General features: G+C 48.7%; 83 protein-coding genes, 1 tRNA gene and 5 pseudogenes. 34 read left to right on the top strand and 55 right to left on the bottom strand.

Going from position 1 to position 97,933, the window contains the following annotated elements:
* From N7387_RS10360 to argF, 5 genes are all read right to left on the bottom strand, one after another.
* A partial coding sequence (locus N7387_RS10360; RefSeq protein ID WP_279798743.1) for a Tar ligand binding domain-containing protein occupies positions 1 to 828 on the bottom strand: 828 nt, incomplete at its 3' end.
* Positions 829 to 1,409: 581 nt separating this feature from the next.
* On the bottom strand, positions 1,410 to 1,796 hold the full coding sequence (gene ridA, locus N7387_RS10355) for a 2-iminobutanoate/2-iminopropanoate deaminase (protein WP_004234600.1): 387 nt from the start codon (positions 1,794 to 1,796) through the stop codon (positions 1,410 to 1,412).
* Between the two features lie 95 nt (positions 1,797 to 1,891).
* Positions 1,892 to 2,356 carry an aspartate carbamoyltransferase regulatory subunit gene (pyrI, locus tag N7387_RS10350; RefSeq protein ID WP_279798740.1) on the bottom strand — a complete coding sequence of 155 codons (465 nt, stop codon included), beginning with the start codon at positions 2,354 to 2,356 and terminating at the stop codon, positions 1,892 to 1,894.
* A gap of 10 nt (positions 2,357 to 2,366) precedes the next feature.
* Complete coding sequence (gene pyrB, locus N7387_RS10345; protein WP_262861516.1) at positions 2,367 to 3,302, bottom strand: aspartate carbamoyltransferase; 936 nt, start codon at positions 3,300 to 3,302, stop codon at positions 2,367 to 2,369.
* A gap of 267 nt (positions 3,303 to 3,569) precedes the next feature.
* The gene (argF, locus tag N7387_RS10340) at positions 3,570 to 4,583 is read right to left on the bottom strand and encodes an ornithine carbamoyltransferase (protein WP_262861515.1); all 1,014 of its coding nucleotides are present in this window, start codon (positions 4,581 to 4,583) and stop codon (positions 3,570 to 3,572) included.
* A 140-nt stretch (positions 4,584 to 4,723) separates the two neighbouring features.
* On the opposite strand from argF, the gene rraB reads away from it, so the two are divergent.
* Positions 4,724 to 5,140 (top strand): ribonuclease E inhibitor RraB, encoded by a 417-nt coding sequence (gene rraB, locus N7387_RS10335; RefSeq protein WP_024474281.1) that lies wholly within the window; start codon positions 4,724 to 4,726, stop codon positions 5,138 to 5,140.
* Positions 5,141 to 5,222: 82 nt separating this feature from the next.
* Here the strand turns inward: rraB and N7387_RS10330 are convergent, their stop codons facing one another.
* The 6 genes from N7387_RS10330 to pepA form a co-directional block, all read right to left on the bottom strand.
* Complete coding sequence (locus N7387_RS10330) at positions 5,223 to 5,564, bottom strand: hypothetical protein (RefSeq protein WP_025152399.1); 342 nt, start codon at positions 5,562 to 5,564, stop codon at positions 5,223 to 5,225.
* Positions 5,565 to 5,667: 103 nt separating this feature from the next.
* Complete coding sequence (locus tag N7387_RS10325) at positions 5,668 to 6,171, bottom strand: GNAT family N-acetyltransferase (protein WP_279798737.1); 504 nt, start codon at positions 6,169 to 6,171, stop codon at positions 5,668 to 5,670.
* Positions 6,172 to 6,375: 204 nt separating this feature from the next.
* Positions 6,376 to 7,368, bottom strand: a complete 993-nt coding sequence (locus tag N7387_RS10320; RefSeq protein WP_279798735.1) for a prolyl oligopeptidase family serine peptidase — start codon at positions 7,366 to 7,368, stop codon at positions 6,376 to 6,378.
* Between the two features lie 131 nt (positions 7,369 to 7,499).
* On the bottom strand, positions 7,500 to 10,355 hold the full coding sequence (locus N7387_RS10315; protein ID WP_279798754.1) for a valine--tRNA ligase: 2,856 nt from the start codon (positions 10,353 to 10,355) through the stop codon (positions 7,500 to 7,502).
* A gap of 58 nt (positions 10,356 to 10,413) precedes the next feature.
* A complete protein-coding gene (locus tag N7387_RS10310) occupies positions 10,414 to 10,863 on the bottom strand; it encodes a DNA polymerase III subunit chi (protein WP_214181675.1) in 450 nt (149 codons plus the stop codon).
* 96 nt (positions 10,864 to 10,959) lie between these two features.
* Positions 10,960 to 12,471: a leucyl aminopeptidase gene (gene pepA, locus N7387_RS10305; RefSeq protein WP_004234614.1), complete on the bottom strand. Its 1,512-nt coding sequence runs from the start codon at positions 12,469 to 12,471 to the stop codon at positions 10,960 to 10,962.
* Positions 12,472 to 12,754: 283 nt separating this feature from the next.
* On the opposite strand from pepA, the gene lptF reads away from it, so the two are divergent.
* Positions 12,755 to 13,858: an LPS export ABC transporter permease LptF gene (lptF, locus tag N7387_RS10300; RefSeq protein ID WP_262882609.1), complete on the top strand. Its 1,104-nt coding sequence runs from the start codon at positions 12,755 to 12,757 to the stop codon at positions 13,856 to 13,858.
* A complete protein-coding gene (lptG, locus tag N7387_RS10295; RefSeq protein WP_279798728.1) occupies positions 13,858 to 14,940 on the top strand; it encodes an LPS export ABC transporter permease LptG in 1,083 nt (360 codons plus the stop codon). Before lptF ends, lptG begins: the two co-directional genes overlap by 1 nt.
* A 61-nt stretch (positions 14,941 to 15,001) precedes the next feature.
* Here the strand turns inward: lptG and rtcR are convergent.
* Positions 15,002 to 16,589 (bottom strand): annotated as a pseudogene (gene rtcR / locus N7387_RS10290) (RNA repair transcriptional activator RtcR).
* 195 nt (positions 16,590 to 16,784) lie between these two features.
* Here rtcR and N7387_RS10285 point away from each other — a divergent pair.
* Positions 16,785 to 18,011, top strand: a complete 1,227-nt coding sequence (locus N7387_RS10285) for an RtcB family protein (protein ID WP_279798726.1) — start codon at positions 16,785 to 16,787, stop codon at positions 18,009 to 18,011.
* Between the two features lie 3 nt (positions 18,012 to 18,014).
* Positions 18,015 to 18,827, top strand: coding sequence for a nucleotidyltransferase domain-containing protein (locus N7387_RS10280; protein ID WP_279798724.1), 813 nt, complete (start codon positions 18,015 to 18,017; stop codon positions 18,825 to 18,827).
* Positions 18,828 to 18,847: 20 nt separating this feature from the next.
* Here N7387_RS10280 and ampH read toward each other — a convergent pair whose 3' ends face one another.
* On the bottom strand, positions 18,848 to 20,071 hold the full coding sequence (gene ampH / locus N7387_RS10275; RefSeq protein WP_279798722.1) for a D-alanyl-D-alanine-carboxypeptidase/endopeptidase AmpH: 1,224 nt from the start codon (positions 20,069 to 20,071) through the stop codon (positions 18,848 to 18,850).
* Positions 20,072 to 20,467: 396 nt separating this feature from the next.
* On the opposite strand from ampH, the gene N7387_RS10270 reads away from it, so the two are divergent.
* Both N7387_RS10270 and N7387_RS10265 read left to right on the top strand, forming a co-directional pair.
* Positions 20,468 to 20,549: transfer RNA gene (locus N7387_RS10270), tRNA-Leu, on the top strand.
* A 202-nt stretch (positions 20,550 to 20,751) separates the two neighbouring features.
* Positions 20,752 to 21,561, top strand: a pseudogene (locus N7387_RS10265) (integrase arm-type DNA-binding domain-containing protein); the annotation flags it as partial.
* A 16-nt stretch (positions 21,562 to 21,577) separates the two neighbouring features.
* Here the strand turns inward: N7387_RS10265 and N7387_RS10260 are convergent.
* The 3 genes and pseudogenes from N7387_RS10260 to N7387_RS10250 form a co-directional block, all read right to left on the bottom strand.
* Positions 21,578 to 22,475: pseudogene (locus N7387_RS10260) on the bottom strand (IS3 family transposase); the annotation flags it as partial.
* A gap of 8 nt (positions 22,476 to 22,483) precedes the next feature.
* Positions 22,484 to 23,635, bottom strand: coding sequence for an IS30-like element IS30 family transposase (locus tag N7387_RS10255; protein WP_279798720.1), 1,152 nt, complete (start codon positions 23,633 to 23,635; stop codon positions 22,484 to 22,486).
* Between the two features lie 67 nt (positions 23,636 to 23,702).
* A pseudogene (locus tag N7387_RS10250) lies at positions 23,703 to 23,948 on the bottom strand (transposase); the annotation flags it as partial.
* Between the two features lie 555 nt (positions 23,949 to 24,503).
* On the opposite strand from N7387_RS10250, the gene N7387_RS10245 reads away from it, so the two are divergent.
* Complete coding sequence (locus tag N7387_RS10245) at positions 24,504 to 24,791, top strand: helix-turn-helix transcriptional regulator (RefSeq protein WP_279798718.1); 288 nt, start codon at positions 24,504 to 24,506, stop codon at positions 24,789 to 24,791.
* Between the two features lie 65 nt (positions 24,792 to 24,856).
* Here the strand turns inward: N7387_RS10245 and N7387_RS21395 are convergent, their stop codons facing one another.
* The 5 genes and pseudogenes from N7387_RS21395 to N7387_RS10220 form a co-directional block, all read right to left on the bottom strand.
* On the bottom strand, positions 24,857 to 25,018 hold the full coding sequence (locus tag N7387_RS21395) for a hypothetical protein (RefSeq protein WP_347815231.1): 162 nt from the start codon (positions 25,016 to 25,018) through the stop codon (positions 24,857 to 24,859).
* A 575-nt stretch (positions 25,019 to 25,593) separates the two neighbouring features.
* Positions 25,594 to 26,511 (bottom strand): helicase-related protein, encoded by a 918-nt coding sequence (locus N7387_RS10235; protein WP_279798752.1) that lies wholly within the window; start codon positions 26,509 to 26,511, stop codon positions 25,594 to 25,596.
* 429 nt (positions 26,512 to 26,940) lie between these two features.
* Positions 26,941 to 27,273, bottom strand: a pseudogene (locus tag N7387_RS10230) (DEAD/DEAH box helicase); the annotation flags it as partial.
* A gap of 30 nt (positions 27,274 to 27,303) precedes the next feature.
* Entirely contained in the window at positions 27,304 to 27,612 is a 309-nt protein-coding gene (locus N7387_RS10225) for a hypothetical protein (RefSeq protein WP_279798716.1), read from the bottom strand.
* Positions 27,602 to 28,303: a hypothetical protein gene (locus N7387_RS10220; RefSeq protein WP_279798714.1), complete on the bottom strand. Its 702-nt coding sequence runs from the start codon at positions 28,301 to 28,303 to the stop codon at positions 27,602 to 27,604. Before N7387_RS10220 ends, N7387_RS10225 begins: the two co-directional genes overlap by 11 nt.
* 1,291 nt (positions 28,304 to 29,594) lie before the next feature.
* Here N7387_RS10220 and N7387_RS10215 point away from each other — a divergent pair.
* Positions 29,595 to 31,019 (top strand): DNA cytosine methyltransferase, encoded by a 1,425-nt coding sequence (locus tag N7387_RS10215; RefSeq protein ID WP_279798750.1) that lies wholly within the window; start codon positions 29,595 to 29,597, stop codon positions 31,017 to 31,019.
* A gap of 47 nt (positions 31,020 to 31,066) precedes the next feature.
* On the opposite strand, the gene N7387_RS10210 is transcribed toward N7387_RS10215, so the two are convergent.
* The 3 genes from N7387_RS10210 to N7387_RS10200 all read right to left on the bottom strand — a co-directional run bounded on the left by N7387_RS10210 (position 31,067) and on the right by N7387_RS10200 (position 35,161).
* Positions 31,067 to 32,266: a type II restriction endonuclease gene (locus N7387_RS10210; RefSeq protein WP_279798712.1), complete on the bottom strand. Its 1,200-nt coding sequence runs from the start codon at positions 32,264 to 32,266 to the stop codon at positions 31,067 to 31,069.
* 818 nt (positions 32,267 to 33,084) lie between these two features.
* A complete protein-coding gene (locus N7387_RS10205; RefSeq protein WP_279798709.1) occupies positions 33,085 to 34,008 on the bottom strand; it encodes an aminoimidazole riboside kinase in 924 nt (307 codons plus the stop codon).
* 157 nt (positions 34,009 to 34,165) lie between these two features.
* The gene (locus N7387_RS10200) at positions 34,166 to 35,161 is read right to left on the bottom strand and encodes a LacI family DNA-binding transcriptional regulator (RefSeq protein ID WP_279798708.1); all 996 of its coding nucleotides are present in this window, start codon (positions 35,159 to 35,161) and stop codon (positions 34,166 to 34,168) included.
* A 249-nt stretch (positions 35,162 to 35,410) separates the two neighbouring features.
* On the opposite strand from N7387_RS10200, the gene N7387_RS10195 reads away from it, so the two are divergent.
* Entirely contained in the window at positions 35,411 to 36,670 is a 1,260-nt protein-coding gene (locus N7387_RS10195; protein WP_262861136.1) for an MFS transporter, read from the top strand.
* Positions 36,667 to 38,100, top strand: a complete 1,434-nt coding sequence (locus tag N7387_RS10190) for a glycoside hydrolase family 32 protein (RefSeq protein WP_279798748.1) — start codon at positions 36,667 to 36,669, stop codon at positions 38,098 to 38,100. The genes N7387_RS10195 and N7387_RS10190 overlap by 4 nt, the downstream gene beginning before the upstream one ends.
* Before the next feature lie 128 nt (positions 38,101 to 38,228).
* Here the strand turns inward: N7387_RS10190 and fhuB are convergent, their stop codons facing one another.
* From fhuB to N7387_RS10130, 12 genes are all read right to left on the bottom strand, one after another.
* On the bottom strand, positions 38,229 to 40,208 hold the full coding sequence (gene fhuB / locus N7387_RS10185) for a Fe(3+)-hydroxamate ABC transporter permease FhuB (protein WP_279798705.1): 1,980 nt from the start codon (positions 40,206 to 40,208) through the stop codon (positions 38,229 to 38,231).
* Positions 40,205 to 41,059 (bottom strand): iron-siderophore ABC transporter substrate-binding protein, encoded by an 855-nt coding sequence (locus tag N7387_RS10180; RefSeq protein ID WP_279798703.1) that lies wholly within the window; start codon positions 41,057 to 41,059, stop codon positions 40,205 to 40,207. Before N7387_RS10180 ends, fhuB begins: the two co-directional genes overlap by 4 nt.
* A 59-nt stretch (positions 41,060 to 41,118) precedes the next feature.
* The gene (locus N7387_RS10175) at positions 41,119 to 41,892 is read right to left on the bottom strand and encodes an ABC transporter ATP-binding protein (RefSeq protein WP_279798701.1); all 774 of its coding nucleotides are present in this window, start codon (positions 41,890 to 41,892) and stop codon (positions 41,119 to 41,121) included.
* Positions 41,893 to 41,894: 2 nt separating this feature from the next.
* A complete protein-coding gene (locus N7387_RS10170; RefSeq protein WP_279798699.1) occupies positions 41,895 to 43,970 on the bottom strand; it encodes a TonB-dependent siderophore receptor in 2,076 nt (691 codons plus the stop codon).
* Positions 43,971 to 44,179: 209 nt separating this feature from the next.
* Positions 44,180 to 44,704, bottom strand: coding sequence for a DNA starvation/stationary phase protection protein (locus tag N7387_RS10165; RefSeq protein WP_262861131.1), 525 nt, complete (start codon positions 44,702 to 44,704; stop codon positions 44,180 to 44,182).
* Between the two features lie 103 nt (positions 44,705 to 44,807).
* Complete coding sequence (locus tag N7387_RS10160; RefSeq protein ID WP_279798697.1) at positions 44,808 to 47,684, bottom strand: autotransporter outer membrane beta-barrel domain-containing protein; 2,877 nt, start codon at positions 47,682 to 47,684, stop codon at positions 44,808 to 44,810.
* Between the two features lie 153 nt (positions 47,685 to 47,837).
* Positions 47,838 to 48,107 carry a helix-turn-helix transcriptional regulator gene (locus N7387_RS10155; protein WP_279798695.1) on the bottom strand — a complete coding sequence of 90 codons (270 nt, stop codon included), beginning with the start codon at positions 48,105 to 48,107 and terminating at the stop codon, positions 47,838 to 47,840.
* Positions 48,108 to 48,994: 887 nt separating this feature from the next.
* Entirely contained in the window at positions 48,995 to 49,312 is a 318-nt protein-coding gene (locus N7387_RS10150) for a DUF1471 domain-containing protein (protein ID WP_279798693.1), read from the bottom strand.
* A 138-nt stretch (positions 49,313 to 49,450) separates the two neighbouring features.
* Positions 49,451 to 50,053, bottom strand: a complete 603-nt coding sequence (locus N7387_RS10145) for a glutathione S-transferase family protein (protein WP_279798691.1) — start codon at positions 50,051 to 50,053, stop codon at positions 49,451 to 49,453.
* A gap of 50 nt (positions 50,054 to 50,103) precedes the next feature.
* Positions 50,104 to 50,802 (bottom strand): YafY family protein, encoded by a 699-nt coding sequence (locus tag N7387_RS10140; RefSeq protein WP_279798689.1) that lies wholly within the window; start codon positions 50,800 to 50,802, stop codon positions 50,104 to 50,106.
* A gap of 6 nt (positions 50,803 to 50,808) precedes the next feature.
* On the bottom strand, positions 50,809 to 51,279 hold the full coding sequence (vsr, locus tag N7387_RS10135; protein ID WP_262883645.1) for a DNA mismatch endonuclease Vsr: 471 nt from the start codon (positions 51,277 to 51,279) through the stop codon (positions 50,809 to 50,811).
* Between the two features lie 81 nt (positions 51,280 to 51,360).
* Positions 51,361 to 52,488 carry a DNA cytosine methyltransferase gene (locus tag N7387_RS10130; protein ID WP_262861124.1) on the bottom strand — a complete coding sequence of 376 codons (1,128 nt, stop codon included), beginning with the start codon at positions 52,486 to 52,488 and terminating at the stop codon, positions 51,361 to 51,363.
* A gap of 203 nt (positions 52,489 to 52,691) precedes the next feature.
* On the opposite strand from N7387_RS10130, the gene N7387_RS10125 reads away from it, so the two are divergent.
* The 8 genes from N7387_RS10125 (at position 52,692) to fba (ending at position 61,544) form a co-directional block, all read left to right on the top strand.
* A complete protein-coding gene (locus tag N7387_RS10125) occupies positions 52,692 to 53,576 on the top strand; it encodes a hypothetical protein (protein ID WP_279798686.1) in 885 nt (294 codons plus the stop codon).
* Positions 53,577 to 53,726: 150 nt separating this feature from the next.
* Entirely contained in the window at positions 53,727 to 55,940 is a 2,214-nt protein-coding gene (locus tag N7387_RS10120; RefSeq protein WP_262883381.1) for a TonB-dependent siderophore receptor, read from the top strand.
* A 10-nt stretch (positions 55,941 to 55,950) separates the two neighbouring features.
* Positions 55,951 to 57,051: an ABC transporter substrate-binding protein gene (locus N7387_RS10115; protein WP_279798683.1), complete on the top strand. Its 1,101-nt coding sequence runs from the start codon at positions 55,951 to 55,953 to the stop codon at positions 57,049 to 57,051.
* A 411-nt stretch (positions 57,052 to 57,462) separates the two neighbouring features.
* Complete coding sequence (locus N7387_RS10110) at positions 57,463 to 57,912, top strand: PTS sugar transporter subunit IIA (protein WP_004234684.1); 450 nt, start codon at positions 57,463 to 57,465, stop codon at positions 57,910 to 57,912.
* On the top strand, positions 57,909 to 58,190 hold the full coding sequence (locus tag N7387_RS10105; RefSeq protein WP_004234686.1) for a PTS sugar transporter subunit IIB: 282 nt from the start codon (positions 57,909 to 57,911) through the stop codon (positions 58,188 to 58,190). Before N7387_RS10110 ends, N7387_RS10105 begins: the two co-directional genes overlap by 4 nt.
* 29 nt (positions 58,191 to 58,219) lie before the next feature.
* On the top strand, positions 58,220 to 59,614 hold the full coding sequence (locus N7387_RS10100) for a PTS ascorbate transporter subunit IIC (RefSeq protein WP_262861120.1): 1,395 nt from the start codon (positions 58,220 to 58,222) through the stop codon (positions 59,612 to 59,614).
* 34 nt (positions 59,615 to 59,648) lie between these two features.
* Positions 59,649 to 60,614 (top strand): PfkB family carbohydrate kinase, encoded by a 966-nt coding sequence (locus N7387_RS10095; RefSeq protein ID WP_004234690.1) that lies wholly within the window; start codon positions 59,649 to 59,651, stop codon positions 60,612 to 60,614.
* 66 nt (positions 60,615 to 60,680) lie between these two features.
* Entirely contained in the window at positions 60,681 to 61,544 is an 864-nt protein-coding gene (gene fba / locus N7387_RS10090; protein ID WP_004241136.1) for a class II fructose-1,6-bisphosphate aldolase, read from the top strand.
* Positions 61,545 to 61,572: 28 nt separating this feature from the next.
* Here the strand turns inward: fba and N7387_RS10085 are convergent, their stop codons facing one another.
* The 8 genes from N7387_RS10085 to N7387_RS10050 all read right to left on the bottom strand — a co-directional run bounded on the left by N7387_RS10085 (position 61,573) and on the right by N7387_RS10050 (position 68,982).
* Entirely contained in the window at positions 61,573 to 62,475 is a 903-nt protein-coding gene (locus tag N7387_RS10085) for a LysR family transcriptional regulator ArgP (protein WP_262861119.1), read from the bottom strand.
* A gap of 98 nt (positions 62,476 to 62,573) precedes the next feature.
* The gene (locus tag N7387_RS10080) at positions 62,574 to 63,437 is read right to left on the bottom strand and encodes an MrfJ (protein WP_279798674.1); all 864 of its coding nucleotides are present in this window, start codon (positions 63,435 to 63,437) and stop codon (positions 62,574 to 62,576) included.
* 7 nt (positions 63,438 to 63,444) lie between these two features.
* Positions 63,445 to 63,987: a fimbrial protein gene (locus N7387_RS10075; protein WP_279798672.1), complete on the bottom strand. Its 543-nt coding sequence runs from the start codon at positions 63,985 to 63,987 to the stop codon at positions 63,445 to 63,447.
* Complete coding sequence (locus N7387_RS10070) at positions 63,987 to 64,478, bottom strand: fimbrial protein (protein WP_080694321.1); 492 nt, start codon at positions 64,476 to 64,478, stop codon at positions 63,987 to 63,989. Before N7387_RS10070 ends, N7387_RS10075 begins: the two co-directional genes overlap by 1 nt.
* 9 nt (positions 64,479 to 64,487) lie before the next feature.
* Positions 64,488 to 64,979 (bottom strand): fimbrial protein, encoded by a 492-nt coding sequence (locus N7387_RS10065; protein ID WP_262861116.1) that lies wholly within the window; start codon positions 64,977 to 64,979, stop codon positions 64,488 to 64,490.
* 19 nt (positions 64,980 to 64,998) lie between these two features.
* Positions 64,999 to 65,733, bottom strand: coding sequence for a molecular chaperone (locus N7387_RS10060; RefSeq protein ID WP_262883386.1), 735 nt, complete (start codon positions 65,731 to 65,733; stop codon positions 64,999 to 65,001).
* A gap of 61 nt (positions 65,734 to 65,794) precedes the next feature.
* Positions 65,795 to 68,293, bottom strand: coding sequence for a fimbria/pilus outer membrane usher protein (locus N7387_RS10055; protein WP_279798667.1), 2,499 nt, complete (start codon positions 68,291 to 68,293; stop codon positions 65,795 to 65,797).
* A 98-nt stretch (positions 68,294 to 68,391) separates the two neighbouring features.
* Positions 68,392 to 68,982 (bottom strand): fimbrial protein, encoded by a 591-nt coding sequence (locus N7387_RS10050; protein ID WP_262861399.1) that lies wholly within the window; start codon positions 68,980 to 68,982, stop codon positions 68,392 to 68,394.
* Positions 68,983 to 70,554: 1,572 nt separating this feature from the next.
* Between N7387_RS10050 and N7387_RS10045 the strand changes: the two genes are divergently transcribed.
* The 4 genes from N7387_RS10045 to N7387_RS10030 all read left to right on the top strand — a co-directional run bounded on the left by N7387_RS10045 (position 70,555) and on the right by N7387_RS10030 (position 74,175).
* Positions 70,555 to 71,343: a DUF3100 domain-containing protein gene (locus N7387_RS10045; protein WP_262861397.1), complete on the top strand. Its 789-nt coding sequence runs from the start codon at positions 70,555 to 70,557 to the stop codon at positions 71,341 to 71,343.
* A 12-nt stretch (positions 71,344 to 71,355) separates the two neighbouring features.
* Entirely contained in the window at positions 71,356 to 71,832 is a 477-nt protein-coding gene (locus tag N7387_RS10040; RefSeq protein ID WP_004241148.1) for a hypothetical protein, read from the top strand.
* Between the two features lie 19 nt (positions 71,833 to 71,851).
* The gene (locus N7387_RS10035; protein ID WP_080694322.1) at positions 71,852 to 73,177 is read left to right on the top strand and encodes an amidohydrolase; all 1,326 of its coding nucleotides are present in this window, start codon (positions 71,852 to 71,854) and stop codon (positions 73,175 to 73,177) included.
* A 134-nt stretch (positions 73,178 to 73,311) separates the two neighbouring features.
* A complete protein-coding gene (locus N7387_RS10030; RefSeq protein ID WP_279798663.1) occupies positions 73,312 to 74,175 on the top strand; it encodes a DUF3289 family protein in 864 nt (287 codons plus the stop codon).
* 42 nt (positions 74,176 to 74,217) lie between these two features.
* Here the strand turns inward: N7387_RS10030 and N7387_RS10025 are convergent, their stop codons facing one another.
* Positions 74,218 to 74,682, bottom strand: coding sequence for a GNAT family N-acetyltransferase (locus tag N7387_RS10025; RefSeq protein WP_279798745.1), 465 nt, complete (start codon positions 74,680 to 74,682; stop codon positions 74,218 to 74,220).
* A 146-nt stretch (positions 74,683 to 74,828) separates the two neighbouring features.
* On the opposite strand from N7387_RS10025, the gene N7387_RS10020 reads away from it, so the two are divergent.
* Entirely contained in the window at positions 74,829 to 76,316 is a 1,488-nt protein-coding gene (locus N7387_RS10020; RefSeq protein WP_279798661.1) for a PLP-dependent aminotransferase family protein, read from the top strand.
* Here N7387_RS10020 and N7387_RS10015 read toward each other — a convergent pair.
* Complete coding sequence (locus tag N7387_RS10015; protein WP_279798659.1) at positions 76,313 to 77,095, bottom strand: sulfite exporter TauE/SafE family protein; 783 nt, start codon at positions 77,093 to 77,095, stop codon at positions 76,313 to 76,315. The genes N7387_RS10020 and N7387_RS10015 overlap by 4 nt on opposite strands.
* A 147-nt stretch (positions 77,096 to 77,242) precedes the next feature.
* Here N7387_RS10015 and N7387_RS10010 point away from each other — a divergent pair, with 147 nt between their 5' ends.
* On the top strand, positions 77,243 to 78,235 hold the full coding sequence (locus N7387_RS10010; protein WP_274371198.1) for a hypothetical protein: 993 nt from the start codon (positions 77,243 to 77,245) through the stop codon (positions 78,233 to 78,235).
* A 44-nt stretch (positions 78,236 to 78,279) separates the two neighbouring features.
* On the opposite strand, the gene N7387_RS10005 is transcribed toward N7387_RS10010, so the two are convergent.
* The gene (locus N7387_RS10005; protein ID WP_262883395.1) at positions 78,280 to 79,764 is read right to left on the bottom strand and encodes an aldehyde dehydrogenase family protein; all 1,485 of its coding nucleotides are present in this window, start codon (positions 79,762 to 79,764) and stop codon (positions 78,280 to 78,282) included.
* Positions 79,765 to 80,048: 284 nt separating this feature from the next.
* On the opposite strand from N7387_RS10005, the gene N7387_RS10000 reads away from it, so the two are divergent.
* Both N7387_RS10000 and N7387_RS09995 read left to right on the top strand, forming a co-directional pair.
* Positions 80,049 to 80,378, top strand: a complete 330-nt coding sequence (locus N7387_RS10000; RefSeq protein ID WP_279798654.1) for a type II toxin-antitoxin system RelE/ParE family toxin — start codon at positions 80,049 to 80,051, stop codon at positions 80,376 to 80,378.
* The gene (locus N7387_RS09995; protein WP_279798652.1) at positions 80,375 to 80,692 is read left to right on the top strand and encodes a helix-turn-helix transcriptional regulator; all 318 of its coding nucleotides are present in this window, start codon (positions 80,375 to 80,377) and stop codon (positions 80,690 to 80,692) included. The genes N7387_RS10000 and N7387_RS09995 overlap by 4 nt, the downstream gene beginning before the upstream one ends.
* A gap of 23 nt (positions 80,693 to 80,715) precedes the next feature.
* On the opposite strand, the gene N7387_RS09990 is transcribed toward N7387_RS09995, so the two are convergent.
* From N7387_RS09990 to N7387_RS09980, 3 genes are all read right to left on the bottom strand, one after another.
* Positions 80,716 to 80,988, bottom strand: a complete 273-nt coding sequence (locus N7387_RS09990; RefSeq protein WP_279798651.1) for a LysE family transporter — start codon at positions 80,986 to 80,988, stop codon at positions 80,716 to 80,718.
* The gene (locus N7387_RS09985) at positions 80,976 to 81,353 is read right to left on the bottom strand and encodes a LysE family translocator (protein ID WP_279798649.1); all 378 of its coding nucleotides are present in this window, start codon (positions 81,351 to 81,353) and stop codon (positions 80,976 to 80,978) included. The genes N7387_RS09990 and N7387_RS09985 overlap by 13 nt, the downstream gene beginning before the upstream one ends.
* A gap of 61 nt (positions 81,354 to 81,414) precedes the next feature.
* Positions 81,415 to 82,047 (bottom strand): metal-dependent hydrolase, encoded by a 633-nt coding sequence (locus tag N7387_RS09980; RefSeq protein ID WP_279798647.1) that lies wholly within the window; start codon positions 82,045 to 82,047, stop codon positions 81,415 to 81,417.
* A gap of 100 nt (positions 82,048 to 82,147) precedes the next feature.
* Here N7387_RS09980 and N7387_RS09975 point away from each other — a divergent pair, with 100 nt between their 5' ends.
* Positions 82,148 to 83,059 (top strand): LysR family transcriptional regulator, encoded by a 912-nt coding sequence (locus tag N7387_RS09975; protein WP_262861386.1) that lies wholly within the window; start codon positions 82,148 to 82,150, stop codon positions 83,057 to 83,059.
* Between the two features lie 303 nt (positions 83,060 to 83,362).
* Complete coding sequence (locus N7387_RS09970) at positions 83,363 to 83,569, top strand: hypothetical protein (RefSeq protein WP_279798643.1); 207 nt, start codon at positions 83,363 to 83,365, stop codon at positions 83,567 to 83,569.
* Positions 83,570 to 84,535: 966 nt separating this feature from the next.
* On the opposite strand, the gene narI is transcribed toward N7387_RS09970, so the two are convergent.
* The 5 genes from narI to N7387_RS09945 all read right to left on the bottom strand — a co-directional run bounded on the left by narI (position 84,536) and on the right by N7387_RS09945 (position 92,702).
* Positions 84,536 to 85,213 (bottom strand): respiratory nitrate reductase subunit gamma, encoded by a 678-nt coding sequence (gene narI, locus N7387_RS09965; RefSeq protein WP_279798641.1) that lies wholly within the window; start codon positions 85,211 to 85,213, stop codon positions 84,536 to 84,538.
* The gene (gene narJ / locus N7387_RS09960) at positions 85,210 to 85,944 is read right to left on the bottom strand and encodes a nitrate reductase molybdenum cofactor assembly chaperone (protein WP_262862339.1); all 735 of its coding nucleotides are present in this window, start codon (positions 85,942 to 85,944) and stop codon (positions 85,210 to 85,212) included. Before narJ ends, narI begins: the two co-directional genes overlap by 4 nt.
* Positions 85,941 to 87,497, bottom strand: coding sequence for a nitrate reductase subunit beta (narH, locus tag N7387_RS09955; RefSeq protein WP_004241167.1), 1,557 nt, complete (start codon positions 87,495 to 87,497; stop codon positions 85,941 to 85,943). Before narH ends, narJ begins: the two co-directional genes overlap by 4 nt.
* The gene (locus tag N7387_RS09950; protein ID WP_279798628.1) at positions 87,497 to 91,258 is read right to left on the bottom strand and encodes a nitrate reductase subunit alpha; all 3,762 of its coding nucleotides are present in this window, start codon (positions 91,256 to 91,258) and stop codon (positions 87,497 to 87,499) included. Before N7387_RS09950 ends, narH begins: the two co-directional genes overlap by 1 nt.
* Positions 91,259 to 91,319: 61 nt before the next feature.
* Complete coding sequence (locus N7387_RS09945; protein WP_279798626.1) at positions 91,320 to 92,702, bottom strand: NarK family nitrate/nitrite MFS transporter; 1,383 nt, start codon at positions 92,700 to 92,702, stop codon at positions 91,320 to 91,322.
* A gap of 298 nt (positions 92,703 to 93,000) precedes the next feature.
* Here N7387_RS09945 and narX point away from each other — a divergent pair, with 298 nt between their 5' ends.
* The 5 genes from narX (at position 93,001) to N7387_RS09920 (ending at position 97,875) form a co-directional block, all read left to right on the top strand.
* On the top strand, positions 93,001 to 94,743 hold the full coding sequence (gene narX / locus N7387_RS09940; protein ID WP_262861382.1) for a nitrate/nitrite two-component system sensor histidine kinase NarX: 1,743 nt from the start codon (positions 93,001 to 93,003) through the stop codon (positions 94,741 to 94,743).
* A 3-nt stretch (positions 94,744 to 94,746) separates the two neighbouring features.
* On the top strand, positions 94,747 to 95,457 hold the full coding sequence (gene narL, locus N7387_RS09935; RefSeq protein WP_071997695.1) for a two-component system response regulator NarL: 711 nt from the start codon (positions 94,747 to 94,749) through the stop codon (positions 95,455 to 95,457).
* 37 nt (positions 95,458 to 95,494) lie between these two features.
* A complete protein-coding gene (locus N7387_RS09930) occupies positions 95,495 to 96,232 on the top strand; it encodes a glycerophosphodiester phosphodiesterase family protein (RefSeq protein ID WP_279798623.1) in 738 nt (245 codons plus the stop codon).
* 686 nt (positions 96,233 to 96,918) lie between these two features.
* On the top strand, positions 96,919 to 97,218 hold the full coding sequence (locus tag N7387_RS09925) for a helix-turn-helix transcriptional regulator (protein WP_279798622.1): 300 nt from the start codon (positions 96,919 to 96,921) through the stop codon (positions 97,216 to 97,218).
* Positions 97,219 to 97,401: 183 nt separating this feature from the next.
* Positions 97,402 to 97,875 (top strand): hypothetical protein, encoded by a 474-nt coding sequence (locus tag N7387_RS09920; RefSeq protein ID WP_262861379.1) that lies wholly within the window; start codon positions 97,402 to 97,404, stop codon positions 97,873 to 97,875.
* Positions 97,876 to 97,933: the final 58 nt, after the last annotated feature.

Here is a 97,933-nt window from a genome sequence, read left to right as displayed (position 1 = left end):
GCCGCTGTAAATCGCATTGGCACCATCACGGACATCACTGACCGTTTTGGAAAGCTCGTTCTGCATGTCACGCAATGTTTCAGACAGTTTTTTGATTTCATAACTCCCTGTCACATCAATCGGTCTTATCAGATTACCTTTTGCAATATGCTGAATGCTTTCCAGGAAGTGATTCATAGGTAAAATAAGTAAACGACGAATACCAAACCAGACTAAAATGATAGTAATACAAATGCTGACAAGCAGTAATATTGTTATCCATATTGTCAGTGTTTCATTACTTTTACTATTCTGAATAAGGTTGTCATGATAAATAACATCTTCAGCATAATAATTCTCATATAATTTCCCGAATGTATTCTGATAGTCACTGGTAGGTTGGTTATCAAAATCATCTAACCTGTTGTTGCGTAAATAATGAATTAGCTCAAGCTGGGCACCATGATATTCATTAAAAGCAGCATCCATTTTGCTTTCAAGGTCTTCACCAAATTTTGTCGGCATTGATTTAAATTCTGACCAATCTGATTTTGTTTTTTCTACTTGTTCTTCAGCATAATCAAGTCGTTTGTTCTTTTGTTCGTCATTTTCATAAACGCCTTTCATTACACCTTTGGATATAATATTAAGTAATGATCGGTTCTCTAAAAAACCAATCCAGACACGGTCGAGTACATGGGTTTTTTCTGACTGAACGGTCATCGTATTATTTATTTCATTCTGTGAGTTTATAAACCTGAAAAAATAAAATGATGATATAAGTTGCATCAAAAGAAACGCGATCAGGATAAAGAGCATTCCTGTTGATATTTTTACTTTTTCTAACATATTCCACCTTGAATTAGCATTTTAATGACAAAAACCGGTTATAGGATACCATTTATGACAGAAGATCATTAATGCCGATACTTACCGTTGATATTTACGCCTGAAACATTTCAGATTCTTATTGAAAAGCAATGAAAAATGATAAACAATATTATTATGGCAAATTGTATCAAGGTTATGAAATAAACAGTAGGTGGTTTATTTGTGAATAAGAGACTATAATTGACCGCTTTTGTCTGTAAGCATCTCTGTAAAAGCAATATTCACTTTCAGTCTCCGGAATGAAATCAGATTTCTTCCGTGATTTCATATACCGTTAATGTAATCGGTTTATCAATGGTATTCATTTATTTGCTGAAAACAGGGCAGCGGTTTTGTATTATAATATATCGCTATATCACGGAAGAAGATGGCTGATTACTTTGTAAGTGTTATTAATACCAGCGTAAAAACAGTTTAATTAAAAATAATAATACATATTCTTATGATGCATAACAGACAGAGCCCCTGTAAAGGGGCTCTGTTCAGAGCCACCTCTTGCAGAGGTGGCTTTTTACTGACGTTCTCAGAAAACGCAGTAATTATTTACGGACTGCGATTGCTTCGATTTCTAATTTAACGTCTTTTGGCAGACGCGCAACTTCAACACAAGAACGTGCAGGGTATACTGCTTTGTGCTCATCAAAGAAAGCCGCGTATTCTGCGTTTACAGTAGCAAAGTCGTTCAGGTCTTTAACGAAAACAGTTGTTTTCACGATATCCGTAACCTTCAGACCAGCCTGTTCGATGATAGCTTTGATGTTGTTCAGTGACTGACGCGCCTGCGCTTTAACATCGTCGGCAACGGCACCGGTTTTCGGATCAACAGGGATCTGACCTGAAGTCATTACCATGTTACCCAGGTCTACTGCCTGGACGTATGGGCCGATTGCTGCTGGTGCGTTTTCTGTTGCGATTACTTTAGTCATTACGGACTCCTGTAGGATGATTATTGCTGTTAAGCTTTTAAAAACGCCCTCATTATAATCGTCTGATTTTCCCGGACAACTGACCTGGATCTATCTTATTGGTTATTAATGATTGCGTGGTGATCAAATTCTTTCTCACAGTACTTACAGATTAACACAATTTCCTGTGCAATGGACTTAACAGTGAAGCTGCTTTCCACTGGCTCATTGTGACTGATGCAGTTGCTGTTCGGGCAGACAATCACCCCTTCAATCCGCTCCGGCAGGTTAATCGGCAATTTTTTAACCACCTGATAATCTTCGATAATATTAATTGTGGCTTTCGGGGAATAAAAGCCGAGCTGGTTGGCCTGTTCCGGGGTCAGGAAGGTATCTTCCAGTTTAATCAAATCTTTACGCCCCATATTGTTGGACGGCAGGTTCAGCCCGATAGTAATACGGCTGTTCGTCTCGGTCAGGCGGAAAAAGGAGAGCAGTTTAAATCCCACATTTGCCGGGATATGGTCGATAACGGTACCGCATTTGATGGCTTCAACCAGTAATTTATGATCCTGAGTCATGATGTGCTCCTTAAGCCGGGAAAGTTTCGTTTAACACCAGAGATAACAACGCCTGACGGGCAAAGATCCCGTTTCCGGCCTGCTGGAAGTAGTACGCGTAAGGCGTTTTATCCACATCCGGGGTTATCTCATCGATGCGCGGCAGCGGGTGCAGCACTTTCAGGTTCGGTTTCACATTGGCCAGATCAGCCGCCCGCAGCACAAACTGGGCTTTGACATTGGCGTATTCCGACGGATCGAGGCGCTCTTTCTGCACGCGGGTCATATACAGCACATCCAGCTGCGGAAGTACCTCATCAATAGAATGATGTTCGCTGTACGCCACGCCGTTTTCATCCAGCATATGCAGGATGTGATTCGGCATTGCCAGTGCCTGCGGGGCAATAAAATGCAGGTGGTTGCCGCTGAATTTTGACAGCGCCTGTGACAGCGAATGTACCGTGCGCCCGTATTTCAGGTCACCGACCATGGCGATATGCAGGTTTTCAAGACGCCCCTGGGTTTCCTGAATGGTAAACAGGTCGAGCAGGGTCTGTGTCGGATGCTGGTTTGCACCGTCACCGGCGTTGATCACCGGCACCTTACCGGAGAACTCTGATACCAGACGTGCCGCACCTTCCTGCGGGTGGCGCATCACGATGGCATCCGCGTACTGACTGATCACGCTCATGGTATCCGCCAGGGTTTCACCTTTTTTGCCCAGCGAGGTGTTGCTGCTGTCTGAAAAGCCGACAACAGACGCGCCCAGACGCTGAATGGCGGTTTCAAAGGAAAGCCGCGTGCGGGTTGAGGCCTCGAAGAAGCAGCTGGCGATCACCTTGTGCTTCAGTAATTCAGGCTGAGGGCGTTGTTTCAGCGCCGCGGCAGTGTTTAATACCAGTTCCAGCTCATCACGACTGAGATCGTTAATCGAGATGATATCGCGCAGGTATAACGGATTTGCCATTGGGGTCTCCTCATGTGTTCGGCCAGGCAAAAAAAAACCCCTCAATTGAGGGGTTCTGAAATAAATACGGGGGAATGGAAAACATTGCCGCACTGCGGCTGTCCGTGATATGTCACATTGTCCGGCACCGGTTTTACGGTGCTGATAATCACAATGACCATTGTTTCCTCCCGACAAAATTGCGGGGCATTATACGCAACCTGCAAGCGGGCGCAAGCGTTTGGCATCACTTTTTCGGGTGAAATTTATGCAACGCTGCCGGTGAATCTAAAATTGTATGTTTTTTGAAAGAGATGCAACCATCACCGCTTTGATGGAATGCAGCCGGTTTTCTGCCTGGTCAAACACCACGCTGTGTTTTGATTCAAATACCTCATTGGTGACCTCAATCCCGCTGGTAAAACCATATTCTTTCGCGAGGGATTGCCCCATGGTGGTTTCCGTATCGTGGAATGCCGGCAGGCAGTGCATAAAGATAACATCCGGATTGCCCGTTTTATCCACCACATCCTGATTTACCTGATACGGTGTCAGCAGTTTAATCCGCTCTGCCCAGACCTCTTTCGCCTCGCCCATGGAGACCCACACATCGGTGTACAGCACATCCGCATCTTTTACGCCCTCTGCCACATCGGCGGTCAGGGTGATTTTACCGCCGGTGAGTTCAGCGGCTTTGCGGCACTGTGCGATAAGGGTTTCTGACGGCTGACACCCGGCCGGTGCCACCAGACGGACATCCATCCCGGTTACGGCGGCCATTTCAGCAATGGTGTTTCCCATGTTATTACGGGCATCGCCTAAATATGCAAATTTCACGTCGGACAGCGGTTTTTTCACATGCTCCTGAATCGTCAGTAAATCCGCAATCAGCTGTGTCGGATGAAACTCATCGGTCAGCCCGTTCCAGACAGGAACCCCGGCATATTGTGCCAGCGCTTCGGCGGATTTCTGGGAATAGCCGCGAAACTGAATGCCGTCATACATCCGGCCCAGCACTCTGGCGGTATCTTTGATCGATTCTTTGTGGCCTATCTGACTGCCGGATGATCCCAGATATGTCACCTGTGCGCCCTGATCGTAAGCACCTACTTCAAAGGCACAGCGGGTCCGGGTGGAGTCTTTTTCAAAAATCAGCGCAATATTTTTGCCTTTCATCAGCGGCTGTTCCGAGCCGGTTTTTTTGGCATGTTTCAGATAAGCAGAAAGATTGAGCAGTTCTTCAATATCGGCAGGTTTATAGTCAAGCAACCGCAAAAATGACTGTTGATAAAATGGGTTCATAGTTGTTTCTCCGGTGAATTTATATTCAACATAAATCAATAAAAATTCAATTGCAACACCGGCGGGAAATTCTTTTTTATTATGGGTGGCTCAATTGGCGCGGCTGTGGGAGAATGCGCGGGTATCACTTATCAGAGGACATGGCCATGTCAGAATTAGATGCGTTTTTAGAAGAGCAGCGCGAAGAAACCCGTGCGATTATTGCAGAACTGCTGGAAGACGGCAGCGATCCTGATGCGCAATACACCATTGAACACCATTTTTCGAGTGAGAATTACGACAAGCTGGAAAAAGCGGCAGTTGAAGCATTCAAACTGGGTTATGAAGTGACGGACGCCGAGGAGCTGGAAGTGGAAGGCGGCCAGGTGGTGTTATGCTGCGATATCATCAGTGAATGCGGGCTGACGGCGGAACATATCGATGCTCAGGTCGAGCAGCTGGCGCGTCTGGCAGAAAAAATGGATGTGGATTACGACGGCTGGGGCACCTATTTCGAAGACCCGGATGCCGAAGATGAAGATGACGACGACGATGCTGATGAGGCGCCGTTACACTGATCATCAGACATGAAAAACCTGCCGCGTGAAGTGACCCCCGATAGTTGGACAACCGATTATCGGGGTTTTTTGTGTCTGCCGGTCAGGCGGTGACTGAAAAAACAGACTTCAGCGGGGCAGTGCGTTCACGCCGTGAGTCGGCCTGATTATCACGTACCATCGGTCGCAACGGCGCACAGCCTAAAAATTCAATATCCTGAATATTGATATCATCTTCCGCCTCTTTCATCGCCTCAATGGTCTGATAAAGGACCGGGCCTTGCTGTGTTCTGAGCTGCGGGCTGCGGCTCTCTCCCTGCCATCCTTTCTGTTGTATCTCTGTCTGTTCATCGTCCTGTATGCGGCAGACCGGCCGTTCTGCCGGTGCTTTCAGCGTTACGGCGGTACATAACAGGTCATTCATTCCGTGAATCGTGCTGATCATCCTGATCTCCTGTCTGTCAGTTATAAAACGTGATATCCATCACATATGCAGTGACTGTAAGAGAAACAGCGGAGAGAAACTATCAGAAAAGCACCGGGAATTTTCAAAAGACTTTCAGCATCCGGACTTCACAGTCGCTGTGGCCGGTGTCGCCCAGCGGGGCATCAAGGAAGATAAACCCGAGTTTTTCATACAGCGTAATCGCAGCCTGAAGATCGGCAGTGGTTTCCAGGTAACACTGGCGGTAGCCTTCCGCTTCAGCAAATTCGAGCGCCTGAAGGGCGATTTTTTTCGCCAGACCTTTGCCGCGCAGTCGGGAAGAGAGATACATTTTCTGTAATTCCGCCGTTTTCCCGTCACCACCGGCAAGGCCGGAAACGCCGCCGCCGCCGAGGATCTCTCCATCCATTTCAATGACCCAGTAGGCGGCACGCGGCTGGCTGTAAACCTCGTATAACGTGTCCAGAATCGGGTCAGCGACCGCAAAGCCTTTGTCTGCGGTCAGGCCGTGTTCAGCAGAGACCTCACGGATAACCTGTGCGATACCGGGGTTATCTTCCGGGCGGATCAGACGGAGGGTGTAGTTTTCTGTTGTGCTGCTTGTCATGGATATCATTATCTCATTATTTTTATTGTGAAAAGTAAAGCCTGGGGATAAACCTGAGGGGCGATTACTGTGGATATCGTATGAAACGATAAATATGATAATAAATAATTATCACGCAAAGTAAACAGGTGACTGCGGAATTAGAGGGGCATACCGGCCACGCCTGGTGACCGGTATCAGGTATAAATACTTTTTACGTCTGTGTCAGCGGATCTGCTGATTGATCCATTCAATATCTTTTTTCGTAAACCGGATATTTGTTTCTTTACTGGTATCAGTATCGCTGAGTATTTTCTTTTTAATTAACTGGCTGACAGGAACAATAATATCAAAGTGATCACCATTTTTTATATGATAAATATACAACGGAATACGATTCTGCTTTGCGTCCCTTTGCATATCGGCAAATTCTTGCCACATATAGTCACCGCCTTCAAAGTAGAAGGTCGGGCGTTTGATGGATTTAATATAGCGATATACCGACCGCACATTAAATTCTTCCTCGTTACTTGTATCGAATGGAATAGCAACAGACATACTGTGTGCAGTACGCAGCTTCAGATCCGGAATACCACCTAATGAAAAAACGGCTCTGAACTTATCGCTGTATTCACTGGCGAGTAATGCTTTTGTACCGCCTGTGCTGTGACCGGCAATATAAATACGATCCGGATCGACATAAGGGAGTGTTGTTAAATACTGCCTCGCTGATTCAATATCTTCTATTTCACCGAAGAACATCTCATAACGACCCGGATTGGTATTTTCACCGCGAAAACTCGGGATTATCAGTACTATCTCAGGATCACGAAACGTTGCGGCAGTCTGATCATTATTAACCGGTTTCGGCTGCCAGAAATAGTCATCACCACCAATGCCGCCATAGCCGCCGTTAAGCCATATTACCGCAGGCAGCCGGGTATTTTCTTTTGCCGGTGGCGGTGTTAAATAAGCGAACATATTCCCTGCTTTTGCAGGGTAAGTGATAAGATTGAATATATCGGAAGGTGCCTGCCAGGGAGCATCGGTATTATCAAAACTTTGTTCGGTAATGTTTGTTTTAAACCGCTGATGTGCTTCAGCCAGGGTTTCATCCCGCAGTTCAAATGAAGAGGCAAATAACGGTGAGGCTGCCAGAAAGCCGGTAAATAAAAACAGGAAAACGGAAAGGGTATACGATCGTAATGACGTCAGCACGAAATAGTCCTTTTTAAATATCCATGTAATAAGATGTTATATCATCGCGTTATTCACTGAAAATAATGCCGGTCACCTGAGGTGACCGGCATGAACCCGTTAACGGGATTGTTTTTGCTGTTCAGTGACGATCACAATGCAGCGATCGTCGCTTTCTGAGCAATCAGTTTTTCTTTCGCTTCACGGTTTGCCGCAAGACGCTCGCGCTCTTTGGTTACGACTGCTTCCGGCGCACGGCTGACAAAGCCGTCATTCGCCAGTTTGCCTTCGATAGCCGCGATCTCTTTCTCCGTTTTTTCCAGCTCTTTATCCAGACGCGCCAGTTCGTCGTCTTTATTGATAAGATCAGCCATCGGGATCAGGATTTCCGCGCCTTCCACCAGCTTGGTCACACACACCGGTGCGGTTTCGCCTTCGGCCATCACACGGACGGATTCCAGACGCGCCATCGCTTTCAGGAAGTTGCTGTTTTCCGCAACACGGCGTTGTGCATCAGCACTTGCCCCGCGCAGCATCACTTCCAGCGGCTTGCTTGGTGCGATATTCATTTCAGCACGAATATTACGTACCGCAACGATTGTCTCTTTGATCCACTCCAGGTCACGCAGTGCCTGCTCGTCATTCAGAGAAGCATCGTATTCCGGGAACGGCTGCAGCATGATGGTATCGCCTTCCGCACCGGTAACCACTTTCACGCGCTGCCAGATAGTTTCCGTGATAAACGGAATAATCGGGTGTGCGAGGCGCAGCAGGGATTCCAGTACCGTGATCAGGGTATGACGTGCTGCACGTTTCTGGGCATCGGTACCTTTATGAACGGCCGGTTTGGACAGCTCAAGATACCAGTCACAGAACTGGTTCCAGGTGAATTCATACAGAATATTGGATGCAATATCAAAGCGGTAGGTATCCAGCGCTTCGCGGTAGGCTTTCACGGTATTGTTGTATTCTGCCAGGATCCAGCGGTCGGCCAGGGAAAATTCCATCTCACCGCCGTTCAGACCGCAGTCTTTCTCTTCGGTATTCATCAGCACGAAACGGCTGGCGTTCCACAGCTTGTTACAGAAGTTACGGTAACCGGACAGACGTTTCATATCCCAGTTGATATCGCGGCCGGTAGAGGCCAGCGCCGCCAGGGTAAAGCGCAGGGCATCGGTACCGTGTGCTTCGATCCCTTCAGGGAACTGTTTTTCAGTCCGTTTGGCGATTTTTTCCGCCATCTGCGGCTGCATCATGTTACCGGTGCGTTTTTCCAGCAGTTCAGGCAGAGAGATACCGTCGATCATATCCAGCGGGTCAATAACGTTCCCTTTGGATTTCGACATCTTCTGACCTTCCTCATCACGGATCAGACCCGTCATGTAGATGGTTTTGAACGGGATCTGCGATTTGCCGTTTTCATCTTTGATGAAGTGCATGGTCATCATGATCATGCGGGCGATCCAGAAGAAAATGATGTCGAAGCCGCTGACCAGTACGCTGGTCGGGTGGAATGCTTTCAGTTCCGGGGTATTTTCCGGCCAGCCCAGGGTTGAGAACGTCCACAGACCGGAGGAGAACCAGGTATCCAGCACGTCTTCATCCTGGCGTAGTTCAACCATCGCCGGGATATTGTTCTCACGGCGGACTTCGTCTTCGTCGCGGCCGACATACACGTTGCCCTGATTGTCATACCAGGCCGGGATACGGTGGCCCCACCACAGCTGACGGGAGATACACCAGTCCTGAATATCACGCATCCAGGAGAAGTACATGTTTTCGTACTGCTTCGGCACGAACTGAATATCGCCGTCTTCCACCGCTTTGATGGCTTCTTTTGCCAGCGGGGCAGTGCGCACATACCACTGGTCGGTCAGCATCGGTTCGATAACCACGCCGCCGCGATCGCCGTAAGGTACGGTCAGGTCGTGCGGTTTGATCTCTTCCAGCAGGCCGAGCTCTTCGAACTCTTTAACGATCGCTTTACGGGCGGCGAAACGCTCCATGCCACGGTAAGCGGCCGGGATTTCACTGCTGCAGGCGTCAGTCACTTCGCCGTTGGTATCAAACACTTCCGCTTCAGTGCGGATGTTGCCGTCGAAGTCCATGATGTTAATCATGGTCAGCTGGTGGCGTTTACCGACTTCATAGTCGTTGAAGTCGTGTGCCGGGGTGATTTTCACACAACCGGTGCCTTTTTCCATATCCGCGTGTTCATCACCGAGGATCGGAATGCGGCGGTTGACGATCGGCAGAATGATTTCTTTGCCGATCAGATCTTTGTAACGCGGATCTTCCGGGTTAACGGCCACGCCGGTATCACCGAGCATGGTTTCCGGACGCGTGGTGGCGACCACCAGGTAATCTTTACCGTCTGCGGTTTTCGCGCCGTCCGCAAGCGGATAACGGATATGCCACATGAAACCTTTGACTTCGCGGTTTTCCACTTCCAGGTCAGAAATTGCGGTGTGCAGTTTCGGGTCCCAGTTAACCAGGCGTTTTCCGCGGTAAATCAGGTTATCTTTATACAGGCGGACAAACGCCTCTTTTACCGCAGCTGACAGGCCGTCGTCCATGGTGAAGCGCTCGCGCTCCCAGTCCACGGAGTTACCCAGACGGCGCATCTGGTTGGAGATATTACCGCCGGATTCCGCTTTCCATTCCCAGATTTTATCGATAAAACCTTCGCGGCCGTAATCGTGACGGGTTTTGCCTTCTTCTGCGGCGATCTTGCGTTCAACAACCATCTGTGTCGCGATACCGGCGTGGTCAGTCCCTGACTGCCACAGGGTGTTTTTGCCCTGCATGCGCTGGTAGCGGATCATGGTATCCATAATGGTCTGCTGGAAAGCATGGCCCATATGCAGGTTACCGGTGACGTTCGGCGGCGGGATCACGATACAGAAGCTTTCTTTGTCTGTTCTGCCGTTTGGTTTGAAATAGCCGCTTTTTTCCCAGTGGGTATAAAGAGGACCTTCGATTTCCGTTGGATTATAGGTTTTATCCAGGGACGGCTCGCAGGCCTGTTGGTTGTCGGTTGTCTTTTCCATTTTTAATCTTTGTTTATCAGTAAGCTGGCGGCGTGGCCATGGTCATCGTAAAGCCGACGCTGCGATAGATTTTATATCGCTCGCGCGCCAACTGTTTTAAGTGTTCATCGATAGGCACAAAGTCTATCACTTCACGGAAGGTTGTCGCAAAATCTGTGAACTGCGGCAGCAGGGCTATCAGCAAATCACGCGGTGAATTTCCCCGTTTCTGCGGCCAGCACAGCTCGACCGGTGCGCCGTAACGCGGCCCCTCCCCGGCTAAATTATGCGGAACAAAGGCATCGGGCTCCCGCGCCCAGAGGGCTTCATCCAGTTTTTCCGCCTGCTGTTGTGACTCACAGGCGATAAGCACCCGTTTTCCGTTGCGCCAGGCTTCACCCGCCAGATGACAGGTCAGCCACTCGTGGGCCTCAAGGTCATCAAACGGGGATGGCTGTTCCATCAGGTAGAAGGTGGCGTTTTTCATAATATCTCTGATAGCAGAAAAGGGGATTGCTCAGGATAGCACAATCCCCCGTTACCTTTATGCTTTTTCCGGGCCGCAAGGGCCCGGCAATTCCGGTCAGTCGTCGGTGCTGATACCCGCACGATTTAACAGGAATTGTGACAGCAGTGCAACCGGACGGCCTGTTGCACCTTTATTTTTTCCGGAGCGCCATGCGGTGCCGGCGATATCCAGATGCGCCCAGTTATAACGGGTGGCAAAACGGGACAGGAAGCAGCCCGCGGTGATAGCGCCGCCGAGACGGCCGCCGGTGTTTGCCAGATCCGCAAAATTAGACTCGATCTGCTCGTAGAACTCTTCTGCCAGCGGCAGACGCCATGCGCGGTCACCCGCCTGTTCAGAGGCATTCAGTAACTCGTGCGCCAGCGGATTGTGGTTTGCCATCAGGCCGCTGAAGTGGTTACCGAGTGCGACCATACAGGCACCGGTCAGTGTGGCGATGTCGATCACGGTTTCCGGATCAAAACGCTCGGCGTAGGTCAGGGTGTCACACAGTACCAGGCGGCCTTCCGCATCGGTATTGAGCACTTCCACCGTCTGGCCGGACATGGTGGTGAGGATATCCCCCGGACGATAGGCATTGCCGCCCGGCATGTTTTCACAGCCTGCGAGAATCCCGATCACATTGAGTGGTAAACCCAGCTCAGCGACCACACGCATCACACCGTAGACGGTTGCCGCGCCGCACATGTCGTATTTCATCTCATCCATGCTGTCAGCCGGTTTGATGGAAATACCGCCGGAGTCAAAGGTCAGGCCTTTGCCGACTAACACGATCGGACGCGCTTCCGGATCCGGATTGCCTTTATATTCAATCACCGACATCAGGGATTCATTGCGTGACCCCTGGCCGACAGCCAGATAGGCCAGCATCCCCAGCTCTTTCATCTGCTCTTCGCCGATCACCCGGGTACTGAGCACCGGAGAGTTGCTGTCTGCCAGCTGACGCGCCTGAGATGCCAGGTAAGCGGCATTACAGATATTCGGCGGCATATTGGCCAGATCTTTCGCAGCTTTGATACCGGCGGCAATCGCCAGACCGTGGCTGATTGCTTTCTCACCGGTCGGCAGTTCGCGGCGGGTCGGTACATTGAAGACCAGCTTGCGCAGCGGACGGCGTAATTCGGTTTTGTTACTTTTCAGCTGATCAAAGACATAGAGAGATTCTTTGGCTGTTTCGACCGCCTGCCGGACTTTCCAGTAGTTATTGCGGCCTTTGACATGTAACTCGGTCAGAAAACAGACGGCTTCCATTGACCCGGTTTCATTCAGGGTATTGATGGTCGTCCGGATAATCTGTTTGTACTGGCGTTCATCCAGTTCACGTTCTTTCCCGCAGCCGATTAACAGGATACGCTCGGACAGGACATTCGGGACATGGTGCAGAAGCAGTGACTGCCCGACCTTGCCCTCCAGCTCGCCGCGGCGCAGCAGAGCACTGATGTAGCCGTCGCTGATTTTATCGAGCTGCTCCACGACAGGAGACAGACGACGCGGTTCGAAAACCCCGACCACAATACAAGCACTGCGCTGCTTTTCCGGGCTGCCGCTTTTTACACTAAACTCCATGCGCTCTCCTGAATCTTAAAGACAAAGACATCTGCTGCCGCTAAAATGTAGCGTTCGCACTAATCTGCACCATCGATTATAAACAGTTTATGATAAGCTGTGTGCGCACTTTATGAGTCCTGAATCTCATGAAAATTCCGTTTCTTTCCTGACAGGAAGGAAAAAACGTAGTCTGATACCGGAATCATCCTCAGGCCGGCAAAATAATGCACACAAATAGTCAACACAGAACGAAGTTAGCTATTTTCATGCAAAAACACAAGTTTTCACAGGCGTATTAAGCGTGATCATTATTAGATATCTGGTAAGAGAAACATTAAAAGCACAGATTGCGATTCTGTTTATCCTGTTGCTTATCTTCTTTTGTCAAAAACTGGTTGAAGTCCTGGGTGCCGCCGTTGAAGGCAGCATCCCGGCCGGACTCGTCGTGTCGCTGCTGGGGCTGGGTATCCCGGAGATGGCGCAGCTTATTCTGCCGCTGAGCCTCTTCCTCGGGCTGCTGATGACCTACAGTAAACTCTATACTGAAAGCGAAATCACCGTGATGCATGCCTGTGGTCTGGGTAATAATGTCCTGGTGAAAGCGGCCATGATCCTGGCGTTCTTTACCGCCGTTGTGGCCGCTGTCAACGTGGTCTGGCTGATCCCGTGGTCATCCCAGTATCAGGAAAAGGTCCTGGAGGAAGTCAAAGCCAACCCGGGCGTGACGGCGATGGTCGGCGGGCAGTTTAAAGTCTCTGATGACGGCAGTATGGTGCTCTATCTCGGGGATGTGGACGGTAACCGCTTCAGTAATGTCTTTATTGCCCAGATTTGGGCGAGAAACGAACAGCGCCCGTCCATTGTGGTGGCGGACAGCGGACATATGACCGAAAAAGAGAACGGTAATCAGGTGGTGGTGCTGGATAAAGGCACCCGCTATGAGGGTACCGCGTATCTGCGCGATTTCCGGATCACGGATTTTACCGATTATCAGGCGATTGTTGATCACCGTGATGCAAAAACCGGTGACAGTAACTACCAGCAGATGACCTTGCCTGAGCTGTGGAAAGAGACAGACAAGGCCGCCCGCGCGGAGTTCCACTGGCGTCTGACCCTGATCTTCTCCGTGGTGGTGATGGCACTGATGGTGGTGCCGCTCTCCGAGGTGAACCCGCGTCAGGGGCGTGTGCTGAGTATGCTGCCGGCAATGCTGCTGTATCTGATTTTCTTCCTGTTACAAAGTTCGCTGCGTTCAAGCGGCGAGAAGGGCAGGCTGGATCCGATGGTCTGGCCGTGGGTGGTTAATCTCAGTTATCTGGCTCTCGCGGTGGTGCTGAATCTGTGGAATACCACAGCCGTCCGCCGTCTGCGCTTTGGCTCTGCCCGTGTTCAGGGGGTTGCCTGATGTTTAAAGTACTTGTTCTTGACCGCTACATCGGGCGGACGATTCTGCAATCCATTATGATGACCCTGTTTATGCTGGTGTCATTATCCGGGATTATCAAATTTGTCGATCAGCTGCGCAGAGTCGGCCAGGGGGAATACTCCACCTGGGATGCCGGGCTGTATACCATCATGAGTATCCCCAAGGATATTCAGATTTTCTTCCCGATGGCTGCACTGCTCGGGGCACTGATGGGACTGGGCGCGCTGGCGACCCGCAGTGAGCTGGTGGTGATGCAGGCTTCCGGCTACAGTCGTCTCCAGGTGGCGGGTTCGGTGATGAAAACCGCTATCCCGCTGGTGATCCTGACCATGATTGTCGGTGAATGGCTGGCGCCGTCCGGTGAACAGTGGGCACGCAACTACCGCGCACAGAAAACAAACGGTGCTTCGCTGCTGGCGACCAACCGCGGGATGTGGGCCAAAGACGGCAGTGACTTTATTTATATTCAGCGCGTTGACAGTGAGACGCAGCTGAAGGGCATCACACTGTACCGGATGAACGGCGACCATAAACTGAAATCCATCCTCAGTGCGGCAGCGGCGGATTACAATTCGGATTCCGGTACCTGGACACTGAGCCAGGTGCAGGAATCAGTGCTGAAAGATATCTATGTGATTACCGGTGAGCAGAAGCTGTTAATGACCTGGCAGACGCAGATGACACCGGAAAAACTGAGTGTAGCGGCACTGGACCCGGAAGCATTATCGATAAGCGGCCTGTATCAGTATGTTGATTACTTACAGCAGAGCGGACAGGATGCGGGGCGTTATCAGCTGAACCTGTGGAAAAAGGTGTTTGCGCCACTTTCCGTAGCCGTGATGATGCTGATGGCACTGTCGTTTATCTTCGGGCCGCTGCGCTCCGTAGCGATGGGGGTGCGGGTAGTGACGGGGATTGCCTGCGGATTCGTGTTCTACGTTTCCAATGAAATTTTCGGCTCTCTCAGTCTCACTTACAAGTTCCCGCCATTTTTGGGGGCACTGCTGCCGAGCCTGCTGTTCCTGGCGATCAGTTTATATATGCTGATCAAACGTAAGTAACCAGCAGTTACGGATATCGGTATACAGAGCCGGTCAGTGCATACTGACCGGCTCTGTCATTTCAGCGGCCGGTAATCTGTTCCCAGCTGAGATTAAAGCGGGCCAGATACTTTCGCAGCCGGTCGGCATCATTGGGTTGTTTTTTCTGCTGACGGGAAACGGCAAACAGTGTGCGTCCGGCATCAGAAAGTGTCTGTGATCGGCGGCAGACGGCAATGACGGTTTCCAGCTGCTGACGATCAAATAAATCAATTTCACCCACCCCGGCAGGCAACGTCACCACTGTTTCCGCGCTGTGCCACTGGCTTTTCAGCCGTCCGGTTTCTTCCTGCACCAGTGCGGTGGTGATCCGCCTGTTCTCCGCAAAGGTTGCCATCCGCGTGACAGAGGCGCTCAGTTCACGAAAATTACCGCGCCACAAAGCCTGTGATGAGCAGGCAAAGGCGAGATAGTGCTGCCTGGCATCGGTATCAAAGCGGACCCGGGTCTGCTGATCGCGGCTGTATTTTGCCAGCTCATAATCCACGTTCGGTTCAATATCCTCGCGCCGCTGTGCCAGCCCCGGCAGGGCAAAGGTCCACATATTGATGCGGGCGTATAAATCTTCCCGGAACAGCCCTTCGCTGACCCGCTGTGCCAGATTGCGGTGGGTACCGGCGATCAGGGAAAAATCACTTTCTGTTTCATGATCCGAGCCGTAAGGGAAAAAGCGTTTTTTCCTCAATGGCTTTCAGCAACATTGCCTGTTCGTCGGCACCCAGTTCAGCAATCTCATCCAGAAATAAAATCCCGCCATCGGCCTCTTTCAGCAGCCCTCCGCGGGCCTGAACCGCCCCGGTAAATGCCCCTTTCACATGGCCGAACAGGGCGGACATAGCATTATCGCCGCGCAGTGTGGCACAGTTCACCGCCACAAAACGCCCTTTTACCTGATGGCGGCTGCGGCGCAGTTCATAAATCCGCCGTGCCAGGAATGATTTCCCGGCACCGGTCGGCCCGGTCAGCAAAACAGGCGCGGAGGAGCGCAGAGCAACACGCTCGATTTTATCGATCATGGTATTAAACCCGGCATTGCGCGTGGCAATACCGGACTTCAGAAACGCGACCTGTGCCTGCTGCTCTTTCTGAAAGCGCCCGGTGATCTGTGTATAGCGGCTGAGATCGAGGTTAATAATGGTATACACCCCGGCAGGATCGTTATCCCGCGCATCATGGCGCGGCGCAGTCTGGATAAGACGCGCGGGCAGATAGCTGGCTTCGGTCAGCAGGAACCAGCAAATCTGCACCACATGGGTGCCGGTGGTGATATGCACCAGATACTCTTCATTTTCAGTATCAAACGGGTAGTGAGTGGCAAAGTCCAGCAACGCGGTATACACCTGCTCAAAATCCCACGGATCGGCAATATCCACCTCACGCAGCATCACTTCTGTCTGCGGGGATGCCTGCTCTATATCCTCTTTTACCCGGCCTGCGGTCTGCATATCACCCGGCTGATAAACCAGTTCAAAGCGGTCAATATGCAGATCCGGCTGCTGACACAGCCCGATACTCGGCCGCCATTTCTGCCAGCGGTTGGCTTTCTTGCCGCGCCGGTCGAGCACGGTGCCGAGAACACCAATCACAACGTTTTTCTTTGCGGATGACATAACTTATCTTTCCGGATAAAAGGCGATATTAAAAGATAAAAATAGCATACGGGATTTCAGGGCTGGATGTTATCTAAAAAATCGGTGTAATTAATTATTCGTTAAATATCAGTGTGATAAATAAATATTTCTCGATTAAACAAAACTGGCACACTTATCGCAATACTACCGGTACCAAACGAAAGGAATGTAAAAATGATAAATCGTGATTTTAATGAATTGATTCAGGAAAACAGTGCGCCGGTAAAATTGTGGACCAACGGTGTGCCGGTTGATCCGAAAGCGGTGCTGCAATTGCAGAATACGGCAAAAATGCCCTTTATTTTTAAACACCTGGCGGTGATGCCGGACGTGCATGTCGGAAAAGGATCGACTATCGGCAGTGTGATCCCGACCAAAGGCGCGATAATCCCGGCCGCCGTCGGGGTGGATATCGGTTGCGGAATGATCGCGGTGAAAACCTCACTGACTGCGTCCGACCTGCCGGACAGCCTGCAAAATATCCGCTTTGCTATTGAGGCCGCGGTACCGCACGGACGCACCACCGAACGTCACGGACGGGATAAGGGAACCTGGAAAAATGTCCCGGATATCGTTGATAACCACTGGATGCAGCTGGATGAACAGTTCCGTCGTATCTGCGATAAATACCCGAAACTGCGTAATACCAACAACTACAAACATCTGGGAACGCTGGGAACCGGGAACCACTTTATCGAACTGTGCCTGGATGAGGCAGGTTTCGTCTGGGTGATGCTGCACAGCGGGTCACGCGGTGTCGGTAATGCCATTGGTAACCTGTTTATCTCGCTGGCACAAAAAGATATGCAGACCCACATTGCCAATCTGCCGGATCGCGACCTGGCGTATTTCGAAGAGGGAAGTGTGCATTTTAATGATTATATGGAAGCGGTCGGCTGGGCGCAGGATTTTGCCCGTCATAACCGTGAAGTGATGATGCACCGCGTGCTGGAAGCGCTATCCCGCGAGATCACCAAACCGTTCACCACACAGCAGGAAGCCGTGAACTGCCACCATAACTATGTGCAGAAAGAACAGCATTTTGGTGAGGAAGTGTTGGTAACACGAAAAGGGGCGGTATCGGCACAAAAAGGCCAGATGGGGATCATTCCGGGCTCGATGGGGGCGAAGAGCTACATTGTGCGCGGACGCGGAAACGAAGAAAGCTTCTGCTCATGCAGCCACGGCGCAGGCCGTGTAATGAGCCGTACCGAAGCAAAAAAACGTTTCTCGGTGGCAGACCAGCAGCGCGCTACTGCTCATGTGGAGTGCCGTAAAGACAGCGATGTGATCGACGAGATCCCGATGGCGTACAAAGATATCGATGCGGTGATGACCGCACAGTCATCGCTGGTGGAAATTGTGCATACACTGCGTCAGGTGGTGTGTGTGAAGGGGTAGAAAATGAGTGAGAAATATGACGGAGCCGTCTCCGCTGCCATGCGGGAACGGATAAAAGAGACACTGGCGCAGATCGAAAAAACACACCGCGTAAAAGTGCTCTATGCCTGTGAATCCGGCAGTCGCGGGTGGGGTTTTGCCTCCCACGACAGTGACTATGATGTGCGGTTTATCTATGTGCATCAGCCGGAGTGGTATCTCGCGCTCGACAAAAAGCGGGATGTGATTGAAAAACCGATCGATGATGAGCTGGATGTGGCAGGCTGGGAGTTATCCAAAGCACTGAGACTGCTGAGAAACTCCAACCCGGCGCTGATTGAGTGGCTGAGTTCACCGGTGGTGTATTATCAGGATGAAGCCTTCACCGGGGAAATAAAAGTACTTGCAGAGCAGTTTTATTCTGTGCGCAAGGCACGCTATCACTACCTGTCGATGGCAAAACGCAACACACAGGAGCATTTGCTGGCAGAGCAGGTCAGGTTGAAAAAATACTTTTATGTCCTGAGGCCGGTGATGGCATTGCGCTGGATAGCCGCCGGGAAAGGTCTGCCGCCGATGGCATTTGACGCGCTGGTGGCGGGTACGATAACCGATACGGATGTGCTGGCTGAGATCAGAGAATTACTGATACTGAAAACATCGTCCGGTGAAAGCCACTATGGAGTGCGGCGCCCGGCGGTTGACCGGCTGATTCAGGATGTGCTGAATGAGGCTGAGAACCCGTTACCGGAAGCACCGTATTATCACGACAGCCGGTTACTGGATCGGTTTCTGATGAAAACCGTCACTGCATATACAGAACATGCCCGCGCCTGATGCGGGCATGTTTTTTTGTATCACAGGTAATTACGGGTATGCAGATCTGCCAGGGAGCGGACCAGATCATTGACACCATTCGGTAACGGACTGAATTTACTGCCGTCTTTGCGGGTCATCACCACGAACACACCGATATTTTTCTCCGGTATCATCGCCATATAGGTATTAAACCCGCCGCCGCCGCCGGTTTTCTGATAAATCGCGGGGATTTCCCCGACCGGTGCCAGATACACCCAGCCGAGACCCAGACCGTCGGCCTCACCGGCAACATCCATTCCTTTGATCTCATTGAGATGACCACGTTTAAAATAGATAGTCTGCTCTTTGGTGGCGGTCGCTTTACGCTGCGTGTTGCCGGAAGAGAGGAAGCGCTGCATCCACTTCTGCATATCTGCCGGGGTGGAATACACACCGCCGCTGCCGATAGCCGCCAGCGTGCTGTAACAATCACTCGGTTTAAACCCGACCATCAGCCGCTTACACTGCGCGGCAGACGGATTATAGGTCGTATCTTTCATACCCGCTGGTTGTGTCACATAGTGGCGGAACAGCTCGCTGTACGGACGATTTCCGGCTTTTTCCAGGGCATCTGCCAGTAAATCATAGGCCAGATTGGAATACGCGGCTTCCGTTCCCGGCTGTGCCGTCAGTTTGGCGGTTTTCAGCCAGGTCCAGCGCTGATCACGGCTCGGCCAGGTAAACACCGGACGACCCCACTTTCCGCCGGGCTGCTCACGCGGCAGAATACTGGTATGACTCGCCAGGTGGAACAGGCGGATCGGCTTGCCGTTATAAGACGGCACGGAAGACTGCTTATAACTGTATTTCTGCAGCGGATCATTGAGATTGACCAGGCCATCATCCGCCATCTTCACCATCACTTCGCTGGTCATCAGCTTACTGACGGACGCAATGCGGATCAGTGAATCCGTCCGTGGCTTAATACCATTGCCGGGACGGGTCTCGCCGTAGCTGCGGTGAAACACCTCATTATTATCAATCACCACCATAAACATACCGCGGGCATCGGTTTCGGCGAAAATTTTCTCACCTACCTCATCGACCAGCTGCGGTGCCAGCTTCAGCGCTTCCGGATTGCTTTCAACAATAGACCAGTCAAGCGGCGGACGTTCGGCAGGCGCTGTACTGTGTTTCTCCGGCTGCGAAGAACAGGCGGACAGCGCGATAGCCAGCAGCGACAACGGCATCAGGCGCACAATATGACGGTGTAATTTACTCATGATAATTCAACAGCCTTCCATGCAGACACAGGGATATGACACTGTAAGTCAGTTATTTTTTGAAGATACGTAACAGGATACCAATGACAATACCAATAAAAATACCTGTCGCAACCCATCCGGCAAAGCCCATACCCACCTCACATTTATCGGGAACCGGAGAGGATTATATAAGCAATTGTATTGAAGTCTATTCATCCGGGGCACAATCGCGGCAAATAAAAAAATATTATTATTCAGTGCGGAAATAAAGCGGGATTCTCCCGCCACCGCACACATCCCGTATCCTGCTGAAACGCCGTCTTTTTAACCACTCAGCAAACCGCCTCTGTGATAGTTGTTGCACCACAGAGTGCCGCAAGTATAATAACGACGTTTTCCAGAACACACTTCTGTGCCGGAGTGGCGGAATTGGTAGACGCAGTTGATTCAAAATCAACCGCCCACGGGCGTGCCGGTTCGATTCCGGCCTTCGGCATTCTTAAGTGAAATCAAGCTACCGCGAGGTGGCTTTTTTTGTGCCTGAAATCCAGTATCCACAAGGCTTCCCTCGCTTTTTCACTCAACAGAAGTCAATCTGAGTCAACCCACATCAAGTCGCTTGTGAGTATAGAACCGAGTATATATGCTGGTTCGATAATGGTTGTATACTCACGGCGGCACATGGAAGGAGAACTTTTATGGCTCTGACAGATATCAAAGTGCGTTCTGCAAAACCACAGGAAAAGGAGTATACCCTTGTCGATGGGGGGGGCATGTTTTTGCTGATACACCCTAACGGCTCCAAATACTGGCGCTTTCGTTTCTGCTTTGGCGGTAAACAACACCTGATGGCTTTTGGTGTTTATCCCGAAACGTCACTGGCTGATGCTCGGCAAAAGAGGGAGGAGGCCAGGAGGCTTGTTGCTGCCGGTGTCGATCCTCGTGAACATAAGCGTGCAGTAAAAGAAGAACAGGCTAGAGAGGTCATCACTTTTGAATCTGTTGCCAGAGACTGGCACGCCAGCAATCAAAAGTGGTCTGAGTCGCATAGTGGTCGTGTTCTTAAGAGTCTGGAAGATAATCTCTTTGATGCGATTGGTAAGCGAAATATCGCTGAGCTAAAAACCAGAGATTTACTTATTCCTATCAAAGCCGTGGAGATGTCTGGACGTCTTGAGGTGGCAGCACGTCTACAACAACGAACAACAGCAATTATGCGATTTGCTGTGCAGAGCGGTTTAATCGATTACAACCCTGCACAAGAGATCGCTGGAGCGGTTGCTACAGCTAAGCGGCAACATCGCGCTGCGCTAGAACTTAATCGTATTCCTGAACTACTTCATCGTATCGACACATATACCGGCAGACCACTAACACGCTTAGCTGTGGAGCTGACGTTGTTGGTCTTCATTCGGTCTAGTGAACTGCGTTTTGCACGCTGGTCAGAAGTCGATTTTGAAACTGCTATGTGGACGATTCCGGGAGAGCGCGAGCTATTGGAAGGAGTGAATCGCCACGGATAATCTAGACACTTCCGAGCCGTTGATAATACTGCTTTTCATATTCTGCCGGTGACATCTGCTCGCTAGAACCATGCCGACGCTTACTGTTATAAAACATTTCGATGTAATCAAAAATATCGCTGCGGGCTTCTTCCCGCGTTCCGTAGATCTTTTTCTTTATCCGTTCACGCTTCAGCAACTGGAAAAAACTTTCTGCAACCGCATTATCATGGCAGTTACCGCGACGGCTCATGCTGCCCTCCAGGCCGTGTGATTTCAGGAACGACTGCCACTCATGGCTAGTGTACTGACTGCCCTGATCCGAGTGAACCAGCACCTGTTTTTGAGGATTACGCCGCCATACAGCCATCAGCAATGCATTCAGGACAATGTCCTTTGTCATCCGGGATTGCATTGACCAGCCGATAATTTTGCGTGAGAACAGATCGACAACCACGGCAAGATACAGCCAGCCTTCGTGGGTTCTGATGTAGGTTATATCCGTTACCCAACGCTCATCCGGAGTATCCGGATTGAACTGTCGCTGGAGCCTGTTGGGCGACACGATGCTGGCCTCGCCTTTACGTGCCCGCGGGCTCCGGTATCCAACCTGAGCCTTTATTCCGGCACGTTTCATCAGTCGCCAGACTCTGTTGACTCCGCACTGTTGCCCGGTATCCCGCAAATCCAGATGGATCTTGCGATAACCATAGACACATCCCGACTCCAGCCAGAACTGTTTAATCTGTCCTGTCAGTCTCAGGTCTGTCTGATGGCGTTGTGAATGCGGCTGCTGAATCCAGGCGTAAAAGCCACTGGGATGAACATCCAGCACGCGACAGAGCAGGCGAACAGGCCAGCAACAGATGTTGTCACGGATAAAGGCGTACCTCAGTCGGATAGCTTTGCGAAGTACGCCGCTGTAGATTCAATCTGTCAATGCAACACCCCTTTCAATTATCTCTTTCGGTGTTTTAAACTTCAGTGTCTTTCTCGGTCTGTTGTTTAGCTGAGCAGCAACCAGATCTAGTTCATGTTGAGTATATTGGGCAAGACATGTCTTTTTAGGAAAGTACTGCCGAATTAGCCCATTTGTGTTCTCATTTGTTCCCCGCTGCCAAGGACTCTGAGGATCGCAGAAGTAAACTTTAACGCCGGTGCTGACAGTAAATTCTAGATGTCTGGCCAGTTCCATTCCTCTGTCCCATGTCAGTGATTTTCTGAGTTCTGACGGTAAACTCAGGAATTTGTCGGTAAGAGCCTGATTTACTGAGACAGAATCTTTGCCACTGAGTCTAAGGATGATCGTATAACGTGATTTTCGGTCTACAAGTGTGGCTATATGAGAGTTTTTTGTACCTGAGACTAAATCGCCCTCCCAATGCCCCAGAGAGCGTCTGTTATCGATATTTCGGGAACGTTCGTGAATTGGTGTTCCGTTCACTATGTTAATCGTACCTCTTTCGCCTTTACGGGTATGACGCCTGCCATGGCGAAGGCTATGCGACCGTCGCAGATGCTGTATATTCAGGTGGTGTAGCGCTTCACGGCTACGAAAGTACAGCGTTTTATAAATTGTCTCAGGTGATATTCGCAGCGTTTTTTGACGTGGTTTTGTTCGCCTTAACCATCCTGATATTTGCTCTGGAGACCATTTCATCTCCAGCTTTTCCAGAACAAGCTTTCGCAATGGTAAATTTTGATCCAGTAAGCACGGTTTTGGCCTTTTCGCCATTCTGTTGGCTCGGTTATTAGCATCAACAGCTTTGTAATAGCGTCTGCCCCGATTACGCTGAACTTCACGTGAGATCGTCGAAGGACTACGATTCAGCGCAGTAGCTATCGCACGAATGCTCATTTTGGCTGACAAACCAGCTCGTATCTCCTCGCGCTCAGACAGTGTCAGGTGAGCTACAGCCCGCTTACGCTCATGGGGTTTTATGCCGCCAGTATCCCTTAACATAGTGAAGATCGTTCCGGGTTTTGAACCCAGGATATTCGCTATTTCACTGAAGCCTGTTCCGTTCTTCCATAGTTCAAAAACAGAGGCTTTTTCCTCTGCTGTAAATGTTCGTCTCATTCAAAAAACCTCCGCAACTCCATGTTTTCACATAACTGTTGCGTTGACCAATTGAATCTACAGCGGCTTTTTTTAATATGTCCCGTTCGTCAGTAACCCGCTTCAGCTCTTTCTGGAGTCGGCGGATCTCGGCCTGAGCATCTGACTGCTCTTTGTTGGTGGAAGAGTCCGGCCTGTATTTCTTTATCCAGGCATAAAGGCTGTGGGTAGTGATATCGAGACGTGTTGCGACACTGGAAACAGAATGGCCACGATCAACAACCTGTTTGACAGCTTCAATTTTAAACTCTTCAGGATAACGCTTACTGCTCATGTGCACCTCTTTTTAAGCCATTTTAAATGACTCTGAGGTGTCTGTTAAACCCATGGCTATTCATTGTACAGATACAGACTAAAAGCATAATGCTGATTAAATCCTGCATTTTTTAAGTAAGGAGCAAAGCGAGCTTCTGATAAACTACTGATGATACTATGATTATCTTCGCTGTAAGGGTAGGGGACTTGACTTTCAGCCATGAGGGTTTAGAATCCTTATCAGAGCAGTTGGTTTGGCCCCTCTGGTGATGACACCAAGCGCCCCCAACAATCTACTTAGATCCCCGAGACAGACTTAGGTCCCTCTCGGGGTTTCGCTTTTATGGCGGCCAAGTTTACAATACTTCCCTCGTTTATCGCAAACCATTGTAGTAGCCCTTTCGTAGTCAGTCTCATATTAACCATCTGTAATACAATGTATTTTTAATTACTCAGCTAATCTATACACCGTTATCTTGTCGCCAGAAATAGCTAATATAGCTTACACCTTATAGGGTGTAATGTGTGAAAACAGCTTAAAGCCTGTACAGGTATCTGAAATGGTCAATATGCTATGAACACTGCTTATCCGCTTAAGACACTCAATCAGTTGCGCCCGTTACTGGTCGGCTTTCGTAAGGCTAACGGAATGACGCAAAAAGACGTCTCAGAGAAACTAGGCGTTATGCAGCAGACCTATGCTCGCCTGGAAGCCAATCCGGCCAGTGCCAGTATTGAACGACTATTCAAGGTATTCACTGTGCTGGGTGTCGAAATAGTACTTTCTGCCGGGCAATTCTCAGTGATTCAGGAATCTGCGGAAATACCGGATAACTCTCCGGCCAGACGGGAGAAATGGTAAATATAAGCCGGACACAACACCGTTTGCAGAGCGGAAAGTCTCAAGTATTTTGATCTTTTGGCTGATCATCGCACCTTATTCCAGGTCTTTTTTTCATCCTGAGCTGAGCCGCGTTTCGTAACATGAAGTTCCAGATCCAGAGCGGCAAGGATTTTGAACAACGTTCCCAGCTTGGTGGATTCCGGTTTGTTCTCGAAATCAGAAACGGTTGTCTGTTTGATACCAATCAGCTCAGCAGTCTAAGTCTGACTCATCTTACTGATTTTCCGCTGATCTCTGACAGCATTAGCAAGTACGGCCGGTGATGTGATTTTCATTTTTATCCCCTACGGAGGGTATTTAAATAATATCCCCTATGGGGATAAAATGAGGACATCTGTGATTGAGTATATATTGAATTAGTTCAATTTCTTTGTAATGGAACTATATGAAAATTATTTTCAATAAGATGTTTTTATTTTTGAATGTTATAATTAAGTCAATTACCTCTGAATTAATTATCATTCAGAGGTAATTGTATTTATTACAAATATCTAGAGATTGTTTTTATCTGTTCAGCAGATAGTGTATAAATAGATGAGTCTATTTTAATTATATGGCTTTTTAACCAAGTGATATCTTCAAAAGAAAATCCATACTTAATCATCCATATCTCTTTCTCATCATTTGTTCCATATGTAATATAATTTTGAAGATATATCGCTCTAATATCTGATGTGCTTTCAAAATATATCTCTAGTGCTGCGGTTATAGGGTCAATCATAGATAATGATATTACTTTATCTAAGTAATCATATGTATCCTATATTAGGATATCATAGCTTAGTTCTGTTACTGGAGTGGATTTGCTAAATAAAGGGCTAGCTTTTAAAGAGATATCTGGTATTTTTGCTGCAATAGGCGAGTATCTTACTGTTAAATTAGATAATTCCTCATTTGCAGTATCTTGATTTATTTCTTTGTTTTTTAATCTGTTAATTATTTTTCGTTGTTGATCTTTATGAGATAAAAAGCTGTAGCGAAGTGAGACTATTTCACTAAAAGACCTACCTTGGATATGCCATAACATTATCGGAATTGCTGCACTTAATACTGCGGCTTCAGCTTTTTCTAGTTTTGAACGCTTAAGATGTATTGAATATATTCTTTTAAAGCAAGTTTTTATTTTATCTCTGTCAGGATCAGGTAGTTCATAATACTGGGCTCCAGTAATAATATCTGAACCCTTTAGAATATTATCTAAAATAAATTTAATTTCATTATTTATTGTTGATTTTTTTATTCTATCAATTTGAGATTCTGGTAAATGTAATTCAATGTTAAATGTTTCATTTTTTATAGAGTCAGCTAAGTCTTGTTGATCGATATTAATTTCATGGATATCTAAATCTAATCTGCTAGTTTCATTTAATTTAATTATTTCTTTAAATCTTGTAGTGAATGTATCAATATTTTCATTTTTTATAATAGTGTATCCATAATCAAATACCCCCTTTGCCTTCGTTGTTCTTCCTGCTCTTCCTATTAAGTTTTTTAATACTATTGGAGTCATTCGATTAAAATTATCTATCCATACAACATCAAAAGGCATATTAATGCCTTGTGCTAATGTTGATGTAGCAAAGCAAATTTTGGCATAGCCTTTTCTTATAAATTCCTCAACCATTAACCGAGCTTTTAATGGCATTGAACCATGATGTATAACTATTCCTTTAGACATGAGGTCTATCAATAAAGAATATTTTTCATTTTTAGGTTTATCTGATGCACCAATAAAGTTCTTTAAATTCTTAATTAGTGAAATAGCGGATGGGTCTGCTATTTCTTGGCAGTATGCAATGTAATCTCCAAAATCTAAAAGATATTTACCATCATATATTTTGTTTTTTGAAATATATATTAATAATGTTCCTCCTTCTAAAATAGATTGAATTACAGGGTTGTTGCCAATAGAAACGTGCTTGCTTTTTATATTTGGAGAAAAATATTTAAAATCATCTCTATTCTTTGTGGATATAAATATTTTTCCGGCGGTATGTAAATTGTAGTTTTTTGAATCTGAGTCTGATTTTAATTTATGCTTGTTAATCTGTGCTGCAGGATTATCTACAAATGGATGAGCAAAGACTTTTTTTGCTTTTGGAAATGCTTTATCTAACTGTCTTACCAACGCATCAAAGGTCATTCCTCTTATCTCTTCATCTGAAATTTGTGCTTCATCTAACAGAATAAGGTCTATGCTGAATATATTTTTATACTTTAATACTTCCAATCCTCTTTCTGGAGTTATAATAAATACTCTTCTGTGTGATTTTAATGTATTTATGTTTTCTATGAATTGAAGAACTAAAGTGTCTTTATCAATGAAATCCAGTATTTCATTGTAGTATTCAGCTATTAATGCTCTTGATGGAACTATAATTAATATATCATTTTTTGTGTTTTTTATTAGTTCTCTAAATAAATATGACTTCCCGCTACTTGTTGGTGCTGAAAATGAAAAGTATCTATTTTATTTTATGCCACGATAAACACTTGCTTGTGTCGCAGTAAAAGAACTACCGGTTTCATCATTTATAGCATTAGCATATATAAAATAGAATTCTTCAAGAATGCTTTTTGGCTCTTTGGTTTTATAAAACAATCCTAATGCTAAGATTAGTTTGTTTTCAATAGATTTAAACTTATCTGGATGAAATTTTTTTACATATGCAAGTTTTTCAAATGTTAATGCTGATATTGGGCCTTTACTATGTATTTCATAAAGGCAGTTATGTAATATTGAATCTACGTTTATACCGTTAATTAAATCAGTTATCATTAACTGTCACTCCAACTAGATATATTTCTTTTTGGTCTAGTATTTCTTTTAAATGCCTACATTCAATTGCATTTTTTATTATGTTTTCGGGGGGGGGGGAATTAATTGAAAAGGCGGCTATAAAGCAGGTGTTATGATTTATATGGTTTTCTATTGCAGTTTTTGAAACAAAATTTTTTAAGTCAATTAGCTCTGCATCATGTTTTTTTAAATCGATAAATTTTTTTATTTGTGTAAGTGCGTCTGTATACTTATTTGTTTTTCCACTGAATTTTGCTTCACCAAAGGAAATTAGATTATTCTGTGTTTCTGTATGAAAATCAAATCCAGGATTACCGGTTATTTTTTCTTTTAATAATTCTGCAAGTGGTACTTTAACGTGACCAAAGGTTTGCACAAGTGCATCCTGAGCTGAAGTTGAAATCATAAATTCGCCAAATTCTTCAGTAATTTCATCCTCTACCTGTGTTAATATATTATTTACTAATTTATCTATAGTTCTTTGTGCTCTAGCATTGTATGATATTCTAGCAACAACGTCCAGTTGGTTAAGCCAGCAAGTATCTTGTATTGTTTTTATCATTTCATCCGCTCTATTTTTGATATTATTAACATTAATAATAAGTGAATGAACGTGTATATCTATACCAAGATGCGTTATATTGTGTGTTAATTTTTCAATTATATTCATGGGTTATGAAGTTAAATTGTACAATAAAAATAAATTACTCTATTTGATTAATTGTTACAAGTTGCATTTTGTTTTTTATTAATTTAATTTATATTTTTTATTCTTGTTTGGTAGATTATTAATCTTAAAAATGATAATTGTCATTATAAGTGGCTGAATATTTTTTATTTTAGGGTTTTTATTCTTTTTGTGAGTATGGACATGATTTACATAATTTGTGGAATATATCACATTATATTATTTTATACGCATATTTTTATAATAATTATTGTATAAATATTTATGCTAGCTTGTAGGATGAAAGGATTGGGGTCAGTTGTTTTTTTTAATCTAAAAAAATGTGTAATATCAATAATGTGTCATTTTCTGCGATTCCGGCCTTCGGCATTCTTAAGTGAAATCAAGCTACCGCAAGGTGGCTTTTTTTGTGCCTGAAATTCACTATTCGGCTGTTTTTCTTTGCATTTTTCTTTTGTAAGTTACTGTAAAATAACATTTTAATTTTTTATTACCGGTTCGTGTAACGCGTTCCTGTTACGCCGTCGCCGTCCGGGCGCTACCTGGGCAAAAAAGGTCAATTTTGTGGTCAATTCGCTTCGATTTACATTTTGACCCGGAAAAAGAGGTCAGTTTCAGGGCTGAAAAGGGCGCACATTAATAGATTCACTATCAATAAATAATGAAAATGCGTTCATGAGATAAATAACGGCATCGATATATCTCAGTAAAAAAATAGCATTTTTATTTTTCCAAATAAAAACAATGAATTAAATTTTACCTCATATGCTGCATTAACCCGCTATGAAGCCGGTTTATTTATTCTGCACTGTTTTCGGTTGTCCGCGCTGTTCTGCGCCTCTCTGTCACTCGCACAATAAATGTTTGATTTCGCAAATAGACTTCTTTGTTGTCTCTGAAATACGTAAAAGCCACGATGCGATAAACCAATTCGACAAAGGAGTGATCCGGACTTATGGCATTAAGCGACATAGCAGCAAGGAACGCAAAACCCAGTAAAAAGATGTACAAACTGACCGACGAATATGGCCTGTATCTTCAGGTGAATCCGGCCGGTACAGTGTATCTACCACATCACTGTTCATGACGGCTGTCAGTGCCTCTTGGGGGATAAAGGCAATTTGCCGATTATGATAGATGAAATATCTGGTGGGATAGATATGGACGACTAATTAGCTTAATTATTAATCACTGGTTAAATAACCAGATAATTTTATTTTTTCTGGGTCGAATGAGTGATAAAGTATCACCAATAAGACCCGTTGGAGGTGCTATGTCAGAATTTGAATTACTCGCTCAGGATCTTCTCCAAAAATCCGAAGAAGAAGAAAAGCGCCAGCAGAAAAAAGATACAAAACTCATTACTAAAGTTCTGGAGATTTATGATCAGAAGTATGTTGCTGAGTTGCTAAGAAAAGTTGGTCAAAATGAGTGGAGCAGAGAAACCCTCAATCGTTGGATCAACGGAAAGTGTGCTCCAAAATTATTAACTTCTGCGGAAGAAATTTTGCTTAAAAAGATGCTTCCGGAACCACCGGAACACCATCCAAATTATACTTTTCGGTTTATCGATTTATTTGCCGGTATTGGTGGTATTCGTAAAGGATTTGAGTCGATTGGTGGCCAATGTGTATTTACCAGCGAATGGAATGAATACGCTGTACGTACTTATAAGGCTAACTGGTTTAATGATGAACTGGAGCATAAGTTTAACCTCGATATTCGCAAAATTACACTGAGTGATGATACTTCAGTATCTGACGTTGAAGCTTATAAGCATATAGATAAAGAAATTCCTGACCACGATGTGTTGTTGGCAGGCTTTCCTTGCCAGCCTTTTAGTCTGGCAGGCGTCAGTAAAAAAAATTCCATGGGACGTGCTCATGGTTTTGAATGTGAAGCTCAGGGGACATTATTCTTTGATGTTGCCAGGATTATTAAATCAAAGAAACCAAGTATTTTTGTATTAGAGAACGTCAAGAATCTAAAAAGCCATGATAAAGGAAAAACCTTCAAAATCATCATGGATACACTCGATGAATTAGGCTATGAAGTAGCGGATGCCGGGGTTTCCGGTTCGGCGGATCCTAAAATTATTGATGGTAAGCATTTCCTTCCTCAACACAGGGAACGAATTGTATTAGTTGGATTCCGGCGTGATCTGAAGCTTCATGAAGGATTTACGCTGAGGGATATCAGTCGCTTTTATCCTGAAAATAGACCAACATTTGGTGAGTTACTTGAACAGGCCGTTGATAGTAAATATATTTTAACACCCAAGCTATGGGAATATCTTTATAATTACGCCAAAAAGCATGCAGCTAAAGGTAATGGTTTCGGTTTTGGGCTTGTTGATCCTAATAATGCCACCAGTATTGCCCGTACTTTATCAGCCCGCTATCACAAAGACGGCTCAGAAATATTAATTGATAGAGGTTGGGATAAAACTAAGGGAGAGGTTGATTTTAGCGATGAGGAAAATCAAACGAATAGACCAAGACGATTAACGCCACGAGAATGTGCACGGTTAATGGGATTTGAAAAAGTAGGTGAAAAACCGTTCAGAATACCTGTTTCTGATACCCAATCCTATCGTCAGTTCGGTAACTCGGTTATTGTTCCGGTATTCGAAGCGGTTGCTAAATTACTTGAACCCTATATTCTTAAGTCAGTTTCAATCAGATCTAAAAATAACTAACTATAATCTCCGGTTTAATATACCGGAGATTGTTTTATAATATGCTGCTAATTAGTATAAATCTCCGTGAGTTTGGCAATAAAGTCACCTAAAGACATTAATTCTGAACGAATCGCATCGGGGTACTTTTTATGTAAAGCAGAAGGAACGACCAAGGTTATACCCGCTTGTTTCATCTCTCTGAACTGTGCTGGTGATACTCCTTCCTGGAGAGTGAAAAGGTGAATGCTTTTTATTCTGTCTGCTTCATTTAAAACTTGCCGCCATCGATCTTTGCATGTTGTTTTTACTGCAAGCATATGGAGATTATTGTCGGGAAATGTTACATCGTGATACGCATCGGCAGAAGGAAATATAAAATCAGGTTTTTTATTGCCTTCAGTTATACATTGAGTTGCAAAATGAGTTAAACCGTACTCAAGGAAAAGTTGTTCAAGATGGAGCTCCAGCGACCGGCCAGCTCTTGACTTTCGTCTGTTACTGACTGAATTAGCCATTGCTATAAATTCATCAACAGAACCGAATCCCTTACGGATTATGTCGAGTACATGCATTTCTTCAACCAAGAGAAAAATATCATATTCTATACGCCTCCGATCAAGTAATTGTTCATCGGGATCTGAACAATGAGCTGAAAAATATCCGGCGGCGTATTGTATTATTTCAGTTCCTGACGGGAATTCAGTTTTCCATGCGCCCGGAATTTTATAATTTTTCTTTGTTACTTTGGGTTGAAGAGCTAATCCTCCAAGTATTTCTTTACCGGGACCGAATAACAGTGTGCCGGGAATAATTTCACCGAGGGTAGCTTCGATAATATCCTCTTCATCCGGGGTGTTGCAAACCCATACATCTACACTATTGCTGTCATTACCGGGCGTGTGCTTAAAAGCCAGAATTGCCAGTGCCCCCGTATTTTCCGGGTCCTGAAGCGGACTTTTTGGCCCCCAACGCGTAATACGTTTTTCATTCCTTGTTTTACCAAAAAAACGATTATTGTAATAAATTGCACGGGCTTCAGTATCCGCACACGAATGTGAAAAATAACAGGCACGAAGCAAGACGGAAGGATTTTGTTCTCTGGTATGATTGATGGAAGGAAAAAGCTCAGTAACAATACCTGAAGGGATATAAAGCCCTACCTGATGCCCTCCGGTAGCCCCGGTATCGTTAGCGGATAGACGTTTGATGTATAGAAAATAGTTATCGGTTGATTTATTTGCCAGCCAATCTTGAAATTCAGACACAAGCGTCCCCTCTATGATTTGATCGTAGATATTATTATTTCATAAATCAATTTTAGAAACACTATTATTAACGATTTGAATAAGATATCAAGCATGCATATTGTATACGTTTGATATTATATTTAAATGATTAATTCAGCCAAAAATAGTTTTTGAATCTAAACTAAAAATTAATGTACTCCCTTCTTTAGCCTGGCTCATGACATCATTAATTTGAAAATAAAGTCGATATTCTGTACGGATAGGATGTTCTTTTCGAGCATCATACTAAGTAACGTTTGACTGGGTATAACCATCTTTTCCTCGTATAGAGAAATTAACTAAGAATGATTTTTTGTCATTACCTAATATATCTCTCAGTTGAGCAACACCATTGAGTTCATGTTGATTAGAGCGTCAGGAACAGCTTCTGCCGCAGAAAATGATTTTGTCCACTTCCCCTTATCTGAAACAGCCTGATTAGCGTTTTCCGGTTGCTGCCGGTAAAACTCAGGCGGCAGGTTATTCAGGCTTTCATGTGTCCGGTTCCGGGCAATGAGAAACCGATAAACCTGCCTGAGTTAATTCCTGAGTGCAGGTTTTTTTCGATCATTACCGGCCCTTTTTTGCGCAAACTGATAAAAGCCAATTCGATGATTAACCCCGTCATGGCGAACCCGGGTTTCGGGACGGGATTCAATATAGGGACTGTTTTTGTGTGAAATATTTATCACTGCGGAAAAAAACAGTCCCGGCGGTTATTGGCGACAAGCTCAAGAGGAACGTTCATCCGGCTCTGTTATACAAAACCCGGTAAAAGAATGACAAACGAATTTTATTTACAGGCTATTCAGCAACTCCCGCCGGTAAGGTAATGCAGTCATAGCCCCTTTCGCTGTTGTTGCCAGGGCACCGCAGACCTGAGCCTGCCTGATTACCGTACTTAGCACCTGCTCATCCTCCACGGGTCCGTATATTGCAAGACCAGCCAATAAACCGGCCACAAATGCATCACCGGCTCCGGTGGTATCAACGGTAACAACAGGTGTTGCCGCGAAATGCTGTGTTTTTCCGTCCCAATAGACCATGACGCCCTGTTTTCCCAGCGTTACCAGTAATAGCTCAGGAGAATACTTCGCCGCCAGCAGGTCAATTCCCCGCTGAATATTCGTTTCACCGCTGATAAAAAAGAGTTCTTCCTCTGATAACTTAACAACAGATGCAAACGTCAGTACTTTATGCAGACAATCCCGCAGTAATGTTTCATCCTGCCATAAATCGGTACGGATATTGGGGTCAAAGCTGACACGCCCCCCCGCCTCACATATCTGAGCCATCGCCTGAAATGCAGTACTCCGGGATGGTTCGGCACTTAGTGCAATAGAGCAGACATGAAGCCATTCATTTTCATGAAATACCGGTAAATCTTCCTGCTCCAGAAAAAGATCAGCCGAAGGACGAACCATAAACGTGAATGTCCGCTCACCATTTTCATCAAGTTCCACCACAACAACGGATGTTCGGTGGCGGGGATCACAGAGCATATACCCGGTATCCACTTTTTCGTTTGTCAGCGTCCGGTACATAAAGCGACCAAACGGGTCATCTCCCACCCGGCCGATAAAACCACTTTTTCCGTCAAGACGTGCAATACCGGCCGCCACATTGGCCGGGGCGCCTCCCGGAAGCTGCAACAGATAACCCGGTTTATCCGTTAATAAATCAACAACGGCATCACCTAAAACCCATACTTTTGATGTCATAATTAACTCCGCTGACAATTTTACATTAAGCTAAAACGATTAAGCTACCGTGCCAAAAGATACCGCCCGATAAATACGGAAAACAGTAACATTATTCAGGGAGAATCTTACGGCACAAACTATGCGGAATACCGGCGCATTTTCCGGTTCCGGTCATTCACACTGAGGCCCGGCTCAGCCACGGTGAAGAAATACAAACGGTATCGCGGTGTGTTTCACCGTTAATAATATGCAGTGCACTCTGCCGCCCTATTTCATAATGCGGCAATTGCACAGTTGACAGTGGCGGAATAAATAGACCTCCGATCCCGACCATATTGTCATAACCGATCACGGCAACATCAGCAGGGATATTCAGTCCGCAGGCCAGTAAAATCTGATATACAATAAACGCGATTCTGTCATTTCCGCAGATAACAGAATCAAATTCCGGTTTACCGTGACGGATATACCTGCGCACCACATCCGGAATATCGGCATAATGTTCATCAGATAAATAATGATGCAGTAAGTTTCCGGTATCCTCACCATAATCCCGGAAGGCACGCGTCAGACCTCTTATACGGCGGGCTGTCGCCGGATGTTCAGCCGGCAGGTACAGGCACAGGGGTCGCCGGCGGCCTGCCTTCAGCAATGCACTTACCGCATCATACTGTCCGTTTTCATCATCCGGTATGTAAGACGCTGTCGATGTGTTAACACTTTCACAATTCGCCAGCACCAGAGGAACTTTCAGCATCCGCCCTGAAATTTCGACCTGCCGCAGGCCCATTGTGGTAAAAATGATTCCGTCCGGACGATGCGAGAGCAAAAGATCCGCAATGGATTCCGGATTATCCCCTGCCAGCATATTGACGATATAGCTGTTCCAGCCGTATGAGCGGGCCGTTTCCTCCACAGATAAAATAATATCAACACAGAATGGTGATGTTGCGGTATCCAGTGCTAACACACCTATCGTCCGCGGCCCCTGTCCTGAACGGCTGCTGCGTATCATCCGCGCCGACAGATCCGGCGTGTAGCCGGTTTTACGGATGGCATCCTGAACACGAGCCAACGTTTCTTTTTTTAGTTTATCCGGCTTGTTGATCGCCCTTGATACGGTCATCATGGAAACTTCAGCCAGCTTCGCCACATCCTTCAGAAATACCATCCTTTCCCCCCGATTACTCTGGCTGCTTCCTTCATCCCGGAAATAACGGTCACCCGACGACCGGAGAGAGTATAGCAACCAATAATATAATTATTTATTCAGCCTATCAGAGTAACGTGACATGAGTCACAAAACCTTAGTGTTAACATTAACATTAGTGATTAACATCCGGTTATCACCTTATTCGGGTTTTCGTAAAACAGCATTGACATTAAGAATATAACCAATCCAACGAAAGAGAATCTGCCCATGAGTAATAAAATACGTATTAATCGCTATGCTTACATGACTCTGAGCGGCCTGTTATTCACATTCTTCTGGACATGGTCATCTGTGTTTTCTTTGGTGTCGCTCTGGCTCAGCCAAAAAGTCGGCCTGAAGGGAACCGATACCGGTATTATTTTTTCTGTTATCAGTCTGACGGCATTTTGTGCTCAGCCGCTGTACGGATTCATTCAGGATAAGCTCGGTTTACGTAAAAATTTACTGTTGTTTATCGGCTTGCTGCTGCTTATCAGTGGTCCGTGGTTTATTTTTGTATGTACCCCGCTGTTACGGTGGAATATTGTTGCCGGTGCTATCAGTTTGGGCGTTTACGTCGGGGCAACTTTTTTTGCAGGCATAGGGGCTCTGGAGTCTTACACTGAACGGGTCAGCCGCATTGCCGGATTTGAATACGGTCGTGCCCGCATGTGGGGTTCTCTTGGCTGGGCTGGTGCCACATTTTTAGCGGGGATATTATTTAATATCGACCCTAATCTGAACTTTGCAATGGGCTCTGTTTCCGCAGTGCTGTTTCTGATTTTATTATGGACACTGCGGGACGTACGGCCTCACGCAATGAATGAACTTGAATTCGGAAAAAGCAATGCACTGACATATTCGGATGCCTTTGCTCTGCTTCGTATGCGTTCATTCTGGTCACTGGTTATATTTGTCTGCGGGGTCAGTGTCTATAATGTGTATGATCAACAGTTTCCGGTATATTTCGCGTCCATGTTCACCGATGTGAATGAAGGAAATGAAATGTTCGGATACCTGAATTCCCTTCAGGTTTTTCTGGAAGCAGGCGGAATGTTCCTCGCGCCTTTTCTGGTAAACCGCGTCGGAGCCAAAAACGGCCTGCTTATCAGCGGATTTGTGATGGCGTTACGCATTTTCGGATCAGGGCTTGCGGCGGATGCTGTCACTATTTCACTGATGAAATTACTGCATGCCGTAGAGCTTCCTATCCTTTTGATTTCATTATTTAAATATATCACAACTGTATTTGATAAACGCTTGTCAGCAACGATTTATCTGGTCGGATTCCAGTTTATTTCCTCACTATGTGCGGCGATTCTGTCGCCGCTGGCAGGGTACGGTTACGACACTCTGGGCTTCGCTGATACCTATATGATCCTCGCCTCCATCGTTCTGATCATGACGGTGGTATCAGGACTGCTGCTTACGCAAACCGGCACACCCGGAACCCGCCACATCACCATTGAAAAACGGACGGTAATATAATGAAACAACAACTTCTGGACGCGCAATCAGCACTTGAACAGCTCCGCTCCCGGCGTGGTGATGAATTCTATCCTGACTTTCATCTTGCCCCGCCGGCCGGATGGATGAATGATCCGAACGGGCTTATCTATTTTAACGGATATTATCACGCCTTTTATCAGCATCACCCGGTAAATGCGGACTGGGGGCCAATGCACTGGGGGCATGCAACCAGCAAAGATATGATCCGATGGCACCACGAGCTGATAGCGCTGGCTCCCGGGGAAGAATATGACCGTGACGGCTGTTTTTCCGGTTGTGCGGTTGATGATAACGGCGTGTTATCACTCATTTATACCGGACATGTCTGGCTTGGTGATGAAGGTGATGACAGTGCTATCCGCGAGGTTCAGTGTCTGGCGACAACCACAGACGGGATACATTTCCGGAAACAGGGCGTTGTACTGACTCCGCCTGACGGCATCATGCATTTCCGCGATCCGAAAGTCTGGCGTGAAGATAATGTATGGTGGATGGTTCTGGGAGCCCGCGATGCCTCAGATACAGGACAGGTATTACTGTATCGCGGAACGTCACTGAGAGACTGGCAATTCGACCGTGTTCTGGCTCATGCGGATTATGGCGACAGTTATATGTGGGAATGTCCTGATTTTTTTCGCTGCGGTAAACACCACTATCTGATGTTTTCACCACAGGGCATGCAGCCTGACGGTTATCAGTACCGTAATCGTTTCCAGAGCGGTATTCTCCGGGGACACTGGCAGCCCGGCACTGTATTTGCGCAAACACAAAAGTTTCAGGAACTGGATCACGGGCATGACTTCTATGCTCCGCAGTCTTTTACCGCGCAGGACGGACGCCGTATCATCATGGCATGGATGGATATGTGGGAATCACCAATGCCGTCAAAACAGGAAGGCTGGGCCGGATGTATGACACTGCCGCGGGAATTATTCGAACGGGATGGCCGGTTATGTCAGCGTCCTGTCCGTGAAACAGCGTTATTGCACCGGGAAAGCACCCCGGTAACCGGCGGTATACTACATGGCAAAAAGGTATTAGCTGAAAATAGTGGTGCAACAGAACTGGAAATAACCTGGAATACCGCAGAAAGTCATGCCGAACGTTATGGTATACGGCTGGGCCATGCCATGGAATTATATGCCGATAATCAGCAAAAACGCCTGATACTGTGGAGATATAACCCCGGAGATAATTCAAACAGTTACCGCAGTATTGCATTACCGGCAGGAGAGCAACTGACACTCCGTATATTTATTGATCGTTCCTCTGCGGAAGTCTTTGTTAATGACGGGGATGCAACGCTGTCCAGCCGGATTTACCCGAAACCGGGCACCCGTGAACTCGCCTTATTTGCTGACGGGGGAAGTGCTGTAATATCCGCAGGCATTCTGCGGAAACTGAGATAATCTGAAAAATGCAGCCGGTAATCCGGTTTCCCGGATAATCCGGCTGCGGTTTTCTGTCAGTGCATAGTGACAAACGCTTCCGCAGTTGCCGGGTGAAATGGCTGATGGTGGTATCGGACCTGTCTGTTTCATGATTGTTTCCGAAAGCGGCTGACCAGCATTAACCCCAGGAAATAGCTGCCGCCAAGGACAGAGACCAATGTTCCGGCTGCTATCTGTGATGGCCAGATAAGCGTTTGTCCCAGCCAGTCCGCCCATATCATCAGTACGGCTCCTGCCAGCCCGGCAAAAATCAGCTGTGATTTCACTTTTTGAGCACCGCACAACGCCGCCATATGTGGTGCAATCAGACCGGTAAAAGCCAGTGGTCCGACAGTTGCTGTCACCAGCGCACACAACAGAGCAACCAGTGTCAGCATCAGCAGAGCGGTACGGCCGGTATGCAATCCGCGGGCCTGAGCAAATGTTCTGCCGATGGATATCAGCGTCAGACGGCGGCTGAGTGCCAGTATGATCACTGTCAGTCCGGCAATCACGGATGCAAAAAGTACACTTTGTTCTCCGCTGACGCGATAGGTGGAACCGGACAGCCACAGCAGTATCCGGTAATTACTCAATGCCCCCTGCGCCAGAAAGAACTGCACAAAGGCTTCCAGTCCCGCTGTCAGCGCAATCCCGGTAAGGATTAATGTTGCCGGTGCAAACTGGTGCCGGCGTCCGAGTAAAAGCAGAAGCCCCAGTACCAGGGCACTGCCGGTCAGTGCGGCTCCCCAGAGGGAAGTCTGGATCATATTTCCCGTTAACACGCTTATCAGGATAAGTGCAACCGTCGCCCCTGATGACACACCAAGAATATCCGGGCTTGCCAGCGGATTATAAATTAACCGTTGTAACAGGGTTCCGGCCAGCGCCAGTGCAACACCTGCCGTGGCAGCAGACAATAACCGCGGCCATCTCAGAGACCAGCGGAAAGGCTCCGGAACCCCCCACAGGAAGCCGGTTTCCGATTGCTGAAAAAAGACCGTGGTCATCAGCCCGGCAAACAGCAGAAGTACAACAACACTCATTGCGTGCGGCAGAAAACGGGGAGAGATAACCGGTTTCAGAATAATTGTCATCTGATCCTGTGCGGTGAAACGGCGGCGGCTGAATACAATAAGTGCAGGTGCACCAATGGCGGCAGTCATCACACCGGTCGGGATCACCGTCTGCATCAGTTGCCCGAGCGCCAGAGCCAGGGTGTCAGCAAACAACAGTAAAAACGCCCCGGCAATCACGGAGAATATCAGCTCCTGTAACGCAGTGCGTGCACCGGCAATCCGGACAAGATTCGGTGCCAGCAATCCGATAAAGCCAATCATACCGGCAGTGCTGATCACGACTGAAACCAGCCATGCTGAAAGTACCATAAACAGCAAAAATACCGGTAAAACAGATAATCCGCGTGCTTGTGCGCCCTGGTGTCCCAGCCGTAATACCGTCAGTATCCGCGGGGCGAACAGCAGAATAAACAAAACTGGCAGCAGGCGCGGCATAACATCGGTGACATTCTGCCAGCCATCCTGAGTCAGATCGCCGGCTCCCCACATAAAAATATTTTGCGCAAACTGCGAATTCAGTGTAATCACCGCGGTTGCAATGGCACCAAGCAGAATATTGACCACCATTCCGGAAACAATCAGTGGTAATCCTGTAATATTACGGCTTCCTGTAATCAGAATAACAAATGCAAACGCCAGCAGCGCACCTGCGGTTGCAACAGGAACGGCATAATCAGCAGATAATTCACTGAAACTGACAGATAAAATAACCAGTGCAAGCCAGGCACCGGATGATGTTCCGAGTGTCATCGGGGACGTGAGGTTATTTTGTGTCAGTTGTTGCATCAGACTGCCGGTCAGCCCCAGCGTTGCACCTGCCAGCAATGCCATGCACAGTCTCGGCAATTGTCCGTAAAGATAAAAGACAGCCGGAAACGTTTGTGCCGCTTCCGGCGTAAAAATCAGGCTGAGTTGCTGTTGCGGAGATAAGCCGGGCTCAAGCTGCAAGTTAAGCACTATCAGCAGAATAAACAGCAGCGGAAAGAGGATAAGGTAACGGATTTTCATGAGGCGGGCGCAATCTCCAGCAAACTATCCGTAATGGCATCCGCCATCCGCTGCAATGAACGGACACCACCGTAATTCCAGACCGGTGCAACGCCATTGATTTTGCCCTGCTTCACAAATGGCATCGCCTGCCACAAACGGGTGTCTGACAGTTTTTTTTCTTCCGGAAAAGGGCGAAACCAGAGAACATAGCCATCACCGACGTCCTGTAATACGTTGATCCGCCGCTGGGCGATTCCCCAGGGCTGCGCGTCCAGGGGGATTGCCGGTGTCAGGCCAAGGTTACGCAGTACATAGTTAACAGCAGAATTATCAGCCGGCAGAAAGACGGTGGTCAGCGTGGAAAAGCGAATGACAGTAACCCGGGTACCCGGCGGATAGACAGCCGCTAATTTATGGCTCAGCGCCGTAAACCGCTGCGTTAACGCAGCCAGTTGTGCATCAGCCTGCTGTTCTCTGCCAAAAAGTATCCCCAGCGTTTTAAGGTGACGGATAGCCACCGGAGCGGCATCATCTGCTGATGAAAAATTGGTCAGATAAACGACGGGCGCTATCTGTTCTAACAGCGGAATCAGATCTGCCTGTGATGCGCCCGCCAGGATGACATCCGGCTTCAGCCCGGCAATTTTTTCGAGATTCGGTTCTGCCCGGGTTCCGGTGTCAGCCACATTTTCTGTCAGTACCGGCAGTCCGACCCACTGCCGGTAACCGCTGGTTTCTGTTGCTCCGGCAGGGGTTATCCCTAATGACAGCGTTTGTTCAAGCAGATCCCAGTCCAGCACCACGACCCGCTGCGGTATGGTTTCAAACGTGTGCCCGCCACGGTCATCATTTATTGTGACAGCCGCCAACCCTGTTCCCGCGAACATCAAAAAAAACAGGGCGGATAACCGAATTAAACGTAATAATATCAGTTGCATACGACTGCCACTTTTCGGTGTTCCGTACCCGGATGCGGTATTAACCGGATAGCGGTTTCATATAATCCGGAAAGACGGGTTTCATCCTCCAGCAGTGCAGCATCGCCTTCAAACGCGACTTTGCCTTTTTTCAGGGCGATAATATGGGTTGCATACTGCAATGCAAGATTAAGATCATGAAGGATAACGATGATACCGGTACGCTGTGTGCGGTTTAAATCCTGCAGCAGCCTCATCAGTTGGTATTGATGATGAATATCCAGCGCGGATGTCGGCTCATCGAGGATCAGTACCGGGGATTGCTGTGCCAGTAACATGGCAACCCATGCACGCTGGCGTTCACCACCGGATAAGTTATCGGCGGGTATTTGTGCAAATTCCGTGACACCGGCACTCTCCATGGCTTGTGAGATAATAATGTTATCTTCCGGATGCCGGCGGCCAAATGTGCCGCGCCAGGGAAAACGTCCCAGACTGACCAGCTCACGAACGGTCAGCCCGGCAGAAACCGGCAGTTTTTGCGGCAAAAATGCCACTTGTTGTGCCAGCTCCCGTTTGGTGTAAGCGGTGAGGTTTTTATTATTCAGCAAAATTTCCCCTTGATCCGGCCGGGTCTGACCGGCCAGCAGATCAACCAGGGTGGATTTTCCTGACCCGTTATGGCCAAGTACAACCGTCAGTTCCGTTGCCGGGATGGTCAGGGACGGGACGGATAAAATTACCCTCCCGTCACGGACAACACGGATATCATTCAGTGCAAACATAACTACCAGCTGTATTTGGTCTGAACGACAACAGAACGGGATTGGCCGTAATAGCAGTAATAATCACATGCAGAAATATATTCTTTATTCAGCAGATTATTCACATTGACCTGAAGCTGCCACTGTTTGTTCAGCTTATAAATGACCGCAGCATCCCATAATGCCGCAGCGGACACCGTGCGGTCACTGCTCGCCGGGTTGTCTTTTGATTTACCGAGATAGCGGACACCGGAGCCGAGTGTCAGTTCTCCGCTGCCGGTTACCGGCAGTGTGTAATTGATCCAGGCGGAAGCCATGTGCTCAGGGATAAGCGCAGTCTGCTTACGTCCCTGACCACCGGTATTATCTGTTTTGGCATTTGTGTAGGTATAGGATGCCTGAACGTTGACATTATCAGTCAACTTCACAAATCCTTCAGCTTCTGCGCCCGTTGATGTGACTTTTCCTGTCTGTGTGGCAACAGAAGTATCCGGATTGGTAACCAGTGCATTTTTCTGTTCAATACTGAACCAGGCAATATTCAGATAACCATCGAGGAATGAAGGCGTATATTTGACGCCGGCCTCAATTTGTTCACCTTTCAGCGGTTTATACAAATCGCCGGTCGCAGGGTCGATGGTGCTCATCACTTCAAATGACTGTGAATAGCTGGTATAGGGTGATAACCCGTTATCCGCCAGATACATCAGCCCGGCATTGACACTCACCTCACCATCATTCCGGGATTTATCGTTATGAGCTGTCTGATTTTTATTCTCAGTTTTTACCTGATCATAACGCATCCCGGCAACACCAATCCATTTACCGTCCAGCTTGATTTGGTACCGGGAATAGAGGCTTGCCTGCGTTTTATTGATTGTCCGGTTAATATTGTCAGCCGGATCCAGTGGTACGTATTGTCCGTAGACCGGATTCCACGGATTGATCGGACTGAATGCATAACTGTCCTGTTCATCCCCTTTTGTCCGGTGATACTGAATTTCAGCCCCTGCCAGCAGGGTGTGCTCCAGACGTTCTGAATCCCACTGTCCCGTCAGGTTGTTATCGAATGTGATACTCTGGCTGTTACCGTCACGGAATACAACGCCGCGGGCAAGAGAGGTTGCAGATGTATCTGCGTTCGGAAATGCATACACACTGCGCAGCGTCAGTGAGTTATAACCATAATTCAGGCGCTGGGTGAAACGCCAGGTTGTGTCAATATCGTGTTCCAGCAGATATCCGGCGGAAAACTGTGAGCGCTTGTATTTATCATAATCCGGCTCGCCAAGATTCGCTGACGGTTTAATTTTACCGTAAGGTGAATCGATCAATGTACCGGCTGCAGGGAAAAACGGGTTGGTTGGTGTACCGTCATCATGCAGATACGTTGCCATCAGTGTCAGCATGGTATCGTCAGAAAGCGCCATTGCAAGCGAAGGCGCCAGATAAATTCGTTTGTTATCCGTTTTATCCAGTTCACCGTCCGCCTGTTTCATCAAACCGACTACCCGGTAACGGACATCACCATCATCGCTGGCATGACCGGCAACATCAAAACCAAACCCGCGCTGATCATTATTTCCTGCTTCAAGGAAAAATTCCCCTTTCGGAGTAAACAGCGGTTTTTTAGTCACCACGTTTACCGCACCACCGGGGGTAGATTCGCCAAACAGAACCGCAGACGCCCCTTTAACAACTTCAATTTTTTCGAAACCGTAAGGTTCAAGCAGCCAGGTATAATACCCGTCGCGGAATAAACGACTGTTATCCAGATAGGTCGCGGCATCAAAACCACGGACTTTAAACCAGTCAGTGTCATTATCTGCACCGTAAGGCTGAGCTGTTACCCCCGCGGTGTAGCGCAGTGCTTCATCCAGTTTTTGCGGTGCACGGGTTTCCAGCTCTTTTTGCGTAATAACAGAAACGGATTGCGGAGTTTCCTGTAATGCAGTGTCAACTTTCAGCGCCCCGGCACTGACAACAACGGTATCAGAAGTATTATTGTTTGCTGTTTGTGAGTACGCAGGTACAGCACAAAGGGCAACGAAAACATGAAGTGTAATAGCCGAAGGTTTGAAATAAAAAAAATTAGCCATAGCGCCCCGGAAAGACGAATAATAACGATAATGAGTATTATTAACCATAGTTATGCGGTATGGAACTAAAATTTATACCGGTACGGAAGAAAGGGAGGCGATCACCTGCAGCAGATTTGTACTATCCGCGGGAGTCTTTGTAAGCCCCCCGATAAAGAAAAGCCCCCGGAAACAGGGGCTTTGACCAATTTGGTTTTAAAACCTGATAATCAGTGGCCGGATGTTTTTGCTTCGCGGCAGGCTTCGAATAAAAACCAAACACGGCGCTCCGTTTCGTCAATCCAGTTTTCAATCAGGCTGGTTGTCGGGTAATCACCATACCCGGAGGTTAATTCATGTGCTTCTCTGAATTCCGCAGCTAACTGTTTATTATCCTCGCAAAGTTCCGCGAGCATATCTAACGGTTCAACATAGTCCGCGTTGTTATCATTGATTCTTTGCATTTTTGAAATCTGGCTGACAGAACGTAATGTCATACCGCCAATTTTACGGACACGTTCAGCAATCGGATCCGTCATTGCATATAGCTGCTCACTGTGCTCATCCAGCAGAAGGTGATAATCGCGAAAATGCGGACCACTCATATGCCAGTGAAAGTTTTTTGTTTTCAGATAAATAGCGAAAATATCAGCGAGTATCGCATTCATTGCAGCGCTGATGGATTGAGTCGCTTCCGGAGATAAATCTGAAGGGGTTTTTAAGGGCCTGACCTGCAGGTCTTTAGATGTACTCATTATTTGCTCCTTAGAGTTAAAACTGTCCGGGAAAATAACTATCAGTACGTTGAGTCTCTGTTTTAAACAATACTCCGCTGTCACTTTATTACAAGGAATTATATTAAAAACTGAAACGGTATCCGCCGTTAATCTGGTACTGATCAAACCGGTTGCCTGTTGCGCTGTCAGCCTCTGCATACAGGGTATGTTTTTTGCTGATCCCGGCGCTGATGCCCAGTCCGTTGTTCCACCAGTTTCCTTTGAAGCTGTGGGCTTCGCGGGAGCCGTTCAGTTTATAGTCGGTATTGCCCTGAAACTCTCTGACAAAACCGGTTTTCAGGTAAACGTTGATCCGGTTGTCACCGGTGGTGGTTTCATACCCAATCAGCGTACCGGCGCGTCCGATGGTGGAATCATAGTTGCTGAGGTCGATTTTCAGGCCGTTGCCGGCGTGAATACCGGCTGAGCCCTGATGGCTGTAGGTCAGCTGCGCCTGCGGTTCGATATAGAAACCATTGCCGGTCTGACTCAGGCTGAATTTCCGGCCTGCTTCCGCTGATAAACTGACACCCGTTGAGCTGCCGTCGCCGCTGACAGTATTGTTCTGGCTGTCCGATACGCTGAATTTATTTTTCAGCCGGGAAATTTTGGCAATACCATCAACATAGAAACCGTTCTCTGCCATATAGGTGGTGTAAAGCCCCAGGTGGTATGAGCGGACAGTGCCGTCCCCGCCGCGATAGTCCGGCGAGCCTTGTGTTAAGCCCGCAAAGGTACCGATATACAGCGGCGTGTCGGGTGAGATACGTTTATCAAAGCCCAGCTGTGTACCGCCGTAGGTCATGCCGAATCCGCTCATTTTACCGCCGGCAAAGGAATTGAATTTACCGCCGAAGCCTCTCAGCCATGCATTATTATCTCCGCCGTTCTGGCGCAGGTCACCCATGCGCTGCATCAGTGTCTGAGTCTCTGCGTAGTTAATCAGATAGCCCACGTTCAGGAAATTACCGCCTGCATCTGCGGTGGTGGTGATCGGTGGTTTTGGTTTTTCAGGTTCAGGTTCCGGCTTCGGTTTTGGTTCCGGCTCAGGATCAGGATCCGGAACTACCGGTGGCGGAACATAGGCGCCGGAAGAGTACAGTTCCCAGTTATTGCCATTCTTACGCACATCATACAGATAGCCGCCTAACTCGACTTCAGATGCGGAAGTGAAATTAGCTGTACCATCTGCGGTTTCCACGACGGTCAGAATTTCATTCCCGGTTGTGGCCAGGCTGCCGCGGTTTACGACGGTTAATGAATGATCACCAGAGCTGGTACCGGTTACCACCAGTTTGTCACCGGCGTTGTTGACACCATCGCCGTCACCGACAATATCGGTGCGCAGCGTGAATGCGCCGTTACCGCTGAGATTGGCGATACTCAGTGTTGAGTAACCGGTGCCGGATAACCGGTGCGATAAATCGACGGTGGTATTATTCAGTACCAGATTATCCAGGCCGGAATCATCCGTGACATTCCAGCGGCTGTTGTCCATGGTGACGTTCAGCTGCCCGCCGTTGAGGTTATCGCTGTAGGCGTTCCCGGTCCACTGTGAACCGGACGTCATATCCACATTGATCAGCCCGCCACGTGACTGAATACCGCCGTTGATCAGCATTTTGCCCGTTGCATTAATCCGGCTGGCGGCATAGCCGTCATTGTGCTGAGTGGCAATCGCTATCTGATCAGCGGTTGCCATATTAATGGTCAGGCCGCCGGTCAGATCAATCAGACTGCTGGTCATGGCATAGATACCACGGGTACCGGCAGCGCCTGTCACCGAGATATTTTCACCGGTTATGACACCGCCGCCCAGCGCCCACAATCCCAGAGCCAGACTGCCGTTACGATCAATCGTAATATCGGTGTTTTTCAGGTTAATTTTAGCGCCGGAAAACTGAGCAGATGCACCGTAAGAGCCCCCGGCGAAAATGGTATTACGGTTATCCGCTGTGCCGGTGAAATTAATCGCCGCAGTGGTACCGTTAGTGACCAGACCACCGCCGGATTCAGAGGAAAAGTGACTACCGGCACCGATGTCGGCAGTTTCCGCCCGGACTTCAAGTGCGTTGGCGATATCACCCCGCGCAATAATTGTCAGAGCATCGGCTTTGAGTTTTCCGAAGCTCCAGATGCCCTGGCCGTTGTAGCCGTTGGTCATAATTTTGCTGCCGGTACCCAGATCAACAATCGAGCCACTCTGGATATTCATACCGTATGCACTGGATCCCTGTGCATCGATGGTCAGCCCGGTGGCGGTAAAATGCGCCGGGCCTTCAGATGATGTGCCGTTCAGTCCGGCGACATAAACCCCGGAACTGCCGCTTCCGTTAGTTTTGATTGTGCTGCCGCTGCCCAGGCGGGCATGACTGCCGTAATCATTAACGGACAGGCCGATACCACTGTCGCCTTTGGTTTCAACAGAGAGGCGATCGGCGGTCAGTGAGGAGGCATTGCTGACCACCACGCCTTTTGCCATCCCGGTTCCTTCAACGTTAACACGGGTGCCGGTTCCCAGGCTGGCCTGTACTTTTTTACCGGACAGATCAATACCTATGGCGCTTTTACCGTTTACATCCACCGATAAGCCATTGGCGTTTAATACGCTGTTATTTCCCTGAATAACCACGCCTTTGGCGTATTTGGCCGTGTCTGTCACGTTAACAGTGACATTATTACCGAGGCTGATGGTTCCTGAGTTATTGTTATAAGTATTCAGAACACCATAGCGGTTTCCGGATGCATCCCCGGTATCGCCGGTGATCCGGTCGCCATCGTTAACGGTAATATTGGTACCACTCTGACTGCCGATATCCGCAGCCTGTGCTGTCTGTAAACAGACTGCGGTACTCAGGCTGAGAAGTCCGGCGGCGGCTAACCAGCCCCGGAGTGATAATGCGGTGAATTCAGAATAAGAGGATCCCTGATATCCCCTGATAAACAATTTAATATTCATAGTATTCCTTTTCATAATTTTTATTTTCCGGAAAACATAAAAATTATGTAAATAAGATATTTTTTATTGTTATGGTTATTGATGTGAGGCGAAAAACAGGATGTTTCTTCCTGATGCGTAACAACAATAATTAACAGATTGATTAACCGGTATTTACCGGCGCCTGGTGGTGTATTTTCTGAAAGAATGATGTTCCGTATCATATATACGGGTAAAAAATTCAACAGGTGTTATATTAAATACAGCAAGTATATTAATGAGTGTTGATACCGATATTTCACTCGTGGCATTTTCATAGCGTGAGATCTGTTGCTGACTGATCCCCAGTTCTGCACCAAGATCAACACCACTCATTCTTTTTTCTTTGCGTAACTTTCGTATCAGTGCGCCGACATCATGCAGTAATATCTGATTATTTTTCATAATAGATTCCACTCACCGGGCCATAACAGGATACAGGTGTGATATGCTTCCTTATATGACAGCGATACTGATTCAGCAGAGAGTAATATTAATTAAGAGAAAAATAAAAATCGTAATATCCTGTAATAATTTATTACAAATCCGGATGTAATAATATTAATTGCAGTTACTCTTCCGCCGCGTATAAATAATTATCATCTGGTAATGAAATATACAAGGCATATAAAAATATAAAAAATTGTTATTAACGATCGATACGCGCTGCGTGATAGATAAAAACTATCATGGAGTTATTATTGATCGGTTTTAACGATCTTTTGCGTGTAATTAGTGTAAGAAAAAAACCGCATAAATTCATTGCGAAATATTATTTTTTGTATTTTATTCAATTGGTTATTGTTTGTTTTTTGTATTTCAGTGAAATGGTTCAGCAGGTGTTATATGTTTCGACTTTTCCGGATAGCGCCTCCGGAAACAGTGATAGTGAATACACACATGCTTACACTTTTCCTTCCGGATTGGTCAGATCATTCCTCTGATGTTTTGTGAATTACCTATTTTTTATGTTGTTATCAGCTTTTCATGAATGGCTATGTAATATTATTCACCATAAGGAACGGGTTGGCCGGCTTTTATGAGGTGAGTAGCCTGAAATATCCGTTTATCCTGCGGTAAAACAGACGCCCGAATAGCGGATAATAGTGTTTCAGGATGTGGTTACAGACTATTTACAGTGAGTTTTAATATTCGGCTACCGGATACCGGCAGGATAATTTTTGACGGGTATGTCAGGCAGCAACATTCAGCAGAGTTTTGCCTGTCATGATGCAGGGTAATAAAGAGGACAGAATTATTTTGTATAGTATACCCGTGAATAAAATAGTTTTTTACTTTTCAGTCAGCCAGTGATTTTTTTTATTTTCATTGCGTGGTAATGCATTATTTTGAATGTATTTTTCTTCAGATGAAATATTGCGGGGTGTTTGCAGATGTTCCGGTAATGGTGTCAGTATGGCCGTAACATACGTGACCCAACCGACCCTGGCACTGGTTATCTGGTATCCGGCACCGGCTTTTTCTGCCTGACGGGCTATTTTGGCTTCTGCTTCAGATAACGTATCCCCCCAGGCGGTAACCGTTTGTGCAAAACCGGAAGCCGAAATAAAAAGCAGAACCGGGAATGCGATTATTTTCAGGGCGTTCATTATCATTATTTCCTCTGCAGGGTGAGTTACCGTAAAGAGATTAATGAGGAAACTGTACTGCGGATACACAGTAAAGAAAAGTGCAGAAATGGCGGATGCTGTATTTTTGCATCCGCCTTATGGCAGGGAGGATTGCTGTTATTCTCCGGAGAAGGCTGCGGCAAATGCCGGGTTTAACGTCAGACTGTCTAAATACGCTTTCATGACCGGAGAGATAGTTATTAAGTCATGCTTGGCCAGGAACATCAGGAAATAGCCGGTATACACATCAACGGCAGTCATGGTGTTGCCGCATAAATACGGTGCCGCATCAGCCAGTCCGGTTTCCAGGCAGGCCATTACGCGGTCAAAGGAGCCGAACCCTGACATTTTCTGTTCTTCTTCTGTCAGTATCTGGCCCATCTCTTTGGCGGTGAAGGCGGCTTCAACCGGACCGGCGGTGAACAGGAACCAGCGGTAATAGGTGCCGCGTTCCGGAGAATCAATCGCCGGTGTAAAGCCTTTTTCAATAAATTTATCGGCAAGATACATGCAGATGGCGGCTGTTTCCGTGATAACACGATCACCGTCGGTTAATGCCGGTACTTTACCCATCGGGTTGATAGCCAGATATTCCGGGGTATGCATATCCGCACCATAATCCAGTTCCGTGCGCTGATACGGCACATCCAGAATCTTCAGAAATAAATCGACGGTATTCCCGCGTGACATTGCATTAGTATAAAGTGTCAGTCCGCTCATGATGCTTTCCTGTTGAGTGTGTTGAGGCATCATCATAGGTGAGGGGAGTGTCAGAATCTGTCAGGAGGGATGCAGAGGACGTCTTTGCGCCAGCGGTCGAGCAGGTATTTTTTCGGGTACGGCAGTCTGTCGGTTAATATGTCACAGGATTGAATTCTGTCGAGCCGGAAATGCCGGTAGCTCTGCCGTAATTCACACCAGGCAGCCAGTACCTGCACCTCTTTCATATAACCGATGGCAATCGGCCAGATAATCCTGTTGCTGGTCTGTGCCTCTTTATCCTGATAATGCAGTTTGATTTTCAGCTCTTCCCGCATACTGCGGCGCAATTTCCCGGCAATGATATTATCGACCTGTGTCAGCTGTGAGGCGGGCACAAATAATGTGCTGTCGCTGAAAACAGCGCGGGATTCATTTTTCACTACGGCATTAATTTTATTGGCCGCCCGGGCAGCAGAGGCTTTCAGTTCATCATCCGCATTACTCTGCACCCAGCGCAATCCGAGAATTAAGGCTTCCAGTTCATTGACATCAAATATCATCGGCGGCAGCAGTAAGCCTGATTTCATCTGATAACCGAGACCGGCTTCACCGGTAATGTCGGCACCCTGGCAGCGCAGGGTTTCAATATCCCGGTAAACGGAACGCACACTGATGTGTAATTGCGAGGCGAGGGAATCCGCCGTGACCGGATAACGGTTTTCTTTCAGGATCTGTAATAAGGTGAGTAAGCGTTGGGTGCGTGTCATAAGGTATCAGCCTGGCGTGATCGTTAATCCGGAGTCCGTAATACTGCCTGAAACAGCACTGCTCATCAGCCAGGTTTTTATTAATGTCAGCAGCATCGGGTCAGATAATTTTGTTTTCCCGGTCAGGGCACATTCCCAGATGATTAATGTGCGTAGCCCCATGCGGTGCAGTTCTGCGCTGTATTTTTTATCACGGATTTTATTCTCTGATAATTTTTTTTGCCAGAACTCTGTCCGGGTGGCGGGGAGACGGAATTTCTCACAATCGTGCATATGCCAGAAACAGCCGTGAATAAAAATGACCGTCCGCCATTTTGCCATCCATATATCGGGTTTGCCGGGAAGCTTTGCCGGATATAACCGGAAACGAAAGCCGTTATGGTGCAACAGCTTTCTGACATGGTGCTCCGGTTTGGTATCCCGGTTGCGGATGGCGCGCATATTCCGGGAGCGGGTTTCTTTGTCATGTACATCCATCGGATTTTCAGCCGCTGATTTCAGGAATAAACCCAGATTACCCTATTTCGCCGGGAAAATATGCGGTACGCCGCCGGAAGATTATTTTACCGGCGGTAATGCACCAGCCCGCACTAATGCCGCCGTGAGTTGTTCTGCAATCGCTTCCACAACCGTCATACAGACAGAGTTGCCAAACTGTTTATAAATTTGTCCCAGGGAAACCGCATCGGTAATATAATTTTCCGGAAATCCCTGAAGGTTTGCACATTCCCGCGGGGTGAGTTTACGCGGGTTTTTACCGTCCCGCGACTGGTCAATCAGGATCTCAGAACCGTCTTTATAATAGCGGGCGCTCAGGGTATTGGTATATTCGCTGTTTTTATCAAACAGACAATATCCGAAGCCATTACCTCTGGCTTTATGTTCTTTTTTCCGTTTCTGATGGCCGGCCCATAATTTATCCGAGATGGTAAAACGATCTTTTTTATAGCGCACGGCATCTTCCGCCAGTATTTTTTTGCTCTGGAGAATATCGCCGAGACGGGTGGGCTGATGAGTCGGTTCCGGCCAGGAAAATAAGGTATCAAAATCCGCATCCGGAAACTGGTCGCGATCGAAACCGATGATAAAAATACGCTCGCGGTTTTGCGGAATACCGAAATCGGCGGCACGCAGCACACGGAAATCAACCCAATAGTTCAGTTTTTGCGATAACGCGCTGCGCGTCTCCTCACTCAGCGGAATATTATCCGGCACGGTCTGTTCATACTGTCCGCGCAGAATATCGAGGATGGTCTGTAACGTCCGGCCGCCGTCATGACCGCGCAGTTGTTTGACGTTCTCCAGCAGAAACGCTTTCGGTCGTTTCTCCGTCATGATGCGCTGAACTTCGAAGAACATGGTGCCGCGGGTGTCGTTAAACCCCTGACGCGCACCTGCCTGTGAAAATGCCTGGCACGGAAAACCGCCGAGAAGAATATCGTGATCCGGAATATCTTTTGCGGCGATCCGGGTGATATCGCCGTCGGGCATCTCCCCGTAATTGGCAAAATAGGTACGCTGGGCGAATTTATCCCACTCAGAGGTGAACACACAACGACCACCCAGTTGCTGAAAGGGCAGCCGGATCCCGCCGATGCCGGCAAAAAGATCGATAAAGGTGAATCTGCAATTATCCTCGGGTGACTGCCGGAAAGGGGCATCCTCTGGGTGTTTTTTCAAAATCATCTCCGGTTCGGGAAACAGCCGCCGGGCAGTGTGCCGGTTTTATCCCGGCACTATATCACTGCCCGGGGCTCCGGGAAACAGCAGCGGCAGTTATTGTGTTACTAAAAAAACGATAGCTGCTATATCTTTCATTAACCCGCAATAATGAAATATCAGGTAAGGTGATTCGGTAATTTTACCGTTGTTTTCTCTGAGGGGTAAACATGATGACACAGTCAGTACTGTACTTTTTGCAAACTGAAGGAAATAAGATTATCCGGCTGGATCTGCAGGATTTTTCGCAGACAGTGATTATGGGACCGGTACCCGGAATGCTCGACGGTATTGTGGCAGATACGGAAAACCGGGTTATTTACTGGACAAACATGGGAGACGCGCCATTTACGAAAAAAGACGGTGCTGTCGGACGTTGCGGGTTGCGGGGGGAAAATCCGCAGTTACTGATACCGCCGGGTATATTTATGACCGGGAAACAACTGTTTTTACATCATTCCCGGCAGGAGTTGTACTGGTGTGATCGTGAAGGTGGTGCTGTGATGCGTTGTACAACCAAAGGCGAAAACATACAGACAATTGTCAGCAGACGTTCTGCGGGCAGCACTGTCGCGGATATTGCTGACCAGTGTGTAGGTATTGCCGTTGATACATTCAATAATGATCTGTACTGGACTCAAAAAGGGGCATCAAAAGGCGGACAAGGCCGAATTTTCCGGTTGAGTCTGGATAAATTCAGTGACGGCAACGAAATGAATGAAGCAGATATGTCGGTGTTGTTATCCGGGTTACCGGAACCTATCGATCTGAGCCTTGATTTACAGAACGGCAGATTATATTGGACAGACCGCGGGGCTCCGCCGGATGGTAACAGCCTGAATGTGGCGGATTTTAACGAATCGGGGCTGCATAATTACCGGGTTATCGCCCGGGGGTTCCGGGAAGCAATTGGTCTGGCGATGAACACAGATGATGATCTCGCGTATGTCGCTGATCTTTCCGGCTGCATTTATAAAGTGAATTTGTCAGATGGACGGAAAAAAGTTATTTATCAGCAGGGAGCCATTACCGGAATTGCGCTGGCCCGGGCATAGGAAAACGGCATAATCACAGTGAATAGTCACTCCCTGAAAACCAAATACAGAAAGCAAATGGAAAATATTTCTTCTTGTGATAATCATTCTCAGTCAATATTATCAGCAGCCTGATAATAAACTTTTTTGATCTTCACAGGAAAGATACCAATGCGCATCCGCTCTCTTTGTCTTCTGACACCCTGCCTGACCCTGTTAACCACGCCGGAGGTTCTGGCGGCAACCTCTGCCGATTCCGGCGAACCGATTGTGGTCTCTGCTTCGCGCAGCTACCGGACAGTGTCTGAAATGGCTCAAACCACCTGGGTCATTGATAATGCGGATATCGCGCAGCAGGCGGAAGGCGGCAAAGAGCTGAAAGATATCCTGGCGCAGCTGATCCCGGGGATGAGTGTCAGCGGCCAGGGCCGGACAAACTACGGCATGAATATGCGCGGGCGCTCAATGATTGTGATGGTGGATGGCGTGCGCCTGAATTCATCGCGCAGTGACAGCCGTCAGCTGGATTCGATTGATCCGTTCAATATCAACCATATCGAAGTAATTTCCGGTGCGACCTCTCTGTACGGTGGCGGCAGCAGCGGTGGTCTGATTAATATCGTGACCAAAAAAGGTCAGGAAGAAAAACAGGTTGAAGTTCAGATCGGCGGCAAAAGCGGGTTCCGCAACGGTTCGGATCATGATGAAAACGTGGCAGCGGCGGTCAGCGGCGGTAATGATCAGGCTTACGGGCGTTTATCTGTGGCTTATCAGCGTTACGGCGGCTGGTATGACGGTAAAGGCCGCGAAATCCTGATCGATAACACCCAAACCGGACTTCAGTATTCTGACCGCCTGGATGTGATGGGCTCCGGGACACTGACGATTGATGACCATCAGTCGCTGGAACTGATGGCGCAGTATTACAATAGTGAATCTGACGGTAAACACGGGATCGATCTCGGTAAAGATTTTGCGGCCGTCTTAGGGAAAGGCACGGCGCATAACAGTGATAAGCTGGATTCTGACCGTATTCCGGGCACCAAACGCCATATGGTCAATCTGCAATACAGCAATAGTGACCTGTTGGGACAGGATCTGGTAGCTCAGGCGTATTACCGTGATGAAACCCAGACCTTCTATCCGTTCCCGGCGCTGGGCGGTAAAAAGCCGGATTATGTCGTCAGCAGTATCAGTGCATCAGAGCAGAAAACCGATTTCTACGGCGGTAAAGTCACCTTTAACAGCAAGCCGCTGGATAATCTGACACTGACGTACGGTGCGGATGCTGAGCATGAAAAATTCAGTGCCAATCAGAAATTCTTTAATCTGCAAAAAGCCAAAGAAAGTAACGGACTGACACTGGATTCCGCCTATAACACCGGGCGTTATCCGGGTTACACCACCACCACGATGGCGGCGTTTCTGCAAAGCAGTTATGACATCAACCCGCTGGTGACTCTGAGTGGCGGTGTGCGTTATCAGTACACGAAAAATAAAGTGGATGATTTTGTCGGTTATCAGCAGCAACAGCTGATTGCGGAAGGCAAAGCCACTTCGGCGGATGCGGTACCGGGCGGGGAAACGGATTACAACAACCTGTTATTTAATGCCGGGGTGCTGCTCAACCTGACCGACACACAACAGACCTGGTTTAATTTCTCCCAGGGCTTTGAAATTCCCGATATCGCCAAATTCTACGGCACCGGCACTTACGGTTCGCCGGTTAATGGTCATTATCCGCTGCTCAACAGTGTGAACATCAATGATACGCGGGTAAAAGGCATCAAGGTCAACTCCTTCGAGCTGGGCTGGCGTTACACCGGAGACAGCCTGCAAACCCAGCTGGCGGCATACTATTCACTGTCTGACAGCAGCTACGACATCAATAAGAAAGATATGACTATCTTCCTGAAAGATGACAAACGCCGGATCTACGGCGTGGAAGGGGCGGCGGATTACGCGATCGCAGATACTGACTGGCGTGTCGGCACCAATTTCAATCTGATCAAATCCGAGACCAAAACGGGCGATCAGTGGGAAAAATGGAGTGTTAAGTTTGCCAGCCCGTCAAAAGTCACCGCGTATGTGGCCTGGGAGCCGTCAGACTGGACACTGCGTCTGCAAAGCCAGCAATCCTTCAGCCTGACCGATGCGGACGGGGAGAAACTGGACGGATATAACACCGTCGATTTCCTCGGCAGCTATCAGTTACCGGTCGGTAAAGTCAGTTTTGCGGTCGAAAACCTGCTGGATAAAGATTACACCACCGTGTGGGGACAGCGCGCACCTATCCTGTACAGCCCGGCGTACGGCGCACCGGACTTATACAGCTATAAAGGGCGCGGGCGCACATTCGCACTGAATTATCTGGTGACATTCTGAGGCCCGTTTTATGCGTATATTCCTATTGATGATGACGCTGCTGCTGAGCACAGGAGCCCGTGCTCAGACGCAAATTATCACTGATTTACAGGGACGGTCAGTGGCGGTGAATACACCGGTCAAGCGGCTGTTTCTTGCGGATGCCCGTGACATTCTGGCGGTGGATATTGCGGCGGGGAAAACCCATTTTTCCTCTCTCAGCGGATGGAGTGATACCCTGGCGCATTATGCGCCGGATCTGGAAGCGGCATACCTGGAAGCAGTGCCGAAACTGGCGCGGTTACCGGTTCTGCCGAAAAGCAAAGACGGGACCTTTACAACCGAAAACCTGCTGGCGCTGTCACCGGATGCGGTACTGATGCACAAATCGTCCTACGGGCTGATGAAAAGCTCGAACCTGCTGCCGCAACTGGAAGCGGCGGGCATCCCGGTGATTTTTATCGATTTCCGCAGTGACATGACAGAGAACACCCCGAAAAGTATTCAGCTTATCGGCACGCTGTTTGAAACCGAAGGGCGGGCCGCGGAATTTTCGGAATACTACCGGCTTAAACTGGCTGCACTGCGTCAGCGTTTGCCGGAACAAAAACCGTCCGTGCTGATTGAAAGCAACGCCGGATTATTCGGCAATGACTGCTGCCGTTTATACGGACGTACCGGATTCGGTGAACTGGCGGAGATTGCGGGGGGTGATAACCTGGTGCGTGACACGATGCCGGCAAACGGTGCGGAAAGCAGCATTGAAAATATCCTGCATCTCAACCCGCAGTTCTATGTGCTGACCGGCGCGGACTGGAAACAGTATAACCGCCGTTCAGAGGCGGTCACGCTCGGGTACGGTGCACCGGCAGAACCGGCGCACAAAGAGATGAATGCGCTGATGAACCGCCGGGGATTATCTTCGCTGGAGGCGGTGAAATCACAGCACGTGATGGCGGTTTACCATAATTTCTACAACAGCCCGCTGAATATTTTTGCCGCCGAGGCACTGGCCGCGTTTTTCCATCCGCAGGCATTCAGTGACCTGAATCCGCAGGCGGAAATGGTGTCATTTCATCAGCGGTTTACGGCTGTCAGCGGCACCGGAACGTTCTGGGTGACGATGCAGTAATTATCCGTTTATCAGCAAAAACAGCACAGAAGCCCGGCACAAAAAACAGTGTTGCCGGGCTTCTTTTTTTATCACCGGTTAAAAAGAAATCAATTTTATCCCTTAATTTGATCTGCCCCGCAAAGTGACAACTCAGTACCCTCAAAAATGTGATGAACATCTTATTTTCACCAGTGAAAATATGACTCAGGCCACATATTCAGCCCGGAAAATAAAAACAGCGAAATTTTCTGTAAAAAGTAATTAATTGAATTAAAAGAAATATTTTTTGCTTTACACGATAAAGCGCTATTTCAGGCAAACGAGATCATCCTCACATTCTTAAAACCGGAATGTGATCTTCGTCGCTATTTATTTAGGCGCAAATAAGCCATCTTTAAAATAAGAAAAAATCACATCAGGAGTTCGGTTTTGGATATTCATTTTGAGAGCGGGCTGTTATCCCTGAATCAGAATTTTGCCTCTCCGGAAGAAGGCATCCGCTATGCTGGTGAGTTACTGCAAAAATCAGGTGCCTGTACCCCTGATTATATTGAGGAAATGATCCGCGTATATCATGAGTTCGGGCCGGTGATTGTGCTGGATACCGGGGTGGCGATGCCGCATGCGAGACCGGAAAAAGGGGCATTAAAAACTGCGTTCTCCGTGGTGGTGACCGGTACACCACTGGTGTTTCATCATGAGGAGTTTGATCCGGTCAATGTCATTATTGCTATCAGCGCGACAGATTCAGATACCCATATTCATCTGATTCAGACCGTGGCTGATCTGATTGAAAATAATATTACTGAGTTTGTAAAAGAGAATAACAAAGAACAGATTTTACAGTTTATCCGGACGTCGATAGAGAGGACAGCATGATTAAAATAAGAACAGTGTGCGGCAATGGTATCGGCAGCTCATTAATGGCCGCCAATAACGTGAAAAAAATTTGTGAGGAGATGGGCATAAAAGCCGATGTGGCTTCAGTGGATTTTGCCAATGCCGTGGGTGAGAAAGCGGATCTGTATGTCACGATTAAAGAGCTGGCATCACAATTTCCGCCGCAGTGTGAAGTTGCCGTGATCCGCAGTTATGTGCATAAAGCTAAAATTGCGGAAGATATTAAAGACGCTTTACTGAAACTGAGTCAGTCCTGATAGTTCATTCTTGTTACAGGAATTAAATTATGGCTTATATTCTCTCATTCCTGACTGAGATATTCAGTCAGCCTGCCTTTCTTATGGGGATTATCTCCCTGGTGGGGTTACTGGCATTACGGTCACCGGTCAATAAATTATTAACCGGGACATTAAAACCGATCCTCGGTTATTTAATGCTGAGTGCAGGTGCCGGCGTTATTGTGGCAAACCTGAATCCGCTCGGCGGTATTATTGAAGCCGGTTTTAATATCCGGGGCGTTATTCCGAATAACGAAGCGATTGTGTCTGTTGCCCAGAAATTACTGGGTGTGGAAACCATGAGTATTTTATTACTCGGCTTTATTTTCAACCTGGCGATTGCCCGTTTTACCAAATATAAATATATCTTTTTAACCGGTCACCACTCTTTCTTTTTAGCCTGCTTATTCTCGGCGGTATTACAGGCCGCGCATTTCAAAGGCTGGGAAATGGTGATTATCGGCGGTTTCCTGCTGGGTGCCTGGTCTGCTATTTCACCGGCGATCGGACAGCGTTACACCAAACGCGTAACGGAAGACGGCGGTATTGCCATGGGGCACTTTGGTTCCCTCGGTTATTACCTGTCTGCCTGGATTGCGGCGAAAGTCGGTAAAGCGGAAAACTCATTTGCGGATACTGAAATCTCTGAAAAATGGGGCTTCCTGCGCGATACCACCGTAACGACCGGTATTGTGATGGTCGTGATTTATCTGGTGTGCAGCATCGTTGCCGGTTCCGCTTATATCAGCACTATCACTGAGCAGAATATGGTGATCTTCTCCATCCTGACCGGTCTGCAGTTCGCGGTGGGTGTGGCGATTGTTTACAGCGGTGTGCGCTTAATCCTGGGTGACCTCGTGCCTGCGTTTCAGGGTATCAGCCAGAAACTGATCCCGAATTCAATTCCGGCTGTTGACTGTGCGGTCTTCTTTACCTTCAGCCCGACAGCGGTGGTGATCGGCTTTATCAGCTCCTTTATCGGCGGTCTTGTCGGCATGCTGATGCTCGGTGGGCTGGGTATGGCGCTGATTATCCCGGGCATGGTGCCGCACTTCTTCTGCGGCGGTACATCCGGTGTATTCGCAGACAAACTGGGCGGCAAAAAAGGCTGTATTATCGCGTCCTTTATCGGCGGTATTTTCCTCGCCTTCTTACCGGCCATGCTGTTACCGGCACTGGGTAACCTGGGCTTCGAAAACAGTACCTTTGCAGATTTTGACTTCGCGGTGTGGGGCATTGTTATCGGTGAAGCCTTTACTCACTTCGGTCAGATTGCGATTTACCTGATTTGTTTTGTTCTGGTTCTGGCATTACTGGCGCCGTTTGCCTTTAAATCCGTCAAAGTGGTGGGTGATACCCTGAGCTATGACGAATTAATGGAAAAAGACCGCGCACATAAGTAAACATGATACTGACGAAAGGATTTAAGGAGTTGTTATGGCAGTAATTTCTGTCGGTTTATCCTGCTTCGACCAGTTCTTCTTCCTTAACCGCTGGCCGGAGGAGAACACCAAAAATTTCTCCGGCGATTTTATTGAAAGCGGCGGCGGACCCTGTGCCAATGCGGCATGGTTACTGGGATTGTGGGGAGAGGATATTTATTTTACCGGACACCTTAACCACGATATCTATGGTCAGAAAATTATTGATGAGTTTCATGATGTGGGTGTGAATACCGATTACGTTATTTTTAACGATGAAATGATCACACCGCTGGCATCTGTATTAGTGAATCAGTTAAATGGTTCCCGGACAATTATTACGCGCAAACTGGTCTCTCCGCCGCGTATGACATTTGAAGAGAAACTGAAAATTGATGAGCTGATTACCCGCCTGACACAGGAGGATAAAGGGGAAGTCATCACGGTATTAATTGATGGTCATGAACCGGAGCTGAGTGAATATATTCTGACCCGTCTGCCTGATGCCCGCGTCGTGATGGACGCGGGGTCACTGCGGGAAAGCAATTTAAATCTGGCAAAATATACCGATTATCTGGTCGCCAGTGAAAACTTTGCCCGTGATCTGATTGAGATTGATAAATTCACCACCGATATTCAGTTAAAAACGGCATTAACGGAACTGAATAAACTGGCCCGGGGTGAGGCATTTATTACGCTGGGTGAAAAAGGCTGTGCGTATCTGCAAAACGGAATGCTGACAATATCACCGGCATTTATTTGTAATGCGATTGATACCACCGGTGCCGGTGATATATTCCATGGCGCATTTACGTACGGGGTTCATTATAACTGGCATATTGAGAATATTATTTTATTTGCCAGCCTGTCAGCAGCCATCTCAATTGAGAAAAAAGGGGTGCGCGAATCAATGCCGGATTTGGCGGATGTCCATAATGCGGTGAATAAATACGAAAGAAATCTGAAACATTATTTTGATTAATTCTGGTTTTGATTAAATTCTGATTTTTAATTCAATTCCGGTTATACGCCAACAAGGGGAAATCCGATGTTAGTTTCGATGGAGAATATGCTCAATCGTGCTTTTGCACGCCAGTACGCCGTCGGTCAGTTTAATATTAATAACCTGGAGTGGACAGGAACAGTATTAAAAGTTGCACAGCAACTGCGTTCCCCGGTTATTTTAGGTGTCTCCGGCGGGACCATAAAACATATGCTCGGGCTGAAATGTATTCACGATATTGTGGTGAATGCGATGGAGTTTCTGGAAATAGATGTGCCGGTGGCACTGCATCTGGATCACGGTCAGTCTTATGAAGCCTGCGAAGCGGCCATTAAAGCCGGTTTCAGCTCCGTGATGTTCGACGGTTCACATATGCCGTTTGCCGAAAACCTGGCAATAACCAAACGTCTGGTGACTTACGCGCACCGCCGTGGTGTGTCAGTGGAAGCAGAGCTGGGCACTATCGCGGGCAGTGAGGACGGCATTGTGAATTCTCACGTGATTTATGCGGACCCGGCAGAGTGTCAGAAACTGGTGGAAGAAACCGGGGTGGATTGCCTGGCAGCGGCGCTCGGCTCGACACACGGGCTGTATAAAGGCAAAGCGAAGCTTGGCTTTGCGGAAATGCAGCATATCGCGCAACTGGTGAAAGTGCCGCTGGTACTGCACGGCGGAACCGGTATTTCTGATGAAGATATGAAGAAAGCGATTTCACTCGGTACGGCGAAAATCAACGTTAATACGGAAAATATGTACGCGTGGTGCCTGTCCGTGAAAGAGCAGTTTGAACAGCAGGGTGCGCATGATATCAACGACCCGCGCAAAGTGATTATGAAGGGATTACAGCCGGTCGCGGAGCGGGTGGAAGAGCGGATGCGTCTGTTCGGCTCTGCCGGGCAATCTCTGTAATTCCGTCAGATCCTGCGGTGGCCGCCGTTCAGGCGGTCACCGGGGATTGGGTCAGATAATCTTTGGCGTTAGTAATGATGGCCTGTGAAATCCGCTGTAATGTGCCGGATTCCGGCTGGTAACGGTGCCAGTAAAGCTGTTTTTGCTGCACCAGTTCCGGCACCAGATTAATCATCCGTCCGGATTCAAGCTCATGTTTAATCTGATGTTCCGCAATCATACAGCAGGCGGAATTTTGCAGTACCAGCTGGATATAGGCCTCTGATGACGGCACAATATGGCTGTTCAGGCTTCCCGGCGTTAAACGGAAATACTCCTGCAAAAAGATATGGTGCATATCTGACGAATGGTTAAATGACACCACCGGTGCCCGCAGCAGAGTCTCTTTGGTTACCCCTTTGCTGAAATATTTTTCCGCAAAGGCCGGGCTCGAGACAAAAATATAATCCATCGCCCCCAGATAATCACAGGTACCGCCGACAGCCGGCAGCGGCTGCATACTGATCGCGCCGACCGCCTCCCCTTTGAGCAGATAGTCGAGTGTGCGGCTCTCATCATCCACCTTAATATCCAGACGAATGGCGCGATCATCCAGGATCGGCTTGATAGCGGATAAAAACCAGGTCGCGAGGGAGTCGGCGTTAATGGAGATCGGAATAGTGACCACGTGGTTGCCGCTTTCATTATCAAAAGCGTCATGTTCAATTAAATCAACGTGGTACAGCAGACCCAGCAGCTTTTGCCCGAGTTCGGTCGGTTTCGGCGGCACGGTGCGTGTCAGCAGCAGGGAACCGACCTGATTTTCCAGCTGTTTTACCCGCTGGGACACCGCAGACTGCGTGATAAAGAGTTTCGCTGAGGCTTTCTCGAATCCCTGCTCTTTGATAATCAGATCCAGCAATCTCAGTGATTTATAATCGACATTCTTCATGGAAGCCCTGCGGTGGTGGTGAAAAGTACGGCTATTCTACACGAAAAGGGCGGCGGGAGGAAAAGCGCCGGTACTGGCATACCGGCGCGTAAAGACGATCAGTCAATGGTCATAATAATGGATATATTACCGATAAAAGGCCCTGCTTCCACCGGCCCGGTGGTTTCCAGTGTGCTTTTCAGCAGTGCGTTTGCTTCATAATCCCCGCGCACAAAAACAGGCACACCACCACCGGACGCGTTCAGCGGATAGCCGTTCAGTGTCAGTTTGCTGTAGAGGTTATTTTTCAGCTTCAGGCGGGATTCTGTATCACTCACCGAGTAAATCCGGACGGTGGCATCTTTGCTGCATTTCATTCTCAGGTACTGGCTGGCCTGGTCACCGTTAATTTCATTATCCGGAATCCGGCCGTGATCGAGAATGGCGCTCGGATAGTCAGCAGTAAAACTGCAAATACCGCCCGGTGGTGGTGCCACGCCGCAGACAGAATCCGGATACATATAACCGTTACCGGCGGTCGGGCTGCTGGTTAAAAAGAGGGTTACGCATTCGTTACGGATAACATCACCTTTGTGATTGGTTTCACCGTCAAACGGCAGTCCGCCGAAACAGGTATTATATATATAGTTATAAACGGCGTTAGCATCCGGCAGTGTCATCAGGTTCATATTCCGGCAGCGCCCCTGAAATTCGCTGTTATTACGGGAGGATATACCGCCCCGGTCTGCGTTTGTGTGGCGGTGATTAATATTGGCGTAACATTTTTTTGTCAGACCTACTTTCACACAAGGATGCACACTGCCTGCCGGCGGCGGCGTCCAGGCGGTAATCCGGTAGTAATAATCGATATCCTTCGGCTTGCCTTCCGACCGGAGAATGTAGCTGTACAGCGTTGCCTGCGCGGGCAGTGTAAATAAAAAGAGTGTGATCAGCACACTGATATAACGGAAGATCCTGGTCATACCGGCCTCAGAAATAATCGATAGTCAGAAACGCGGTGGAATTAAACGCGCCGTACTTAATGGTTTTATCGGCTTTTGCTTTCGGATCAACCTGCAGAAACGCGGTAAAACGGATGTTGTTTTCGCCGTTGCCGGCAATGGTCATGGCGTTGGAAAACTGATTCAGCGGGATCAGCGGAATATTATCTGTCCGCACGCCGATAGAAAACCCGCCTGCGTCACTGGACGGATCCAGTGCGAGATAGGACGGCATATCCGGGGTGCCGGTTCCGGTGAATTTAACCTTAAAGCGGTTCATATCTGTGGTATCGCAATCAGACAGGATCAGAGAAAAGGATTTGTGCACCTCAACCCCCTCATACAGATCCGGCAGGGAGACATCACTGAAATCCACCAGCATATCTTTATTTTCCGGCAGCAGCGTACAGGGGTCGTTAAACAGTTCCCCTGTCACCCGCAGATTATCGGCAGCATGGCTTGCTGGGATAAAGGCGGCGGAGAATGCCAGCGCGCCGCTGAATAACAGACTGAAAGCAGCAGGGCGGTTCATCAGAAATACTCCATTGTCACAGTGCCGGTGCCGCTGAAAGCGCCGGGCGTGACGTCCCCGTCCGGGTTTTTGGTCAGCACAATGGTTAATGTCAGATTGCGGCTGTTTACCGGATGTGCTTTGCCTAAATCCAGTTTTACCCCGGCAAGTTCAGCGGTAAAGCCCAGATTGTTCTGATTGGTTTTCACCAGTTTGTTATTGAACTGTGCCCGCGGCCCGTCAACGGTGAGGAAATATTTGAAATTCTCTGAGTCCTGCTCACAGACAAAGGGGATATCCACATCTTTGCGGATATCTGACTTTTCCAGCGTTTTTATCTGGATACGCTGAAAATCAACCAGGATTTCTTCGTTATTATTCACTTTACAGGGCGGCGGCGGCTGAAGCCTTCCGGTGATCCGGATTTCAGCAGAACTGTGTGCTACCCCTGTAGCGGCATACACCGGCAGAGCAAGGCAGGACAGCATCAGGGGTGCGATTAAATGTCGCATCACAATTCCTTATTCATAATCGATATGGATAGTGGCCGTGGCATTAAATTCACCGGCGGGCAGTTTTACTGCCGGTTTCTTTGCCAGGACAACCATAATGTCGGGTTGTACCGGATACTGAATGGTTATTTTTTCATTCAGCGGCATCAGCTTGTCATCTGCCAGAAATTTCACCGCCAGATCACTGACGCTGGTGGAAAGATAGCGGGAATCGACGGAGGATGAGGTGCCGGTGATATACAGCTTCATGGCGCGGGCACGGTTATCCTGACACGCTATCCGGTAATCCAGTTTTTCGCGGTAATTGTCGTTGTCTATCCGGGTGGTGGAGACATCCTTAAAATCAATCAGGATATTATCGCCCTGATTAATTTTGCAGGGCGCGATAAATATCTCCCCCCGGACATACACATCGATATAAGTATAAGAACCGCCGGAGACCATCAGCGGCAGGCACAACAGTGCCGCGCAGCCGGTACGGAAAAGCATGGTCAGTGTCATCAGCGGTTCCTCCTGTTCATTATTTGCTGTCTGACTGCACGGTACAGCTGCTTCCGGCACAGCTGAATTTCAGGGGTTTGGTATCACCGTAGTCATTGACATAATAAACAACCGGCGCATTACCCAGCGCCGGAGCACTGAAGGATGCGGAGGCTTTCGGTGATACCATCAGCGGCTCAAATTTCACTTCTTTTCCGCCGGTGGCATCCAGACGGGTGACCGACAGATGGTATGGCGTGGTGTTTTCAATGGTGTACTGCCCGCCGTTCTGTGACAGACGGATGCCGTCCGCACCGGCTATTTTTTCCATCCGCTCCTGAACCTGAATCGCTTTCGGACGGTAGAACAGCTTGATCTTGGTTTGCAGGGCGATTTGCAGCACGTTACTTTTCTCAACGGCCGGCGGAATCTCGCGGACGTTCAGATAAAAGACCGATTCACGGTCAGCCGGTAGTGAGGCGGCTTCCGGAGAGAGCTGCACTTTAATCTGGCTTTTGCTGTTAGGCTCAATCCGCTGCACCGGCGGAGTAACAAATACCGGCGATGTGATTTTCTGTCCGGTGCTGTTCTCAATCCAGGACTGCGCCAGATACGGTTTGCTGAGGTGCTCATTGGTGACCGTCAGCGGTACGGCTTTATCACCTTCGTTATAAATAACACGGGTTCTGTCGAGTGCGATGGCGGCTCCTGCGGTTACCGGAATGGCAGCCAGGGTGGTCAGTGCAGCGCAGAATAAGGTGGTCACTTTTCTCATGTCAGGGTTCCTTACGGATTTATCTGTTAATTCTGTCAAATACAAACCGGTGCTGCCGGATTTACTGGCATGGCAGCAGCATAGTAAACTGAACGTTATCATCCTTTATTTCCGGGATCCGGACAGTACATTGTGTCTGCCCGTTCCAGGCCACCGTCAGCGTCTGGCCCGATTGTATCCCGGTCAGGTAAGCTGAACCGTTATCAGCAACAATGCCGATCTCCGCATTTTTGTCATTCATGACAGAGGCGCCGAATGGCGGATAAGTATTATCATTCATAGCAATAATACCCATGATTTTATAGCCTTCGACAACATTAAATTTCCGGTAACCGATCGCTCCGGAGGTTAATGTTGCCTGCTGTACGGATGTCAGCGCTTCGGCATTATCCGGCATGGCATCGAGATCAAGAGACAGCTGACCGCGCGAGTAGGCTGTCGCGGTCGGGATAATCGCTTTGCCGAAGGTATTGGTCCGTACCGCTTTGCCGGTACCGCGCACATCAATATCCGGTGTGCCGCTGGTATCCACCAGAATGCGCGGAGCCATACTGTTGCCGCTGCGGTGGAATGCCGCGCCTTCACGGGTCAGGGTAAAGCCGCCGCGTGACTGACCGGATACTGTCATCACATTATCCTGAATATAGGTTCCGCTCAGTGAAAGGTAGTTATTCCCTCCTTCATTGGTATAGAAACCGGCCAGATTGACTTTACCGTCGCCTTCACCGGCAGACAGTGAATAGTTACTTGAATTATCAATATCAGTGTAATAGTTAACGTTATTACTGTGAGAGTTCTTATTGTAACTGCCGCTGTAGCTGAACATGCCTTTGTTGTCGTCGAGCGGAACAGAGAGACTGGCGTAGATGCCGTTATCTTTTGTCGAATCCGATTCTGTCCGGTAGGCTGACATACTCATACTGAGGTTCTTTTTCTCTCCCCAGTCAAAGTTGCGGGAGAGGGTCATACTGTAGTTGTTGATGCTTGGTTTGTTCCAGAATGTCTGATGGCTGTAGTTCAGATAAACGTTCATGCGCAGAGACGGGAACACTTTATTAAAGATGATGTTATACATCTCTTTACTGCTGTCGGTATTACCGCCGCGGTAGCGCAGATCGACAAACTGGTTCATGGTCATGTAATCCCGCTCCGAGAAGCGGTAACCGGCGAAGGTCAGCTGACTGTTAATGGCATCGAATTCTTTGGAATAGGTGATACTGTAAGAACCGCCTGTTTTATTTTGTTTGCCGGCAACATTCCCCATATCCGCGCGGGAATAGGAGACTTTCGCGGAAAATACCCCGAACGGTGCAATATCCCGGCCTATGCCGAATGATACGTTCTGGTAATCCGTTGCCGCCAGCACGCCGCCGAACAGTGTGGTGTTGTTGTTCATCCCCCAGGAAAAACTCCCTGTTCCGAAATCCGGGCCTTCGGTTTTGTGATCGTCTGACAGCGGTTTACCCGCTGCCAGTTTAAACAGGAACTGGCCGGGGCGGGTCAGCATCGACAGGCGGGATGTTTCGATAGTGAAATGTTGTTCGCTGCCATCCTGTTCTTTAATGGTGACATTCAGTGTGCCGTCACCGATGTAGTTCATGTCACGGATACGGAACGGGCCTTTACTGACCTGCTCCTGATAAATGATACGTTCGCCCTGGCGGATAATTACCGTGGCGTTGGTGCGGGCAACCCCGGCAACTTCCGGCGCATAACCGCGCAGCAGCGGCGGAAACATATTTTCATCGGTTTCCATGCTCAGGCCGATGTAGCGGAAGCTTTCAAACAGTTCGGAGGTCAGATACTGTTCACCGAACATCAGACGGGCACTGAGATCGCGGATGGCACGGTAAGCGTAGATCTGGTTCCAGCGCCAGCGTTTTGAGTGTTCCGCACTGTCGCCGCCGGTTGCCTGCCATTCTGCACGCACACGCCATGCACCGAGATTGACGCCGGTATCACCGTAGCTGACAACATCCGTTTTGCTGCTTTTATCGTTATCACTGCCGGGCTGGTATTTGCTGTACGTGGCGGTGGCGTTATAGTCGAATAAAAATCCGGCGATACCGTCATCCCAGCGCTCCGGCGGATCCCATGACGGATCGCTGTAAGCCATATAGGCCTGAGGGATCAGGATATTGAGTTTATTACCTGCGATATCACCCGTTGCCTGCATATCAGGAATGGTGCGGATATCAAGACACTGTAATTTATCCTGCTCTGTCCAGCCGGCTTTATTCTGCCACTCTTCTTTCATGGCAAGCTGTGAAAATAATTCAGGGGTAATACAGGGAACAGTTATTTCCGGATCATAATCCGGAACGTAAAAAAGAATATTTTCATCACTGGTAATAACATTATTATTCAGTTTTGTAGCCAGAAGATACGTACCCGGCATAACATAATTAGCCCGGCTGAATTTGGAGAAATCAATTTCCTGACTGTCTGCATCTAAAAAGGATGTATTAAAGTTAACGGCTTCTTCCGCAAATGCGGTATTTATCTGAATCGCTGCAACCACAGAAGCTGTTATTATTTTAATTGTTGTTCTGAGCTTCATGAGATATGCCAGCCGCCGCTAATCTATTATGCAGTGGCGGGAGCTGTCCTTGCAGACCACTGCATATATTAAACAAAAACTATTCAGTCACTATTCTGTTATTGATAGAAAATCTGGAAGTTAACCGGGGTATCGAAGTGACCGGTAGTTGCCTGTTCACCGGCAACGGTAGACTGGTTACCTTTCACATACGCAGCAAAGTTCAGCGGAGTGATTTGATCACGGCCTCCGTTCAGGGTGTATTTTTCAGCAGGGAAACGTGAGCCCAGCTCAATAGCTTTACCGGCGCTGTCTGTCAGTGCGATACCGGCATTCTGGATTGAACCCAGACCAACATATTTGGATGTTGCCGTGCCGTCTTTCAGTTCAACGGTGGGTGCAGTGAATTGAATCTGCGCTGTTTTATACGTGCTGGTATCACAGTTTTTCAGTTCGATATTAAATGTTTTGCTATCTGTACGGTAAGTACCGGTGGTCAGTTCGTTACGGCTGATTTCACCGAAATCAACAGTCTGATCCAGGAATTTACTGTCGATAGAGCAAGGCACGTTATTAATAAAGCCTTTGAAATGTACAGTTCCGAGACCGCTTTTTACTTCCGGCGGCTGTACCGGATCTTCTGCCATAGCCGTACCTGCAACAAATAAAGATCCCAGTACAACTGAGAGTAATACTTTCTGAAGTTTCATGTTATTTCCTTTATCAGGGGTATTCGTCAATATTTAAGAATAATCTGTTTTATTTCTATAATTAAATAAATAATTCCGTTATTTATAATTCGAAATTATTTAATAATAATTATGAACAATATTTTTTAGATACCGCAGTATTATCATAATTGTTTATTAGAGTGTCAATTATACGGAGTTAGCTGCTGTTTTTTATATTACGATAACATTTAAATTTAAATATCATTGCACAGAAAGGAAGTGAGATTATATATTGAAGATGAACAAAATCCTTTCATGGATTCGACTAAAAAACAGTGAATTGCCTGGTATCAAAAACTGAGTGCCTTTTTAGTATGCTTCATTAATCGCTATTTATAGCGATAAAGTACATTTAGTTATCATGATGTTCTACGTTTAACTACGAATATCAATCTTATTATGTTCATATCCGGAGATAATCACTATTTACAAAACCTGTTTGATTTTAATCAAATACAAAAGTGATTAGTTTTAGCGGTTAGTTCTATATTAATAATTAATTATGGAGCGTTATTGATTGTTATTAAAAATAGATTCTACAGTTTTATTTGTCATTCACGGGTTTTGTGATGCTTGTCATACTCCATATTCACCCTGAAAAAGAGAGTTACGCTATCCCGGACAAGACTGTAACCTACGTCACAATTAAGTAAATTTTATTTATTATCCGCTATGCTTATATACGGATATACTCTGATACCGATGTGTTTTTTAAGTAATTATGTGTGAGCAGGTGCAAAATATTTTTGAGACACGATGAAACAGGTTTCCTGCCGGATAAGTCACTCACAAAAAAGAAACAATTACGCAACATGATGAGATGTTTACCGGTCAGTTTTACTGCTTTTATCTGCGTTCTCTGCATTTGTCTGAAAAACAGCCTGCCGGAGATACCTCTGCGGATGAAACCCGTTTAGTACAACGCCGTTTTCCGGATTTCTGTACTGGGGAGCGGGTGAATAGTCAATATTGTGACCTGTCTCTATATTGATGAAATAATGTGATCTATATCTGATTTATTCATGTTATCCGTTACAATGATGATTTTTTACTGCCAGTCAAATATTTTGCCATAACAGTGATAAGAAGGTGTAATAAGGTGTTCATCTCGGTGATGATTGAATAAATTCAGTATTAAAACGGGGTTTTCATCATTATATAAAATCATTCTCATTAAAATAATCATATCCGAAAATTAAAAAAACAGGAGCCGCTTCACATTATTGGCTTATTTGAATATTACTCTTTTTATTTTAATTAAAACCAATGCCACTTATCAAATAATGTTTTTCACAAAATTATAGCATTTTGTATCACATTGAAATTTATATACTTATCTATTAATTAGTAACCCGAAATAAGTAGTTGTGACAAGGTTAATCAATAAATATTAATTTATTAATCTATGGCATGCCTAAAAGGCATGGCTAAGGAATTTTCGGAATATTGTCAGGAAAAGAGTCCCGCAGGTAGTATGAATATGGAAATGGTACGTTTTTATATAAATAAACATGAGTAATTCTCAATAACAATTCCTATAAAGGTAACACTATGGATATATTAAAAGATAGTAAGTTGCTTTTGGTCAGCTTATTTATCATTCTTCTTGCGGAAGCGATAGGGCAAATTAAAATCAGTCTGGTGATGGTTTTTCCGATGCTCTACTCCATGCTGATGGGTGGTATTGTCAGTTTTCCGAAATTTAAAATCCTCAACGAAAAGAACATGGCGCATGCGACCTCTATCATGAGTGTGGCACTGGTGATCCTGATCGCCAAGCTGAGTACTTCCGTCGGGGCCTCCTGGGAAAAAATCATTCAGGCTGGTGGTGCGCTGGTTCTGCAGGAAGTGGGCCACTTTATCGGTACCATCATGCTGGGTCTGCCGCTGGCGATTATGTTAGGCATGGGTCGTGAAGCGGTCGGTGCCACCTATTCTGTCGGGCGTGAGCCGAACATTGCTATCATCGAAGCCAAATACGGCTTAAGTTCACCGGAAGGCCGCGGTGTCATGGCAATGTACATCTGCGGTACGCTGTACGGTGCTGTCTGGATGGGGATCCTCGCCAGTGTGATCGCCGGTCTGGATATTCTCAGTCCGCTCGCTCTGGCGATGGGGGCGGGTGTCGGCAGCGGATCCATGCTGGCGGCAGCGGTAGCGCCTCTGCTGGAACTTTATCCTGACCAGGCTGCGGATATTCAGGCGTTCTCGTCTTCCGCGAACCTGATGTCTTCTGTGTTAGGTCTGTACATCTATATTTTCTTCTCCTTACCGTTTGCGTCTTATCTGTACAACAAGCTGAAAAGAAAACGTGCAACGGCGTCTGCGGATACTGAATAAGGATAACTAATCATGAAAAAGATGACAGAAATAGCCATAATCCTGGTTCTGGTGGTGTTCTTTACCGCACTTGGTGATGCTGTCGGCGGGTCAATGTACGGCCGCGGCGAGTTCGGACAGGTGTTCAGCGATACATTGCTGGCAATGACACTGCTGGGCGGTATGTCCTTTGCGGCATACCTGATTGCGATGATCCCGCCGTTAGGCAAACTGCCGGTGATCTTCTGGGTTTCCCTGATTGCCGCCGGTCTGTGTTCACCGCTGTTCCCGTATGACAAAGAAATGATTGCCATGACCGGTAAAGTCTCTATCGCGGTTATCAGTACCACCGTACTGGCCTTTGCGGGTCTTTCACTGGGTAAAGATATCGATAAATTCAAAGCGATTTCATGGCGCATTATCCCGGTATCACTGGCGGTATTCTCCGGGACATTCTTATTTGCCGCACTTATCGGCCAACTGACGCTCTCCTGGAGTGGCGTTATCTGATCAGAGGGAAATATTCAGCATGACAATGACCAAAGAACAACTGAAAGCCAAAGTCTGCGAAGCGATTGCCGCCCGCAAGGGTGACATTAAAAAACTGGCAGAGAATATCTGGGCAGAGCCTGAGCTGGGTTATAAAGAGACCCGCACAGCGAAAAAAGTCGAAGCAGCATTTGATTCTCTGGGTGTCAGCTACCGTAATCAGCTGGCGCTCACCGGGGTCAAGGCCCGTCTGAAAGGCGGAAAAGGCAGTAAACGCAGTGTCGCGGTGATCGGTGAGCTGGATGCCATTATCTGTGCTGAACACCCTGATGCGGACGACCAGACCGGCGCGGCACACTGCTGCGGTCACAATGCGCAGATTGCCAATATGATGGCGGTCACCATGGGGCTGGTGGATTCCGGGGCAATGGACTATCTGGCGGGGGACGTGGTGCCCTTTGCCGTTCCGGCCGAGGAATATGTCGAGCTTGCTTACCGCAACAAGCTGATCGAACAAGGCAAAATCAGTTATATCGGCGGTAAGCCGGAGCTGATTTCCCTCGGTGAGTTTGATGATGTGGATATGGCAATGCAGATCCACCTGACCAGCGTCAAACCTGAGCGTGACAACGGATTTATTGAAATCTCCACCACCACCAACGGCTTTATCGGTAAGCTGATTAATTATAAAGGCAAACCGGCACATGCGGCGGCGGCACCGCATATGGGGATTAACGCCCTGAATGCGGCAATGATGGGTATCATGGGTGTGAATGCTATCCGTGAAACCTTTCAGGAGAAAGATTATATCCGTTTCCATCCGATCATCACCCAGGGCGGGGATCTGGTCAACGTGACCCCGAGCGATGTGCGCATGGAAAGTTATGTCCGTGCCTCAAACGTACCGGCGATGATCGATGCCAATGAGCGCATTACCCGTGCGCTGGTGGCGGGTGCCATGTCTGTCGGGGCGGAAGTGGAAGTGAAAGATTTACCGGGTTATCTGCCGCTGTATAACAACGCCGTACTGAATGATCTGTTACAGCAGAATGCGGAAGGTCTGATTGGTGATGAAAACGTCTGGGTTGCCGAGCATATGACCGGCAGTACTGACACCGGGGATCTGTCCCACATCATGCCGGTCAGTCATCCGTGGATTGGTTCAGTGCGCGGCGGGCTGCACGGCAAAGATTATGTCGTTTTTGATGACGATATGGCCTATATCCGTCCGGCTCAGATGATGGCAATGACAATTATTGATTTGCTGTTTGATGATGCCGCCGGTGCGGAAGCCCTGATGGCGGAATATAAGCCGCTGATGAGTAAAGAAGAGTACCTCTCGTTTATCAGTTCCTTTAAGAACTGATCATCCCCCTGAAGGCCCGGAAACGGGCCTTTTTTTATCTTTTCCGCTTTCAGACTGACGGCAGGGATCTTTCCGGCGTCTGATGATAAAATAATCACAGCATAAATAAAATGCAGCGATTATTCAGGGAAAGAATGACAACACTATCATTTCCGTTATTAATCTGTCAGTCGCCGCGCCGCCGGGATGATTACCGTCCGGACGATATGCGCAGCGGTGATTTTGACTTACTTCAGCTACGTGACCTGTTGCGGCTGCATGATGTCTCCGCGCAGGTGGATCCCTGGACCATGCGGAAACCGGAAGCAGGCAGTCATCCGCTGCTGATGGGACGAGACTACACGCCGCAGGTTTTTAATCTCGGCGCGAAAGCGACCAGCCGGATACTGTTTGATGAGATGCGGCAGTTATCCTCACAATTCACCTGGTCCGGCGGTTATCCGGGGGTGCTGAAAAAACTGATCACCCATATGCAGAATGCCAATGGCAGGCCGTATCGTGATCGTGCACTGGATTATGCTTTCCGCGACACGATTCTGGATCAGGATGCACTGAATCCGATGCAGGCGGCAGTGAAGAAAATCATTGGTGCACAGATTGACTGGCAGGGCGTGAAGATCCGCGACGGGGCTGATTTACGGCACCTGCTCCGGGAAGGGCTGAATAAAACCCTGTTTCCGGCCTGTAACCGCTGGCAGGATCTGAAAAAGGGAACGCCGGTGATGCTCAATGATACCTGGGCAACAGAAATCACCCTGGATTCTCTTCACATCAAAAATAACCACTTCACCGCACAACTGAGTTATCAGCTTCAGGGACATTTCGGGCTGAGTACCGCAGATATGAAACGGTACAGTGATTCCCGTTTTTTCCGCATCTGGTATGTATTGCAGCGTTATAAAAAATTCGCGTTTAAACCGTTTGTTATTAATATCAGAGCGGTCACGGACATCAGCGGAAAAGCATCGGGCAGCCGGACCGAAGATAAAGAAAACTAAAAAAGACCCTTTGCGGGTCTTTTTCACCGGATATTACGGCTGCTATTTCAGCGGCATAATATATTCGATAGCACCGGATTTATTTGCCACCCAGTCATACAGACGCTGACCACGGGTATTGTCTTTATGGGTGTGCCAGTAGAGGCGGCCGCACGGGCGTGCCAGTGCCTGCTGCTGTACAAACTCAATCAGCTGCTTACCGATATGCTGACCGCGTACAGACGGATCCACATACAGATCTTCCAGGTAACAAAACTCTTTTTCCGCCCAGGTGGAGCGGTGATAGAGATAATGCACAAACCCGATGACGTTGCCGTTCATCCGCGCCACGGCGCAGAACACGGGTTCTTTTTCATCAAAGAAACGTGACCAGCTGGTCAGCGTGACCGCTTCCGGAAAACTGACGTTATAAAATTCCTGATAGGCCAGCCAGTGCGGCAGCCAGCCTGCATAATCATTCTGTGTGGCAGGCGCCACTGTCACCAGATCCAAAGCGGATGATGTCATTGTATTATTCATGGTGTTTCCCTCATTATTCTGCTGTTGTGAAGAAAACGCGCGTTTTCCGTGATGTGAAGAGTACGTGTTATTTTGGTTCTTTATAAGATACACTTTTTGTATTTTTAACAGATCCACTTTTCCGGAAGGTCACTATGCGAAAATCCGGTGCGGCAGCGTTTCCCGAATTACTGACAGGTAACGGGATCATCAAAGATCAGGTGTATCACGCTCTGCGTGAGGCGATCCTCAGCGGTCGCCTGCATGCGGGCAGTAAAGTGCCATCCGGACGGGCGCTGGCGGAAATGATGGGTATTTCCCGTAACTCGGTGATAGCCGGGTTTGAGCGGCTGCAGGATGAGGGCTATCTTGTCACCCGGCGCGGCGCGGGGACCTTTGTGGCTGATAATCTGCCGGATCACGCCATCAGCGGACCGGTAGTATCCTCGGCGGATGAGGCCGGGGAGCTGGTGACCGCCAATATCAGCCTGCTGGCAGAAACATTGCTGTCGCAGCGCGTTGCATCCGGTGCGCCGTCTGATGCATTGTTTATGGTCGGTACCGGATGTGTGGATCTGTTTCCGCATGATGTCTGGGGGCGGCTGCTCGGCCGTGTCTGGCGTCAGTCCCGTTACGCACTGCATGCGCACAGTGAACCGCACGGCTACCCGCCGCTGCGCCGGGCAATTTGTCATTATGTCCGTGCCACCCGCGGATTGCAGTGTGATGAGGATCAGATCCTGATTGTCAACGGCACCCAGCAGGCGATTAACCTGACGGTGCAGACATTGTTGCAGCCCGGGGATGAGGTCTGGCTGGATGATCCGGGTTATGACGGTGCGCGCGGGGCGTTTTTATCACAGCGGCTGACAGTGCGTCCGGTACGTGCGGATGAAGAGGGCATGGATGTGTATGACGGCCTGCGCCGCTGGCCGGACGCGAAACTGGTATTCACCGCACCGTCACATCAGTTTCCCGGCGGCGGCACACTCAGCCTGGCCCGGCGATCGGCGCTGCTCTCCTGGGCGGCGAAGCACCATGTCTGGATCCTGGAGGATGACTATAACGGTGAGTTCCGTTATGCCGACCGCCCGCTTCAGGCATTGCAGGGGCTGGACAGGCATCAGCGGGTGATTTATGCGGGGACGTTTTCCAAAATGCTCTATCCCGCTTTCCGGCTGGGATTTCTCGTCGTGCCGAAAGCCCTTATTCCTGCCTTTGAGGTAACAAAATACTATGCGGATACCGGCTGCGGTTATCTGGAACAGGCCACACTGGCCCGCTTTATTAATGAAGGACATTATGCGCGCCATGTCCGCCGGGTGCGCAAAGCCTGTTATGAGCGGCGGCAGGCGGTGACGGATGCTATCAGTCAGTATCTTCCTGCGCTGCTGGCGATTGTCCCGAGTGACTCGGGAATTCACCTGTTATGCCGGATGAAAAACGGTATCCCGGCACAAACGGTGATTCAGGCCGGGCGTCAGTGCGGCATGGGCATGCAGCCCTTATCGCGTTACTGCCGCCCGGATGCACCGCAGGAGGGGGTATTGTTCGGGTTTGCCGCGTATCCGGCAGAGAAACTCACTGACGGCATCCGCCGCCTCGCTGAGGCGTTACAGGCGCAGGGTGTGGTGACGGTTTAGAACAGATTCAGTGTCATCATCACGGCACTGCACAGGATAAGGATCAGCGTGGCATACTGAAAAGCACGATCCGGCATCCGCGTGAGCAGAATTTTGGTCAGCGGCATACTGAGCAGGGAACCGGCAAACAGCCACAACGCCAGACGGACATCGGTGTGCCCGTCCTGCATATAGGCAATAGCGGAAGAGCCGGAAAGCAGGGTGGTAACAAAAATAGAGGTACCGATCGCCTGACGGATATCCATCTTCGCATAGCGCAGCAGCATCGGCAGTACCACAATCCCGCCGCCGACACCCGTTGCCCCCAGCACCACACCGGCGGTGATCCCCGGCAGCAGTAACTCCCGCACTGACATTGTGGTTTCAGCCGTATCCGCCGGTAACGGCGGCGGGAAAAACATCCGCTGAATAAACAGCCACAATGAAAACAGGATCGCCGCCACGACCAGCAGATTAATACCCTTTTCCGTGATGTCCTGCCAGGCCGGTACCGAGGCAAGCCATGTCACCAGCAGACTGGCACCGAAGGTGGCGGGCAGCATAATGCCCAGCACAATCATGGCGCGCCGCAGCGGAATATTACCGAGCTTGTAGTGCAGCCAGGAAGAGGCGACTTTCATCAGCATGGAGAGAAGATTGGCGGTGGCGACAGCCATCAGGGCATTCATGCCGTAGAGATACGTCAGGATTGGCAGCACTATCACCCCGCCGCCGACACCGGTGGTGCTGATAATCAGCCCGGTTAAGGCACCGGTGATCAGTGTTGTGATAATGGCCATTGTCCTTTCCCCGGCCGGAACAAACAGGGGAGTTATCATACCTCATGGCGGACAGATAAATACACTTAAGGATAATTCCGGTCAGGATTTCTCATTTTTTGCGCTATGATCACGACGGGTTTCCGGTGATTAAATAAAGGATGAGTCATGAAAAGGGGTATTTTTTTATCTGTGGTGATTGCATTGCTGGCCGGATGTAAGGAAGCCCCGCCGCCTGCGCCGGACGGATATTACGTGATTGATAATATTACCGTTACCTATGATAACCCGGCGGATAATGCGCCGGAGAACAGTGACCCGGAAAAAAATGTCAAAGCCGCTATCCGCGACACTATGGTCAGCCTGAAAGACACCACATTCTTCTGGTTTGAGCCGGGCAGAGTCACGGTGGATAACAGCGGCAACCGTTTTGACAGTGATATTCATGGCGATACGTTTGATCTGAATAATATACAGACCACCTGGACATCACCGGACAGCGGGCAGACCGTCTATCTGACCACGGAAAAAGAGGGCGCGTGCGGCTTTTTTAACTGCACTCTGAAAATGACCCTTTCCCGTGCCGATCACACCTCCGAAAAACTGGCAGGCATGAAAGCCGTGTCCGATGTCAGAGCCGCCTCCTATGAAGCGTATCTGGAGACGCAGCGTCAGTTTTATAAAGAAAACGGCTTCCCGCCGGTTCCCGGTGACACCATCAGAATGACAGAAAATATCTCCGTCACTCTGCCGGAAACAATGGCCATCGGCCTGAAAAAGCAGGAGGACGGCGATTATGTCCGCGATATCGGCGGCCTTCATATTGAAAGTGATGATGATAATACGGAGATTTACCGCTTCCGTGATCCGCTCAGTGACGCGGAAGGTATCATTCATCTGGTTAAAGTCCCGAAATACCGCTGGCGTTTTGATGAATGGCTGAATCAGCAAAAAGGTATTGTCTATCAGGAAGATAATGGTGCGGTTTACTACAACCGCTGGGGCAAGCCGGAGTGTACCTATTTCCGTTATGACCAGAAAGAGCGGCGCTATGTGATTATTGTGGCGGAAACAGCGGATCAGATGATGATGCAGCGGATGTACAGTATTGCGCGATCTGCCGGGAAAAACCCACCATCGGAAGCGAAAAGCAATCAATAAATAAAAAAATGCCCGGCGTTGCCGGGCATTTGCATGATGATGAATTATGACTCTTTGGTGCTGATATAGATGTTTTTCACTTCCGTATAGGCATCCAGCATCATTTTATGGGTTTCCCGTCCCAGCCCGGAGTTTTTATAACCCCCGAACGGGGCATGAGCCGGCAGCTCATGGTAGGTATTCACCCACATACGGCCGGTTCTGACCGCTTTCGCCACACGCAGTGCGCGGTTGATATCCTGAGTCCACACCGCACCACCCAGCCCATACTCGGAATCATTGGCCATCGCGACAACCTCATCCTCATCACTGAACGGGATCACCACCAGGACCGGCCCGAAAATTTCTTCGCGGGCAACCCGCATCTGGTTGGTGACATTGGTGATGATGGTCGGCTTCATAAAGAATCCGGCATCCAGCCCGTCACTGGTCAGACGCTCACCGCCGGTCAGGATGGTGGCACCCTCTTTTTTCGCCAGTTCCACATAGCTGAGGATGGTATCGAGTTGTCCCTGACTGACCTGGCTGCCCATCTGGGTATCTTTCGCCATCGGATCTCCGACGTTGACAGATTCAAAACGGGCTTTCAGTTTTTTCAGGAATTCATCGTGAATATCTTTGTGCAGGAACAGGCGTGAACCGGATTCACAGGCCTGACCCTGGTTCATCAGGATCGCGATAGCCGCATATTTGACGGCTTTTTCCATATTGGCATCCGGGAACACGATATTGGCGGATTTACCGCCCAGCTCCAGAGTGGCCGGGATCAGTTTTTTCGCGGCAGCAGCAGCAACAGTGTAACCCACGCTGGTGGAGCCGGTGAACGCCACTTTATCCACATCCGGATGGTCAAGAATCGCCTGGCCGACCACCGAACCGCGACCGGTGACAATGTTAATCACCCCGGCAGGCAGCACATCATTCAGAATACGGCCCAGTTCCAGCAGGGTCAGCGGGGTCAGGCTGGCCGGGTTGATCACCACAGTATCCCCGGCTGCAATGACCGGTGCCAGTTTCCAGGCAGCCATCAGCAGCGGGAAGTTCCACGGGATAATCTGACCGACAACGCCGAGCGGCTCGCGGATCACCAGACTCAGGGTGTTTTCATCCAGCACATCGGCCTGGTCGGAATGGGCACGGATAGCCCCTGCAAAGTAGCGGAAATGGTCAATTGCGGCCGGTAGATCGATGGAAATAGCCTCATTATACGGCTTACCGTTATCGAGGGATTCCAGGGTGGCGAAGCGCTCTTTTTCGGCTTCCAGGCGGTCGGCAATTTTCAGTAACAGCTGCTGACGCTCAGCAGGGGAGGTATGGCGCCAGGTTTCGAAGGTCTTTTTGGCGGCAGCAACCGCAGTGTTAACATCCTGCGCGGTACCGGCCGGATAATCTGCCAGTAATTCACCGGTTGCGGGGTTAAATGTCTGGCTTTTGGCGTGATCACTGCTTTCGACCCACTGGCCGTTAATCAGCATTTTGTAGGATGGCTGAGGACGCAGAGCCTGTTCTATATCTTTCAGTTTAATCATTATCTTCTCCGTTCTGTCCGGGTGACTGATGAGTGCCGGGACGGCCTCATCGGTACAACAAGGCGTAAATACATGAGCGCATAACGACACGTAATTATTAACGTCCTTAAACATTACCATATCAAACTATTAACGTGGCAATGAATTTGGCGATAACTGCAAAAGGCAGCATTAATTACCAAATTTATTTTTTGCTATATTGAATGGAGTTATGGTATACAGTAATCATATTTGATTACATTTGGTGTGGGCGATAAACTGAAAAGAAAACATTGGGATGAAGGATGTTTGAACTTTCAGTAATTAAAGCAGCAGAAAAAGAGATTATGAAGCTGCCCGCAGGACTCAAAGCTGAGATGCTGACCGGGCTTGAAACCTTGCGTAAATACGGCGCATTTCTGAAAGAACCGGTTGTTCGTGACCTTCATCGTGACGGGCTGAAGGAGCTGAGGATCCGTTCTTATGAAGGGTGTGCCAGAGGTGTTTTCTTTTTTTACCGGGGAAACCATATAATTATTGTGCATGTCTTTCAGAAAAAAACGCAGAAAACACCGAAGCAGGTGCTAGAGTTAGCACATGAGAGAATGAAAGAAGTGATAAGGAGGCTGAAATGAGTCGTAATGATGATTATGATTTAGTCCCTTTTGAAGAGCTGAAAAATACATTACTTAAAGATCCTGAAGTTATTGATGCACTGGATGAAATTCAGGCACGAAAAGTATTGCTGAATACATTAAAAGCAGCAAGAAAAGCCCGGAAAATTACCCAGGCTGAAGTGGCTGAAAAAATGGCGACACAAAAACAGAATATTTCCCGCCTGGAAAAAGGGGACTATGACCCGCAACTGGGAACATTGATTCGTTATGCTGACGCCATTGGCGGCCGGTTATATTTTGATTTTCTGCCTGTGGTTTCGGAGCCGGCCTGATAATATCGGTGGTTACTTTGCCGTTATGCCGTCAGCAAAAGCCGCCCGGCAAACAGCAGCAGAACAGTGCCGATCACATTGTCGAACAACCGGCTGTGCGCGAGAAACCGCTCACGGATACGCTGGTGTGAAAACAGAACAGAGACGGCCATAAACCAGGCTGCATTCACGCCGCACATCCACACGCCGTAGAACAGTTTGACCGTCACCGGCGTGGACGGACTGACCAGCGTGGTGAACATAGCCAGGAAAAACAGCATCGCTTTCGGGTTGGTGGCGTTGGTCAGAAACCCCATCCAAAATGCCTTTCCGGCTGTTTGTGCCGGGGGGGGGGATCCGAACTCTCCGGGGTGATAGCGGCACTTGCGCCTTTACTGCGCAGAAACTGAATGCCCAGCCAGATAAGATACGCCGCACCAATGTATTTTGCGGTATCCATCAGCCACGGCGTGGCCTGCATCAGGGCTGTCACACCAGCCAGTGTGTACACCACATGCACAGAAATTCCGGCACCGATGCCGAGCGCCGTCATCAGCCCGGCTTTGCGTCCGTGATAAATACTCTGGCGCAGCGTCACGGCAAAGTCCGGCCCCGGTGAGACAACAATGAAAAAATGGACGAGCGCAAGCGCCAGAAATTCACTCTGGTTGAACAGATTCATTATAACCTCAGCAGATTAACAGGGGCGGCGGGGGGGGGCCGCCGCAGAACGACAGGTTCCGTCAGACGACGTCGTACTGAACGGACAGAACGCCCTTTTTGGTTTTCACCGATTTCAGCACCAGTGTGCCGATTTCACCGAGTGACTGCACATGCGTGCCGCCGCAGGAGTAAGGCTCAAAATCCGCAAACCGGATCTGAAACATACCGTCTTCATCCTGATAGTGATGGCAGGAGTGATCCGCGTCGATCAGCGCCTGACAGTGACGGCGGACATCTTCCGGATCCACGATCACCGGGGAACCGGCAGGAATATATTGGATCCGCCCTTCATCCGGCCAGTGATGCCCTTTGGTCGGTTTCCAGCCGAAAGTTTCCATCACATGAGAAAGCAGGTGCCCGCCGGTATGCAGCCGTGAGTGCAGCTGACGTTTCTCCGCATCGACATTCATCTGAACTTCACCGGGAGCAACCGGGATATCGGTATAATGAATGATACCTTCCGGCATAAAAGCGGTGTGAATCACAGTGGCATCACCGAGCGTGCCGGTGTCACCCGGTTGTCCGCCACCCTGCGGATGGAACAGGGTTTTATCGAGGATAACCGCATAGCGCCCGTCCTCTGCCGGACGGCACTCCAGGACAGTGGCGGTGCCTTGTAAGGCGCGGCTGGTCAGGTAGCATTTTTCTGTCATGGTGATGTGTGCCTCATTATTATTGTGTCGTGTTGTCTGACATTGTATTGCAGGCACTGTCATATGATAATACGGCAAAAATGCAAAGGATTTATTCCCTGTGATCACAAATGAAACCCTCGCATTACTCGAAGAAATGGCGGTATTTGCCAAAGTGGTGGAAACCGGCAGTTTCTCGGAAGCGGCCCGGCAACTGGGCGCTACCCCGTCTGCGATCAGCCGTGCGGTCTCGCGGCTGGAGCGCGCCCTGAATACCCGGTTATTACAGCGTACGACCCGCAAGCTGCGCCTGAATGAGAGCGGCAAGGCGGTATATCAGCACTGCCGGGCGCTGGTCAACTCTGCGGGGGCGGTGATGAGTGCCAGCGGGCAGTTCAGTGAAACACCGTCCGGGCTGGTGCGTCTGGGGGCACCAAAAGCACTGGGTTACTTTATGGTGCATCCGCTTATCAATGAATTCCTCGCAATGAATCCAGGTGTGAATGTGATGCTGCGCCTGGAAGATCGCTATATGGATCTGATTGATGAGGAGATCGATCTTGCCATCCGCATTACCAATGAACCACCGCCGGGACTTATCGGCAAGCGGCTGTTTACGGTCAGCCATATTTTATGTGCCACGCCGCAATACCTGGCGGAACATGGCACGCCGTCTCATCCGCAGGAACTAAAGGATCACAGCTGCCTGTTTCTCAGTGAGGAAGCGGCAGATACCCGCTGGCGTTTTCAGCAGGGGAATAAAGTGGTGTCTGTGAATGTACACGGGCGTTATTCATCAAACCACAGTGGCGTGCGGCTTGGCGGGGTGAAATCACACCTAGGGATCGGCGGGCTGCCGGTATTTACGGCACGTAAATCTCTGGAGAGCGGGGAGATTGTGCAGGTTCTGCCGGACTGGACCTTTAAAACCCGTTACAGCGGGGATGCCTGGCTGCTGTATCCGCCGTCGCGTTATCAGCCGCCGCATATGATGGTGTTGATTGATTATCTGGTGAAAAAACTGCGGACATAAAAAAAGCGCCTTAAAGGCGCTTTTTTTGTATCTGTCTGATAAATCAGAATGCTTTGCTGTATTTTGCAATGATAGCAGCAGCACGGGTCAGATTTGAGAAGAAAGCTTTGATACTTTTCATAATGAACTCCTGCTTTGAATTAGTTGAGTAAGCGTGTTTTGCTTCGATGGGGGTATGATACCAGTTTTGTGATGCGGGTCAACATTAAATTCAACTATTTTTTAATGATTACAAAATCATTTTAATAACAAAAAAGCAGTGAAAAATAGCAAATGTGAACATCACAACCGGGATAAAACAGCGTGTTTCTGCTGGTGGTGATTTACTTAATTGATTTAGCAGCAATTTTTTTGAGAAGCGCTGATGTTGAAAATGTTAGCGGGGCGTTACGCCAGCAGAAAAAGCAGGGATTTTGCCTCTGTTCCGGTCAGTCGCCTCAACTTTTGTTGAAAGCCGGATCGCAGGCAATAAAAAAGCGCCCCGAAGGCGCTTTTCTTAAATCTGTCTGATTAAATCAGAATGCTTTGCTGTATTTTGCAATGATAGCAGCAGCACGGGTCAGATTAGAGAAGAAAGTTTTGATACTTTTCATAATGAACTCCTGCTTTTGAATTAGGTTAGTAAGCGTGTTTTGCTTCGATGGAGGTATGATACCAGTTTTGTGATGTAGGTCAACATTAAATTCAACTATTTTTTAATTATTATAAAATCATTTTAATAACAAAAAAGCAGTGAAAAATAGCAAAAATGAACATCGAAACCGGGATAACACAGTGTGTTTCTGCTGATTGTTGTTTACTGAATTGATTTGGCAGCGATTTTTTTGAGAAGCACTGATGTTGAAAATGTTAGCGGGGCGTTACGCCAGCAGAAGAAGCAGGGATTTTGCCTCTGTTCCGGCCAGTCGCTTCAACTTTTGTTGAAAGCCGGATCGCAGGTAATAAAAAAGCGCCCCGGAGGCGCTTTTCTTAAATCTGTCTGATAAATCAGAATGCTTTGCTGTATTTTGCAATGATAGCAGCAGCACGGGTCAGATTAGAGAAGAAAGTTTTGATACTTTTCATAATGAACTCCTGCTTTTGAATTAGGTTAGTAAGCGTGTTTTGCTTCGATGGAGGTATGATACCAGTTTTGTGATGTGGGTCAACATTAAATTCAACTATTTTTTAATGATTACAAAATCATTTTAATAACAAAAAAGCAGTGAAAAATATCAAAAATGAACATCGTAACTGGGATAAAACAGCGTGTTTCTGCTGGTTGTGATTTATTTAATTGATTTTGAGGGATTTATTCCTGATCTAAAGATGACTGAAATGTTATTGACACGTTACAGCGGCAGAGAAACCGGCTGTTTTGCCTCTGAGGTGGTTATCTGTTTCAACTTTTTTTGAAAGGATCACACGGTGATAAAAAAAGGGGCGGCCGGAGCCACCCAAAACTGTGCATTTAAAGGATGAGACTGTTGTTATTAATTAATGGCGGTTGCGCACTAACTGATAGCGGCGTGTAATGTATTCGACCGGCGCACTCCAGATATGGACCAGACGGCAGAACGGGAAGATCAGGAACAGCGTCATACCCAGCACCAGGTGCATGCGGAAGATAAAGGCAACCCCTTCCAGATGCTCTGATGCGCCCCCCTGAAATGTCACGACAGACTGCGCCCAGCCGACCAGTTTCATCATCTCGCTGCCGTCGGTGTGCTGCGCGGAGAACGGAATGGTACCCAGCCCCAGAATCACCTGGATCACCAGCAGGGTGATGATCAGGATATCGCCGGCAGATGATGTTGCACGGACGCGCGGGTTGGTCAGACGGCGTTTGAGCAGCAGACCGCCGCCGATCAGGGTCATCACCCCGCAGGCACCGCCCGCCACCATCGCCAGCATCTGTTTCTGTGCCACAGTGATAAACGGCTCATACATCCAGTGCGGGGTCAGCATGCCGACGAAATGCCCGAAGAAAATACCGATGATCCCGACATGGAACAGGTTGGAGGCCAGACGCATCCCTTTTTTATCCAGCATCTGACTGGAACCGGTACGCCAGGTGTATTGTCCGTAGTCATAGCGCAGCCAGCTGCCGATGATAAACACCGCGCCCGCGATATACGGATAGATATCAAAGAAAAACGTATTCAGGAAATTCATGGAGTTACTCCTTTCGCCGCAGGGGGAACCGGCGCGTCACCCACCTGAATGTAATTCGGGGCGACACTCTGTGAAAAACGACGCTCATGTTGTGTCAGAACAGAATTGTCACAGCCTTTATCAGCCAGGAATGTCACCTGTTCTTCTTCCCAGACCGCATCCAGTGCAGCCGGGGTGTCATCACGGGCTTCACCGTCCACCTGACGGGTCAGTGCGCTGAGTGTCAGGTCGCTGTCCGCCATTGCCAGCAGCAGGCTGAACAGTTCATGGTAATGACTTTCGCGCTGACGGAGCCGCTCACCGAGCAGAGCGAGGATCGGCGCGATATCTTTCAGTCCCTGACAAGCCTGTTCCGGCGGCATAACAGAGAGATATTCCAGATAAACCGGCAGATAATCCGGCAGTTCGCGACTGCTGAGGGTGATCCCGGCCTGCTCATACTGCTCCAGCAGAGACACCATTGCCTGGCCGCGATCGCGCGATTCACCATACACGTGTTCAAACAGCAGCAGAGAGGTGGCTCTGCCGCGATCAAACAATTCACTGTAGCGCGCCTGGCTGTCGAGCAGCGGCTCTGAGGTCAGTTCAGCGACGAAGTACATCAGTGCGGCAGCCTGAGTCAGGCGCAGTTCGTGCGCCTGTTCAATCTCTGCAATCAGTTCGTCGCGGTGTGCCCAGAGCTCCTCACCCGGGTAATCCAGCAGGCAGCCGATGATTTTTAAGCTGATCATGATGAATGCCTCTCTGAGATTGGCGCATCTGCCGGTGTTTTCTGCGTGATATCAATGGCATCGATACGGCGGCTGTTAAACAGATTAAATTTGGTATCGCTGCCGTGACAGCCGTCACCGAAGCTGAATCCGCAGCCGTTACGCTCAGGAAATGCCTCACGGGCCAGTTCGCGGTGTGATGACGGGATCACAAAGCGATCCTCATAATTGGCGATAGCCAGATAGCGGTACATTTCCTGTGCCTGGGCTTCTGTCAGACCCACTTCTTCCAGCGCACTGATATCGCGGGTTTTATCCACGGTTTCCGCACGTTTGTAGTGACGCATAGCCAGCATCCGTTTCAGGGCACGCAGTACCGGCGCGGTATCCCCGGCGGTCAGCAGGTTGGCTAGGTACTGAACCGGGATGCGCAGACTTTCCACATCCGGCAGTACGCCACTGTGCGGCAGCATACCCGCATCGCTGACAGACTGAATCGGTGACAGAGGCGGCACATACCAGACCATCGGCAGGGTGCGGTATTCCGGGTGCAGCGGCAGAGCGAGTTTCCACTCCATCGCCATTTTGTAGACCGGCGATTTCTGTGCCGCGTCAATCACACTCAGCGGAATGCCGTCTTTCTGCGCCTGGCGGATCACTTCCGGGTCGTTCGGGTCGAGGAAGATCCCGAGCTGACGCTCATACAGATCTTTTTCGTTATCCGCGCTTGCCGCTTCTTCAATGCGATCCGCATCATAGAGCAGCACACCGAGGTAACGGATACGGCCCACGCAGGTTTCCGAACAGACGGTCGGCTGACCGGCTTCGATACGCGGATAGCAGAAAATACATTTCTCGGATTTGCCGCTCTTCCAGTTGAAGTAGATTTTTTTGTACGGGCAGCCGGTCAGGCACATACGCCAGCCGCGGCATTTGTCCTGATCGATAAGGACGATACCGTCTTCCGCACGTTTATAGATCGCACCGCTCGGACAGGTCGCGACACAGGCCGGGTTCAGACAGTGTTCACACAGACGCGGCAGATACATCATAAAAGTCTGCTCAAACTGGCCGTACATCTCTTTCTGCATGTCGGCGAAGTTTTTGTCCGCGCTGCGGCGGCTGAATTCACCGCCGAGGTCATCTTCCCAGTTCGGGCCGTTTTCGATTTTTGTCATGCGCTGACCGGTGATCAGTGAGCGCGGACGGGCGGTCGGCAGATTGCCTTCCGGGGCGTTTTTCAGATGATCATAGTCGTAAGTGAACGGCTCATAATAATCATCCAGCTCCGGCTGGTCGGGGTTGGCGAAGATTTTTGACAGCAGGCCGATTTTGTTACCCATACGCGGCACCAGTTTGCCGCGGATGTTTTTGATCCAGCCGCCTTTCCATTTTTCCTGGTCTTCCCAGTTATGCGGGTAGCCCAGGCCGGGTTTGGTTTCGACGTTATTGAACCACGCGTATTCCACCCCTTCGCGGCTGGTCCAGACGTTTTTACAGGTGACAGAGCAGGTATGGCAACCGATACATTTATCCAGGTTCAATACCATGCCGACTTGGGAACGTATCTTCATTATGCTTTCTCCTGCCCGCTCAGGGTCTGTTGATAACCATCCTGCTCACCGTCGAGCCAGTCCACATTTTTCATTTTGCGGACCACCACAAACTCGTCGCGGTTGGAGCCGACAGTGCCGTAATAGTTAAAGCTGTATGCCAGGTGGCTGTAGCCGCCGATCATATGGGTCGGTTTCGGGCAGACACGGGTGACGGAGTTATGAATACCGCCGCGCATACCGGTCACTTCCGAGCCCGGCAGGTTAATCTGACGCTCCTGGGCGTGATACATAAAGATCATCCCGTCCGGGATACGCTGGCTGACAATCGCACGGGCCGTCAGTGCGCCGTTGCTGTTGAAGGCTTCGATCCAGTCGTTATCCTCAATCCCCAGTGAACGGGCATCGTCCTCACTCAGCCATACTACCGGGCCACCACGGCCGAGGGTCAGCATCAGCTGGTTGTCGCTGTAGGTGGAGTGAATACCCCATTTCTGGTGCGGGGTCAGGAAGTTCAGGGCTTTCTCCGGATAGCCGTTCGGTTTTGCGCCCAGCAGCGGCTGTGCCGCACGGGTATCCACCGGCGGACGGTACACCACCAGTGCCTCACCGAATGCGCGCATCCATTCATGATCCTGATACAACTGCTGACGACCGCTCAGGGTGCGCCACGGGATCATCTCGTGAACGTTGGTGTAACCCGCGTTATAAGAGACATGCTCATCTTCAAGGCCGGACCAGGTCGGGCTGGAGATAATTTTGCGCGGCTGCGCCACGATGTCGCGGAAGCGGATTTTTTCATCTTCTTTATGGATGGCAAGATGGGTATGGTCGCGGCCGGTCACTTTACCGAGCGCATCCCACGCTTTCACCGCCACATGGCCGTTGGTTTCCGGTGCCAGTGACAGCACGACTTCTGCTGCATCAATCGCGGTTTCAATCGCCGGACGACCTTCCGCTGCGCCCTCAGTGCGGGTGCGGTTGAGTTTTTTCAGGAAATCGACTTCTTCCTGCGTATTCCAGCTGATACCTTTACCGCCGTTGCCGAGTTTATCCAGCAGCGGCCCCAGCGAGGTAAAGCGGGCATAGGTGTTCGGATAATCGCGCTCGACCACCATCAGGTGCGGTGCGGTTTTCCCCGGGACCAGGTCACATTCGCCTTTTTTCCAGTCCTTCACATCAAACGGCTGCGCGATTTCGGCAGCGGAGTCATGCTGGATTGGCAGGGTGACAATATCGGTCTCTTTGCCCAGGTGGCCTGGGCAGAGTTCAGAGAAGGATTTGGCGATCCCTTTGTAGATTTCCCAGTCGGTTTTGGATTCCCAGGCCGGATCGACCGCAGCGGTCAGCGGATGAATGAACGGATGCATATCCGAGGTGTTCATATCATCTTTTTCATACCAGGTGGCAGTCGGCAGCACGATATCGGAGAACAGACAGGTGCTGGACATGCGGAAATCGAGTGTCACCACCAGATCCACTTTCCCTTCCGGGGCATTATCCACCCATTCTGCTTCTTCCGGTTTCACGCTGCCCTGTTCGCCGAGATCTTTACCCAGCAGGCCGTTTTCGGTGCCGAGCAGGTATTTCAGCAGATATTCATGGCCTTTACCGGCGGAGCCGAGCAGGTTGGAACGCCAGATAAACAGGTTACGCGGGAAGTTCTGCGGATTGTCCGGCTGTTCCGCCGCAAAGCGGATTGCACCGCTCTTCAGCGCTTCTGCGGTGTAAGCCTGCGGATCCTGACCGGCTTCTTTTGCTCTCGCCGCGATTGTCAGCGGGTTCACGTTCAGCTGCGGTGCGGACGGCAGCCAGCCCATGCGTTCGGCACGGATGTTGAAGTCCAGAAGGCTGCCGCTGAAGCGGGATTTGTCCGCCAGCGGGGAGAGAAGCTCCTGCGGCTGAACAGTTTCATAACGCCACTGGCTTGAGTGGTTATAGAAGAACGAGGTGCTGTTCATATGGCGCGGCGGACGTGACCAGTCCAGCCCGAACGCCAGCGGTAACCAGCCGGTCTGCGGACGCAGTTTTTCCTGGCCCACATAGTGTGACCAGCCGCCGCCGCTCTGGCCGACGCAGCCGCAGAACACCAGCATATTGATGATGCCGCGGTAGGTCATATCCATGTGATACCAGTGGTTGATACCGGCACCGACAATCACCATTGAACGGCCATGGGTTTTCTCGGCGTTATCGGCAAACTCACGGGCAATACGGGAGATGTGATGCTGACTGACGCCGGTCACTTTTTCTGCCCAGGCCGGGGTATAGGCCTTGATTTCGCTGTAATCCGACGCGCAGTTTACATCATTCAGACCACGATCAATACCGTAGTTGGCGAGGGTTAAATCGAAAACACTTGCCACACGGACTTCACTGCCGTCTGCCAGACGTACCACTTTCACCGGCAATTTGTGCATCAGCACTTCATCCAGTGCCACACCTTCGAAGAACTCATTTTCAATGCCGCCGAAATACGGGAAAGCGACATCAGCAACGTCATCGTGCTTATCCAGCAGGCTCAGCTGCATGGTGATCTCATCACCACTCTTGCCGTCACGCGGCTCCAGGTTCCATTTGCGGGATTTGTCCCAGCGGAACCCGATAGAGCCCTGTGGTGCCACCAACTGCTGGCTGTTTTCATCAATGGCGATGGTTTTCCACTCAGCATTTTCTTTCTCGCCGAGAGAATCCACCAGATCAGATGCCCGCAGCATACGGCCCGGCACATAGCCGCCTTCTGCACGCGGATCCAGCATCACCAGCATCGGCATGTCGCTGTAAGTGCGGACATAATTGGTGAAGTATTCCGCCTGACGCTTCGCGTGGAACTCATTGAGGATCACATGGCCCATTGCCAGTGCAACAGCGCTGTCTGTACCCTGTTTCGGGTTGAGCCACTGGTCGCACAGTTTAGCGATTTCAGCATAATCGGGCGTAATTGCGACCGTTTTGGTCCCTTTATAACGGACTTCGGTGAAGAAGTGCGCATCCGGAGTACGGGTCTGCGGGACGTTGGAACCCCAGGCAATCAGATAAGAGGAGTTATACCAGTCTGCGGATTCCGGCACGTCAGTCTGCTCACCCCAGGTTTGCGGGGAGGCAGGCGGTAAGTCGCAGTACCAGTCATAGAAACTCAGGCAGGCACCGCCGATCAGGGATAAATAACGGGCACCGGAGGCATAGGAGACCATCGACATCGCCGGGATTGGCGAGAAGCCGATAATACGGTCAGGGCCGAACTGTTTGGCAGTCACAATATTGGCTGCCGCAATCATTTCATTCACTTCCTGCCAGTCGGAACGGACAAACCCGCCGCGTCCGCGTGCCTGTTTGTAGCTTTTGGCTTTTGCCTCATCATTAATAATGGATGCCCATGCATCGACCGGATCAGCGTGCTGCGCTTTGGCCTCACGCCACAGTTTGATCAGGCGTTTGCGTACCATCGGATATTTTACGCGGTTTGCACTGTACAGATACCAGGAATAGCTGGCACCACGCGGACAACCGCGCGGCTCATGATCCGGCAGATCAGGACGGGTACGCGGGTAGTCCGTCTGCTGCGTCTCCCAGGTCACCAGCCCGTTTTTCACGTAAATCTTCCAGCTGCATGAACCGGTACAGTTCACGCCGTGGGTGGAACGGACAATTTTGTCATGCTGCCAGCGGCTGCGGTAACCATCCTCCCAGTCGCGGTTGACGTTCAGCTCTTGTCCGTGGTCGCCGGAGAAGGTTTCCCCGCGCTGCTTAAAATAACGGAATCTGTCTAAAAACTTGCTCATTCGGTAATCCCCCGATAAGCGCCGGGCGCTCACATTGCTCTGATTATCAGAATTGAATTAATTATTTTTTACGGCCGTATACCAGCCATGTGGTCAGAATGCAGACCACATAAAAGACAACGAACACTTTCATTGCACCGGCAGGCGAGCCGGTCAGTGTCAGTGAAATACCAAAGGCATTCGGGATAAAGAACCCGCCGATAGCGCCGATGGCAGAGATAAAACCGAGTGCGGCAGCACTTTCGGTGATGGCTTCATGCTGGGCTTCTTTTTCGGTACCGCCCTGTGCCAGCACGCGCTCAGTGGTGATTTTGCGGAACACCACCGCAATCATCTGGAAAGTAGAGCCGCTGCCGAGACCGGCGGTGAAAAACAGCACCATAAAGACGCCGAAGAAAGCGGCAAATGAACCGGCATCATTTTTGCCAGGCAGTGTGAAGAACAGCAGGAAGGCGAATACCGCCATGACCACAAAGTTAATAAAGGTCACGCGGATGCCGCCGAATTTATCGGAGAGGAAGCCGCCCAGCGGACGGGCCAGCGCACCCAGTAACGGGCCGAAGAAGGCAAATTTCAGGATAACGATATCCGGGAACTGGGTTTTCGACAGCATGGCAAACCCGGCGGAAAATCCGATAAATGATCCGAACGTGGAGAGATAGAGGAAGCTCAGGATCCACAGATGTTTGCGTTTCAGGACCGGTAACTGCTCTTTTAACGAGGCTTTGTTGGCGGAGAGGTCATTCATCCCCAGCCAGGCTGCGGCGGTAAACAGCAGCAGGAACGGCACCCAGATCCACGCGGCATTCTGTAACCACAGCTCAGAGCCGTCCGGCTGGGGCACACCGGTGCCGCCCATAAAGCTGAACACCCCGAACGTCACAATAAACGGTGCGACCAGCTGCATCACACTCACACCGAGGTTACCCAGTCCGCCGTTGATACCCAGTGCTCCGCCCTGTTTTGCTTTCGGGAAGAAGAAGCTGATATTCCCCATACTGGAGGCAAAGTTTGCCCCGGCAAAGCCGCACAGCAGGGCGATAATCACAAACACCGCATACGGCGTTGACGGGTTCTGCACCGCGAATCCGAGCCATACACACGGCACAATCAGGATCAGGGTACTGAACGCCGTCCAGCGGCGGCCGCCGAAAATCGGGATCACAAAGGAATAAGGAACGCGCAGGAGTGCGCCGGAAACGGACGGCAGCGCGGTCAGCATAAACAGCTGATCGGTGGTAAAGTTAAAGCCGACTTTCGGGAGATTGACGGCAACGGCGCTGAACAGCATCCATACACAGAATGCCAGTAACAGGCAGGGAACGGAGATCCACAGGTTGCGTGATGCAACCCGGTGTCCGCTCTCTGCCCAGAATTTTTCATCTTCCGGGCGCCAGTCGGTAATGACGCCCGCTGATGCCTTGTCTTCGGAGATCTGAGCCATAATACACCTCAAAATTATGCTGAAATTAAAGGCGTTTTACGTGGGTTATAAGGTGCTGATACTGATCTTAATCAAAGGGTGAACCGATTGATTTTTAAGCGCAAAACCGTCATTCTACTTTAGGGGTATGGTTGTTAATCTGATGAAAATACCTAAAATCAAACGGTTAGTATCGGTATGATTAGTGTGGTTTATAATGGCTAATCCCCCGGGGTTTTAAGGGGTACTACTTTAGTGGTAGGTGTTTTTTCAGGGAAATCAGAGAGAATAACCGGTCAGTTCAGAGGAGCATCAGTGCATGCTGAAACACACATCCATTCTCACACAAATCACCGGTTTTATGGTGCTGCTTACCGTTTTTGCGGTGATCGGCATGGGGCTGACCAATCAGATCACCGAAAGTGTGCAGGGCAATGCACATGCGATTAATAAATCCGGTACATTGCGGATGCAGAGCTACCGTTTCTTGTCTGAAATCCCGCTGACCGGGCATTCACAGCAATATCTCAATGATTTTGAATCCGATTTAACCCTGCTTGCCGGGATGAAAGCGGTGAGTCCTGCAAAAATACAACAGCAGTTTCTGGCTATTGAGCAGACCTGGCGGCAGAAGCTGCGCCCGGCGCTGGAAGCAGCAAAACAGCCGGAAGAGGCCCGTGCTCCGGTGGCTGCGTTTGTCGGTCAGATTGACAGCCTGGTGTCTGCCATTGACCATCAGACCGAATCCACCATCCGGCTGGTAGCGGCTATTCAGCTGGTCTTTATCGCACTGATGATTTTGCTGCTGCTGTTGTCGGCACGGCATTTCCGCCGCCGGATACTCAATCCGTGGCAGCGGCTGCTGGCGCAGGCGGATGCGATGGGGCAGGGAAATTTTCAGCCGCGCTTTGCGGATTATGACCACCGCGACGAAATTACCATGATCGGCAATACCCTTAACCGCACAGCAGAGGAGCTGTCTGCGCTCTACGGGGAGCTGGAATCGCGGGTGGCGGTCAAAACACAGGATTTACAGGAAAAAAACCAGATGCTGGCCTTCTTATATAAGAGCGGGCAGCGGCTGAATAACACCAATGACCTGACCACTCAGCTGACGGATATTCTGCGCGATCTGCATCAGATCATGCCGGAAGGCGCACTGTGCCTGCGGATCTTTGAGGATAATAACGCCACCCGTTTTACTGAAATCGGCGATTGTGGCTGTATGCCGTTACAGACACAGGAACAGCTGACCTGGAATCTGAGCGGACCGATTAACCGTTACGGGGTATTGACGCTGCTGTTACCGGCCGGACAGCAGCTGAACAGCGAACAGCAGAATATGATGCAGATGCTGAGCAAACAAATTATCTCTGCTTTTGCGCTGGCGTATCAGCATGAGCAGCAGCAACAGCTGATTCTGATGGATGAGCGCTCAGTGATTGCCCGCGAACTTCACGATTCTATTGCGCAGTCGTTATCCTGTCTGAAAATTCAGATAAGCTATTTACAGATGCATTCCGCGCAGATCCCGGAAAATTGTCAGACACTGCTGACCGAAATGCGCCAGGAAGTGAACGGTGCTTATCATCAGCTGCGTGAGCTTCTGACCACTTTCCGCCTGAAACTGACCGAGCCCGGGCTGCTTGCAGCGTTACAGAGCACACTGGAGGAGTTTGAGCAGCGGATGGGTTACCGAATCGGTTTTGATTTTCAGCTCTCCGGGCGCCAGGTCTCCGCGCACCAGACCATTCATGTGGTGCAGATTGTCCGCGAGGCGCTGAGTAACATCCTCCAGCACGCCAATGCGTCAAGGGCGCAGGTGATATGCCGGTCAGAAGATCAGATGATTTATATCAGCGTGGAAGATAACGGGGAAGGCATCCCGGAACATCCGGAAAAAAATAACCATTACGGGTTATCCATCATGCGGGAACGGGCAGCCACACTGCACGGAACCTGCCGGATAACCACACGGGAACAGGGCGGCACTCAGGTGCTGATAAGCTTTCCCGCGAATACAACTATAAGAATAAATGAAGACGATTCAGGAGCAAAGTAAACAATGACGAACAGAACTGCGGTACCGCTTTCCGCCGGAGAAATTATACTCAGTGATCCGGATGAAGCCGCTGATCCGGCCTCTCCCGCCACGATCCTGCTGATAGACGATCACCCGATGCTGCGTAACGGCGTCAGACAATTAATCAGCATGGAGCCGTCCCTGACGGTGGCCGGTGAAGCGGGGAACGGCCGCGACGGCATTGCGCTGGCGGAATCACTCGATCCGGATCTGATTCTGCTGGATCTGAATATGCCGGACATGAACGGCTTTGAAACCCTGGACATTCTGCGGCGCAAACCGCTCTCCGGCCGGGTGGTGGTATTCAGTGTGTCCAACTACCGGGAAGATCTGATTACGGCACTGCGCCGCGGGGCGGATGGCTATCTGCTCAAGGATATGGAGCCGGAGGAACTGCTGGTGGCACTGCGTCAGGCGGCGGCCGGTAAAATGGTGGTCTCCCCGGCACTGACTGAAGTGCTGGCAGGTGCGCTGCGTGAGGTGCGCAGTGATGATGAGCCGGATATCAACAGCCTTACCCCGCGTGAGCGCGACATACTGAAACTGATCGCTCAGGGACAGCCGAATAAAATGATCGCCCGTAAACTGGATATCACTGAAAGCACGGTAAAAGTGCATGTGAAAAACCTGATGAAAAAGATGAAGGTAAAATCACGGGTGGAAGCAGCGGTATGGGTGCTGCAAAACAAATAGTACCGGTATCCGGCCTCTCTGTATAAAGGAACAGATTATGATTATTGCAGCACACCGCGGCTTTGCCGCCCGCGCCCCGGAAAATACCATGGCAGCATTCCGGCAGGCGGCAGAGTTTGGCTGTCTGTGGATTGAAACCGATGTTCAGCTCAGCGCCGACGGTGTACCGGTGCTGATCCACGATGAAACCGTGAACCGCACCACCAACGGCAGCGGGAAAGTGACGGATCTGACCTTACGTGAACTGCGGGCACTGGATGCCGGGTTATGGGCGGGGGAAGTGTACCGGGGGGAAAAAATTCCGCTGCTGACCGACCTGCTGGCGCTGGCGGAAGAATTTGGATTGCATTTGAACCTGGAACTGAAAACAGAGCTGACAGACAGTGACCATGCGATTGCTCAGCTGTGTGAAGCCACCGCCGCAGTGCTTGAAATGCAGAATTTCCCGGCAGAGCGGATTCTGTTTTCCGGCTTTGATACCCGTACACTGCGCCATATGCATAAACGGATGCCGCACATCCGGCGCGGACAACTCTGGGAAAAAATTCCGTCGCAGCCTCTGGCACTGCTTCAGGAGATTGACGCATTCAGTGTGCATTGCGACTGGCTGTTTCTGCGGGAAGACACGGCAAAATCGCTGAGAAAAGCCGGTTATCAGGTTTTTTGCTATACACCGAATTATCCGGAGCTGGTCGCGCATTATGCGGACTGGGGAGTGGGAATGCTGATAACGGATAACCCGGCAATATACAGGGATGAAAATCGTTTTTCTTAATGCTATCTTGCATCAGTATGACACCGGCTTTTTTTGACAGGCCGGTGTTTTTATTTTTACAGGCAAAAATACAAGTTATTGGAGTTATATTTAATAAATCATAATAAAATTCTTTTTATTATTATCAGATGAACAAAAAGAGGATAAAAACTGTAACAAAGTGATACGGTTTTAATCATGCAGAGAGTTATCTTAAATATCCTTTTTCTGACGTTATCATTACCAGCCCTGTTTGTTTTTATATAATGACCTGAAATTACATGATTATTTTTTCTGTTATTACTCTTTATGGTTACTCACAGATAGATTTTACCAATTGTTCTTAAGGCAACGAAAGAAGAATGATTATTTGCATGACCACTCCGGATTCACTTATTCTTTACCCGATCTGATAGTGGTTATTTATTGGTATTATTTTATTATCAGTGATTTTATTTATGCTGAATAATTGTGATTGAACTCATTTAATTTGTATTTGGCTCAGTAATATCAACTGAAAATAAAAGGCAGTGGCTGGCCTCTTTCCCGGTAAAGGATGCAGTAATTAACAGGGATCGTTACCTTTCCGGTCTGATTCTCCGGTGGATATAGTGCGTAATAACGGGATTGTTATGTTTATTACTGTCGTTAATTATTCCGGATAAACCTAAAAGGAGTTAAATATCCCGGGTAAATCAGGTTTTACTATGTGTGATAATAATATATCTCTATTGAAAGAAGTTGGTTTTTTCTTAAAAAGAAGGCGAAAAAGTCAGGGATTAACAGGATCGGAAGTGGCTGAGAAGCTGAATATCAGCCAGCAGCAGATATCCCGCTATGAACGCGGGCTATCGGTGCTCAGTCCGGATATCATGCTCAGGTATTGTGCGGCGCTGGGAATGACAGAACGTGAGATCAGCGAACTTTTCTCTATTATCAGCATCCATTATCAGTCTGTTATTTCCGGACCGGGCGATACAGAGGACACTGATAATCCGCCATGCTGACTATCCAACGGTTATGACTCTCCCTTTACGCGTGTATTTAATATCACCAACCTTTTTCTGTCTGATGACATCTGAATGCTGTTAATAATATGTTGCATTAACTTTATATCATCAGCAGACAGATGTTTTTATTAAACCTGTAATTTCTCTCTGTAAGCGTTAATTTTATAAATAGGAATGAAAATGATGATTAACAAAAAAGCACTCGTTGTAGCCGGACTTTCACTGGTTATTTCTGCCTGCTCAACATCACCGGCAAAGAAAAATACGGCAGCCGTTAAAAACCCGCCGGTAAAACAGCAAACCCGTTCTGCCACACCGAATGTCACCGGTAATAATGCAGCGCAGGCGTATGTGGGAAGCAAACAAATGGCATCGCAGGGAATTGTTATTGCATCAACCAACAATGCCTGTGTGGACGGATTTAATTTCCTTAAAGGCGTAAACCAGGCGGAATTTAATGATTTTTCGTCAAACTACGGGCGTATTAATCAGAACTATACCTTCTTAAACGTCAATAAAGAAATTATGGATAAAGACTCCCGTGAAGTGTTATCCATGACACTGAATAAAAAACTGGACACTTTATGTACCAAAGTTCAGTACGCCGGTTTCATTGGTGTGAAGGATAAAATAAAAGCACTGTCTGACATTTAATTTTTCTTGGTTTTAATTTTATTTCGGGGATGTATTCATGCCTGCGACTTCGTATTAC

The sequence above is a fragment of the Morganella sp. GD04133 genome (assembly GCF_029835375.1).
Classification (GTDB): domain Bacteria; phylum Pseudomonadota; class Gammaproteobacteria; order Enterobacterales; family Enterobacteriaceae; genus Morganella; species Morganella morganii_B.
Note: the sequence above shows the minus strand (reverse complement) of the source record. Positions and strands in the feature narration are given on the sequence as shown.

Excerpts from the sequence above, each read along its gene's own strand:
- N7387_RS10220 (WP_279798714.1), bottom strand. The coding sequence starts at position 28,303 with ATGAATATAATTGAAAAATTAACACACAATATAACGCATCTTGGTATA.
- N7387_RS10000 (WP_279798654.1), top strand. The coding sequence starts at position 80,049 with ATGTTTGAACTTTCAGTAATTAAAGCAGCAGAAAAAGAGATTATGAAG.
- lptG (WP_279798728.1), top strand. The coding sequence starts at position 13,858 with ATGTTTAAAGTACTTGTTCTTGACCGCTACATCGGGCGGACGATTCTG.
- N7387_RS10285 (WP_279798726.1), top strand. The coding sequence starts at position 16,785 with ATGATAAATCGTGATTTTAATGAATTGATTCAGGAAAACAGTGCGCCG.
- N7387_RS10030 (WP_279798663.1), top strand. The coding sequence starts at position 73,312 with ATGACAACACTATCATTTCCGTTATTAATCTGTCAGTCGCCGCGCCGC.
- argF (WP_262861515.1), bottom strand. The coding sequence starts at position 4,583 with ATGAACCCATTTTATCAACAGTCATTTTTGCGGTTGCTTGACTATAAA.
- N7387_RS10095 (WP_004234690.1), top strand. The coding sequence starts at position 59,649 with ATGGCAGTAATTTCTGTCGGTTTATCCTGCTTCGACCAGTTCTTCTTC.
- N7387_RS09920 (WP_262861379.1), top strand. The coding sequence starts at position 97,402 with ATGATGATTAACAAAAAAGCACTCGTTGTAGCCGGACTTTCACTGGTT.
- N7387_RS10225 (WP_279798716.1), bottom strand. The coding sequence starts at position 27,612 with ATGATAACTGATTTAATTAACGGTATAAACGTAGATTCAATATTACAT.
- narI (WP_279798641.1), bottom strand. The coding sequence starts at position 85,213 with ATGAATTTCCTGAATACGTTTTTCTTTGATATCTATCCGTATATCGCG.
- N7387_RS09930 (WP_279798623.1), top strand. The coding sequence starts at position 95,495 with ATGATTATTGCAGCACACCGCGGCTTTGCCGCCCGCGCCCCGGAAAAT.
- N7387_RS10125 (WP_279798686.1), top strand. The coding sequence starts at position 52,692 with ATGATGACACAGTCAGTACTGTACTTTTTGCAAACTGAAGGAAATAAG.
- pepA (WP_004234614.1), bottom strand. The coding sequence starts at position 12,471 with ATGGAGTTTAGTGTAAAAAGCGGCAGCCCGGAAAAGCAGCGCAGTGCT.
- N7387_RS10280 (WP_279798724.1), top strand. The coding sequence starts at position 18,015 with ATGAGTGAGAAATATGACGGAGCCGTCTCCGCTGCCATGCGGGAACGG.
- N7387_RS10075 (WP_279798672.1), bottom strand. The coding sequence starts at position 63,987 with ATGAACCGCCCTGCTGCTTTCAGTCTGTTATTCAGCGGCGCGCTGGCA.
- N7387_RS10100 (WP_262861120.1), top strand. The coding sequence starts at position 58,220 with ATGGCTTATATTCTCTCATTCCTGACTGAGATATTCAGTCAGCCTGCC.
- N7387_RS10045 (WP_262861397.1), top strand. The coding sequence starts at position 70,555 with ATGGATATATTAAAAGATAGTAAGTTGCTTTTGGTCAGCTTATTTATC.
- N7387_RS09990 (WP_279798651.1), bottom strand. The coding sequence starts at position 80,988 with ATGGGGTTTCTGACCAACGCCACCAACCCGAAAGCGATGCTGTTTTTC.
- N7387_RS10005 (WP_262883395.1), bottom strand. The coding sequence starts at position 79,764 with ATGATTAAACTGAAAGATATAGAACAGGCTCTGCGTCCTCAGCCATCC.
- ridA (WP_004234600.1), bottom strand. The coding sequence starts at position 1,796 with ATGACTAAAGTAATCGCAACAGAAAACGCACCAGCAGCAATCGGCCCA.
- narX (WP_262861382.1), top strand. The coding sequence starts at position 93,001 with ATGCTGAAACACACATCCATTCTCACACAAATCACCGGTTTTATGGTG.
- N7387_RS10020 (WP_279798661.1), top strand. The coding sequence starts at position 74,829 with ATGCGAAAATCCGGTGCGGCAGCGTTTCCCGAATTACTGACAGGTAAC.
- rraB (WP_024474281.1), top strand. The coding sequence starts at position 4,724 with ATGGCCATGTCAGAATTAGATGCGTTTTTAGAAGAGCAGCGCGAAGAA.
- N7387_RS10155 (WP_279798695.1), bottom strand. The coding sequence starts at position 48,107 with ATGAAAAATAATCAGATATTACTGCATGATGTCGGCGCACTGATACGA.
- N7387_RS10035 (WP_080694322.1), top strand. The coding sequence starts at position 71,852 with ATGACAATGACCAAAGAACAACTGAAAGCCAAAGTCTGCGAAGCGATT.
- N7387_RS10165 (WP_262861131.1), bottom strand. The coding sequence starts at position 44,704 with ATGAGTACATCTAAAGACCTGCAGGTCAGGCCCTTAAAAACCCCTTCA.
- N7387_RS09945 (WP_279798626.1), bottom strand. The coding sequence starts at position 92,702 with ATGGCTCAGATCTCCGAAGACAAGGCATCAGCGGGCGTCATTACCGAC.
- N7387_RS10050 (WP_262861399.1), bottom strand. The coding sequence starts at position 68,982 with ATGAAACTTCAGAAAGTATTACTCTCAGTTGTACTGGGATCTTTATTT.
- pyrB (WP_262861516.1), bottom strand. The coding sequence starts at position 3,302 with ATGGCAAATCCGTTATACCTGCGCGATATCATCTCGATTAACGATCTC.
- narL (WP_071997695.1), top strand. The coding sequence starts at position 94,747 with ATGACGAACAGAACTGCGGTACCGCTTTCCGCCGGAGAAATTATACTC.
- pyrI (WP_279798740.1), bottom strand. The coding sequence starts at position 2,356 with ATGACTCAGGATCATAAATTACTGGTTGAAGCCATCAAATGCGGTACC.
- fba (WP_004241136.1), top strand. The coding sequence starts at position 60,681 with ATGTTAGTTTCGATGGAGAATATGCTCAATCGTGCTTTTGCACGCCAG.
- ampH (WP_279798722.1), bottom strand. The coding sequence starts at position 20,071 with ATGAGTAAATTACACCGTCATATTGTGCGCCTGATGCCGTTGTCGCTG.
- N7387_RS10015 (WP_279798659.1), bottom strand. The coding sequence starts at position 77,095 with ATGGCCATTATCACAACACTGATCACCGGTGCCTTAACCGGGCTGATT.
- N7387_RS10215 (WP_279798750.1), top strand. The coding sequence starts at position 29,595 with ATGTCAGAATTTGAATTACTCGCTCAGGATCTTCTCCAAAAATCCGAA.
- N7387_RS10115 (WP_279798683.1), top strand. The coding sequence starts at position 55,951 with ATGCGTATATTCCTATTGATGATGACGCTGCTGCTGAGCACAGGAGCC.
- N7387_RS10105 (WP_004234686.1), top strand. The coding sequence starts at position 57,909 with ATGATTAAAATAAGAACAGTGTGCGGCAATGGTATCGGCAGCTCATTA.
- N7387_RS10205 (WP_279798709.1), bottom strand. The coding sequence starts at position 34,008 with ATGACATCAAAAGTATGGGTTTTAGGTGATGCCGTTGTTGATTTATTA.
- vsr (WP_262883645.1), bottom strand. The coding sequence starts at position 51,279 with ATGGATGTACATGACAAAGAAACCCGCTCCCGGAATATGCGCGCCATC.
- N7387_RS10065 (WP_262861116.1), bottom strand. The coding sequence starts at position 64,979 with ATGACACTGACCATGCTTTTCCGTACCGGCTGCGCGGCACTGTTGTGC.
- N7387_RS10085 (WP_262861119.1), bottom strand. The coding sequence starts at position 62,475 with ATGAAGAATGTCGATTATAAATCACTGAGATTGCTGGATCTGATTATC.
- N7387_RS10060 (WP_262883386.1), bottom strand. The coding sequence starts at position 65,733 with ATGAGAAAAGTGACCACCTTATTCTGCGCTGCACTGACCACCCTGGCT.
- N7387_RS10330 (WP_025152399.1), bottom strand. The coding sequence starts at position 5,564 with ATGATCAGCACGATTCACGGAATGAATGACCTGTTATGTACCGCCGTA.
- N7387_RS10170 (WP_279798699.1), bottom strand. The coding sequence starts at position 43,970 with ATGGCTAATTTTTTTTATTTCAAACCTTCGGCTATTACACTTCATGTT.
- N7387_RS10140 (WP_279798689.1), bottom strand. The coding sequence starts at position 50,802 with ATGACACGCACCCAACGCTTACTCACCTTATTACAGATCCTGAAAGAA.
- N7387_RS10145 (WP_279798691.1), bottom strand. The coding sequence starts at position 50,053 with ATGAGCGGACTGACACTTTATACTAATGCAATGTCACGCGGGAATACC.
- N7387_RS10070 (WP_080694321.1), bottom strand. The coding sequence starts at position 64,478 with ATGCGACATTTAATCGCACCCCTGATGCTGTCCTGCCTTGCTCTGCCG.
- N7387_RS09980 (WP_279798647.1), bottom strand. The coding sequence starts at position 82,047 with ATGACAGAAAAATGCTACCTGACCAGCCGCGCCTTACAAGGCACCGCC.
- N7387_RS10080 (WP_279798674.1), bottom strand. The coding sequence starts at position 63,437 with ATGACCAGGATCTTCCGTTATATCAGTGTGCTGATCACACTCTTTTTA.
- N7387_RS10055 (WP_279798667.1), bottom strand. The coding sequence starts at position 68,293 with ATGAAGCTCAGAACAACAATTAAAATAATAACAGCTTCTGTGGTTGCA.
- N7387_RS10040 (WP_004241148.1), top strand. The coding sequence starts at position 71,356 with ATGAAAAAGATGACAGAAATAGCCATAATCCTGGTTCTGGTGGTGTTC.
- N7387_RS10200 (WP_279798708.1), bottom strand. The coding sequence starts at position 35,161 with ATGGTATTTCTGAAGGATGTGGCGAAGCTGGCTGAAGTTTCCATGATG.
- N7387_RS09995 (WP_279798652.1), top strand. The coding sequence starts at position 80,375 with ATGAGTCGTAATGATGATTATGATTTAGTCCCTTTTGAAGAGCTGAAA.
- N7387_RS09950 (WP_279798628.1), bottom strand. The coding sequence starts at position 91,258 with ATGAGCAAGTTTTTAGACAGATTCCGTTATTTTAAGCAGCGCGGGGAA.
- fhuB (WP_279798705.1), bottom strand. The coding sequence starts at position 40,208 with ATGAAAATCCGTTACCTTATCCTCTTTCCGCTGCTGTTTATTCTGCTG.
- N7387_RS10160 (WP_279798697.1), bottom strand. The coding sequence starts at position 47,684 with ATGAATATTAAATTGTTTATCAGGGGATATCAGGGATCCTCTTATTCT.
- N7387_RS10120 (WP_262883381.1), top strand. The coding sequence starts at position 53,727 with ATGCGCATCCGCTCTCTTTGTCTTCTGACACCCTGCCTGACCCTGTTA.
- N7387_RS10255 (WP_279798720.1), bottom strand. The coding sequence starts at position 23,635 with ATGAGACGAACATTTACAGCAGAGGAAAAAGCCTCTGTTTTTGAACTA.
- N7387_RS10310 (WP_214181675.1), bottom strand. The coding sequence starts at position 10,863 with ATGAAAAACGCCACCTTCTACCTGATGGAACAGCCATCCCCGTTTGAT.
- N7387_RS10150 (WP_279798693.1), bottom strand. The coding sequence starts at position 49,312 with ATGAACGCCCTGAAAATAATCGCATTCCCGGTTCTGCTTTTTATTTCG.
- N7387_RS10175 (WP_279798701.1), bottom strand. The coding sequence starts at position 41,892 with ATGTTTGCACTGAATGATATCCGTGTTGTCCGTGACGGGAGGGTAATT.
- N7387_RS10325 (WP_279798737.1), bottom strand. The coding sequence starts at position 6,171 with ATGACAAGCAGCACAACAGAAAACTACACCCTCCGTCTGATCCGCCCG.
- N7387_RS10130 (WP_262861124.1), bottom strand. The coding sequence starts at position 52,488 with ATGATTTTGAAAAAACACCCAGAGGATGCCCCTTTCCGGCAGTCACCC.
- narH (WP_004241167.1), bottom strand. The coding sequence starts at position 87,497 with ATGAAGATACGTTCCCAAGTCGGCATGGTATTGAACCTGGATAAATGT.
- narJ (WP_262862339.1), bottom strand. The coding sequence starts at position 85,944 with ATGATCAGCTTAAAAATCATCGGCTGCCTGCTGGATTACCCGGGTGAG.
- N7387_RS10025 (WP_279798745.1), bottom strand. The coding sequence starts at position 74,682 with ATGACATCATCCGCTTTGGATCTGGTGACAGTGGCGCCTGCCACACAG.
- N7387_RS10195 (WP_262861136.1), top strand. The coding sequence starts at position 35,411 with ATGAGTAATAAAATACGTATTAATCGCTATGCTTACATGACTCTGAGC.
- N7387_RS09925 (WP_279798622.1), top strand. The coding sequence starts at position 96,919 with ATGTGTGATAATAATATATCTCTATTGAAAGAAGTTGGTTTTTTCTTA.
- N7387_RS10235 (WP_279798752.1), bottom strand. The coding sequence starts at position 26,511 with ATGTCTAAAGGAATAGTTATACATCATGGTTCAATGCCATTAAAAGCT.
- N7387_RS10010 (WP_274371198.1), top strand. The coding sequence starts at position 77,243 with ATGAAAAGGGGTATTTTTTTATCTGTGGTGATTGCATTGCTGGCCGGA.
- N7387_RS10245 (WP_279798718.1), top strand. The coding sequence starts at position 24,504 with ATGAACACTGCTTATCCGCTTAAGACACTCAATCAGTTGCGCCCGTTA.
- N7387_RS09985 (WP_279798649.1), bottom strand. The coding sequence starts at position 81,353 with ATGAATCTGTTCAACCAGAGTGAATTTCTGGCGCTTGCGCTCGTCCAT.